The organism is Paenibacillus sp. MAEPY2 (assembly GCF_000499205.1).
In the GTDB taxonomy this organism is placed as follows: Bacteria; Bacillota; Bacilli; order Paenibacillales; family Paenibacillaceae; genus Paenibacillus; species Paenibacillus vandeheii.
In genome coordinates, this window is the sequence record NZ_AWUK01000017.1 from 1 (window position 1) to 115,343 (window position 115,343).

Annotated in this window: 118 protein-coding genes and 1 riboswitch (1 of these 119 running past the window's edge); of the genes, 16 read left to right on the plus strand and 102 right to left on the minus strand. The window is 46.4% G+C overall.

Translation table 11 applies throughout. The features are described from left to right. The first annotated feature begins 200 nt into the window (after nt 1-200). The 3 genes from P364_RS0115070 to P364_RS0115080 all read left to right on the plus strand — a co-directional run bounded on the left by P364_RS0115070 (nt 201) and on the right by P364_RS0115080 (nt 1,315). Complete coding sequence (locus P364_RS0115070) at nt 201-470, plus strand: hypothetical protein (protein WP_024630934.1); 270 nt, start codon at nt 201-203, stop codon at nt 468-470. Between the two features lie 201 nt (nt 471-671). Then, nucleotides 672-908, plus strand: coding sequence for a hypothetical protein (locus P364_RS0115075; protein ID WP_024630935.1), 237 nt, complete (start codon nt 672-674; stop codon nt 906-908). 218 nt (nt 909-1,126) lie between these two features. Beyond that, a complete protein-coding gene (locus P364_RS0115080; protein ID WP_024630936.1) occupies nt 1,127-1,315 on the plus strand; it encodes a hypothetical protein in 189 nt (62 codons plus the stop codon). A gap of 24 nt (nt 1,316-1,339) precedes the next feature. Here P364_RS0115080 and P364_RS0115085 read toward each other — a convergent pair whose 3' ends face one another. The 17 genes from P364_RS0115085 to P364_RS0115165 form a co-directional block, all read right to left on the minus strand. Then, nucleotides 1,340-2,098: a peptidoglycan recognition protein family protein gene (locus P364_RS0115085; protein WP_024630937.1), complete on the minus strand. Its 759-nt coding sequence runs from the start codon at nt 2,096-2,098 to the stop codon at nt 1,340-1,342. Next, a complete protein-coding gene (locus tag P364_RS0115090; protein WP_024630938.1) occupies nt 2,098-2,520 on the minus strand; it encodes a phage holin family protein in 423 nt (140 codons plus the stop codon). Before P364_RS0115090 ends, P364_RS0115085 begins: the two co-directional genes overlap by 1 nt. A 165-nt stretch (nt 2,521-2,685) precedes the next feature. Next, nucleotides 2,686-3,171: a GerW family sporulation protein gene (gene ytfJ, locus P364_RS0115095; RefSeq protein WP_024630939.1), complete on the minus strand. Its 486-nt coding sequence runs from the start codon at nt 3,169-3,171 to the stop codon at nt 2,686-2,688. A gap of 179 nt (nt 3,172-3,350) precedes the next feature. Then, on the minus strand, nt 3,351-4,079 hold the full coding sequence (locus P364_RS0115100; protein ID WP_024630940.1) for a DUF2953 domain-containing protein: 729 nt from the start codon (nt 4,077-4,079) through the stop codon (nt 3,351-3,353). A 187-nt stretch (nt 4,080-4,266) separates the two neighbouring features. Beyond that, nucleotides 4,267-4,929 (minus strand): SMC-Scp complex subunit ScpB, encoded by a 663-nt coding sequence (gene scpB / locus P364_RS0115105; protein WP_024630941.1) that lies wholly within the window; start codon nt 4,927-4,929, stop codon nt 4,267-4,269. After that, nucleotides 4,898-5,698 carry a segregation and condensation protein A gene (locus P364_RS0115110; RefSeq protein WP_024630942.1) on the minus strand — a complete coding sequence of 267 codons (801 nt, stop codon included), beginning with the start codon at nt 5,696-5,698 and terminating at the stop codon, nt 4,898-4,900. The genes scpB and P364_RS0115110 overlap by 32 nt, the downstream gene beginning before the upstream one ends. Before the next feature lie 102 nt (nt 5,699-5,800). After that, nucleotides 5,801-6,268, minus strand: coding sequence for a 6,7-dimethyl-8-ribityllumazine synthase (ribH, locus tag P364_RS0115115; protein WP_024630943.1), 468 nt, complete (start codon nt 6,266-6,268; stop codon nt 5,801-5,803). Nucleotides 6,269-6,358: 90 nt separating this feature from the next. Continuing rightward, nucleotides 6,359-7,597, minus strand: a complete 1,239-nt coding sequence (locus P364_RS0115120; RefSeq protein ID WP_024630944.1) for a bifunctional 3,4-dihydroxy-2-butanone-4-phosphate synthase/GTP cyclohydrolase II — start codon at nt 7,595-7,597, stop codon at nt 6,359-6,361. A gap of 55 nt (nt 7,598-7,652) precedes the next feature. After that, nucleotides 7,653-8,321 (minus strand): riboflavin synthase, encoded by a 669-nt coding sequence (ribE, locus tag P364_RS0115125; protein WP_024630945.1) that lies wholly within the window; start codon nt 8,319-8,321, stop codon nt 7,653-7,655. A 40-nt stretch (nt 8,322-8,361) separates the two neighbouring features. Then, nucleotides 8,362-9,465: a bifunctional diaminohydroxyphosphoribosylaminopyrimidine deaminase/5-amino-6-(5-phosphoribosylamino)uracil reductase RibD gene (ribD, locus tag P364_RS0115130; protein ID WP_024630946.1), complete on the minus strand. Its 1,104-nt coding sequence runs from the start codon at nt 9,463-9,465 to the stop codon at nt 8,362-8,364. Between the two features lie 204 nt (nt 9,466-9,669). Further along, nucleotides 9,670-9,822, minus strand: a complete 153-nt coding sequence (locus P364_RS37580; protein WP_161634261.1) for a hypothetical protein — start codon at nt 9,820-9,822, stop codon at nt 9,670-9,672. Next, a riboswitch (FMN riboswitch) is annotated at nt 9,823-9,986 on the minus strand. Nucleotides 9,987-10,134: 148 nt separating this feature from the next. Further along, nucleotides 10,135-10,566 (minus strand): peptidylprolyl isomerase, encoded by a 432-nt coding sequence (locus P364_RS0115140; protein WP_024630947.1) that lies wholly within the window; start codon nt 10,564-10,566, stop codon nt 10,135-10,137. A gap of 225 nt (nt 10,567-10,791) precedes the next feature. After that, a complete protein-coding gene (gene lysA / locus P364_RS0115145; RefSeq protein ID WP_024630948.1) occupies nt 10,792-12,123 on the minus strand; it encodes a diaminopimelate decarboxylase in 1,332 nt (443 codons plus the stop codon). 104 nt (nt 12,124-12,227) lie between these two features. Further along, nucleotides 12,228-13,835, minus strand: a complete 1,608-nt coding sequence (locus tag P364_RS0115150; RefSeq protein ID WP_442952315.1) for a spore germination protein — start codon at nt 13,833-13,835, stop codon at nt 12,228-12,230. A gap of 86 nt (nt 13,836-13,921) precedes the next feature. Then, the gene (locus P364_RS0115155) at nt 13,922-14,344 is read right to left on the minus strand and encodes a stage V sporulation protein AB (RefSeq protein WP_024630950.1); all 423 of its coding nucleotides are present in this window, start codon (nt 14,342-14,344) and stop codon (nt 13,922-13,924) included. Further along, nucleotides 14,331-14,987 (minus strand): stage V sporulation protein AA, encoded by a 657-nt coding sequence (locus P364_RS0115160; RefSeq protein WP_024630951.1) that lies wholly within the window; start codon nt 14,985-14,987, stop codon nt 14,331-14,333. Before P364_RS0115160 ends, P364_RS0115155 begins: the two co-directional genes overlap by 14 nt. A 553-nt stretch (nt 14,988-15,540) precedes the next feature. Then, entirely contained in the window at nt 15,541-16,452 is a 912-nt protein-coding gene (locus P364_RS0115165) for an AraC family transcriptional regulator (protein ID WP_024630952.1), read from the minus strand. Between the two features lie 108 nt (nt 16,453-16,560). On the opposite strand from P364_RS0115165, the gene P364_RS0115170 reads away from it, so the two are divergent. Beyond that, on the plus strand, nt 16,561-17,499 hold the full coding sequence (locus tag P364_RS0115170) for a DMT family transporter (RefSeq protein ID WP_029881017.1): 939 nt from the start codon (nt 16,561-16,563) through the stop codon (nt 17,497-17,499). Between the two features lie 89 nt (nt 17,500-17,588). On the opposite strand, the gene sigF is transcribed toward P364_RS0115170, so the two are convergent. The 11 genes from sigF to P364_RS0115225 all read right to left on the minus strand — a co-directional run bounded on the left by sigF (nt 17,589) and on the right by P364_RS0115225 (nt 26,288). Next, entirely contained in the window at nt 17,589-18,344 is a 756-nt protein-coding gene (sigF, locus tag P364_RS0115175; RefSeq protein WP_024630954.1) for an RNA polymerase sporulation sigma factor SigF, read from the minus strand. Nucleotides 18,345-18,358: 14 nt separating this feature from the next. Next, a complete protein-coding gene (gene spoIIAB, locus P364_RS0115180; protein ID WP_024630955.1) occupies nt 18,359-18,814 on the minus strand; it encodes an anti-sigma F factor in 456 nt (151 codons plus the stop codon). After that, complete coding sequence (gene spoIIAA / locus P364_RS0115185; protein WP_036663380.1) at nt 18,811-19,164, minus strand: anti-sigma F factor antagonist; 354 nt, start codon at nt 19,162-19,164, stop codon at nt 18,811-18,813. Before spoIIAA ends, spoIIAB begins: the two co-directional genes overlap by 4 nt. 143 nt (nt 19,165-19,307) lie before the next feature. Further along, a complete protein-coding gene (locus tag P364_RS0115190) occupies nt 19,308-20,456 on the minus strand; it encodes a D-alanyl-D-alanine carboxypeptidase family protein (protein ID WP_373456198.1) in 1,149 nt (382 codons plus the stop codon). A 278-nt stretch (nt 20,457-20,734) separates the two neighbouring features. After that, entirely contained in the window at nt 20,735-21,559 is an 825-nt protein-coding gene (locus P364_RS0115195; RefSeq protein ID WP_024630958.1) for a purine-nucleoside phosphorylase, read from the minus strand. A 179-nt stretch (nt 21,560-21,738) separates the two neighbouring features. Continuing rightward, complete coding sequence (locus P364_RS0115200; RefSeq protein WP_024630959.1) at nt 21,739-22,629, minus strand: tyrosine recombinase; 891 nt, start codon at nt 22,627-22,629, stop codon at nt 21,739-21,741. Nucleotides 22,630-22,702: 73 nt separating this feature from the next. Further along, on the minus strand, nt 22,703-22,945 hold the full coding sequence (locus P364_RS0115205; protein WP_024630960.1) for a DUF4227 family protein: 243 nt from the start codon (nt 22,943-22,945) through the stop codon (nt 22,703-22,705). A 156-nt stretch (nt 22,946-23,101) separates the two neighbouring features. Then, entirely contained in the window at nt 23,102-23,569 is a 468-nt protein-coding gene (gene fur, locus P364_RS0115210) for a ferric iron uptake transcriptional regulator (RefSeq protein WP_024630961.1), read from the minus strand. Nucleotides 23,570-23,677: 108 nt separating this feature from the next. Beyond that, nucleotides 23,678-24,307, minus strand: coding sequence for a stage II sporulation protein M (spoIIM, locus tag P364_RS0115215; RefSeq protein WP_024630962.1), 630 nt, complete (start codon nt 24,305-24,307; stop codon nt 23,678-23,680). Nucleotides 24,308-24,492: 185 nt separating this feature from the next. Then, nucleotides 24,493-25,710, minus strand: a complete 1,218-nt coding sequence (locus P364_RS0115220) for an endonuclease Q family protein (RefSeq protein WP_024630963.1) — start codon at nt 25,708-25,710, stop codon at nt 24,493-24,495. A 2-nt stretch (nt 25,711-25,712) separates the two neighbouring features. Then, nucleotides 25,713-26,288 (minus strand): NUDIX domain-containing protein, encoded by a 576-nt coding sequence (locus P364_RS0115225; RefSeq protein ID WP_024630964.1) that lies wholly within the window; start codon nt 26,286-26,288, stop codon nt 25,713-25,715. Nucleotides 26,289-26,409: 121 nt separating this feature from the next. Between P364_RS0115225 and P364_RS37365 the strand changes: the two genes are divergently transcribed. Beyond that, nucleotides 26,410-26,544: a Z-ring formation inhibitor MciZ gene (locus P364_RS37365; protein WP_143805505.1), complete on the plus strand. Its 135-nt coding sequence runs from the start codon at nt 26,410-26,412 to the stop codon at nt 26,542-26,544. Nucleotides 26,545-26,668: 124 nt separating this feature from the next. On the opposite strand, the gene P364_RS0115235 is transcribed toward P364_RS37365, so the two are convergent. Then, complete coding sequence (locus P364_RS0115235) at nt 26,669-27,802, minus strand: tripeptidase T (protein WP_024630965.1); 1,134 nt, start codon at nt 27,800-27,802, stop codon at nt 26,669-26,671. A gap of 83 nt (nt 27,803-27,885) precedes the next feature. Between P364_RS0115235 and prli42 the strand changes: the two genes are divergently transcribed. Further along, a complete protein-coding gene (prli42, locus tag P364_RS37370; protein WP_090810668.1) occupies nt 27,886-27,987 on the plus strand; it encodes a stressosome-associated protein Prli42 in 102 nt (33 codons plus the stop codon). A gap of 27 nt (nt 27,988-28,014) precedes the next feature. Here the strand turns inward: prli42 and lipB are convergent, their stop codons facing one another. The 5 genes from lipB to lpdA form a co-directional block, all read right to left on the minus strand. Next, complete coding sequence (lipB, locus tag P364_RS0115245; protein ID WP_024630966.1) at nt 28,015-28,722, minus strand: lipoyl(octanoyl) transferase LipB; 708 nt, start codon at nt 28,720-28,722, stop codon at nt 28,015-28,017. A 160-nt stretch (nt 28,723-28,882) separates the two neighbouring features. Then, a complete protein-coding gene (locus P364_RS0115250) occupies nt 28,883-30,334 on the minus strand; it encodes a dihydrolipoamide acetyltransferase family protein (protein WP_024630967.1) in 1,452 nt (483 codons plus the stop codon). Nucleotides 30,335-30,382: 48 nt separating this feature from the next. Then, nucleotides 30,383-31,369, minus strand: a complete 987-nt coding sequence (locus tag P364_RS0115255) for an alpha-ketoacid dehydrogenase subunit beta (protein WP_024630968.1) — start codon at nt 31,367-31,369, stop codon at nt 30,383-30,385. A gap of 2 nt (nt 31,370-31,371) precedes the next feature. Then, nucleotides 31,372-32,400 carry a thiamine pyrophosphate-dependent dehydrogenase E1 component subunit alpha gene (locus tag P364_RS0115260; protein WP_024630969.1) on the minus strand — a complete coding sequence of 343 codons (1,029 nt, stop codon included), beginning with the start codon at nt 32,398-32,400 and terminating at the stop codon, nt 31,372-31,374. 139 nt (nt 32,401-32,539) lie between these two features. Then, the gene (gene lpdA, locus P364_RS0115265; RefSeq protein WP_024630970.1) at nt 32,540-33,964 is read right to left on the minus strand and encodes a dihydrolipoyl dehydrogenase; all 1,425 of its coding nucleotides are present in this window, start codon (nt 33,962-33,964) and stop codon (nt 32,540-32,542) included. 234 nt (nt 33,965-34,198) lie between these two features. Between lpdA and P364_RS0115270 the strand changes: the two genes are divergently transcribed. Both P364_RS0115270 and P364_RS0115275 read left to right on the plus strand, forming a co-directional pair. Then, nucleotides 34,199-34,522 (plus strand): DUF2627 domain-containing protein, encoded by a 324-nt coding sequence (locus P364_RS0115270; RefSeq protein ID WP_029881018.1) that lies wholly within the window; start codon nt 34,199-34,201, stop codon nt 34,520-34,522. Between the two features lie 183 nt (nt 34,523-34,705). Then, entirely contained in the window at nt 34,706-35,053 is a 348-nt protein-coding gene (locus tag P364_RS0115275; RefSeq protein WP_024630972.1) for a potassium channel family protein, read from the plus strand. A gap of 8 nt (nt 35,054-35,061) precedes the next feature. On the opposite strand, the gene P364_RS0115280 is transcribed toward P364_RS0115275, so the two are convergent. Further along, nucleotides 35,062-35,274, minus strand: a complete 213-nt coding sequence (locus tag P364_RS0115280) for a hypothetical protein (protein WP_024630973.1) — start codon at nt 35,272-35,274, stop codon at nt 35,062-35,064. A 184-nt stretch (nt 35,275-35,458) separates the two neighbouring features. On the opposite strand from P364_RS0115280, the gene P364_RS0115285 reads away from it, so the two are divergent. After that, entirely contained in the window at nt 35,459-36,052 is a 594-nt protein-coding gene (locus tag P364_RS0115285; RefSeq protein WP_024630974.1) for a thymidine kinase, read from the plus strand. A gap of 222 nt (nt 36,053-36,274) precedes the next feature. On the opposite strand, the gene P364_RS0115290 is transcribed toward P364_RS0115285, so the two are convergent. The 6 genes from P364_RS0115290 to P364_RS0115310 form a co-directional block, all read right to left on the minus strand. Then, nucleotides 36,275-36,751, minus strand: a complete 477-nt coding sequence (locus tag P364_RS0115290; RefSeq protein ID WP_024630975.1) for a hypothetical protein — start codon at nt 36,749-36,751, stop codon at nt 36,275-36,277. Between the two features lie 537 nt (nt 36,752-37,288). Next, nucleotides 37,289-37,933, minus strand: a complete 645-nt coding sequence (locus tag P364_RS0115295; RefSeq protein WP_024630976.1) for a hypothetical protein — start codon at nt 37,931-37,933, stop codon at nt 37,289-37,291. Nucleotides 37,934-38,145: 212 nt separating this feature from the next. Further along, nucleotides 38,146-39,183: an NAD(P)/FAD-dependent oxidoreductase gene (locus tag P364_RS0115300; protein ID WP_024630977.1), complete on the minus strand. Its 1,038-nt coding sequence runs from the start codon at nt 39,181-39,183 to the stop codon at nt 38,146-38,148. 151 nt (nt 39,184-39,334) lie between these two features. Beyond that, nucleotides 39,335-41,155 (minus strand): AraC family transcriptional regulator, encoded by a 1,821-nt coding sequence (locus P364_RS35355; protein WP_236642087.1) that lies wholly within the window; start codon nt 41,153-41,155, stop codon nt 39,335-39,337. A 1-nt stretch (nt 41,156) separates the two neighbouring features. Then, on the minus strand, nt 41,157-41,300 hold the full coding sequence (locus P364_RS38230) for a hypothetical protein (RefSeq protein WP_236642088.1): 144 nt from the start codon (nt 41,298-41,300) through the stop codon (nt 41,157-41,159). 192 nt (nt 41,301-41,492) lie between these two features. Then, nucleotides 41,493-43,301 carry an AraC family transcriptional regulator gene (locus P364_RS0115310; protein ID WP_236642092.1) on the minus strand — a complete coding sequence of 603 codons (1,809 nt, stop codon included), beginning with the start codon at nt 43,299-43,301 and terminating at the stop codon, nt 41,493-41,495. Between the two features lie 348 nt (nt 43,302-43,649). Between P364_RS0115310 and P364_RS0115315 the strand changes: the two genes are divergently transcribed. Then, nucleotides 43,650-44,459: a hypothetical protein gene (locus P364_RS0115315; RefSeq protein ID WP_024630979.1), complete on the plus strand. Its 810-nt coding sequence runs from the start codon at nt 43,650-43,652 to the stop codon at nt 44,457-44,459. A 111-nt stretch (nt 44,460-44,570) separates the two neighbouring features. On the opposite strand, the gene P364_RS0115320 is transcribed toward P364_RS0115315, so the two are convergent. The 27 genes from P364_RS0115320 to spoIIIAA form a co-directional block, all read right to left on the minus strand. Beyond that, nucleotides 44,571-45,401, minus strand: a complete 831-nt coding sequence (locus P364_RS0115320) for a GGDEF domain-containing protein (protein WP_236642089.1) — start codon at nt 45,399-45,401, stop codon at nt 44,571-44,573. Nucleotides 45,402-45,567: 166 nt separating this feature from the next. Further along, on the minus strand, nt 45,568-46,434 hold the full coding sequence (locus tag P364_RS0115325) for an EAL domain-containing protein (protein WP_024630981.1): 867 nt from the start codon (nt 46,432-46,434) through the stop codon (nt 45,568-45,570). 314 nt (nt 46,435-46,748) lie between these two features. Then, entirely contained in the window at nt 46,749-47,564 is an 816-nt protein-coding gene (gene spo0A, locus P364_RS0115330; RefSeq protein WP_024630982.1) for a sporulation transcription factor Spo0A, read from the minus strand. 193 nt (nt 47,565-47,757) lie between these two features. Next, nucleotides 47,758-49,089 carry a SpoIVB peptidase gene (gene spoIVB / locus P364_RS0115335; RefSeq protein WP_024630983.1) on the minus strand — a complete coding sequence of 444 codons (1,332 nt, stop codon included), beginning with the start codon at nt 49,087-49,089 and terminating at the stop codon, nt 47,758-47,760. Nucleotides 49,090-49,209: 120 nt separating this feature from the next. Continuing rightward, entirely contained in the window at nt 49,210-50,928 is a 1,719-nt protein-coding gene (gene recN, locus P364_RS0115340; RefSeq protein ID WP_024630984.1) for a DNA repair protein RecN, read from the minus strand. Between the two features lie 56 nt (nt 50,929-50,984). Next, nucleotides 50,985-51,434 (minus strand): transcriptional regulator AhrC/ArgR, encoded by a 450-nt coding sequence (ahrC, locus tag P364_RS0115345; protein WP_024630985.1) that lies wholly within the window; start codon nt 51,432-51,434, stop codon nt 50,985-50,987. A 123-nt stretch (nt 51,435-51,557) separates the two neighbouring features. Next, nucleotides 51,558-52,046 carry a hypothetical protein gene (locus P364_RS0115350; protein WP_236642090.1) on the minus strand — a complete coding sequence of 163 codons (489 nt, stop codon included), beginning with the start codon at nt 52,044-52,046 and terminating at the stop codon, nt 51,558-51,560. Between the two features lie 81 nt (nt 52,047-52,127). Then, the gene (locus P364_RS0115355; protein WP_024630987.1) at nt 52,128-52,973 is read right to left on the minus strand and encodes a TlyA family RNA methyltransferase; all 846 of its coding nucleotides are present in this window, start codon (nt 52,971-52,973) and stop codon (nt 52,128-52,130) included. A 68-nt stretch (nt 52,974-53,041) separates the two neighbouring features. Then, nucleotides 53,042-54,949, minus strand: coding sequence for a 1-deoxy-D-xylulose-5-phosphate synthase (gene dxs / locus P364_RS0115360; protein ID WP_024630988.1), 1,908 nt, complete (start codon nt 54,947-54,949; stop codon nt 53,042-53,044). Nucleotides 54,950-55,228: 279 nt separating this feature from the next. Beyond that, nucleotides 55,229-56,134 carry a polyprenyl synthetase family protein gene (locus P364_RS0115365; RefSeq protein ID WP_024630989.1) on the minus strand — a complete coding sequence of 302 codons (906 nt, stop codon included), beginning with the start codon at nt 56,132-56,134 and terminating at the stop codon, nt 55,229-55,231. Beyond that, nucleotides 56,127-56,384, minus strand: a complete 258-nt coding sequence (gene xseB / locus P364_RS0115370) for an exodeoxyribonuclease VII small subunit (RefSeq protein WP_024630990.1) — start codon at nt 56,382-56,384, stop codon at nt 56,127-56,129. The genes P364_RS0115365 and xseB overlap by 8 nt, the downstream gene beginning before the upstream one ends. Continuing rightward, nucleotides 56,374-57,738 carry an exodeoxyribonuclease VII large subunit gene (xseA, locus tag P364_RS0115375; RefSeq protein ID WP_024630991.1) on the minus strand — a complete coding sequence of 455 codons (1,365 nt, stop codon included), beginning with the start codon at nt 57,736-57,738 and terminating at the stop codon, nt 56,374-56,376. The genes xseB and xseA overlap by 11 nt, the downstream gene beginning before the upstream one ends. A gap of 9 nt (nt 57,739-57,747) precedes the next feature. Then, entirely contained in the window at nt 57,748-58,605 is an 858-nt protein-coding gene (gene folD / locus P364_RS0115380) for a bifunctional methylenetetrahydrofolate dehydrogenase/methenyltetrahydrofolate cyclohydrolase FolD (RefSeq protein WP_024630992.1), read from the minus strand. Between the two features lie 88 nt (nt 58,606-58,693). Continuing rightward, on the minus strand, nt 58,694-59,146 hold the full coding sequence (gene nusB / locus P364_RS0115385) for a transcription antitermination factor NusB (protein ID WP_024630993.1): 453 nt from the start codon (nt 59,144-59,146) through the stop codon (nt 58,694-58,696). A gap of 195 nt (nt 59,147-59,341) precedes the next feature. Continuing rightward, on the minus strand, nt 59,342-59,575 hold the full coding sequence (locus P364_RS0115390; protein ID WP_024630994.1) for a DUF2273 domain-containing protein: 234 nt from the start codon (nt 59,573-59,575) through the stop codon (nt 59,342-59,344). A 14-nt stretch (nt 59,576-59,589) separates the two neighbouring features. Further along, a complete protein-coding gene (gene amaP, locus P364_RS0115395; RefSeq protein ID WP_024630995.1) occupies nt 59,590-60,129 on the minus strand; it encodes an alkaline shock response membrane anchor protein AmaP in 540 nt (179 codons plus the stop codon). A gap of 147 nt (nt 60,130-60,276) precedes the next feature. Continuing rightward, nucleotides 60,277-60,687 (minus strand): Asp23/Gls24 family envelope stress response protein, encoded by a 411-nt coding sequence (locus tag P364_RS0115400; RefSeq protein ID WP_024630996.1) that lies wholly within the window; start codon nt 60,685-60,687, stop codon nt 60,277-60,279. Nucleotides 60,688-60,913: 226 nt separating this feature from the next. Beyond that, nucleotides 60,914-62,257, minus strand: a complete 1,344-nt coding sequence (gene accC, locus P364_RS0115410; RefSeq protein WP_024630997.1) for an acetyl-CoA carboxylase biotin carboxylase subunit — start codon at nt 62,255-62,257, stop codon at nt 60,914-60,916. A 54-nt stretch (nt 62,258-62,311) separates the two neighbouring features. After that, the gene (accB, locus tag P364_RS0115415) at nt 62,312-62,776 is read right to left on the minus strand and encodes an acetyl-CoA carboxylase biotin carboxyl carrier protein (RefSeq protein WP_024630998.1); all 465 of its coding nucleotides are present in this window, start codon (nt 62,774-62,776) and stop codon (nt 62,312-62,314) included. Between the two features lie 139 nt (nt 62,777-62,915). Next, nucleotides 62,916-63,755: a SpoIIIAH-like family protein gene (locus P364_RS0115420; RefSeq protein WP_024630999.1), complete on the minus strand. Its 840-nt coding sequence runs from the start codon at nt 63,753-63,755 to the stop codon at nt 62,916-62,918. A 66-nt stretch (nt 63,756-63,821) separates the two neighbouring features. Next, nucleotides 63,822-64,460 (minus strand): stage III sporulation protein AG, encoded by a 639-nt coding sequence (gene spoIIIAG / locus P364_RS0115425; RefSeq protein WP_024631000.1) that lies wholly within the window; start codon nt 64,458-64,460, stop codon nt 63,822-63,824. A gap of 15 nt (nt 64,461-64,475) precedes the next feature. After that, nucleotides 64,476-65,357: a stage III sporulation protein AF gene (gene spoIIIAF / locus P364_RS36205; RefSeq protein ID WP_024631001.1), complete on the minus strand. Its 882-nt coding sequence runs from the start codon at nt 65,355-65,357 to the stop codon at nt 64,476-64,478. Nucleotides 65,358-65,388: 31 nt separating this feature from the next. After that, the gene (spoIIIAE, locus tag P364_RS0115435) at nt 65,389-66,579 is read right to left on the minus strand and encodes a stage III sporulation protein AE (RefSeq protein ID WP_024631002.1); all 1,191 of its coding nucleotides are present in this window, start codon (nt 66,577-66,579) and stop codon (nt 65,389-65,391) included. A 21-nt stretch (nt 66,580-66,600) separates the two neighbouring features. Next, nucleotides 66,601-66,990, minus strand: coding sequence for a stage III sporulation protein AD (spoIIIAD, locus tag P364_RS0115440; RefSeq protein WP_017687586.1), 390 nt, complete (start codon nt 66,988-66,990; stop codon nt 66,601-66,603). Nucleotides 66,991-67,022: 32 nt separating this feature from the next. Continuing rightward, nucleotides 67,023-67,226, minus strand: a complete 204-nt coding sequence (gene spoIIIAC / locus P364_RS0115445) for a stage III sporulation protein AC (RefSeq protein ID WP_017687585.1) — start codon at nt 67,224-67,226, stop codon at nt 67,023-67,025. A 29-nt stretch (nt 67,227-67,255) separates the two neighbouring features. Next, the gene (spoIIIAB, locus tag P364_RS0115450; RefSeq protein ID WP_024631003.1) at nt 67,256-67,774 is read right to left on the minus strand and encodes a stage III sporulation protein SpoIIIAB; all 519 of its coding nucleotides are present in this window, start codon (nt 67,772-67,774) and stop codon (nt 67,256-67,258) included. Then, complete coding sequence (gene spoIIIAA / locus P364_RS0115455) at nt 67,767-68,771, minus strand: stage III sporulation protein AA (protein ID WP_024631004.1); 1,005 nt, start codon at nt 68,769-68,771, stop codon at nt 67,767-67,769. The genes spoIIIAB and spoIIIAA overlap by 8 nt, the downstream gene beginning before the upstream one ends. A gap of 275 nt (nt 68,772-69,046) precedes the next feature. Here spoIIIAA and P364_RS0115460 point away from each other — a divergent pair, with 275 nt between their 5' ends. Continuing rightward, a complete protein-coding gene (locus tag P364_RS0115460) occupies nt 69,047-69,796 on the plus strand; it encodes a 2-phosphosulfolactate phosphatase (protein ID WP_024631005.1) in 750 nt (249 codons plus the stop codon). A gap of 79 nt (nt 69,797-69,875) precedes the next feature. On the opposite strand, the gene P364_RS0115465 is transcribed toward P364_RS0115460, so the two are convergent. From P364_RS0115465 to P364_RS0115485, 5 genes are all read right to left on the minus strand, one after another. After that, a complete protein-coding gene (locus P364_RS0115465) occupies nt 69,876-71,129 on the minus strand; it encodes an aspartate kinase (protein ID WP_024631006.1) in 1,254 nt (417 codons plus the stop codon). Between the two features lie 191 nt (nt 71,130-71,320). After that, on the minus strand, nt 71,321-71,878 hold the full coding sequence (gene efp, locus P364_RS0115470) for an elongation factor P (RefSeq protein ID WP_024631007.1): 558 nt from the start codon (nt 71,876-71,878) through the stop codon (nt 71,321-71,323). A 318-nt stretch (nt 71,879-72,196) separates the two neighbouring features. Beyond that, the gene (locus P364_RS0115475) at nt 72,197-73,270 is read right to left on the minus strand and encodes a M24 family metallopeptidase (protein ID WP_024631008.1); all 1,074 of its coding nucleotides are present in this window, start codon (nt 73,268-73,270) and stop codon (nt 72,197-72,199) included. A 38-nt stretch (nt 73,271-73,308) separates the two neighbouring features. Then, nucleotides 73,309-73,752, minus strand: a complete 444-nt coding sequence (aroQ, locus tag P364_RS0115480) for a type II 3-dehydroquinate dehydratase (protein ID WP_024631009.1) — start codon at nt 73,750-73,752, stop codon at nt 73,309-73,311. 77 nt (nt 73,753-73,829) lie between these two features. After that, nucleotides 73,830-74,408 carry a YqhR family membrane protein gene (locus P364_RS0115485; protein WP_024631010.1) on the minus strand — a complete coding sequence of 193 codons (579 nt, stop codon included), beginning with the start codon at nt 74,406-74,408 and terminating at the stop codon, nt 73,830-73,832. A gap of 216 nt (nt 74,409-74,624) precedes the next feature. Between P364_RS0115485 and P364_RS0115490 the strand changes: the two genes are divergently transcribed. Together P364_RS0115490 and P364_RS0115495 are read left to right on the plus strand one after the other, a co-directional pair. Then, nucleotides 74,625-75,617: a DUF1385 domain-containing protein gene (locus P364_RS0115490; protein WP_024631011.1), complete on the plus strand. Its 993-nt coding sequence runs from the start codon at nt 74,625-74,627 to the stop codon at nt 75,615-75,617. A 5-nt stretch (nt 75,618-75,622) separates the two neighbouring features. Then, nucleotides 75,623-75,955, plus strand: coding sequence for a hypothetical protein (locus P364_RS0115495; RefSeq protein WP_024631012.1), 333 nt, complete (start codon nt 75,623-75,625; stop codon nt 75,953-75,955). A gap of 67 nt (nt 75,956-76,022) precedes the next feature. Here the strand turns inward: P364_RS0115495 and P364_RS0115500 are convergent, their stop codons facing one another. The 3 genes from P364_RS0115500 to mntR form a co-directional block, all read right to left on the minus strand. Beyond that, on the minus strand, nt 76,023-77,024 hold the full coding sequence (locus P364_RS0115500) for a patatin-like phospholipase family protein (protein WP_024631013.1): 1,002 nt from the start codon (nt 77,022-77,024) through the stop codon (nt 76,023-76,025). Between the two features lie 84 nt (nt 77,025-77,108). Next, nucleotides 77,109-78,707, minus strand: coding sequence for a family 10 glycosylhydrolase (locus tag P364_RS0115505; RefSeq protein ID WP_024631014.1), 1,599 nt, complete (start codon nt 78,705-78,707; stop codon nt 77,109-77,111). Between the two features lie 209 nt (nt 78,708-78,916). Continuing rightward, on the minus strand, nt 78,917-79,345 hold the full coding sequence (gene mntR, locus P364_RS0115510; protein WP_024631015.1) for a transcriptional regulator MntR: 429 nt from the start codon (nt 79,343-79,345) through the stop codon (nt 78,917-78,919). Between the two features lie 230 nt (nt 79,346-79,575). On the opposite strand from mntR, the gene splB reads away from it, so the two are divergent. Continuing rightward, the gene (splB, locus tag P364_RS0115515) at nt 79,576-80,646 is read left to right on the plus strand and encodes a spore photoproduct lyase (RefSeq protein ID WP_024631016.1); all 1,071 of its coding nucleotides are present in this window, start codon (nt 79,576-79,578) and stop codon (nt 80,644-80,646) included. A gap of 147 nt (nt 80,647-80,793) precedes the next feature. Here splB and P364_RS0115520 read toward each other — a convergent pair whose 3' ends face one another. The 17 genes from P364_RS0115520 to adhE all read right to left on the minus strand — a co-directional run bounded on the left by P364_RS0115520 (nt 80,794) and on the right by adhE (nt 105,499). Beyond that, nucleotides 80,794-81,507, minus strand: a complete 714-nt coding sequence (locus P364_RS0115520; RefSeq protein WP_024631017.1) for a cytochrome c biogenesis CcdA family protein — start codon at nt 81,505-81,507, stop codon at nt 80,794-80,796. Nucleotides 81,508-81,555: 48 nt separating this feature from the next. Further along, the gene (locus P364_RS0115525; RefSeq protein WP_024631018.1) at nt 81,556-82,359 is read right to left on the minus strand and encodes a metal ABC transporter permease; all 804 of its coding nucleotides are present in this window, start codon (nt 82,357-82,359) and stop codon (nt 81,556-81,558) included. Between the two features lie 49 nt (nt 82,360-82,408). Continuing rightward, the gene (locus tag P364_RS0115530; protein ID WP_024631019.1) at nt 82,409-83,167 is read right to left on the minus strand and encodes a metal ABC transporter ATP-binding protein; all 759 of its coding nucleotides are present in this window, start codon (nt 83,165-83,167) and stop codon (nt 82,409-82,411) included. Nucleotides 83,168-83,223: 56 nt separating this feature from the next. Beyond that, nucleotides 83,224-84,216, minus strand: a complete 993-nt coding sequence (locus P364_RS0115535) for a metal ABC transporter solute-binding protein, Zn/Mn family (protein ID WP_024631020.1) — start codon at nt 84,214-84,216, stop codon at nt 83,224-83,226. Nucleotides 84,217-84,529: 313 nt separating this feature from the next. Continuing rightward, nucleotides 84,530-86,581 carry a methionine--tRNA ligase gene (metG, locus tag P364_RS0115545; protein WP_081718003.1) on the minus strand — a complete coding sequence of 684 codons (2,052 nt, stop codon included), beginning with the start codon at nt 86,579-86,581 and terminating at the stop codon, nt 84,530-84,532. A 418-nt stretch (nt 86,582-86,999) separates the two neighbouring features. Further along, nucleotides 87,000-87,251: a membrane protein insertion efficiency factor YidD gene (yidD, locus tag P364_RS0115550; protein ID WP_024631022.1), complete on the minus strand. Its 252-nt coding sequence runs from the start codon at nt 87,249-87,251 to the stop codon at nt 87,000-87,002. A gap of 2 nt (nt 87,252-87,253) precedes the next feature. Beyond that, nucleotides 87,254-87,718 (minus strand): Fur family transcriptional regulator, encoded by a 465-nt coding sequence (locus tag P364_RS0115555; RefSeq protein ID WP_024631023.1) that lies wholly within the window; start codon nt 87,716-87,718, stop codon nt 87,254-87,256. A gap of 375 nt (nt 87,719-88,093) precedes the next feature. Next, nucleotides 88,094-90,349: a stalk domain-containing protein gene (locus P364_RS0115560; protein WP_024631024.1), complete on the minus strand. Its 2,256-nt coding sequence runs from the start codon at nt 90,347-90,349 to the stop codon at nt 88,094-88,096. A gap of 275 nt (nt 90,350-90,624) precedes the next feature. After that, the gene (gene nagZ / locus P364_RS0115565) at nt 90,625-92,286 is read right to left on the minus strand and encodes a beta-N-acetylhexosaminidase (RefSeq protein ID WP_029881020.1); all 1,662 of its coding nucleotides are present in this window, start codon (nt 92,284-92,286) and stop codon (nt 90,625-90,627) included. A 13-nt stretch (nt 92,287-92,299) separates the two neighbouring features. After that, on the minus strand, nt 92,300-93,934 hold the full coding sequence (locus P364_RS0115570; RefSeq protein WP_024631026.1) for a response regulator: 1,635 nt from the start codon (nt 93,932-93,934) through the stop codon (nt 92,300-92,302). After that, nucleotides 93,931-95,772, minus strand: coding sequence for a cache domain-containing sensor histidine kinase (locus tag P364_RS0115575; protein ID WP_024631027.1), 1,842 nt, complete (start codon nt 95,770-95,772; stop codon nt 93,931-93,933). The genes P364_RS0115570 and P364_RS0115575 overlap by 4 nt, the downstream gene beginning before the upstream one ends. A 31-nt stretch (nt 95,773-95,803) precedes the next feature. Continuing rightward, nucleotides 95,804-96,634, minus strand: a complete 831-nt coding sequence (locus P364_RS0115580) for a carbohydrate ABC transporter permease (protein WP_024631028.1) — start codon at nt 96,632-96,634, stop codon at nt 95,804-95,806. Then, a complete protein-coding gene (locus P364_RS0115585) occupies nt 96,634-97,518 on the minus strand; it encodes a carbohydrate ABC transporter permease (protein ID WP_024631029.1) in 885 nt (294 codons plus the stop codon). Before P364_RS0115585 ends, P364_RS0115580 begins: the two co-directional genes overlap by 1 nt. Nucleotides 97,519-97,680: 162 nt before the next feature. Beyond that, nucleotides 97,681-99,045 (minus strand): extracellular solute-binding protein, encoded by a 1,365-nt coding sequence (locus tag P364_RS0115590; RefSeq protein ID WP_024631030.1) that lies wholly within the window; start codon nt 99,043-99,045, stop codon nt 97,681-97,683. 211 nt (nt 99,046-99,256) lie between these two features. Beyond that, nucleotides 99,257-100,009 carry a pyruvate formate-lyase-activating protein gene (pflA, locus tag P364_RS0115595; RefSeq protein WP_024631031.1) on the minus strand — a complete coding sequence of 251 codons (753 nt, stop codon included), beginning with the start codon at nt 100,007-100,009 and terminating at the stop codon, nt 99,257-99,259. 83 nt (nt 100,010-100,092) lie between these two features. Continuing rightward, entirely contained in the window at nt 100,093-102,351 is a 2,259-nt protein-coding gene (gene pflB, locus P364_RS0115600; RefSeq protein ID WP_024631032.1) for a formate C-acetyltransferase, read from the minus strand. Between the two features lie 535 nt (nt 102,352-102,886). Beyond that, entirely contained in the window at nt 102,887-105,499 is a 2,613-nt protein-coding gene (gene adhE / locus P364_RS0115605; protein WP_024631033.1) for a bifunctional acetaldehyde-CoA/alcohol dehydrogenase, read from the minus strand. Nucleotides 105,500-105,927: 428 nt separating this feature from the next. Here adhE and P364_RS0115610 point away from each other — a divergent pair, with 428 nt between their 5' ends. Further along, nucleotides 105,928-106,644, plus strand: coding sequence for a Crp/Fnr family transcriptional regulator (locus tag P364_RS0115610; protein ID WP_024631034.1), 717 nt, complete (start codon nt 105,928-105,930; stop codon nt 106,642-106,644). 81 nt (nt 106,645-106,725) lie between these two features. Here the strand turns inward: P364_RS0115610 and P364_RS0115615 are convergent, their stop codons facing one another. From P364_RS0115615 to P364_RS0115645, 7 genes are all read right to left on the minus strand, one after another. Continuing rightward, a complete protein-coding gene (locus P364_RS0115615) occupies nt 106,726-107,439 on the minus strand; it encodes a hypothetical protein (protein ID WP_024634542.1) in 714 nt (237 codons plus the stop codon). 195 nt (nt 107,440-107,634) lie between these two features. Then, nucleotides 107,635-108,366: a hypothetical protein gene (locus tag P364_RS36210; RefSeq protein WP_024631036.1), complete on the minus strand. Its 732-nt coding sequence runs from the start codon at nt 108,364-108,366 to the stop codon at nt 107,635-107,637. A 168-nt stretch (nt 108,367-108,534) separates the two neighbouring features. Then, nucleotides 108,535-108,831, minus strand: a complete 297-nt coding sequence (locus P364_RS0115625; RefSeq protein WP_148661829.1) for a winged helix-turn-helix transcriptional regulator — start codon at nt 108,829-108,831, stop codon at nt 108,535-108,537. Nucleotides 108,832-109,152: 321 nt separating this feature from the next. Continuing rightward, nucleotides 109,153-109,881 (minus strand): ThuA domain-containing protein, encoded by a 729-nt coding sequence (locus tag P364_RS0115630; RefSeq protein ID WP_024631038.1) that lies wholly within the window; start codon nt 109,879-109,881, stop codon nt 109,153-109,155. A gap of 24 nt (nt 109,882-109,905) precedes the next feature. After that, complete coding sequence (locus P364_RS0115635; protein WP_024631039.1) at nt 109,906-110,874, minus strand: sugar phosphate isomerase/epimerase family protein; 969 nt, start codon at nt 110,872-110,874, stop codon at nt 109,906-109,908. 180 nt (nt 110,875-111,054) lie between these two features. Further along, nucleotides 111,055-112,137, minus strand: a complete 1,083-nt coding sequence (locus P364_RS0115640; RefSeq protein ID WP_024631040.1) for a Gfo/Idh/MocA family protein — start codon at nt 112,135-112,137, stop codon at nt 111,055-111,057. 91 nt (nt 112,138-112,228) lie between these two features. Further along, nucleotides 112,229-113,341 (minus strand): Gfo/Idh/MocA family protein, encoded by a 1,113-nt coding sequence (locus tag P364_RS0115645; protein ID WP_024631041.1) that lies wholly within the window; start codon nt 113,339-113,341, stop codon nt 112,229-112,231. A gap of 188 nt (nt 113,342-113,529) precedes the next feature. On the opposite strand from P364_RS0115645, the gene P364_RS0115650 reads away from it, so the two are divergent. Beyond that, nucleotides 113,530-114,348: an AraC family transcriptional regulator gene (locus tag P364_RS0115650; RefSeq protein ID WP_024631042.1), complete on the plus strand. Its 819-nt coding sequence runs from the start codon at nt 113,530-113,532 to the stop codon at nt 114,346-114,348. 40 nt (nt 114,349-114,388) lie between these two features. Here the strand turns inward: P364_RS0115650 and P364_RS0115655 are convergent, their stop codons facing one another. Both P364_RS0115655 and P364_RS0115660 read right to left on the minus strand, forming a co-directional pair. Next, a complete protein-coding gene (locus tag P364_RS0115655) occupies nt 114,389-114,703 on the minus strand; it encodes a hypothetical protein (protein WP_024631043.1) in 315 nt (104 codons plus the stop codon). An 84-nt stretch (nt 114,704-114,787) separates the two neighbouring features. Further along, on the minus strand, nt 114,788-115,343 hold the 3' portion of the coding sequence (locus P364_RS0115660; protein WP_024631044.1) for a Gfo/Idh/MocA family protein. The gene runs 383 nt beyond the window's last position; only the last 556 of its 939 coding nucleotides appear in the window; its start codon lies off the right edge, out of view; its stop codon occupies nt 114,788-114,790.

A 115,343-nucleotide genomic window follows, 5' to 3' on the forward strand; every position in this document is an offset into this window, starting at 1 on the left:
ATTCGTTTTGCAGGGCTCTCTTCTAGGGTCTTTTTTGTTGTATATAGACAGGATTCATGTGAAATTTCATTGCTGTAGTAGTTATTGATAAATTGAACTAACTGACTTATTATTGTTAAGATAACTCCTAATCTAACCTGGTTTAGACTTGCATAAAAGAGGAGCACTACTTAGACTACTCAATCGTTGGAGGGAATGTAATGGCGTACTCGCAGTCAAAGACCGAAGCAGTGGCAACTCACTTAAGAAATAGATTCATGGAAGGCAATGTAGAGGGGCACGAAATCGTTGTTACTCTGATTAGTATGGTTAAAGCTCAGAAAATTAACATAGACGACGTCGCTCCCATTCTGTTTAATGTTTTTTTTGATAATCCGCAAGGCATTTTATCAGCACTTGAAAAAGCCAGTACATTGGTTGATGATGAGTTAATTGATTCAATCATCAATGAGGTAAACGAGAACGCCTAATCTTACATATTAGGGGAGATTCATTGAAATCCATCTGACCTTTTATTTTGTTTTTTTGTTCTCCCCCTCATTTCAGATTTATTTAGTTTATATTGGCTTGCTTATGTGCTTCGCGTTATTTTCCATCTCACCCTGCTTATTCTAAGAATAGACCTTGGCAGAATGACAGGAGAAAAGGAATTAACGAAGGGAGCAATACGTATGGATCAAGTAAATAAAGCAATTCTATTTTTAGCAGTCATTGAAACCATGCTTGAAGCACTGCACCATATCGAAGTGGACCAGACAGAACTTGTTGATTCGCTAGTTATGCTAGGTTTCGATCCCATTAACATTTTATACGAAACCAATACCATTAGATCCTTCCAGAAAGTGTGCAGAGCCTTTGCAGAACTCGATTTTGCAGATGAAGCGCTTTCCGCTTTTTTACAAGAGTAGCTACACAGTTTTAGTATTTAGAAATGACCGGATATATGTTTTTTTTGGAAAACGAAGCCAAAAAAGTAGAGCCTCAAGTCATTGGACTTGGGGCTCTATTTTTTTCTATTTTACATCAGACGGCTTAACATCCATCCTCTGAACTCGTATAGAACATGTAGGAGACATCACAGATATCTCCTTCTTCAACATGACCTATTTAACGAAAGGATGGTTATATGAACCAAGCAGGTGTAGAACATGTTACAGACCATTTAAATCACTCTGTAATTGGAGTGGTGGATTCAACCTTGTTTCACTCACAATATGAGCATGAACATCCTACCAAAATTGTGATCATACAAAATTATTATTTTTTGAAAGACGCAGCTCATTTTAATGATTGGTTAAATGAACGTTGCGAATAATCCTCTCTTTACCTTATCGTCCCCTCAAGCTTTTTGGCGTCTTCGTTCATCAATCAAAACCTTCAACATGAGCAATTCCCCGTAGGTGAGCTTCTTCTTGCGTACTTTCTCCACCCATGCCCATTCGTCAATGATTTTGTCGTTATAGGCATCTCCTATGTATTTATCAAGTTCATTCCAAGTCCATTGAGCATAATCCAGCACTTTATTCATATCATCATCATCCTCTGTAGCCACTTCTTCCTTAAGTGGACTTAATTTAGAATTGACTGCTTGCTTAAATCTTTCATATTCCTCAGGTTTTTTGATCCAAGGTAATGGACATTCCTTCCACCCAACAACTTCTTTATGTGTAAAGAACACATTGGGAAAGCCACGTTCACTAATCAAATAGACTGCAAGGTCTACAACGTTATTAAATGTATCCTCATGAATACTGCCGTCCTTCTCAATACACATTTCAATTCCCACTGTGCTATTGTTTGGATACGTTCCAAGATGGGATAAAGCTTCCTTTGTATACGTCTCACTCCCGCAATGGTATGCAAGTTCATCATCTGGAAGGCTATTATAGATGGAAATTCGATCTACAGAGTAATGTGCACTTGCATAACGACCTTTCCCAATTTGCTGTGCTAAGCTCGCAAAATATGTACTAATGTTTCTTGCCGATGCTCCTGGAGAAGCCGTATAATGCATAACAATTCCTCGTTTAGCCTTCAGTTTCATTCCCGCTCGACTATATTTATTAACAGGTATGTAGTCCTTGGTAATCGAAAGCATTACATCTTCTCCTTCCCTTCTGATTGATCTTCCTCACCCCGAAGCTTGAAAAGAGCAGAAGTGATAAATTTCGGTACAGGAAGTCCTAATTTTCCCATGTTCTCGAGAATACTTATTCCTTCAGTACCGATGATGAACATCAGCATGGCATCTCTCATAAAGTCGTTGGAATTGCCCGAAACTATATCCAGTTGATGAGCAATAATGACGAATACAAATGTCAGTGACTTGCGAGCAAGTCCCCACCATCCGACCCTACTGGAAAGTTCCTTTTTGTACCAAGCAGATAACACACCTGTCATGTAATCCAACCCCACAAAAATCGTTACTGCAATAAACAGGTGATCCATCCCTCCAACCAAGTACACCATGGCAGACAACAGCCATCCACATAAAACCGTAAAGATCGTATCTCTTTGCAAATCGCCTTCCCCCTTCAATATCTTTTTCATGTTTAGGTTAGGCGGAACAAGGGGATAAGTCTCATGAGATGTTGTTGCCTTTGTTTATTCTCCTCAGCATTCTACTAAGTGAACAGCAAAAATCCCTTTCGCATATGCTCTGCGGAAGGGATTTTCGCTGAATCATTAGCTGAACGTAGAAGGATCAGGTGTGACAGGAATGCCGGACTCTGGAGTTTGTGCTGTATTCCGACTGCGGAACATATCCTGAATTCTATCCATCACATATGGGGTGGAATCGATCAGTTTCTCGAACAGATGAGTTGAATTGTCAAGCGGAACGATGTGAACGCCCTGTTTGCCAACCACCAGGAACGCGATAGGACGAATGGATACGCCGCCCCCGCTTCCGCCTCCAAATGGTGAGGCCACCGAAGCGGAGCTTGCATGTTCAGTCGTACTGCTTCCCCCGCTTCCCCCTTTGCTGCTTCCTTCATTTACATGAAAATCACTGCCACCGGCAGCAAATCCGAATCCCACTTTACTAATTGGCAGGATTACGGTACCGTCAGGTGTTTCAACCGCATCGCCCACGATTGTATTGACATCCACCATGGCCTTGATATTTTCCATTGCGGTTTCCATTAAGCCTTGAATTGGATGATCTGACATTTAAATTCCCTCCAGTTTCAATTTAAGCTAGGTTTGATCTAACCATATCATCCCCAAAGTTGAAGGGACTTATGTAAGCCAGCCATTTAACAAAACCTCTAAACTTGAAACTGCTGACTCGTTAAAATAAAACCCGCCAGTTGGAACAAACTGTGGAAAATATCCGCTAATTCACATACTTATGTGTGCGCTTTGCTGTGTTGTCTCTTGAGCTTTAGCTTGCGTCTGCGCCGCTGCTCTTTTAAAAGTTTTAACCACATACGCCATCCTCCCTCAACCTGGAGCACCCGGGTTAACAACGTAATTCCTGCGATTAGGACTGCTGTAATCCGAATTTTCAGCTTCCAATCCAGCTCGGTTTGGAACTCCATTTCATCTTCCCACACAGGCACAACCTGTAACTTTGGCGTTTGCTCAAAATGGATTTGATAAGAGAGGTATCCAATGATGATGGACTTGATACTCCACACCCAACCTATGAGAACAGCCGTATACGCTGCATCGCCGATGCCAACGCGGGTAGACCAGGACAGATCAGTCATATGTACACGAGAAAGTGTTTGCTTGATCCAGAGCTTCAATGCTTCCGTTGCCCTGAGCATGACTTTTACATCCTTAGCCCACTTTTTGACTTTACGTTTGTTAACACGCTCTTGGCTCTGAGCTTCCCTCGAATGACTCATTCGCTGCTCCGTCTTCACCAGAAAACCTTCCTTCATATTACGAAAGACGATGCTGGGAATTTCATAGTTAATACGCACAATACCATATAGCAGACGAACCGTAATCTTGGCATAATCATCATGATTATGTTTCCTGAATGTAAAATGCACATGAACATACGAGATGAGGACTGCGACAAGAAGCAGTGCGATCAACAAGCCGATTCCTCCAAGCCAAATCCACACAGGCCTTACCTCCAAGCCCTCAATTCTTTTCTCGTCTAGTATGACACTCTATATAGGAAAAAATTCACGTCCGACCTGAAAATTCCATTTAATCTTTGAAACATCACCTTGCAATCCATTCCGATAACACGTCAAAAAAACCGGCACCCCGACAGGGTACCGGTTTTGGATCGATCCAGCTTCAACTTTATGAATCCATAGGATCATCTTCATTAGTTATATCGATTGTATTTGCATCGTCTTCCAGACTCGAATTGTCCAGGTCCAGATCCACATGCTGCACATCCAATTTTTCAAAGAGCAGCTGAGTTTCTTCCTCCAGATTTTCGGAATCTTCAAACAATCCTGGCTCAGGCAGATCTTTGAGCGAAGCCAAACCAAAGTAATCCAGGAAAGACTTGGTAGTGCCGTATAGAATCGGGCGTCCAATCGCTTCAGCTCGTCCCACTTCCTGAATGAGATCCTTGTTCACAAGCGTATGGATGGCGCGTTCGGATTTCACACCACGGATTTCCTCAATCTCTACCCGCGTGATAGGTTGACGATACGCCACAATAGCGAGTGTCTCCAAAGCTGCCTGGGATAAAGAGGTACGTGATGGAGAATAGGCCAATTTCTCAAAATAAGCCGCATGTTCCGGTAACGTACCTAGTTGGACTACCCCTGCAATTTTAAGAATTTGTACACCACGTCCCTGATCGGCAAATTCAGCGATCATTTCCTCTATCGCATCCGACACCAGTTCGGTACGTTGATCCACGATTTCGGCGATTTGTTTGATACTCAGACCTTCTTCTCCGGACAAAAACAGCAGGCCTTCAATAATCGATTTCAATTTCGGAAAATCCATGATTCTTTGTTTCCCCTCTCCACTCCATAACGATATCCTCAAACATCCGCTCCTGATAACAGACAATCTGCTTCATCTTCATCAGCTCCAGCACCGCCAAAAAAGTCACGACAATCTCATGCCGATAAATTTGGTTATCCAGCAGCTTGGAGAATAACAGCCTGCCTCCCGGTCCCATACTTTCCAACGCACCGATGACATCGCGAATGCGATCCTTAACCGAAATCTCATCCCGTTGGATGCGAGTTACGGTTGTACGCTTCTCCGCTTTACGCAGCGCCTTCTGGAAGGCTGCAATCAGATCCGAAGTATGCAAACCCTCGACCGGATTCGATTGTGCTTCTACAGGCATATACGGTCGCAAATCCTCGGGCTCTTTGGAGAAAATAAGGCTGCGTTCCCACTCCCGTTCGTGCAAGTGACGCGCAATTCCCTTGTATTTGCGATATTCAATCAGACGTGCAATCAGTTCTGCACGTGGATCATAATCTTCATCTTCCATATATGCATAATCCTCAAAGTCCTCGATTACCGGTGGTTTGGGCAGTAATAGTTTGCTCTTGATCGACAGAAGAGTCGCCGCCATTACTAGAAATTCACTCGTAATATCCAGCTCCAGCTCCTGCATCGAATGCAGATACGCCATATATTGATCGGTAATATCGCTGATGGGAATATCCTGGATATGAATCTCTGCCTTATCGATCAGATGAAGCAGCAGATCCAAAGGCCCTTCAAAAGTCTCCAGTTTGTATGTAACTACCGTCACTAGACGAATCCTCCCGCCAGAAAAATAAAAACCCCCGCTAAGCCGCCGAATCCGGTCTCCCGTGTTCGTCTGCGCAAAGCAGGGCACTATATTAAATAAGCACTATTTTAGCTGTTTCGTCAAGTTCGCCATTTCAATAGCGGCAGTAGCTGCATCCCAGCCTTTGTTTCCTGCCTTTGTTCCGGCACGCTCGATGGCCTGTTCGATATTCTCCGTCGTAACCAGGCCAAAGATGGTTGGCACGCCTGTTTTCAGGTTAATTGCGGCTACACCCTTAGCCATCTCATTGCACACATAATCATAATGTGTCGTTGAACCGCGGATCACCGTTCCCAACGTAATGACAGCATCGTATTTGCCACTTTCGGCCATTTTTTGTGCAATCAACGGGATTTCGAAGGCACCCGGAACCCAGGCTACATCCACTTCATCATCTTGAACACCGTGACGTTTGAACGCATCCAGCGCTCCGCTAAGCAATTTGCTAGTAATGAACTCGTTAAAACGTCCTACGACTACTCCATATTTTAATCCTTCCGATACCAAATGTCCTTCAAAAAAGTGTGGCATTCAAGTCATCTCCCTAATTATTTTTTATGATGTACACTGCTGATCTTCGGGCAAAATATTTCAACTCTTTTTTACCATCAGAAAAGCTGCTCAGTTTTTTTCTTCATTCTGCTCGATATCGTCGAACTTCAACATATGACCCAGCTTCGCCTGCTTCGTGTGCAAGTAGACCGTATTATCCTCGTTCTCTTCCATCTGAATCGAAACTCGTTCCACCACTTCAAGCCCGTAACCTTCGAGTCCTTTAATTTTGCGTGGATTGTTGGTTAACAACCTAATTTGACGAACGCCAAGATCCTTGAGAATTTGGGCTCCAATGCCATAATCACGAAGATCGGCGGCAAATCCAAGCTTCAGGTTGGCATCCACCGTGTCCAGACCTTCCTCTTGCAGCTTGTAGGCTTTGAGCTTGTTGATCAGTCCAATACCGCGGCCTTCCTGTCTCATATAAAGCAGAACGCCGTTGCCTTCGTCATGAATCTGTTTCAATGCTGCATCGAATTGCGGACCACAGTCGCAGCGATGAGAATGGAACACATCTCCAGTGAGACATTCGGAGTGTACTCGGACCAGAACAGGCTTGGAACCGTCAATTTCGCCTTTAACCAAAGCGATATGCTCTTTGTTGTCCACCGCATTTGTATAAGCAACCGCCTGGAATTCACCGAAGTCCGTTGGCATGCGCACAGCCACTTCGCGTTGAACCAGCTGTTCCTTTTCATTCCGATAACGAATCATGTCCTGAATGCTGATCAACTTCAGATCATGTTTGCGAGCTATCTCCTGCAGATCCGGAAGTCTGGCCATCGTGCCATCTTCCTTGATCACTTCACAGATTACACCTGCCGGATAGGAACCACACATAATGGCGAGATCTACAGCCGCTTCCGTATGTCCGGCGCGCCGCAGTACACCGCCATCTTTGGCGATGAGTGGAAACATGTGGCCCGGCTTGCGGAAATCTCCACTTTTCGCTTCGGGATCAATCAGACCTTTCACGGTAATGGAGCGTTCATGTGCCGAGATGCCGGTTGTGGTGTCTTTATGATCTACAGAGACGGTGAACGCCGTCCCATGAAAATCTGTATTTTGCTGAACCATGGGTTTCAGGTTGAGTTCGTCAGCACGTTGCTGCGTAATGGGAACACACACCAGACCTCTGCCTTCTGTAATCATGAAATTGATCACTTCAGGTGTAGCCTTTTCGGCCAAAGCGATAAAGTCGCCTTCATTCTCCCGATCTTCATCATCCACCACGATGACGGGTTTTCCCCGCATGAGATCGTAGATAGCTTCCTCAATAGAATTCAGAATGGACTGCTCTGACATAGGTCCCCCTCCAGTTTCCATTTCAATATATTTGTATTTGTATTGAACGGATGAATCAAGCAAATCCGTGGTTAGCGAGAAAATCCTCACTGATACTTCGCGGCTTACCTGCACCGTTCTCCTGATGTCCCTTACCATAGTGGAGCAGATGATCCACATATTTACCCAGAATATCACACTCGATATTGATGGTATCGCCTGTCTTTTTGACATTTAATACGGTCTCACCAATCGTATGTGGAATAATGGATACTGTGAATGCAGTCTGTGAAGTTTGCACAACCGTTAAACTGATTCCATCCAGGGTTACAGACCCCTTGGGTATTAAATATTTAAACAACTGCGTATCATCTGGTTTAATCTCGAAAACAATCGCATTCTGGTCACGTGTAATGCTGCCAATGACTCCCGTACCATCGACATGGCCCTGAACGATATGCCCGCCAAAACGACCACCTGAGAGCATCGCTCTCTCCAAATTGACTTTGCTGCCGGATTGCAATTGACTGAGATTGGTGTGTCGATATGTTTCAGGCATCACATCGGCAGTAAAACCACCACCCTCCAGGGTTGTCGCAGTTAAGCATACCCCGTTTACAGCTACGCTATCGCCAATCTTCAAGTCGTTCATGATGGCGGAAGCTCCGATATTCAGGACCATCGCTTCGCCTTTCCGACCAATACGCCGGATCTGACCGACTTCTTCCACCAAACCGGTAAACATGCTGCCGCCTCCTTTATTTATTTCGTTATAACAAGCTCATTTATTCAGGCCAAACCGGAATTCCGCCAATGCTAATATTATCTCCAACTTGCTCAATTTCCAGCTGATGTAATTGAATCGCCTGGCTCATGCGCTCAACTCCCTCGAAGCGGAAACTGCCTGGCGTATCGTATCCTCCGACAATTTTCGGAGCAATGAACATAAGCAGCCGGTCTACCAATCGCGCTTCCAGCATGGCCCCATTCAGTGTGCCCCCGCCTTCAAGCAGAATCGATCCAATCTCACGCTCACCGAGCTTGCTGAGTGCATTTAGTAGATCTACACGTGGTCCAGGACCACAGCGTATAATCTCCACACCGTAGGCTTCCAGCAGCTCAGCGGCTTCAGGACTCGCCTCATCCGTTGTAAGCACCCATGTCGGTACAAGTCCATCCTTGACCATTTTGGAGCCTACAGGCAGACGCAGCTTGGAATCTACTACGATTCGCACCGGGCTGATGCCTTCCACTTGCAATCTTGTCGTGAGCTCCGGATTGTCTGCAATCACGGTTTCTACACCAACCATAATGCCCTGATGTCGATGACGAAGGGCATGCACGATCTCCCGAGCCGACTCGTTGGAGATCCATTTGCTGTCCCCGCTACGAGTTGCAATTTTGCCATCCAGTGTAGAGGCCGTCTTTAAAGTCACAAAGGGGAGACCTGTTGTAATGTATTTAATGAATTTCTCATTCATGCGTCTGCCGCGCTCACGCAGTACACCAACTTCGACTTCAATCCCTTGTTGACGCAGCATGCTGATGCCTCTGCCGGATACTTGCGGATTCGGATCTTCGCAGCATACGACGACACGTTTCACTTTTTCATGAATAAGGCGTTCGCTGCATGGTGGAGTCTTGCCATAATGACTACAAGGTTCGAGTGTAACGTACACTGTACTGCCTTCTGCATCATTGCCCGCCATGTTCAATGCATGAACCTCTGCATGGCCCGTCCCCCGTTTGAGATGACTTCCGAGGCCCACGATACGTCCTTCTTTTACAACGACACAACCTACTACCGGATTGATTCCGGTCTGTCCTTGTGCCCGTTCTGCCATATCCAGTGCCAACGCCATATAAAATTCATCATTAATCATTTCCAAGTCCGTTCACCCCACGGTTAAAATCTCAGTTATAGACCTCCCTTCCAACAGAGAGGCATGTTCCATATCCAATAAAAAATCCCCGTCGAACAAACCGTTCGATGGGGATGATGAGAGACATGTGTCACCAGCAGTAGTATGGATACAGGCCAACAACACTTCGCCCAAAGCTTCATTTCAGGCAAGTGAAAGCAGACACATACCTTAATGAACTTCAATTACAGGTAAAGAGCTTCTATGATGTGGCATATGTATGAAGATTGCCGGAATTAACCGGATTTCTCCCTGCACAGGAAATGAATTCGTCACAAACTGTACAGCATCACTACTGCGGAATGCGGCCCAATAGGACAGCACCCTCTCCTTCTCCCATCCAGACTATACTGTCGGTTCTGGAATTACACCAGATCAGCCATCTGCCATAGGCAGACGGGTCACGGACTTTGCATCAATGCTGGATAGATATCCTCACATACTGCATCACCGCCGGTAGGGAATTACACCCTGCCCTGAAGGATTCGTTGCGTTATTAATTGGATGTTAGCACTTTAACGCCAAAAAATCAATTGTTTTTTGTTCCTTTTTGTCACATACTAACTTTTAATAAGCTTAAGTGTAAATAAAAACCGCTTCGCTAATTGCGAAACGGTTTGTGTACGGTCTTATGGATTAAGCTTCTACAACTTCAACAGTTTCCATTTTGTCGCGACCTTCGAAAGCGTCTACGAACTCCATACCTTTGGTTACTTTACCAAATACAGTATGTTGTCCATCCAAATGTGGTTGCGGTTGGTAGCAGATGTAGAACTGGCTTCCGCCTGTGTTACGGCCTGCATGTGCCATAGCCAATGTTCCGCGCTCATGTTTGTTCGGGTTGATTTCACAGTTGATTGTGTAACCTGGACCGCCGGCACCGCTACCGTTAGGGCATCCGCCTTGAGCTACAAAGCCCGGAATAACACGGTGGAATACAAGACCGTTGTAGAAACCGGAGTTAGCCAGTTTCTCAAAGTTTGCCACTGTGTTTGGAGCTTCTTGATCGAACAGATCGATTACAACTTCTCCGCCGTTTGCCATTTTGATTTTCGCTTGTTTCGCCATATGTAAATGACTCCTTTCGTATTGACCATCGTTAATGGTGCCAGAACGCATGACCCTGGGCCAAGCTTTATAGCACTTTTCTTAGTGTACACCGAAATTCGATTGATCGCAAAATAATCAGCAAGATTTTTTCGAAATCCTGGCTTAAAGACGCAAAAGAAGACAAAAAAGGATTGTCCTTTTTTGTCTTCTTCATATAATAATGCTCCGCTATTTACATTTCAATTAACGGATAACTGGCTGTTTGGCAATGCGCTCAGGTACCAGATCATTCTGAATGATGTCCTGATACGTCTCACGGCGTACGACAACATCCCCTTGACCATCTTTGACAAACACCACTGCCGGACGACGGATCCGGTTATAGTTGCTGGCCATGGAGTAGTTATACGCGCCTGTGCAAGCTACTGCGAGCAAATCTCCGCTTTGCACTTTAGGCAGGTCCAGATCCCAGATCAACATATCGCCGCTCTCACAGCATTTACCTGCAACAGATACGGTCTCCTGGGCAGCTTCATTTGCACGGTTAGCCAATACAGCTTCATATTTGGACTCATACAGTGCTGGACGTGGATTATCGGTCATCCCACCATCCACTGCCACGTATTTACGAACCCCCGGAATATCTTTGCTCGTTCCAACGGTGTAAAGCGTTGTTCCAGCTTCACCCACGATACTGCGGCCTGGTTCAACCCAGATCTCAGGCACAGCATAGCCGATTTGGGCAAAATGATTTTTCACTGCATCCGTGATGGCTCTCACGTACTGTGAAACTTCAAGTGGCGTATCTCCATCGATATAACGGATACCGAAGCCACCGCCCAGGTTAACCACTTTGAAAGCAACGTTAAGGCGCTCATGCACATCTGCTGCAAACTCAGCAACGCGCTGAACAGCCATTTGGAAGCCTTCAACCTCAAAAATTTGAGATCCGATGTGTGAATGCACACCGAGCAATACCAGATTAGACTGCTTGGAAGCCAATTCGATAGCTTCAAATGCCGTTCCGTTTCCGATATCGAATCCAAATTTGGAATCTGTTTGTCCTGTCGAGATATATTCATGCGTATGCGCTTCAACACCAGGCGTCACACGCAGCAAGATGTTCACCTTGCGATTTTTGTCTGCGGCTACAGCTTGCAGCAAGTGCAGTTCATTGAAGTTATCCACAACGAAGCAGCCAATCTCTGCATCAAGCGCCATTTCGATCTCTTCCAGCGTTTTGTTGTTACCGTGGAAGTGAATGCGCTCAGCCGGGAAGCCAGCTTGCAATGCCGTAAACAATTCCCCATCGGATACAACATCCAGGGAAAGTCCTTCTTCCGCAGCAAGAGCACACATAGCCATTACGCAGAATGCTTTACTTGCATAAGCCACCTGGAAGCCCAGGCCAGAAGCTCGGAATGCTTCCATGTACTCTCTGCAGCGCTCGCGAACCAATTGCTCGTCCACAACATACAGGGGAGTTCCAAATTGTTCTTTCAGGTCAGTTGCATCGACTCCGCCAATTTCCAGATGTCCCTGTGCATTTATTTTACTTGTACCATGTAAATACATATTCTGCATTCCTCACTTTTTTATATACTGGAACAGCTGTTATTCCAATGATTTTACACCAGTATATCAAATTAGAAAATGAGAAGAATGGATTTTTCGGCTGATCATTTGTGTTTTTTACTTTTTTCCAGTTTCCCGTCTGGATCATTGTCCATTTTGGTATTGTCACGCGTTTTATTGATTGAAGGACGTTTTTTATTCTCCAACAGCGGTAAACGGAACAAAAAGTTACCCAAAGCCTTTGCATTAAACGGTATGAACGGCCAGAGATACGAAGAGTTGTAAGAGCGATGCAAGGTGAGAGCTACGATTATAAACGTCGTCCCGGCAACGAATCCAGGAACCTTGAACATCGCCACAGCCACCAACAAGAACAACCTGACCAACCGGTTTGCCAAACCAAGCTCATAACTGGGGGTTGCAAACATGCCGATCGCGGCGATAGCCATATACAGTACAACTTCATTCACAAAATAACCCGTTTTCACAGCGATATCCCCGACCAAAATGGCCGCAATCAAACCCATGGCCGAAGCGAGTGGAGTAGGGGTATGTACTGCTGCCATCCGTAATAAATCCACCCCGAATTCAATAAGCAGGAACTGCAAAATTAGCGGCAATTTTGCATTCTCGTGAGGACCGATGAACTCCATTCCTGTTGGTTTGATGGCAGGGTCAATAACCATTAACAACCATAACGGCAGCAGGAAAAGCGAAATCAGAATACCTCCAAATCGTACCCAGCGCAGATAGGTTCCCATAAACGCTGTCTGTCTGTTCTCTTCCGCATGCTCGCATAAGTCAAAAAAAGTCGTCGGCAGAATCATCACACTGGGTGATGTATCTACAAAAATAACAACCCGTCCGTCCATCAGATGGGAAGCCGTCACATCCGGTCGTTCCGAATAGCGAACCAACGGATACGGGTGCCATCCCTTGTTAATAATCGCCTCTTCAAGCTGCTTATCGGCAGCGGGGATGCCGTCGATATTCACACGTTTGATCTTTTCACGAACGGAATCCACTTGAACCTTGTCCACGATATCGTCAATATATACAACACAGACATCCGTTTGAGATCTCCGCCCAACCTGCATAATTTCAAATTTTAATCCAGGGTCCCGTATTCTTCGACGCACTAACGCCACGTTGGTCAGAAGTGTCTCCGTGAACCCGTCTCTTGAACCACGCACCACTCTCTCCAGCGAAGGTTCCTCTGGTGAACGTACCGGATAGCTACGCGTATCCATAATGATGACGGAACGATCCCCTTCAACAAACATGGCACTCATGCCTGTGAGGACCTTGTTGATGACGGCACTCATTTTCTCCACTCGCTCAACTTGAATATGAGGAATGTAACATTCGAAATACGACTTTAACGCATGTCCGGACACTTGCTCCGGTGTAAGATAGGTTAACCTTTTTAATACCTCGAGCAAAATCTCATCTTTCGCAAATCCAGTCAGCAGCAACAATCCAACGCGTTTGCCGCCCAAGACCATTTCCCTCATATTCACATCAAAGGACTCTCCAAGTCCCAACACTTGCTGAAGCGTGTATTTGTTATCACTCATGCGAGGGGAGATATCGTCGTTTTCCTGCCAATATTTCACCGATTCCTCAATACTGTCAGACATTTCATTTTGCTTCTTCTTTTCGTGAGCCTTCTTTTCTTCTTCCTCCTGAATCTCATAATTAGATTTAGGCATCTTCTCTTCGGATGCTACTTCGTTGGAGTCCTGTCCGTCTTTGCCCGATCGTACGTCCATTTCCCATCCTCCTTTGGCCTAACGTTCTAACGCTGGTATACAAAAAAGTCAAACAGGGAGCCTGTCATCTTCCCCAAAATCATGGCAAGCAGCAATCCAAACAAATAAGATTTCATGCCCAGTCGTTTCGCCAGTACAGGAAGTACATTAAGCACTTCCGTGAGTGCCGCAGCAAGCAGACCAATGAACACACCGCAAAATAGTCCGATGATCGGGCTGAGCAGCAGTACGCCATGTACTTTCCAGTGCCAAAAATCCGCAACGGTACCGAGCAGCGAACCTCCGATCAAGGCCCCTTCATACCAATGGGTTTTATCGTAAGTACGCGTAAGCTGCGCCAATCTGGGGATCATATCGAGCACGAGAATCAGCGCAATTACACCACTTCCTACGGCGATTCCCCCCGCAATTCCCAGCACAATGCTGATTGCTCCGTTAAGAACGCTCATCCGCATTCATCTCCCTGCGTTCCTCTTCATGCATACGTTCGGTTTCTTCAATCACTACATACTTGTCTACATTTTGCTGATATAGGAACATTTCTACTTCCAAAGGGGTAGGTTCTTCATTCCACTTTTTCTTGAATAAATGATTGAAGAACACGGCCATACCAAACCCGATCCCGATAGAATACGCCACCTGAAACAGATACGGATGCTCATCCCTGCGGCCTGTAATCATCTCTACAATTCGAATCTGAACTTCCTGCATGTTGACGTCCGCATGAAAATTCATAATAGTCAATGCTGATCCAAAGAAAAGCAGCAGCCACACCAAGATGAACAGAGATTTGGATGGCTTGCCACTTCCCGCAACCACCTCAACAAGCGTATGGCCCGATCCGATTAATTCAACGGTGACATCTGGCAAGACCCGACGGATCTGAGGAATGATCTGCAATATATCAATGAGGATTAGATTGCCGTCCTCCGGTCCGGGGTGTAGCAATTCGAGCTCAAGCAGCCTTCTTTCCTGTTCTTCGGGAGAGGTGAGCAAGTGAGCGACATCTCCAAGCTTGACGCTTCGGCCCCTCTGGATGCGAATACGGCTGCGCAAACGAACATAGACCATTGGAGTGGGTGTCAGTGACATCCGAAACACTCCTTTACTGCGTAATTTAGGTTAGTATTTGAAGAATGTGCAAATTTATTACATTCTGTTGGAAAAAGGTTGTGTGGACCCTGCGGGCGCTTCGGGATGGATCGGCCATCGGTCGCTGTTGCACCAGGTTAGTAGGGGAAATACACGCGGGCACTCCAGCAGCAGACCAACCTTCCGATCGCTGTTGTCTCCAAATTTTCTTGATTTGTTTCTAATAATGTATAAATTTAGAGAAAAAGGCGAGCGCTTCGCTTCTTCAGGTTTATTCTGCCGCTTACGTTGCTAGTGTATTAGAAACCATTTCGGGCTTCGCTCCTTTGTCCGATTCCATCCCTCCGCTGCACGGGTCCCTTTTTTTCCAAAGGTCTGCAATAAATATGCTGGGGAGTGGTAGTAGGAGATTTTATAAGCTGGGAATTAAGGCTATATTTCTTTGTCAGGATCCCTTTTTTCAGATTAAAAAAAGCCGCTAATTAGCGACGTATTGAGAAGAGAAAATCTTATGGATAGACTGGTAATAAACTTGGGGATCGGGCTTTTTTGTTCAATGTCTGATCCCCTCCTTATTTCTCAACTCCAATTCCCTTCTGAACTTTAACGGGGTGATTTGCATACTTTTGCGAAATTGGTTGATAAAATAACTCGTGCTATTAAAACCGACTTCATAAGCAATCTGAGTAATGCTATAATCTGGGATTTGTAACAGCTCCACGCTCTTTCGGATGCGATAATCGATAACATATTGCATGGGTGTCGTCTTCAACATTTGCTTGAAATAACGGCATGTCTCCGAACGGCTTAACTGACCCGCCCTTGCTATATCCTCCAGTTTGATTGAATCGGCAAAGTGCATGTGAATCCATTCGACCATGTCCTTCATTCGCCTGCTTTTGAGGACTTCTGATGGATCATATTCCAGCGCATAGCCACTCGTAATCAGATGTTTCCACATCGTCAAGAGGTGTGAAGCTACATTTATTTCGTACAATGGAGGCTGCTCATCCAGATTCTTTTTAATATCACGGATGGCGTCCAGGATTTGAGATCCCCAAGGTAGTTCCCCTTTGATCAGAAGATAAGGTAAATTCGTGGCTGAGATGTAAGGATGAACATACTGCACATATAACTCAGAAGGGACGACAAAATAGGGAGACAGGTTCAAACAGAGATAAATACAATTATTGTTCTTACGGTTGTCTTCTGCCATATGCATGGAACCACTGTTGATAAACAACCCGTCACCTTGTGACACAACGATCTTTTGATCATTCACATAAAAAAGAGCTTCTCCCTGGACAACCAAGACAAACTGCAATTCATCATGCCAGTGTAAAGGAATATGCCCGTGAACATTGCGTACAATTGTGGTTTTATAACACGCCACAGGCAGTGTAACCGTACGATGCTCCGTCAGCTCCCTCCCGTTTTGATCAATCCTGAATTCTGTCTTAAGCATATTCTCTCATCTCAATATATTTATATTTATCTGTGCAATATTGATATTATTATAGCCTATTTCATCTTAAGATATCACTATTCTTATATTAAGGTGAGGGCACTATCCATGAAAATACCTATTCAAAGATCTAGAAAAACAGGCATCTTCTTCGTTCTTACAGGAGCGATATGCTGGGGCATTGGCGGAACGGTTTCTCAGAAGCTGTTTCAACAATACGGAATCGAAGTCAACTGGTTTGTAACGGTACGACTGCTGATTGCCGGCATACTGCTTCTCGGAGTGCAATCCTTAACACCACGCCGCTGGCAAATTTTTGATATGTGGAAAAGCAGAAAAACAGCCTTGCAGCTAATCATTTTCGGTTTATTCGGGATGCTGGCTGTTCAGTATACGTACATGGCGTCCATTCAACATGGCAACTCCGCAGTAGCTACACTCCTTCAATATCTGTCACCTGTCATGATCATGATTTATATGATCTGGCGAAGACAGGCTGCTCTGACCAGAAAGGATGTTACATCAGCGATTCTGGCACTAAGCGGGTGTTTTCTTCTGCTGACAAATGGTTCTCTCTCCCAATTGTCTGTGGCGTTACCCGCAGTATTGTGGGGACTTTTATCCGGAGTTGCTGCTGCCTTCTATACCCTCTATGCTGTGAAACTGATTGAAAAGTTTGATTCACTGGTTGTGGTAGGCTGGGCAATGATTATCGGAGGGGCTGCACTGAGTCTCATCCACCCACCGTGGAAAATGGACTTTGTCAGCTTGCGTATGGAAACCTACGGATACTTGGCATTTACCATTATTTTTGGAACGATGATTGCATTCTGGTTCTATATCGAAAGTTTAAAAAGCCTGACAGCAAAAGAAACAAGTCTAATGGGAAGCGCTGAACCTCTTGCTGCCGTTGGCACGACAGTGATCTTGTTGAATGAACCTTTTGGTTTATTTCAATGGCTGGGGACCGCATGTATCATTGGATTGATCATACTGTTGCAGTCAAATCGCTCCAAACCCAAACCCATTCAAGTCAACGACAAATAACCTTCTTCGCATATAAATGCGCGATAGAAGGTTGTTAGTTGTCGTATATTGCTGGTTTAACACCAATATTGTTGTCTGCAATCCAAAAATCACTGTGCGATCTGGTCGCGGATGGATTGAAGTATTTTTTTCTCCAGCCGTGACACCTGCACCTGGGATATGCCCAGCCTGCTGGCGACCTCGGACTGGGTCTGATCCCGATAATACCGGAGGTATACAATCAGCCGTTCCCGTTCACTGAGACCGCCAATCGCTTCGTTAAGCGCAAGTTTGTCAAACCACCGTTCCTGAGACTCGTCGGCAATCTGGTCCATGAGTGTAATCGGATCGCCGTCATTCTCAAACACTGTCTCATGAATGGATGTCGGCGGTTTGTTGGCTTCCTGGGCAAATACCACTTCCTCCGGAGTTACCCCCAGTTCTGCAGCTACTTCCTTAATCGTTGGCAGACGATCGAGGTGTTTGGACAGTTCGTCCCTTTTTTTACGGACTTTATTCGCCATTTCCTTGAGTGAACGACTGACCTTGAGTGTACCGTCATCCCGCAGGAAACGCTGAATTTCTCCGATAATCATCGGGACAGCATAGGTGGAAAACTTCACATCATAACTGAGATCGAATTTATCCACCGATTTGAGCAGCCCGATACAACCAATCTGGAACAGATCTTCCGGCTCATATCCCCTGTTCATAAAACGTTGTACGACGGACCAGACGAGTCTGATGTTGCAGTTCACCAGCGTATCCCGCGCGACATGGTCACCCGACTGACTGAGCGCAATCAGCCGTTTGACCTCGGCATCGTCCAAATAGGTCTGTGAAGACTGTTTCACTTCAGCATCCATAAGAACACCAACCCCTAATTATACAATGCTTTCTTGGATTCGATCCTCTTCTTCATCTTGATGGAGGTGCCTCTGCCGGGCTCACTGCTGACTTCGAATTCATCCATGAAGTTTTCCATAATGGTGAAACCCATGCCCGAGCGCTCAAGTTCGGGTTTGGACGTATACAGCGGCTGTTTGGCCAGTTCAAGATCTTCGATGCCTTCACCACGGTCTTCCACAATAATGGTAATCATGTCATCGCGAATCTCGGCTTGAATGGACACGACACCTTCCGGATTGTTATTGTAACCGTGGATGATGCTGTTCGTTACGGCTTCCGAGATGACCGTCTTCAGATCACTGAGCTCGTCCATCGTAGGATCAAGCTGGGAGATGAAGGCAGCAACCGTCACCCGGGCGAACGATTCGTTCTCCGACTTGGCCGCGAATTGCAGATTCATGAAATTTGCCCCCGTTCCTTCATTCATGAGACGACCTCCAGACCTGAGAGAGCAGTTCCCTCATTTTCGTAAATCGGCATAATCTTGAACAATCCCGACATTTCCAGCAAACGATACACTGGCGGATTAACATCACAGACAACCATCTTGCCGCCTTTATTCTTAATGAGCTTGTATCTTCCCAAAATGACACCCAGACCCGAACTGTCCATAAATTGCAGATCTTTCAGGCTGAGTACCAGATGCTCGCATTGTCTGCGCTGAATAGCTTCATCCATCTGCATCCGTACCATGTCAGCTGTATGGTGATCCAGCTCCCCGGATAATCGCACAATCAGAATCCCGCGGTGATGTTCCATTTCCACATGCAAGTTCACGTTTGCTCACTCTCCTCCCTGTCTTGAACAAAGATTTCTACGTTTCCGAAGGCTTTTCCTGCCCCCCGACAAAACTAGAAGAAAACCCCTATTTAACTACAAAATATGTTCAAAGGATGTACGTACCCTGCATCAATCGCCACTTAATCGAACAACTTGGAGGTTGTGCGTTTAAACAGCTTCCACCAGCCAGCCTTGTTCACATCCTGAGGAGCCTGAATGTCGAATTCCTTAATTACCTCGTTGCCCTGGTAGACGACAAGCTTACCTACACTCTGACCTGCTTTAACCGGAGCTTTTAATTCTTTTGCCATCAGCAATTCATGACGAATCTCATCCGATTTCGCACCTTTGCGCATCAGCACACTATAATTTTGCGTTGCATTCAGCGGCAATTCGGACACTTCACCTTTTTCAATTTTCAGGCTGCCCAGCAGGTCCCCTGACTTGTAAAGAGCTTTCATCGTGTATTGCCCAAAAGCATAGTCAAACATCGAGGACACTTCACTGTTCCGTGTTTTCGTATTGGGTTCTCCAAGTACAACCGCGATGGTACGCAGCCCGTCCTTCATCGCGGTAGCCGAAAGACAGAACTTGGCTTCGGATGTATATCCTGTCTTCAATCCGTCCGCACCGGAGTAGAAACGAACTAATTTGTTGGTATTCACCAGCCAAAATGGCTTCTCGCTATCTTTACGAAGGTAGTCCTGGTATGCTCCTGTATATTTCGTGATCCCGGGATGCTTCAGCAGCTCACGACTCATGACCGCAATGTCATGGGCGGAAGAATAATGGTTCTCTACCGGCAAGCCGTTACAGTTGGAAAAATGAGTATCCTTCATGCCGAGCTCCTTCGCGCGCTCATTCATTAGCTGCACAAAGGCTTCCTCGGAGCCGGCAATTTTTTCGGCCATCGCTACAGAGGCATCATTACCGGATGCCATGGCAATGCCTTTTAACATATCATCGACCGTCATCTCTTCTCCAGGCTCCAGAAAAATCTGTGATCCACCCATGGATGCGGCATATTCACTCGTTCTCACTTTATCCGTCATCTTAAGCTTGCCCGAGTCGACCGCTTCAATGGTGAGCAGCATGGTCATAATCTTCGTAATGCTCGCCGGAGGCAGCTGATCATGACTGTTTTTTTCAAAAATAACCGTGCCCGTATCCGCATCCATCAAAATGGCGGAGCGTGCCGACGGGGCCAGATCTGCTCCTCCCGCAGCTTTCGGTTTTTCTTCAGCCAGCGCTGTTGATGCCACCAGGGGCAGCAGAATACAAAGGGTCATGAACGATGCCATTATTCGTTTCTTCACTAGGGTTACCTCCTCAAATGACTTGCTTACTGCATGTTCCATGCATGTACTGCTAATCATTGTCGGCCCGTTTGGACTAAATTATTCCATGTAAAGAATGATTTCCCGAACTTTTTATCTAATCGGTGTGAAACACAAAAAAAGTACCTGCACCCACTTCGTTGATGAGCAGCTTGTTACAGCAAATCAATAAAAAAAGCAATCTGCCCCAATGATTCTCACGAGGGAAGATTGCTTCTCTATATTACAACTTACATTTGTGGAATAACAGCCAGAACAAGGGCCAAGAAAGACTCACGAACACGCTCTGTCGTCTCCATAACCTCATCATGCGATAACGGCTGGTCCAGAATGCCGGCAGCCATGTTGCTGATACAGGAGATACCGAGCACTTCCAGGCCGGCGTGGCGTGCCACGATGACTTCGGAAACCGTCGACATGCCCACAGCATCTGCACCCAGTGTACGCAGCATCACGATCTCAGCTGGTGTCTCATAGTTCGGACCGAGCATCCCTGCATATACACCTTCACGTACATCAAAACCTTGTGAAGCGGCCGTGTCCTTCGCCAGCGCGCGCAAACGGCGGCTATAGGCTTCGGACAGATCCGGGAAGCGCACACCCAAGGCGGAGTCATTCGGTCCGATTAACGGATTCTTGCCTGTGAGATTCAGATGATCCGAGATCAGCATCAGGTCACCAGCTTCATATGAGGTGTTCACACCACCTGCTGCGTTCGTTACGAGCAAGGAAGTCACACCCAGTTCTTTCATAACACGTACCGGGAAAGCTGTCAGTTCCGGACCATATCCTTCGTACATATGGAAACGACCTTTCATCATGACGACCGGACGGCCTTTAATGGTTCCCACCAATAATTCGCCTTCATGTCCCTCGACTGTGGACACTGGAAAATGCGGAATATCCTGATAAGCGATGCTGACGCCATCTTCAATCAGTTCTGCCAAAATGCCAAGTCCTGAACCTAAAATCAAACCGACTTCCGGTTTAATGGAACTTTTGCTTTGAATGTAAGATGCCGCTTCCAAAATCATCTGTTGGTTTAATCCTGTCATAAGATGTTCCCCCTTGAGTTGAAACGTTCCGTCTGTTTCCGCAAATGCATCAATTGAAACATACACACTGAATCGATGCATTTGCTTATGTATAACGGCGTTTACGTGTGTTCAATTTATTTTATCCTAAATCGGTCTATTGTTCCGCTTTTTTTTGCAGATTTATATCCAAGTAGAAACTATTTTGCCCGCGGATGATGAGATTCATAAATCTCTTTCATCGTTTTGCGACCATGATGTCCATACTGCTGCCCAGGCTGCTCCACATGACCAAGCATGTCCTGCACCGCACGTGTATCTGCCCCACTGGCAATCAGATGAGCGGCAAAGGAGTGACGCAGCGTATGTGGCGTAATTTCACCTGAGATTCCCGCATCCACCGCTGCTTTTTTGAGCAGCTTCCAGAAGCCCTGACGGGTTAATCTTCTGCCGGACACGTTGACAAAGAGAGCCTGCTCGTCCGCCTCATTTTTGACTAACAGGTTGCGATACTCATTCACATAAACACTCGCCCACTGTGCTGCGGGCGCACCTATAGGCAAAATTCGTTCTTTGCCGGCACCTCCACAGCGGATAAAGCGCATACCTGGTTGTACATCCCTAACGTCCAGCGCAATCAGTTCGGAGACGCGAATGCCTGTTGCATACAATAGTTCCAGCATGGCCCGGTCACGAACACCCTGCGGTGAACGAGTATCAGGGGATGCGAGCAACAATTCGATCTCTTGGATGGTTAACACCTGTGGTGGTGTCTTGTCTGCTTTTGGAGCCTCCACATCAAACGTGGGGTCCTGTAATATCTCACCACGCCGCATCAAAAAATGAAAATAGGAGCGCAGGGATACGACACTGCGAGCAATAGTAGCATTCGCACGACCTGCCTGTTTCAGCTGACCTATAAACAGGATCACATGCGTCCGGCGTACCTGCTCCGCTTCCCGGATACCGTATTCTTTATCCGCAAATTCGATGAACTTGTCCACGTCCCGAAGATACGATTCCAGCGTGCTGCTCGACATCCCTTTATCCTCTTCCAAGTATAAGGCATAGGCGTGTATCGTCTGCTTCATGCACAACGCTCCTCATCTGACAGGACTGCCACACGGGCAACCTGCTTCCGTATTTGCATCCCTGGCTGTCCAGCTACTCTCCGTACCAATAGAATAAACGGAGACGCTCTGCCATCGTAGGACGTCCTTCCCCGTTACTAGGCCAAACCGTTTCCTGAAATACTTTAACCGCATTTCCTGTTGGCATCTGATATTGGTCCACAGGTGAGATCCAGCCGTTGAACAAATCCAGGACATGATAAAACAGATAAACTAATGCAGCAAAAAATACGATAAATCGAATAAAACGGAGCCCTCTCCGTAGCGATATAATCATGGGTTGTACCCCCTCCTGGTTCGAACTGATTCGTCTAGAATCAGGGTATGTCCGCAAACACAGGAATATGACATTCAGGGTAAACCTCACATCACACGCTGGACCAAAAAAGCTCTCCCGTCAAAACCGCCGGTGAGAGCTTGAAGATATGCTATGTTATTCTTCATCTTTGGGCTTCTGGTCATTTTTAGCTTTGCAACGGTAACAAATCCCATGGAAATCCAGTCGGTGATCTACTACCGAAAAGTTAAATTCCCGCTCCAGTCGCTCTTCAAGCGGTCCAAGCCAGTCTTCACGTATTTCATCCATACTTCCGCATTGAACACAGATTAAGTGATGATGGTGATGCTTGGATGTATCTCCGCGTAGATCATAACGCGCTACACCGTCGCCGAAGTTGATTTTCTCTACAACATGCAGCTCACTCAGCAGTTCGAGGGTACGGTACACGGTTGCCAGACCGATTTCGGGAGCCTTTTCTTTCACGAGCATGAATACGTCTTCTGCGCTCAGATGATCTTCTTCATTCTCAAGAAGTACTCTTACGGTGGCTTCCCGCTGGGGCGTTAATTTATATCCTTGGGACTGTAGTTGCTGCTTAATTTTATCGATCCGTGCTTCCATTTTCTCCCTCCCCCTAGGAAATCACTGCACACTGCAACTTAACCCACTTCTTTCATTATAGGGGGAGTACATAATTAAAGTCAACATTTTACACGTTCACAGCGCAAGCTAAGCAGGTAGTAACATCGGCGTGACCCAACGCATCATCGCAGGTGTGACCCATGTTTCAAATGACGCAACCCCTAACAGCAGCGCTGCCATAACGAGAGTCAACACCATGTAAGAAGCAAAAGGTTTCTGACGGCCTGGCGTCCGCTGCATCAGAACACGGTTCCGAATAATATATAAGGAAAAGGTCATGGCCGACACACTGCAAATCAGCAGTACCGGAATCACAAATAAATTATGAGGTGCAACGGAAACCAGAGCAAACAATAACCCTTTCCAGGAATACTGTCCGACAAGGTAACCCACTGTAAATCCAATAAGCACACCTTTCAGAAAATCCAGAACCAGTATGCCCGGCAGGCCGATGACCGATAAACCCAGAATGAAGATCAGACCTACCCATTTTAGATGAAGCATGGCAATGTCCCAATAGGTCCCGGTTTCAACAACTTGTCCGCTATGCTGTACCGTCATGAAAAAATTGCCCAGATATCCTTCAAGATCCTGGCGTTGTTCAAGGGACAGGGCGTTGACCATCAGGGCGCCAAAAATGACACCCACCAGAAACAAAACAGCCACGAATACATATAACGAGCTTTGGCCTTTGAATGTGAAGTAGGCAGAGCGCATACAGGTGCGAGTCCCCTTTCCGGTTATCATGCTGCAAGGATTTCGAATGTAATCCTCATAGTCATTCTTATGAACCGGAATGCACACGTATGACTCTTGTCCAAGATTCAGCTTCCTTCTTCAAGACCAATGTCGTTTCAACACCCCATTTGCTAAATCACTTTATGAGCCTACTACAAATTTCTCTACTCCGATCTTTCCTTGTTAGACACCTTTCCGTACGTGCCTCCGCCTCCGGATGACAATTCCAGTTGACCATTCCGTGCCGCCACGATAAGGCCTGCGAGAACAGGTCCAACGACCTCTGCAAGTTCAACCTCACTTGTACGATGCAATACGTTCATTTCCGTTCCAAAGCGGTCCAGCAGCTGGCGCAGCTTGGCTTTCCCCAAACCTGGAATGAATTCCAACGGTACCTGATAGTGATAAGCAGGCCGGTTTGCTGGAACATGCGGGCTCTCCCGATCAGCGATGGCCAATATGCGATCAAGTACACCCTGCACTAGCTTCACACTGCCACAGTGTGGACAGCGTTCAGCCGACATCGCTTGCTCATCCATAATGCTTCCACAGGCTGCACAATAGGTACGGTGGTATTTGCCAAGTCTCGGATCCAAGCCATAGTTGGCCATAATACTTCTGCCTTCCTGTCCCTTGAGTGCCATGTTGAATTCTTCAAAGGAAGGCTTTGCGAGCTGCAACTCGTTATACTCTCGTCCAATCTTACCCAGAGAATGAGCATCCGAGTTGGTCAGAAAAGGAACTTGATCCAGCTCCCGAATGTAGCTGGCCATGGATGAATCGGAGCTGAGTCCAAGCTCGACGGCATCGATCAGGCTTGGGTCCAGCACATCAGCCATACGAGGGGCTGTGCTGCCATATATGCCTTTATGCGGGGTAAAAGCATGCGCTGGCACAATAAGCCCACCCCGCGCTTTAATCTCAGCCTGCATCTCAAGCGCAGGTACATACACCCGCTGAGAGCTCAGGTTCACATTTTTCATATAACGTTTCATCCAGTCCGTGAAGGACTTCATCGTTTTCAGATCACGGAAGTAGGCCAGCATATGAAACTCCCGCATCCCCGGTTCACGCAGCTCCAATTCCGTACCCAGCAGGATGGTTGTGTCCTGATAAGCAATGCCCCCTCCCTCAAGTTCGGACATCGTGCCGTTCTCCAGCAGCTGTTCGATGTCCATTTGCACAACCGGAGAGTGGCAATCAATGACACCGAGTAGATGAATTCCTTTGCGATCCGAGGCTTCCCTGGCAATGTTCTCAAATGTCAGATCACGGCTGCCGCTGATTTTGACAGCTTCACCACGTGAGGTTCGGCCAATGTGAATGTGGAGGTCTGCATAACAGGGATCCCAACCCGCAGACGCTGCCCGTTGCTCATTCATCGTTAAAACCGTCCTGTCGTTCTGTAAAGATCCCAGGCATACACAGCCATCATCGTTTTGGCATCACTAATCCGATTCTGATCCATCAACTCGTATGCCTCTTCAATCGTAATCTCGGACACTTCGAGAAATTCATCTTCGTCCAAAGCCATGTCTCCTGCTTCCAGCTCTTCGGCGATGTACAAATGGATGATCTCATCCGCAAATCCGGGTGACGTATAAAATGAACGCAGATGCCGCAGTGATTTAGCTACATAACCAGTCTCTTCACGCAATTCGCGTGCTGCTGCCACTTCAGGTTCTTCTCCCGGGTCCAGCTTGCCTGCCGGAATTTCCACTTCGGTACGTCCCATGGCCTGACGATACTGATCTACCACCAACATGCGATCGCCATTCAGGGCGAGCACTGCGACTGCTCCAGGATGACGGATAATCTCACGGGTAGCGGTTTGGCCGTTGGGCAGCTTCACGGTATCAACCTGTAGCGAAATGACTTTACCCTTGAAAATGGGCTCTGTGGATATCGTCTCTTCATCAAGTTTTGGATTGGCCAGGTGCTTAGGATTGGTTGAGTTCATCTGATTTTCAACTCCACTTCTTCAAATTTTGGTTCTCTTTATACGTATAAACCTCTGTTTTTTGGCATATGGTGAGCTTATAGCCATTTCAAGCCAATATAGCGAATCAGGGGGACAACCAATGAACAGTTATTTAACACCGCAATCCGTACACGTGGTCGGACAAGCCAGACAAGTCCAGCTCATCCTCAAACAATGGGTTCGTGAGTGGGGTCCCGAAGCCAAATTAATCGATATGCTCGCTGGACGCAAATGATTCTGTTCAGGGTCTGTCGTACCCATGAATATAACATGGTTTTGCCAAAAAGTCCGAACTCGGTTTGTACCGGATTCGGACTTTTCGGTTGAAGGACGGGGAGTTTAAGCCCCGTCTTTTTGAATTACTTTTTACTTGTAGCCGTTTCCTGAATAATGGCCACAACCACTTGGGACAGCTTCACAATATCCTCGGCGCGGATGCGTTCTTTCGTCGTATGGATATATTCATAGCCAACAGCCAGGTTGACCGTAGGTATGTTGAACCCATTAAAGATGTTGGCATCACTGCCACCACCGGATGCAAACGTGCTGGTCTCCAGACCCAGGCTTCGAATAGCACGCTGCGCAAGCTGAACAACCTCGTGTTCATCATGGAAGCCAAATGCAGGATACAGGATCTCACTTCGGAATTCAGCGGTTGCACCATATTTGCGGCATGTCGTTTCCAGAGCTTCACGCATCTGAGCTACTTGCAGTTCTACCTTTTCCTGCACAATACTGCGTGCCTCAGCCTCGATCTGTACAAAATCACAGACAACGTTCAGTGCTGAACCGCCCTGGAATTTGCCGATGTTCGCCGTAGTCTCATCATCAATTCGTCCCAGCTTCATCGCCGCAATTGCTTTGGCAGCCACTTGAATGGCACTGATCCCATCTTCCGGATTCACACCCGCATGTGCGGATTTTCCATAGATGTTCATTTGAATTTCCGCTCTGGCTGGAGCAGCCACACAAATTGTACCCACCGCTCCGTTGGAATCCAGGGCATAACCGAACTCGGCTTCAATATCCTTCGGATTCATTGCACGTGCACCAACCAGACCCGATTCTTCACCGACAGTAATTACGAATTGAATTTTCCCGTGAGGGATGTTGTTCTCTTGAATGGCTCGAATCGCTTCAAATAAAGCGGCAATCCCCGCCTTGTCATCTGCACCCAGAATGGTCGTGCCATCACTGCGAATCCAGCCGTCTTCACCCAGCTCAGGTTTAATTCCCTGTCCAGGTGTTACGGTATCCATATGACAGGTGAAAAAGATGGGCGCTACTTCTTCCGCACCCTCGGCTTCCCAGGTAATCACGAGATTACCCGCGCCATGTCCGGTTTTCTCCATCGTGTCGTCCTCATATACGCTGAGGCCAAGCTGAGTAAATTGTTCTTTTAACACTTTTGATATATTCTGTTCATGGGTTGTCTCACTATCAATCTGCACCAGTTCCATAAACTGATCAATAACGCGCTGCTGTTTTATCATAGGACTTTCCTACCTTTCGTCAATACGTTACAATACAATTACTATGGTCTGTTTATTCATTTGTTGAAAGGAGTTCTCTCATCATGCAAAAAAAGAAATGGTTCCGCATCATTATCTATCTCATGCTGCTCGCCATGATTGGGTCCACCCTTTTCATTGCGCTCGAACCTTTATTGTTCGGATAGAAACCTGAAGCCTTTTGACTGTCTGACTTACAGACGGAGAAGGGCTTCTTTTTCTGTAATCCAGGTAATCTCATACGGGAAAATCCGATTGAAGTATGGAACGATATCCTGTGCAACCTGTTCCACAGTGTAGGTTTTGCCTGTAATATCCTCGAGCGAGGTCACACCATACTGCTCAATGCCGCAAGGAATAATTCCCTGGAAACCTGCGTGCTGAATGCCGGAGGTGATATTAAAAGCAAATCCGTGACTCGTCACGAAGCCACGCCGATGTTTACACCGATTGAACTTTACACCGATGGCGGCAATTTTCAGATCTTCGATCCATACACCCGTGTAACCCTCTTTGCGTCCCGCTTCAATACCCTGATCAGCCAGATAATCAATAATCATCTGTTCCAGACAGCGTAAATAGCCATGTAAATCCAAAGCTTCATCCCGTCCAAGAACAAGCAGCGGGTAACCTACCAATTGGCCAGGGCCATGATAAGTAATATCACCGCCGCGGTCAATTTGAAACAAGGAGATGCCTTGCTCCCGCAGTTCATCTTCACTGAGAAGCAGGTGCTCCGGGTGATTCTGTGAACCGATCGTATACGTCGGTGGATGCTGGAGCAACAGCATCTGTTCCGCTCCTTCTCCCTCATCCAGTTGCTGCACAATCGCTTTCTGGCGGTTCCAAGCCTCTTCATAATCAAGCATCGGTATGTATACAACATCCAGCGGCTTGCTCATGATTTCTCCACACCCTTCTGTTTCAATGTTCATTGCCTGATGAGCATTATTGAAGAAAACGGGAAAAGTGCACGGCCTTTGGCACATACACTTTCCCATTATCCATCTATTCAGCGCCGGGCATCATTAGTAACTCATTGAAATGATGCATACGCTCTCCTTAATAAACTTTCGTTTCCATCGTGTATCCTTCAAGGTTCTCTTTTACACGTTGCAGGAAGCGTCCGCTGATGACCCCATCCAAAATACGATGATCCAGGGAAAGACAAAGGTTCGCCATGGAACGGACAGCAATCATGTCATTGATGACCACAGGTTTCTTCACGATGGACTCAAATGTAAGAATCGCTGCCTGCGGGTAGTTAATAATAGGTTGCGACAGAATCGAACCAAATGATCCCGTATTGTTCACCGTGAACGTACCGCCCTGCATATGGTCCAGCTTCAAAGTACCTTCACGTGTTTTACGTGCCAGCTCATCCACTTCCCGGGCTAACCCTGCAATATTGCGCTGATCCGCGTGTTTGATTACAGGTGTCAGTACAGAATCTTCTGTACCGACTGCCATGGACAGGTTGATATCCCGTTTCACAATAATTTTGTCGACAGCCCAAACGGAGTTCATGATTGGATAGTCTTTAATGGCGTTGACGACGCCCTTCATCATGAAGGACAGATACGTCAGGTTAATGCCTTCCTTACGCTTGAACTCATCCTTGAGTTTGTTGCGGAGCATTACCAGATTGGTCACGTCCACTTCAATCATCGTCCATGCGTGCGGAATTTCCGATACACTTTGACGCATATTACGTGCAATAGCATTACGAACGGGGGTAACGTCGATGAAATATTCGGATCTTCCCTGGCCGCCACCCTCGACTTCGATTTGCGGGATTTTCGGACTTTCAGTCAGATGTATGCCGGAATGTCTTACAGGAACGCCTGCATCAGCTGCAGGGATAGACTCCGCATTAGATGGGCCGGTTTCTCCGACGCTCCGGTTCAGGCCGCTGAACGGTGAAGAAGAAGGCGCTCCTGAAGGTGCATGCTGCCCTGAAACAGAAGACTCTGCAGGAACAGCACTTGTGTTACCTCCTTGTGCAACGTAAGCCAGCACATCCTTACGGGTAATCCGACCACCTGCTCCGGAACCCTGAATATTCTGCAAGTTCAAGCCATGTTCGGCTGCGAGTGTCTGCACCGCAGGGGAATACCGGTTACGCATTGGCTGATTGGGATCATGAACTGCCGTACTCACTGCACCTGCCGCAGGTGTGTAACTCGCACGTTGTTGTACATGGCCTTGGGCCTCATTATGTTGCTGCGTGGTTGGTGTTACCTGCTCTGAGGCCTCCTCATCGGTAGCAGCAACCTGCATACGGCAGATCGCTTCTCCAACAGCAATGGTCGTGCCTTCTTCGACCAACAGGTCACCCATAATTCCATCAACGGTTGATGGAATCTCTGCGTTGACTTTATCCGTAATGACTTCACAGATTGGCTCGTATTGTTCAACCCGGTCACCCGGTTTTTTCAACCATTTGGCAATGGTAGCCGAGACCAGCGATTCCGCCAGCTGCGGCATAATGACCTCGATCCATTTCATACTCATTGGTTTTATCACTCCAAACTTTGCTTTTAAACGATCTCACTACACGAATTAATACTCGGCAAGCGTACGCATCGCTTCCTTGGCTTTATCCTTGCTCAGCATATAAAATTTCTCCAATGTTGGGCTAATCGGCATTGCCGGTACATCCGGTCCGCAGAGACGCTGAATCGGCGCATCCAGTTCGAACAGGCATTCTTCACTAATGATAGCTGCCACTTCAGCTCCTACACCACCGGTTTTATTATCTTCGTGCACAATCAACACTTTTCCTGTCAGACGAGCCGATGCAATGATGGCTTCGCGATCAAGCGGCTGTAATGTGCGCAGATCCAGAACGTGAGCAGTAATGCCTTCTTCACGCTCCAGCTCCTCGGCAGCCTGCATGACAAAATGAAGTGGCTGGCTGTAACCGATAACTGTAATATCTGCTCCTTCACGAAGCACGTTGGCTTTACCAATTGGAACGATGTAATCATCCTCAGGCACATCTTCCTTGATCAGCTTGTAGCATTTTTTGTTCTCAAAAAAGAGTACCGGATCCGGGTCGCGAATGGCTGCTTTGAGCAGTCCCTTCGCATCGTATGCCGAGTAAGGAGCTATAATTTTCAGACCCGGTGTGCCAAAGAAGATCGATTCCGGACATTGGGAATGATACAACCCACCGAAAATACCGCCGCCAATCGGCGCACGAATAACGATCGGACAACTCCAGTCATTGTTGGAGCGATAGCGAATTTTGGCCGCTTCACTAATAATCTGATTCGTTGCAGGCAGCATGAAATCCGAATATTGCATTTCGGCAATAGGTTTCATGCCATACATCGCAGCACCAATGGCTACACCTGCAATGGCTGATTCGGACAAAGGTGTGTCCATGACACGCATTTCACCGAACTGATCCTGCAACCCTTTGGTTGTAGTGAACACGCCGCCTTTGACCCCTACATCCTCACCAAGGATAAAGACATTTTCATCCCGCTCCATCTCTTCTTTCATCGCGAGACGGATTGCATCAATATATTCCATAACCGCCATGCTTACCGTCCCCCTTCTTCGCTGTCCGCATATACGTGCGTCAGAGTGTCCTCAGGTTTTGGATATGGCGCGTTGTCTGCATATTCAGTCGCTTCTTTCATTTCCAACGCAAGCTGGGAAGCCAGATCCGCATCCCGGGCTTCGTCCCAGATGCCGCAGTCGATCAGATAGTTCTTCATGCGAAGGACGCCGTCCTTCTTCCAGTTCTCTTCAACCTCTTCCTTCGTCCGGTAAGCCAGATCATTGTCGGAAGTGGAATGCGGAGACAAACGATACATCATCGCTTCAATAAGCGTAGGTCCTTCACCAGCGATTGCGCGGCGGCGAGCTTCTTTAACTGCACCGTATACTTCCAGCGCATCGTTTCCGTCTACACGAAGTCCGGGGAACCCGTAACCAAGTGCACGATCCGATATTTTACCACTAAGCTGCTTGTGGATCGGAACCGAGATGGCATACTGATTGTTCTCACACATAATAATCACGGGAAGTTTATGAACCCCTGCGAAATTGGCACCTTCGTGGAAATCGCCCTGGTTGCTTGACCCTTCGCCAAAAGTTACAAAAGAAACGAATTCTTTCTTCTTCATTTTGGCAGCAAGTGCAAACCCTACAGCGTGCGGAACCTGTGTGGTAACCGGGCTGGAGCCCGTAACAATCCGCAGCTTTTTGTGCCCAAAGTGACCCGGCATTTGCCGTCCGCCACTATTCGGATCTTCCGCCTTTGCAAAAGCAGACAGCATCAGCTCACGTGGCGTCATGCCCACTGCCAGTACAAAGCCATAATCCCGGTAATACGGTAAATAATAATCGTGATCCCGGTCCAGACCGAAGGCAGCGCCTACTTGCGCAGCTTCCTGTCCTACACCGGATACGTGAAAGTTAATTTTGCCGGCCCGTTGCAAGAGCAAGCAACGCTCGTCGAACTTACGTGCGAGCAGCATGTATTTGTACATATCCAATACTTCACCATCGCTAAGTCCCAGCTGTTCATGCCGATGGACCGCGTCTGCAGTACCTTGTGAACTCATATGAGGTACCTCCTTTTAATCAGAGCCTGTGCCCGTCTTACTACCCGATCTTATAACCTGGTACTAAGACTTGGCTTAACCTTATTATAATCCCATTTACCCAAAAAAGGAAAGGACCTTTCTCATAAGCCTGTCCGGCTTACATTCCAATCGCTTTTCCGTCAACTGCCAACATAGCTTCACCCATGATTTCCGATAAAGAAGGGTGAGGATGGATCGTCTGTCCCACTTCCCAAGGTGTGGCATCCAGCATCTGAGCCAGAGAGGCCTCAGCGATCAGTTCCGTCACATGGGTACCGATCATATGTACACCCAATATATCATTCGTCTTGGCATCGGCGATTACCTTCACGAATCCATCCCGGCTTCCATGAACCAAGGATTTTCCAATCGCCTGGAACGGGAACTTGCCTGTTTTGACTTCGTAACCGCGCTCTTTGGCTTCACGCTCCGTGAATCCGATACTCGCTGCTTCCGGACGTGTATAGACACAACGCGGGATTCGATGCGATTCGACGGCATGTACCGTTTCACCCGCCAGATGATTCACAGCCAGAATACCTTCATGACTCGCCGCATGTGCAAGCTGTAATCCGCCGATAACATCGCCGATGGCATAAATATGTCCCTCACCGGTTTGCAAATGGTTGTTCACGGCAATGAAGCCACGTTCAAGCTTGATATCCGTATTTTCGAGTCCGATATTTTCGATATTGGCCTGACGACCAACTGACACCAGCATCTTGTCTGCTCTCAGGGTCTCGTGCTTCTCGTCCCCCAGCTTGACATCAATCTGAATACCGTCTTTCTCCACGCTATATGTCTCCGTCAGGACGCTGGCCCCTGTCAGGAAACGAACACCGCGTTTGCCAAGCAGTCTCTGCATTTCCTTCGCTACATCTTCATCCTCTGCTGGCAATACATGAGCGGCGGCTTCAACAACTGTAACTTCAACCCCAAAATCATTCAGCATGGAGGCCCATTCGAGGCCTATAACACCACCACCTACAATGATCAGAGATGCAGGAAGTTCGTCCATTCGCAGAGCCTCATCACTGCTCATGATGTACCTGCCGTCTGGCTCAAGACCTGGCAGCACCCGCGGGCGAGAGCCGGTTGCAATAATGAGATTGGTTGGCACCACTGTATCCATCTCGCCATCTTCGAACTCGACAGCGACTGCACCGCTCTGAGGAGAGAAAATGGAAGGTCCGATCACGCGCCCATTGGCGTGCACGACCTGAATTTTATTTTTTTTCATTAAATACTGCACACCTTGATGAAGCTGCTCCACAATCGCATCCTTGCGCGCCTGCACTTTTGGAAATACAAGTGTTGCCCCAGCTGTCTCAATACCGTAAGCTTCACTCTCTTGAATCTCCGCATACACTTCCGCACTTCGCAGCAATGCCTTACTCGGAATACAGCCACGATGCAGACAGGTGCCCCCCAGCTTATCCTTCTCGATAATAACGACCTGTTTCCCTAACTGTGCAGCACGGATGGCAGCAACGTACCCTCCGGTTCCTCCTCCAAGAATGGCAACATCACATGTAATTGGCATCTCTTATGTTCTCCTCTATAAATGTAATTTCGATGAATTTGTAAGATGATGATTCGGATGATTCTCTGTTTCATAGACATTTATCTGTATTCCATTGTACTCCCCTTGAGCAGCCAACTCAAAATTTGACTCTGAAACGCATGGACAGCTTCTGGAAACCAAGCTATGATGGAATCAGGTATGACCTGTAAGCGCAACCTTTATTTTACGTCAACTTCAACCAGAAGGAGTTTAATGGTGATGAATACTAGACTTGTCTTTGCACGATTTGTGGCGATTCTTGTTCTGGTCATTCCCGGGTTAATGGCCATGAAGGGATTTCTGATGATGAAAGACGCCCTTTTCCTGTATTATGCCGAGCATGGGAACGAGCAGATCTCCCCAGGTTTTCAATGGCTCTCCTTTGGCGGAGGACTTGTCCTGTTTGCCGCAGGCATGAGCTTTCTGGGAGGCTGGATTCTATTCCGTGACCGCAAGCGTAATTATGTAGGACCCCGTTTTCGGTCCAAAAGCGCACCCGCAGCCGATAAAGCAGACACGCCCGGTACGACTTCCTGAGTCCGGGCTTTTTGTCATTTTTTCTGGCTGCACTTTTCATCATCCGGACCTTATAACTACCTTTATATACCTCGCACGATCAGGTATAATGCTTATTTATTCAAACACATATTTTGCATAAATTCAGAGTTAGTATCTTGAATATGCACAATGCCCACTCTTCCATAGTCAGGATGGATCAACATGGTATCGTTTATCATTACGCTAAAAAGATTGCTCAAAGGCATTTTCCATGCCTTCAAGGACCAGAAGTTCCTGGCTTTGTTTGTATTAACTGCTGCGACACTTCTCTCGGGCACGTTATTTTATACCCGCGTTGAAGGGCTGCACTGGATTGATGCCCTGTATTTCTGTGCAGTAACTCTAACCACGGTGGGACATCCGGATTTTGTACCGTCGACCGGATTCGGCAAGGCATTTACGGTCATCTATATGTTTGCAGGCATCGGCCTCACCTTCGCCATGATTGCCAGAATTACAGCAGGTATTCTATTTCCCCGTAAATTGCAGACAGAAGAGAACCCGGAGTAGTCTCCGGGTTATTCGTATAATGCATCCCGCAGCTTGGTGGACATGCGTGACTCTTTGGAAGAGGACTTCAGAATCGTTCTGCGCAACGTCAGATTACTGGCTTGCAGCCGCTCCGCTTCAGCGAATAAATCTGCAAACAACATCTGCGCAGCTTCGTCAAGGGTCGACTGCCCTTTCAAACGTTCATATCGCTCCTGCAATTCGGATAATGCTTCACTCATCGTTAACACCTCTTTTCAATCGCTCCTGGTTCATCCACTACACTGACGTAACCAACAGCTTAACAATCCATATAGTAACACAAAGCTGCTCAGATTAGTTCTGGCTCTTACTAAAGATTTTGTGGTACTCTGTAATGGTCGCTTTTTTTTGTTGAATCCCGTATGTGAGAGGAGTAGCAGAACTGTGCAAACAGGACGAATTACTGTAATTACAGGACCTATGTTTAGTGAAAAATCCGGTGAACTCATTCGCCGTTGTCAAAAATTAATACAATTTGGCCGTAAAAAGGTCGTTGCCTACAAACCTGCTGAAGATGATCGATTTGCCCAAGACGAGATTGTTAGCCGTATCGGCTATCGTTTGCCTGCCCATTCCATTCCCCGGCAATTGACCCCGGAATCTGTGGAAATGATCCTGACTCAGACCAAAGATGCTGATGTTGTTGCATTTGATGAAGTGCAATTTTTCAGCAGTGCCATCATGGAACTGGTCTCCGAGCTTGCCTACTGTGGCAAACATGTCATCGTGGATGGATTGAATATGGATTACCGTGGCAAGGAATTCGGATATGTTGGCGGTTTACTCGCCATGGCGGATGACATCGAGAAGCTGTCGGCATTCTGTGCCGTATGTGGAAGCCCGGATGCAGCTTTTACCCAGCGTATCGTTAATGGAGAGCCTGTGACGCTTGGCCCGGTTGTCATGATTGGCGATTCAGAGGCTTACGAGCCACGCTGCCGCTGCTGCTTCATCCCTCCTCACAAAGTTGAATGCTGAGCTGATTCAGCTTACAATGATTCGTCTATAGATTCTGATCAGCGGTATCTGCTGCTACAGTTTTCCTTGAAATTTTAAAAAAAGCCCCTTAGGGCTTTTTTTGCTATAGCTCCTATTTTACCAGCATACCCTTAATATACCTCTCCTTATCTAGTTTGTTAATTCTTTCTGTACACAAAAAAGCACCGCCTTGCAGCGATGCTTCCCATCCGTCATCTCCCGCTAGTCCCGGGAAACAAAATATTTGTTGGTCATGTAGTAAGCGTCGCCACGCGACGTTTCTACCATTCCTTTTTTGGCATCCAAAAATACAATTTCTTTGCACTTGGTGCAGTACCATTTGGTGCGCTTATATGGAGATTCCGTAACATATGCCGTGCCACATTTGCAATCAATCTTCATTAATAACTCGGTTGATTTATATGCGCTGGACAAACGTTCCATGTTATCCTGCTGCTGTGTAGGCATAATTGTCTGCTGATAATCCGATAAATGATTCTGAACTTTAAAATCTGCTACCAATCCTGCATTCAATCCAAAAAACTCCTTGCCGATTTCGGTCACGAAGCGCTTCTCATTTCTGTAGCAATCCAGCCACTCAATAATCTGCTTATTTGACAGTGGAACCGTACCCTTGATACCGCTGTTTAAGGTGTAGGTCATGATGTATAAAGTATCGTCTTGTCTACCTGAGTACATTAGAATCCTCCTTCGAATACATTTGCTAATGTACTACAAAAACGCTCATAAATCAAAGCAATGTTATTTCCTGAGCGTATCTCTTCCTTATTAAATGGGTAACATTCCTCGATGTTCCGCCAATGATTTACAAGAACTGCATACACCTGTAACATTTCCCTGGGAAGTCGCATAATGCACGATGGACTTCACTTTTTTATTACAAATGGAACAATGGTACCTCCTTTCCTTTTTGGGAGTATAATCGGATAGTTTTACTACATTTGAGTTTGATTTGAATCTACGCACGAAGTTCAGCCATTTCATCTCTTTCTCTCTCTTCCTTGATTGCCTTCTAAGGGGAGAATTGCTTATGCTTGGGCAATAATTGATCCTACAATGGGTTATGTATACGATTCCAAGTTGCATGTCTATCTCATAAACTATTCGACGTTTTGAGCCTTTTTCCTGTTTTTAATCACTAGGCATATAAAAAAAACCGACAGAACCTGCTCCAGCTTCTTAATCAAGAATAGAGCAGGCGTCATCGGTGGAGCTTTATTTATAAAACGTCCCAAGAACTTCAAGCTCAGGGGAGCGCTCAATTCGAAATGGATAGATATATCCCAGATTCAGCTTGGCAAACTTGCGACTCCACAGGTCAAGACCAGATGTAAATTGGTACGCCTGATAGACAAACTTGGAACAATAATTGCGTTCAATACTATGCAAATTCGTCTGCAGACGATAGTATTTCACCTGTTTGTAATGTTCCTGTACCCACTCCGCAGCCTTTACCCCCGCCTGATTCAATCTGGAGCGAAATACAATAAAACGATCCCCTTCATAAAAGCGGGTAATGTACCAGTCCATCGAATCGGCAAATACAGGCCCGTAAGGGTGAACGTGATACACTTTACCATCGAGCCCAATAATCCCCATATGCCCGGCGTAATAAGTCGATTCCGAACTTGGCGTATACACAATATCCCCCGGCTCCAGCTTCATCTGGCCCAAAGCGGTAATTGGCAAATCCTGATGCAGCCTTCTCGCCGCTGAACGTGTGCGACGTCCTTCCACCAGCAGTCGGTGCATTTTCCCAGCAACAGCGAGATAAATTTCAGACCATTTGATTCTTTTTTTCTCAGGGTCTTTGAACCAACGATGAATCAATGTGGATATACGTTGAAATTCTTTTTTCATATTCTGCACTCCACTCTAATCTGTTTTACATTTTTTGATGTTTTTTTCACTTCTATGGCTCATTATAGACAGTTGATGATGCGTGTTCAATTCCGGTGCCTATTCTATGTTGTGCAATTAGGGGAAGTTCATACCCAAACCGATGCTAAAAAAAGCAGTTCCGGCATTAGCCGGAACTACTTCGTTTGAGTTAAACTTAGTATGAAGAGATTCTATTCTTCCACAACACCAAGCGCTTTATTTTTCTCCTTAAAACGGCTGTTATGGGAAGACACATAAGCAACTTTCTCTGCTTCAGGATCCATATACAGTTTGGCGCTGTTTACCGCGAGTGCTGCATCCGTAAATGTACCAGCAATCAGATACAGTTTACTTCCGTAATCGACAAAGTCTCCTGCGGCGAAGACACCTGGGATATTCGTTTGCAGCTTCTCTGTTGTACTGACATGCCATTCACCAAGATCAAGTCCCCAATCCCGGATCGGACCAAAATCGCTCTTCATGCCATGGTTGACGATAATCGCATCCACATCAAGAATTTCGCTATCACCTGTCTCCACATGGGATATTGTCACCTGTTCGATGCTTTCACCACTTTGACTGTGCAAAGTATCAACGGCATACGGTGTACGAATATCCACTGAGGATTCTCTCATCCTCAGTACATTGCGCTCCAATCCGCCAAAGCGGTCACGACGATGTACAACCGTTACTTGTTCTGCCAGTGCTTCAAGCTCATTCGCCCAATCCACAGCGGAGTCACCTCCACCAGAGATCAGTACACGTTTGCCACGGAAGGGTTCCAGCTCTTGTACCGTATAGTGAAGATTGGTAACCTCATAACGGTCAGCGCCTTCAAGCTCCAGCTTGGCCATTTTATATATACCATACCCGATCGCCAATATGACGGTACGTGTCCAGTGTTGTTCTCCTGTAGCCGATGTCAGCAGAATCGTGCCATCTGGCTGACGCTCAAATCCTTCAATTTGCTGTTCAAACACAATCGTTGGCTCAAATGTTCTCGCCTGTTCTTCCAGCTGTTTTATTAAATTTTCACACAGAATGGGGGTAACTCCGCCAACATCCCAGATCATTTTCTCTGGATAAAAGAGCATGCGACCACCCAATTTATCCCGCGCCTCAATCAATTTGGTCTTCATATCACGCATCCCGCTGTAAAATGCAGAATACATGCCGGCAGGTCCCCCGCCGATAATTGTTACATCATATAATTCCAAATGCTGATCCATTTCGTTACCTCCATCAGTTCGATCCAAAGCGCTCGACTATTTGATATCGATTCTCATTATCACTATTTTTCTAGTCTAATGGGAAACTTATCAAATTACAATGGCTAAAATTCAAACATTTCTTATACAAAACTGCCATCCCGTTGGTCCGCTATTTCACTTTGGGAGCTGCCAGTAAATGTTCGACGACAAAATCGAGCTGTTTGTTGATTGAATATACATCCGAATAATAGAAAAAATCAAAATCAATTTCAATTAAACGACCTTCTTTGACAGCAGGTACACTGCTCCATACCGGGTTATCCGTCAGATTGTCCGCCCCTTCATATACCGAACGAAACACGTAGTCGCCCAAGTATTGGGGAAGAACTTCCATGGATACCGTTGAAGCTGCAGCTTCTGATACTTTATCTATTTTTTGTTGAACCTTTTCGGGTGCTTCCATTTCCAAGTACTCATAAATGGCTTGTGAGCCTCGTCCATATTGCTTGCTTTCTGCAATCGACATGCTTTTGAGACCACCCTCGACAATGGAAACCGTTTTGTCCAATATTCCAGCATCTGCCAGCTTTTGTTTGCTTTCCTCTACTTTGCTGTTGAGATTATTAATTAAAACGTCAGCTTCCTGCTCTTTGCCAAAAATGCTGGCTATACTGTGGAGTCTTTCTTCTGTTGTCATTTTCTCATATGGGACATACACCGTTGGTGCAATATCTTTTAATAACGTGTAAGTCTCTTCTGAAGGAACAATAATCAAATCTGGGTCCAGATCAATGACAGCTTCAGGATTTGGTTCAAACCAGGTGCCCAGTGAATTTACACCTTCAAGCTCATTCTTATATGCAGCTCCGTCGTATACGTCCGATGTAGCAATGGGCTTAATTCCAAGTGCAACGACGTCTCCTTGGAGATAGAGTACAACAACCCGTTTAGGATTTGCCGGAACAACAACATCACCCTTAACCGTGGGAACCGTGCGCGTTCCATTTTCATTATTCGTTTGGCTACCTGATTCTGATGACGAGGATGCCGCTGTGCTGCTGGATGAGTTCGCATTGGTGCCTTCTCCCGTTGTCGGCGTTGTTGCGGAACCTGTTGAACAGGCTGATAAAAGCAATGTGATGCTCAAAAGTGCAACCATAATCATGCTGGAGCTTGTTTTTCTTCTTTTCATTAATGTAGACCCTCCGTCTATATATTGATAATGATTCTCATAATCAATATATCCTCGCATCCATCTCCAGCCAATGGACGATTCGGAGAATTGTAATGGACGATCCTCTGCCAGACTCTGATCTCTTATTTTTCGCTGATAGAGCGTGGGAGAAAGGCCTACATGTTTTTTGAAAATACGGCTGAAATAATACACATCCGCGTATCCCACTTCTGCCGCGATTTCACGTAGGGTTGCATCCGATCGCATAAGCAGATTCCGGGCCTCGGCCAGTCTTGTTTGAATGAGATAATCAATCGGACTGTGTCCTGTCTTTCGTTTAAATTGCATGGATAAATGACGGGAGCTGTAATTGAATTGTTCAGCCAGAAAATCCAAAGTGACCTGTTCCCTATAATGCTGCTGTATGTAGCGGAGTGTTTGCTCAATAGGGTCTGGAAGCACCGTTCTTATCTCCTGCTGTGCCAATTGAAACGATAATTCATGAATAAATTGGTAGAACAAACTTTTCACTTGAAGTAAGTCCAGGCTGTCTGCCTGATCCCAAGCTTTCTCCAGCGCACCAAAATAGCGCATTAAAGTAAGCGGATCACTCGGCGTAAACCCGTATTGCAAAGAAAACGGAGCAACCTGAGGTTGTGGCAACTGCCATGTTTTACGATGACTTGGAAACACAAGGAATGCCCTGTAGAACAGCAAAAAATATTCAAACTTTTCGCTTACCCGAATATCCAGTGATGATCCTTTACCACCATGCAGAATACAGAATCGCTGTGCTTCATGTGCATTTCCATCCAATTTAAGTTGAGCTGCTGTATATAAAGGCGTTTGCCGGAAGCAAATATGACTCCTGTATTTCCCCTGCCTCCATGACGATCCGGCGTATATCCAGAATTTTAACAGCCGCTTGATTCCAGCATTGCATCTGTTCATTTAATTGCATCGATTACTCTCCAATCCCAGTCTCACCCGGAACAAAGACCATGTACAGGCCAACGTTCTGTAAACCATCCTCTAACCAAAGTGTTAGCAGAGGTTCACTATTATGCCTTCATTATAGATGATAATAATTTTCATTATCAACTGGTTTTTAACCAGGATTAGATTTCGCCAAATTACATTCCACTTAGGTCCATTATTTTTTATTCGAAATTTTTGTGAACCAAGCTGCCAATTCCTCGGTCTGATCCAACGTTGCGATCGGGTCAAAGTACCATGAACGATCTGGACTCCATATATACACTCGATCATTCTTGACAGCCTCAAGCGAACTCCACACCGGTTTTGTTTTCAACTCATCCACAGTTAGATTATCTGCTGTCAGAATAATGTAATCCCCAGCAAATTCAGGAATCGCCTCGGAAGACACTTCAACAAGCTGATCCTTCATTAATAGCTCTTTTTTATCTGTTGGAGGATTTAATCCAAGTGCACTGTATACGGCCTGACCTCCCCGACCAAAATTATCACCAAAGGCCAAGGGTCCTTTATCATAAAACTGCATGATCGAAACTTCTGCATCCACATCAATGGCATCATGAACTTGCTTCTTTGCGTCTGCAATACGTGAGTCATAGTTGGCTAACCATGCCTCAGCCTCCTTTTCTTTATTCAGTGCTTTACCAAAATAAGCAATCTCCTCATGGGTATTTTTCAACTCTCCATAAGGAACAACCAGAGTCGGAGCAATTTTGCTAAAAGAATCAAACAAATCCGGATCACCGGTGACAATCAGATCTGGTTGCAGTTCCAACACCTTTTCAAGAGAAATCGTTTCGTATTCCCCAATATTCTCTACGCCCTCAAGTGATTCGATAAAGTAGGGATTCTTCAGGTTCATCTCCGGTGTACCTACTGGCTTGATACCCAAAGCAATCAGGCTGCCCAAATATAAATCAACCACAATTCGTTTGGGTTCAGCCGGGACCGTGATATCTCCCTTGACCGTCGTGATGGTACGAGGCTCGGAAGTGTTCGATTGGCTATCTGCCGTTACTGTGCTGGTGGCACTCGAAGTCCCTTTGCCTCCAGCTGCTTCTCCCCCAGAATTACTAGTTGCGCCTGGCGAGCAGGCACTAAGCAGTAAAGTAAGACTTAATAAAATAGTAAGCAGCATTCCCGTTCTTGTCTGTCTATTCATGTACATTATTCCTCCGTGTTTATATTGATAATGATTATCATCATCGTTATAAACATACCTTCTGGCTCTGCCACTGGAAATGTCATTTCGCGCCAAGGCCGATGTCAGATCAGGCCATTTTAGCGTTCCAGACGTCTTTTCCTTGTATTGAAGGGGAGAAACACCTGTATGTTTTTTGAACATGCGTCCCAAATAATATCCGTCCGGATAACCGATGCCAGCTGCAATCTCATCCAAAGTAGCGTCGGTGTGCAGCAGCATCTCCTTGGCCTTGAACAAGCGAAACTGGGTCAAGTAGTCGATTGGACTATAACCCGTCGCTTGCTTGAACTTGCGAGACAGACTTCTGGAACTGCTGCCGATCTTCTCTGCCAAAACGTGCAGCGTTAGCGGCTCGGCATAGGAGGATTCCACAATTTCAATGACATGGCTGACTTGATTCTTATATGAATAGCGATTCGCAGATTGCGGAATCTGTGCTGATATTTGTTCTACGAAGGGATAGAATAGACTTTTTGCCTGAAAATGATGAATAGGGTTCTTTTGATCCCACAAAATGTGCATCTGTTTCACCTGCTCATAAAGCTCAACTGGTGACTTGGGAGCAAAACCATAAGTTAGCTGAAATGGATTCAGGTGCTCCATCATTTTCCCCAGATCGGTCCTTCCTCCACTTGGCAAGCTTGCTCTGTATATAAGGTAAAACAGGTTCAATCCAGATTGTCCAGCCTCAATATGCAGCATACTTCCCTTTCCACCATGGAGAACATAAAAACGACTCACCTCATGCTTCTGGTCATTCATTGTCACATAGGCCTTCCCCTTGATGGTGAATACAAACGTGCTCGCAGGAAATGTATATGTTAGCTCCTCATAGGGGCTTAACTCCATATAACGTATATCCGCAATATTCACAGCAGCATAGTTCCAGAGTATGTAATAATTATTCCACATTTCACTAACCCAACCCCGTCTAAATAGATTGTGACTAAACTATCCCTCACTCATTGATAACCATTATCAATTATTATCAGTAAGTAAGCAAATCCACAAGTGAAAGTGAATTTATTAGCCTCCGTATATTCATTTGCTTCGTGTAACATCCGATATATGTAAGGAGATCCATGATATAACGAAGAAGGGGAAAAGATCATGAACTCAATTTCACCTGCCGCCAAAAGCAGCGTCACCCCCGGGAGCCAAGTCTCCAGCAGAGATAAGGAAATTCAGGGACTTATGAAACAAAAAATCAGGCTTAATGAAGAACTGCAATCTGTCAAATCCAATGATCAATTGGACTCCAAAATTAAGGCTGAACGAGTTAAATCTATAACGAGTTTCATCCAACAGGTCGATAATCAAATGGCCCAAATCAAAAGCGAGGAGCTTCAAGAAAAAAATAAATTAAAACAGTCTGATCAACCTAAGCAACAACAGCCTCAACCGTCTGAGGTCACCGACGAAAATCACGCTCCGGCAATGGGTCATCTAATCAAAAATAGCCAGACTTATGATCAGTTAGGTAAACTTGTCGGTTTGCGTGATCGCATGCACGGGTCTATTCAAACATTAGAGGGTGAAACCAGATTCGACCGGATCGTTCTCGATAGCGACTCGGGAAATGACATGGGCAAGTCAATGATGTTGGAAAACGCAGAACAAACTGTTTTTCAAATGAAGCGTGAGATGGTCCAAGAGATTGATTCTCAAATTCGCAAGGTTGATGAGTCAATTGGAGAAAAATTAAAAGAAATAAACCAACCGGTACCAACAGAAGTTGCTGATTCGATTCCACCATCTCATGCAAATGAAGTTCAGGAAGTGAATAAAGAAAACAAGGCAGAAAATAAATCGAAGATTTCCAATGGTTCACAGAATGATAACGACCTGGGAAAAATTCAAGAAACGCAATCAAATGCATTCTCTGCCCCTTCCTATGTTTCACTCGACATTCGGGTTTAACCAGTTACATAAAAGGATTGTATTCTCAGTAAAAAACCGTTATTTACAGGCCAATTTCCCCTGATAAATAACGGTTTTTCCACATCCGATGAATCTCTCCCACAATTATCGTTATACAGCTTCCTCATTTCCGCAAATGATGCTGCCATTCACCGATTTACATACTTTTTTAATCCGGGTCGCCTCACTCACAATTTGATCGATATTTTCATACTGTTGTCCACGGTTCGTAACCACAGCGATTGATACCGACACGAGTGGTATAGGTCGATTCAGTCCAGAACGTCCTTCGCCCAAAACATATTGATTATCCAAGTCATCCTGATTGTAGAACATTCGCTTGATCTTCTCAAAACCTGCTATCACCTCTTCACAGACATCCCTAAAGTCATGATGATTTAATATTCCAATAAAATCGTCGCCGCCGATATGGCCCAGAAAAGCTTCTGGAAAAACAAAAAGCTTCCGGAGCAGATTAGCAGTAGCTTGAATAAGCTGATCCCCCATTTTGAACCCATAGCTATCATTGTAGGATTTAAAGTGATCCAAATCTATGTATAGAACACTAAAATAATCAAGCTGGAGTAACTGATCTAATCGTTCATCTATGATTCGGTTACCCGGAAGCCCTGTCAAGGGATTCATGAAAATCGCCATCTCGGCTCGAACATCCGCAACTGCAAGCAGCAAACGTCGGATACTAACCGCTCCATACAAAACGCCTTCAGCCGTTATAAGCACCAGATCGTATAATTCTTCTTCAGATCGATTCATCGCCAGCACGCTGACATCCGTAATCTGTTCAGCGTAATCGACGACCAGTGCCCGAACGTTCATAACCAGTTCCACCGGGCGTCCCATGTACAAATTATAGCCGTATTGTGTCCCAATCTGCTGGAAGAAACGAGCTCGCATCATTAATGAGACGCCCTGTTCTCCCATAATCGCCACACCTTCCAGATTGGGATTGGACTTAAAAAGATTATAGACGATATCACATTTTGTTTCTGGCGCTACTACAGGAATCGTATCGGCTATCTCACCTATTTGCGTAAATATACCATTCGCCTCCTCTATACATAGCTATACCATCTACTTTTTCAAATCTTTAATTACCCTTGGGAAAAGATAAGGGAGACGGCTTTAATACGGTGTCTGGCCTTCCAAGTGCGTAACCCTGACCGTATTCAATACCTTCACGACGCAAAAATTGAATTTCTTCGTAACGCTCGATACCTTCTGCGATGATACTGGTCCCCGAGTCGACTGCAAATTGTTTAAGGATCCTTACAATGTGCTGCTGATCCGGATGTGTGTCCACTCGACTAATCAACGCTCTATCTAATTTAATAAAATCCGGTTTGAGGCTTACAATCGCTTTGAGACTGCTGTAACCAGAACCTGCATCATCAATGGCAATCCGAAAGCCCTGAGATCGATAATTTGAGAGGATCCGTTCGAATTCCACATAATCATGAACGGCCTGTTTTTCGGTTAGCTCGAAGACCACTTGTTCAGGGGATAGACCATAACTGTTCAGCAGACTGATGGTTTCTCCACTGCGGTAGGTTGAATCGGCTAAAACCTGAGGATGTATATTTAAAAAAACGACAGTATTTTCGGGATACCGCTCTGTAGTTAAAGAGGCTCTGAATCTTTCAATCGAAATCTCACGACAGAAACGTTCAAACGCAAAAACCTGATCCGTATGACCAATGAATTGATAAAAAGCTTCTGCATTTGGAAAAAGATTAGATATGGGCGGACGGTTCAATATTTCGTAACCAAGACATCTCCCGTTCTGCAGATTCAAGATTGGCTGAAAATATGTAGTAAGCATTCTATCCCGCATAATTTTTTGCAGTCCGGTGAATTGCCTGTAACTAAGAATAGATTGTTGAAGCGATTTATGTACATATCTCAGAGAATTGTATAGTTCGTTTTTGTATGTATAGAGAAAAGTGGTTCTCTTCATATCATTCATCCTTTATACCTATAATGTGATCTAGTCAGTGGTCACATCGTACCACTTTCTCGCTGAGAAAGCGTTAACTGCAAGTAAAAGTTTGTAAAAAATTTCACCATTCGAAGTACACATTCAGAGAAATTCATACTTATTCGCTTCTGTTTAATAAAGATTGCTCCACTCCTTGAAGGAAAGTACAAAATTGTAGGTGAAAAAAACACCACGCTTCTATCGGCCTTGGAAGACTCAATAAAAATGTGGTGTTCACTTATCCATACAGAAGTTCAATTATTTGTTTCAGATTACCCTTATTCCTGATCCTTTCAGGACACCTTATGCTCAATTCTGAGCTTGTCAGCGACCATCGCGATGAATTCGGAGTTCGTCGGTTTCGACTTGCTGATGTTGATCGTATAGCCAAACAGGTGGCTGATGCTGTCGATGTTGCCACGGGTCCAAGCCACTTCAATGGCATGACGGATCGCACGTTCGACGCGAGACGGCGTTGTTTTGAACTTTTCGGCAATCGCTGGATATAGGGTTTTGGTGATGGCTCCCAAAATTTCGATATTGTTATACACCATGGTGATGGCTTCGCGTAAATACTGATATCCTTTAATATGCGCAGGAACGCCGATTTCATGTATGATGGACGTAATACTTGCATCCAAATTTTTGTGTTTACCCATCGGCACCACGTTGGACTTGTTCATAAACATCGATGAACCGCTACCACCGCCTGTGGAGATCGTGGTTTGTGTGCCAACCAGTTGACGAACACGATTCGCGAGTACTTCCATGTCAAACGGTTTCAGGATGTAATAAGAAGCTCCGAGTTGCACGGCACGCTGCGTGATATTCTCTTGTCCGAAAGCCGTAAGCATAATGACTTTGGGCTGTGGAGACAGATTCAGGTTGCGCAGACGCTCCAACACACCCAGTCCATCCAGGTGAGGCATAATAATATCCAGAATCAGTACATCTGGTACATCGCGTGTTTGCTCCAGCAGCTGCAGCACTTCTTCTCCATTGTAAGCAATCCCAGTCACTTCCATATCTTCCTGTTCGGATATATATTCGGCAAGCAAATTCGTAAATTCACGATTATCATCGGCCAGCAGTACCTCAATTTTTTGCAAAACGGTTATCCTCCTTTAATTTAAACATCGTTTCGTACATTTCCTTACAGGTTAAATTTTCGACACAGGAGAGGAAATTCCTTCTGTCGAATATTATTTTTCTTTATTTTTTTTTCTAGTTGCTATATAATAAATATTTTATTTCATTATCTGATGTTTTATGTTTCCATTCGACAAAAAAACCTTAAGGAGGTTAACCCGCCTTAAGGTTTTTTGCATTATCCTTCTTCATCATGACTCCTGCATCCTGTAACATCCATTCAATGAAACAGCCATAACCTGATTTCGGATCATTGACGAATACATGGGTCACAGCACCAATCAATTTTCCATTTTGAACAATTGGACTGCCACTCATGCCTTGTACAATGCCTCCGGTTTTATCCAACAGCTTCGGATCTGTAATACGAAGCACCAAACCTTTCGTTGCCGGTTCGGATTGGTCGGCAACATGAACAATATCAATCGCGAAACGTTCCACTTGCTGGCCCTCAACGACAGTGAGAATTTCTGCAGGACCTTCCTTTACTTCATGGGAGAAAGCAACGGGAATGCCTTTGGAATACAAACTATGTTCAGGATTACCGGACATTTTACCAAAGATACCAAAAGCCGTATTGCGTTCAATATTGCCCAAAATTTTACTTTCTTTCAGGAAATGAGCACGTTTCTCACCCGGATCACCGGATTCGCTCTTGGAAATCGACGTTACATTGGACTGAACGATCTGACCACTACCGACAACGATGGAGGTTTGAGTGTTCATATCCGTAATGACATGTCCCAGCGCGCCATACACGCCCTGATCCGGAGCATAGAAGGTTAATGTCCCTACACCTGCTGCGGAGTCACGAATGTACAATCCAAGCCTCCAGGCTTTATCTTCAGCATCATAAGCAGGTGTCAAACGCGTTTTAACCGTTTCTTTGCCACGTTTTAATACGACATCAATTCCTTTTTTGTTCTTGCCTGCAAGCTCAACAGCTTCAGCGACACCCGATACACCATCCAGACGCTTACCGTCCATATGGGTAATCAGATCTCCAAGCTTGATGCCTGCTGATTCTCCAGGGGATACACGTTCATCCTGACCAGAACGGACCAGATGGTGCCCTACAACCAGAATCCCTGCAGATTTTACTTTAACGCCAATGGTTTGACCACCGGGCACTACACGCAAATCCGGAATCACGTTTACGTTAACCGTTTTTACCGGAATTTTGCCCCACAACTTTAACGTTAATTTGGCCTGTCCCGTTTGTTGGGGATGAAGATGCAAAGGTTGTTGCTTCGTTACGTGGACCGCAGTTTCCTTTCCATCGAAACCGACGATGTCAGGGCGATCCACAACAGCGCTTGAAGCAGCCGGTACAGCTAGATGAACATCAGCCTGCCTGCCTGCAAATACCTGTACCTCATCAGGTAATGAAGCATAACTTTGCACAGGCTGAATGGCCTGGCTGATCACACATAGAAAGAAGGCAAATAAAAGACCTAGCAATTTCTTCCTGAGGGGGGAATTCAATGGCTGTCACACTCCCTTTGCTTCTTTCGCTTGACGAAAGGTGGTCGCCAATTGCGTACCTATAAGATAACCTCGCCCCCAGGCTTTTATTACTGTCAATCATTACGCCAGTCGCTCGTTTCACCCTTTTTTGGCTTCCGCCAAATTCAACATTTCCTGTGCGTGATGCAGCGTTTTTTCTGTAATTTCCACACCGCCCAGCATACGTGCCAATTCTTTCACTCTGCCTTCGTCTGACAGCGATTCCACTTGTGTCATTGTGCGACCGTCATAGACATGCTTCTCGATGAGATACTGATGATCCGCCATACAAGCCACTTGCGGCAAGTGAGTAATAGAGAAAACTTGGCAAGTGGAGGACAGACGGTATAATTTCTCCGCAATGGATTGTGCTGCTCTTCCACTCACACCCGTATCAACCTCGTCAAAGATCAATACCGGTATCCGATCATGACGTGCGAAGATACTCTTCATCGCCAGCATCATTCGGGACAACTCTCCACCAGAGGCAATCTTGCCGAGCGGACGTAAAGGCTCACCTGGATTCGGAGAAATGAGGAATTCCGCATTATCTGCACCCTGACGCGTTAGACGAATGCGACGCCCATTCCATTCGATCCCTTTTGAATCTTCAAAAGGAGTAATCTGAACTCGTAACGTTGTTCTCTCCATCTGTAAATCCTTAAGCTCACTTTCCACCTGTGCTGCAAGTTCTTCTGCACATTGTTTACGAACACGGCTAAGATCCTCGGCAGACTCCATAACCAATTTGAGCAATTTGTCTCGTTCATTACGCAGCTTCTCCAGACGTTCATCCTTGTTCTCCAGCTGGTCGGTTTCATGGCTAATTTGTTCATAATAATTCAAAATAAGTTCCACACTGTCGCCGTATTTCCGTCTGAGGCCAGAAATCAGATTCAGTCGCTGTTCCACTTCTTCCAATCTACCTGGGTTAAATTCGATCTTCTCGCGATAATCGCGTAACTGAAACGTGGCGTCTTCCAGCTGATAAAATGCTGACTGGAGCTGTTCAACAATAGGCTGCAGCCCCTTGCTGTCATAGCCCGATATATCTTCAATGCGTGACAGAGCGATGCTCACAGCTTCTAACCCACGTTGACCGCTAAGCAGATCATAGGCACCGGCTACACTGTCCATCATTTTCTCACTATGGGATAGTTTGACCCGTTCTTCTCCGAGTAATTCATCCTCACCCTGTGTTAAAGAAGCAGCTGCAATCTCTTCCAGCTGAAAGCGATACATGTCCAGCAATTGATATGCCCGTTGACTGGATTCCTGAAGCGCACGCAGTTCTTTTTCCGCAGTAATAAATTTACTGTAGCGCTCCTGATACTCCGCTTTGACTGGACCTATGATGGCTGCCCCGTATGTATCCAGAAGTCCCAGATGACTCTCTGCACGCAACAAACTTTGGTGCTCATGCTGCCCATGAATATTAATTAATTTCTCTCCGACTTCACGAAGCATCGTCAAATTGACCAGTTGGCCGTTAATACGAGATGTGCTTTTACCTTGCGTGTTCAATTCACGACGGATCACCAGATGCTCCTCCGGCTCACAATGGATACCAAGCTTCTCCAGCGTCTCCCATACGGGATGGCTTGGCTCCATTTCAAACAGAGCCTCCATCTCGGCCTTCTCACATCCATACCGGATCAGATCGGCCGAGCTTCGTCCACCTGCAATTAAACCCAGCGCATCAATAATGATTGATTTACCCGCCCCTGTTTCGCCAGACAAGACATGAAATCCCGGGTGAAAAACAACATCAACCTCTTCCACAACAGCCAGATTACGAATCGATAATGTAACTAACATCTGCAAAAACACCTCCGGATGACTCCTCAGAAATTATGTTTTTGAACCATTATATTCTAGGAAATATAACCCATAATCCGTTCAATAACGGTCACACTGTTACCTTCCGTCCGGCAAATGATGAGTATAGTATCATCTCCACAGATAGTCCCCATCACTTCGGTCCACTCGATATTATCGAGCAAAGCAGCAATGGAGTTCGCTGTGCCAGGCAAACACTTCATCACAACCAGATTGTTTGAATGATCAATGTGTAAGAAGTTATCCACCAGAGCACGTTTCAGCTTCTGAATCGGATTATATCGTTGGTCTGTCGGTAACGAATACTTGTAACGTCCATCATCCATCGGGATCTTGATTAAAAGGAGTTCCTTGATATCCCGGGATACTGTAGCTTGAGTCACTTGAAATCCGGATTTACGCAAAGCTTCAACCAGATCATCCTGGGTTTCTATTTCGTTTTGACTAATAATTTCACGTATCTTAATGTGTCGTTGTCCTTTCATACATGCCTCCAGTTAAAAGTTCAATATATTGCAATAGACGGCAAATTTTAATTTTCCGTATACTTTGCCATGCTGCAATTCGTTATTCGTTATATAAGCAACTTCCAGGTTATATAAATACCCTTAGTCCAGATCATCTCCATCGTATACGTCTTCCTGATAATCCATGAGCCTGATGATCTTAATATCCGATTCCTCCATGTCCACATACAGCAAGCCTTCACAGCCGGGATATAACAACAAATAATACAGGAAACGGTCTCGCAGGGCTGGTCCAGTAAGTTCAAGAGGTTGCCTGCGACGCGACGTCTTTACCAGATATCTTTCCTCATCACGCTCTGCCACATAATCAATGAACAGCCTGCTGTAATAAACGGATTCATTCGCTTCAAAGGCAAGTGGAACCTTCATTTTACCTCCGATGACTTCATATCCTTCCGCTTCAAGTAGATCCAATGCCGGTGAGTCCTGGATTTCTGAATTCAGTTGCATACCCGACAAACTTACCGGAATTGGACGATTAACCCAATTCCGCAAGCCAAAGAACAGCCATAATATCAAGCAGACAGCAAGTACACCAATAACAATTGTGTCATATTGCCCATCCATCATCGCTCACCTCGAAGACATATTCGAGATTCGACAACCGATTTCCTTTTAGAATGTCACCTTTCCAGCGAAAAGAAACCCATCTTATGATGAGTTTCCTGTAAAAGTATGAGCAGCTTCCATTGCAACTTGATCTGCAAGTGCATCAAGTGAAGCCTGAACGTTCTCTTGTTGTGTTGCCTCTGGTTCTTCCAGACGCCAGTGCGCGAGAAATTCGATATTGCCTTCTCCGCCTGTAATCGGCGAGAAAGTTAAACCCTTCAGCTTCAATCCAAGTTCATTGGCGAAACGGAGCATCGTCTGCAAAACATCCTTGTGAACCTTAGAATCACGAACGACGCCAGACTTGCCGACTTTCTCACGGCCTGCTTCAAACTGAGGTTTAATCAACGCTACAATGTCTGCCGGCTGCTTCAGAAGTGCCAGCAACGGGGGCAAAATAATTCTCAGCGAAATAAAGGATACATCGATACTGGAAAAATTCGGTACAGGTCCATTTAAATCTTCCGGAGTCACATAACGGAAATTCGTTCGTTCCATTACAGTAACTCGTTCATCATTACGGAGTGACCAATCCAGCTGGTTATATCCTACATCGATGGCATATACATGAGATGCACCATGTTGTAGAGCACAATCGGTAAATCCACCAGTCGATGAACCGATATCAAGCATCACAAGTCCATTCATATTGAGGTCGAAGTGACGGATCGCTTTTTCAAGCTTTAATCCGCCTCTACCGACATAGGGGTGTACTGAACCCTTTACTTTAAGTTCGGCTTCCCTTGGAATCTTCATGCCCGCTTTTTCAATCCGCTCATTGTTGGCATATACCAGTCCAGCCATGATTGCAGCTTTTGCCTTCTCACGACTTTCGTAATATCCCTGCTCAACCAGCAGAACATCAATTCGTTCTTTCGGGAGTGACATGTCTTTCTCCTATCATGTAGTAATCCTAATTAATCAATCATGTGTTCCAGTTACTCTAATTGCTCCTGTTACGAAGGGAACCGAGTTCTGGACATGCCATATGAAGATTGGGCTGCCATACTGCGCAGCTCGGAGCTCACATTCTCGACCGTGAGTCCCACTTCTGCTCTCTGATCCTCAATGCTGCCATGTTCAATGAATCGATCCGGTATCCCCATCAGTTGCACGTGAACATCATGCAGCCCTTGTTCTGCATAGAATTCCAGAACTGCACTGCCCATACTGCCAGCTTGTGATGCTTCTTCAAGCACAATCAACTTCGTGCCTCGGACTGCCAGATCACGCAGCATCTGCTCATCAAGTGGCTTAAGGAAGCGTGCGTTAATTACACCAACCGTAATACCTTCTCTTTTAACCGTCTCCGCAGCTTCTTCAGCAAGCTGTACCATCGATCCCGATGCGATAATCGCATAACCTTCAGATGGACGAAGCTGTTCCCATGTACCGATTGGAATCGGAATAAGTTCATCGTCAAGAGGTACGCCTACAACATTGTTTCGTGGATAACGATAAGCAATTGGACCTTCATTATATTCAAGCGCCGTCTTCATCATATGACGCAGTTCATTCTCATCCTTCGGCATCATCAGAACGATATTTGGAATATGACGCATAAACGCCACATCGTACACACCCTGATGCGTTTCGCCATCCGGCCCGACAAATCCGGCACGGTCAATAGCGAACATAACATTGGCGTTATGACGACAAATATCATGTACAATCTGATCATATGCACGCTGCATAAACGTCGAATAAACAGCAAATACGGGTTTTAACCCTTCCATAGCCAGTGCAGCACACATGGTTGCCGCATGCTGTTCAGCAATACCCACGTCAATCATGCGATCAGGGAATTCCTTGCTGAAAGGAATAAGTCCCGAACCTGTTGGCATGGCTGGTGTCACCGCTACAATTCGTTTATCCTGCTTGGCAAGATCAATCAACGTTTTACCAAACACTTCAGTATACATTGGTTTGCCTACAGCTTTTAGTACTTGACCTGATTCAATCTTGTACGGAGAAATGCCGTGCCATTTGTGTGAATCGGCCTCAGCTGGCTGATAACCTTTACCTTTGGTGGTAAGTACATGCACCATGACAGGGCCATCCACGTTATCCGCCTGTTTGAACGTTTCAATCAATTTAGGAATGTCGTGTCCATCAATAGGTCCCAAATAGGTGAAGCCCAGCTCTTCGAACAGAACTCCTGGAACCATCATGTATTTCACACTATCTTTAATCCAGCTCGCTGATTTGGCCAAACGATCCCCGATGGCAGGAATTTTTTTGAGCATTCCTTCCACTTCGTCCTTGGCTTTCAAATAATGACGATCCGAACGGATTTTGCTCAAATATTTATGCATAGCCCCAACATTCGGAGCAATGGACATTTCATTATCATTGAGGATGACCATCAGTTTTTTCTGCTCATGACCAATGTGATTGAGAGCTTCAAAAGCCATACCACCTGTAAGCGCTCCATCCCCGATCATCGCAATAACCTGATTGTCTTCACCTTTAAGATCACGGGCAAGCGCCATTCCCATTGCAGCAGACAACGATGTACTGCTGTGGCCGGCTTCCCATACATCATGTTCACTTTCGTTACGTTTAACAAATCCGCACATGCCGTTGTGCTGACGCAGTGTATCAAAGCGATCCATCCGCCCCGTTAGAACCTTGTGCACATAAGCCTGATGCCCTACATCGAAAATCATTTTGTCCACAGGACTGTTATAGCAATAATGCAGGGCTACCGTGAGCTCAACCACTCCTAAGTTTGGTGCAAGATGGCCCCCTGTAACGGACAGCTTCTCAATCAGAAACTGCCGGATCTCTGCCGACAAAAGGACGAGATCATCCTGAGACATCGACTTTAGATCACTGGGTTGTTTAATTTGTGGAAGCAGCACGAGAATCTCCCCGCTTTCCTAGATTGTTTGATTGTTTTGTAAACGATATATACACAGTTTATTAAATCACATTAAAACATTATAACATAAAAGAACAAGAATCATAATTTACGGCACTATACTCCAGATAACGAGCATTTTCGCCAGCAAAGTACGTATGATCTTCCTCCATATGTATTCCCCATTTCATTTGGGACAATCTACTCATGAACCCAGAAAAAGCACATTAAAAGGATTACACTATTCTGAGTGATTTGAAACAGTGATGTTCTCCAGAACCTAATGATCACGACTCATCAGATAATCAGCAATCTCCATCAGTCTGGAAGGGTCAGGTAACTCCGCTCTATCAAGCGCATCTTTTGCAGATTGCGTAAGGGATTTCACCTCATGAAGAGATGCATCCATACCAATAAAATAAGGATATGTAACCTTTTGCTGATTCACATCACTTTGCGTCTTCTTGCCCATTTTCTGCTCGTCACCCGTCAGGTCCAGAATATCATCCTGAATCTGAAAAGCCAGCCCCAGGTCTCTGCCAAACACCCGCAGTGCTTCCAATTGGCCTTCTGTTGCACCACCAATGCGAGCTCCAGCAATGAGGGAAAACACAATTAAATCTCCGGTCTTATGCAGATGAATGTACTGCAGTTGGGCAAGATCAGTCATACCCTGCTCGCCTTCCATATCAGCCACTTGTCCGCCAACCATGCCTCTGGCTCCAGCCAGTTCGGACAATTCCTCCACAATGGACAACAATGCATCTGCTGACACACCGCTGCGACGACCTGCCTGAACGATACTATAAAAAGCATGCGTTAACAGTGCATCACCAGCCAATATAGCTGTCGCTTCACCAAACACTTTGTGATTCGTTAATTTTCCCCTGCGATAGTCGTCATTATCCATTGCAGGGAGGTCATCGTGGATCAACGAATAGGTATGAACCATCTCCACGGCGCAGGCTACCGGCAGTGCAGCTGAACGCTGTGCACCGAAGGCTTCCGCCGCAGCAACGACCAGAAGTGGACGAAGGCGTTTGCCCCCGGCCATAAGTGAATACTGCATCGCGTCAACCAGTGACTGAGGCACATCCCAGTGAACAGGAAGAGTCTGCTTCAACTCTCCCGTCACTTCAGCTGTGACTTCCTCAAGATACATTTCAAACGAAGGACGATTACTCATTGACTTCACCGCTTTCGTCGACGGCAGTGCCGAACGGTTTCTTGCGAAGTTCCCCATCCTCTTCTACGATCATCTCGATCTTACGTTCCACTTGTTCCAGCTTCAAACCGCAAAGTTGTGAGAGCTTCATTCCACGCTGAAACAAATCAATGGCCTGTTCCAGTGGAACATCACCATGCTCTAGCTGACCTACGATGTCTTCCAATGCCGCCATTGCCTCTTCAAAATTCAATTCCGGTTCATTCGCCATGGGTATTGTCGTCCTCCTTCATTCCCCAAACCTGACAGTCCAGCTGCCCGTCTGTTAATTTAATCTTTATCGAATCTCCAGGCTGTACATCCTTCATCGATTTGATCAATCGTTGCTCCTGTTCGTCATATACAAGGCTGTAACCTCGTGACATGACTTTGAGCGGGCTAAGCGCATCCAGATGCCGCACAGATGATTTCCATTGCTGCTGCTTCGCTCTCGTAATAGATCGGATGGCAACCTCCAGCTGACGCCGGGCTGATGCATTCTCGCGTCTTGCTGCATTTACCTGTTCACGAGGATTAAACCGCTGCAATGCCGCACGCAGACGCTCCTGCTTCTCAGCTGTCCATTTCATACGCGTATTTACCGTTCTCAGAAGTCGTTGTTGCAGCATGTCCAGTCGCTCCGTATGCTGCATCAAGGTTCGTCTTGGGTGCACAAGTACAGGTGAACGTTGCAACCTGGCCAGTCGCTCGCGATTATGAACAGCACGCTGCCGTAAGCTGTGCTGCAGCTGACGCTGACGCTGAGCAATCTGATCAAGCAGTTCAGCTCGATTGGGCACTGCCAGTTCGGCAGCAGCCGTAGGCGTTGCTGCACGCAGATCCGCAGCAAAATCGGCAATCGTAAAATCCGTTTCATGCCCGACTGCTGAGATCACTGGAATGGCCGAGCCCACAATCGCTCTTGCCACGATCTCCTCGTTGAAAGCCCACAACTCCTCCAATGATCCACCGCCTCGTCCGACAATCAGCACATCGGCTTCGCCCATTCGGTTCAGGTTGTTGATGGCCTTCACAATGGAAGGAGCCGCGCCTTTACCCTGAACTAGAACAGGATATAGAATCACTTGGGCAGAGGGATATCTGCGTTGTAAGGTAATCATGATATCCCTTACCGCTGCACCTGTAGGAGAAGTGACCACACCAATTGTCTGTGGGAAACGGGGAATCTGCCTTTTCCGTGATGCAGAGAACAGTCCCTCGTCCTCCAGCTTTTTTTTCAGCTGCTCATAGGCCAAATACAGACTTCCGATACCATCCGGTTGCATGTGTGTGGCGTAGAATTGATATTGTCCATCCCGTTCATACACTGAGACATTGCCACGAGCAATAACCCTTGCACCCTCCTTCGGTACAAAGGGCAATCGTTGATTATGGGAAGCAAACATAATGGATTTAATTCGGCTGTCCTTGTCCTTCAATGTGAAATACATATGACCACTGGAGTGATGTGTAAAGTTGGAGATCTCTCCGCGCAGCCATACATCCGACAGTACCTGATCCGATTCCAGCTTCATCCGGATGTATCGGTTCAGGTCTTTAATGGAGTAGATTTTTTGATCTGCCACAGATTCGACCTAGGCCAATCCGTGAGCGCGTTTGGCAGCGATCAGTGTATTTTGCATCAACATAGTAATCGTCATTGGACCTACGCCTCCAGGAACGGGTGTAATTGGACCAGATACCGTCTTCACGCTTTCGAAATCCACATCCCCTGCCAGTTTGCCGTTATCCAAGCGGTTCATCCCAACATCAATTACAACCGCACCTGGTTTAACGAAATCGGCATCCACAAAGTTTGCACGTCCAATGGCAACCACAAGAATATCTGCTTGGCGCGTGATCTCTTTCATGTTCGCTGTGCGGGAATGACACATGGTTACCGTTGCGTTCTCACGTTGAAGTAGCAAGGATACCGGTTTGCCGACAATGTTGCTGCGTCCGATAACTACAGCATGTTTGCCCGACATTTCGAGACCCGTACGCTTGATCAGCTCGATTACGCCCGCAGGGGTACATGGCAACAGGCTATCATCACCAATGACGAGATTACCCACATTAACCGGGTGGAAGCCGTCCACATCTTTGTCCACGGCGATCGCATCGATAACCGCTTTCTCTTGGATATGCTTCGGTAGTGGGAGCTGAACCAAAATGCCATTAATGGATTCCTGCTTGTTCAGCTTGTCCACCAGAGCGAGAAGTTCCTCTTGGGACGTGCTTGCATCCAGACGATGAACTTCGGAATAGAAACCGAGGTCGTGACATGCTTTTTCTTTATTACGCACATATACTTGGGATGCCGGATCTTCCCCGACGAGCACAACAGCCAGACCAGGTACTACTCCCTGTTCGCTAAGCTGTTTTACTTCAGTTGTCATGCTTGCGCGGATTTCTTGGGATACTTCTTTACCGTTAATAATAGATGCTGTCACTGTACTCTCTCTCCCTTATGTGAACATATGATTTAGAATCGGTACTGAAAACCGGTCTTTTTGAAAACAAACTATAGTTAATTGTAACTTAAGACATTTTTGCTTTGATGGTGTCGACTTCCTGAATCATGCGCCCAAGTACACCATTAACGAATTTACCGGATTCATCTGTACCAAAATATTTGGACAATTCAATCGCTTCATTGACGGATACCTTTGCCGGAATATCATCACGGAACACCATTTCATACGTTGAAAGCCGTAAAATCTGGCGATCTACCCGCGACAGACGACTTATCTGCCAGCCTTTCAAATAATCGACGAGTAAGCCGTCAATCGCTTCTTTATTGTTCCATGCGCCCTGTACCATTTCGGTCACGTAGGTACGCATCACATCTGCATCACGAATAACCACTTCGGTTTCATTGTCTTCAGCGGCTTCATTGATCAACATATTCACGGCTTCAGCTGCGCCCACTTCATTCATTTCCATCTGATACAGACTTTGTACTGCAATTTCCCTTGCCAAACGTCTTTTCATTTCCTGCCTCCTGCAGCGCTCCCTCTGGAGCGTCATCATGCTTATTTTAAAATATAAAATCTTTGATGGAATCAGAGATCTTATTATATTGTTATCCCTTTTCACAAAAAAACCTGCAATCGTTTCCTCCAAAAAACGGGCAACCTAAACTACAGCTCTATTTTCGGAAGAAACATATTGCAGGGTTCAGGTGGCTCACTTAAAGGGACGCCAGCGATCGCCGAGCCATTGCCCCCATTCCCTCCAGGGAATGAACGAGCCCAGCTTCGAGTCGCTTCGTCTGCCTAACGTATAACCGATGAACACCAAGAGTGCAAAGAACAACATATCCCAAAAACCGATCCATACATAAAGAAATCCAAAAAAGATGCCGCCGATAATTCCGGTAATTCGGCCCCTGTGACTATCCCAAATCTCTCTCAACAGCATCAGTGAAACTCACCTCATTCCACTCGACTCTTGTAGTTAGGCGACTGGGTAACGTTGGCGATATACACGGTGACAAAAGAAACCGGGATACCCGTAATCTCCTGTACATGATCATGTATTGCCTTCTGCAGATCGGATGTCAGCGTCGGGATTGGCGTCTCGCCATCCACTACCGCGCGAATCATAATCTCCAGTCCGGATTCAACCACACGAATACGAGCTTTGACATCACGCACTCCCCGGAAACGGGAAGTTGCTTTGAGACAGAGATTTTCAATCGTTTCCATCGAAATCTGTACATCACCATACTCGGTACGCTGATCTACAGACGGCAATGAAGCACGATCACGCCGAACCGAGATGTAGAAAAATCGCAAACTCAGGATAAACAAAATCGCCGCTGCAACAACCGCCGCAACAATAACGTTTTGTTCCTGCTGGTAATTCAATTCGTAAGGCAGCACACCACTGATAAGAAGTATGACTGCTGCCGATATTGCTCCAACGCTTATGCTGTATATAAACAACAGAAGCCGATCCAGTATTTTAGCCACGAACTGCACAGCCTCCCTTGCTCACTAACATTGCTTAACCTGCCCATTGGCAAAAAGTGATCCTCAGGTGCAAGCTTTCGCTTTCTATGAAGACCTGTCCAAGACGGGATAACCCCCGACAGTGATGCCGGGGGAATCTGTCTTCTTTTATTTTACGCGCTGACTGTTCAGGTCGATTTCTTCTACTTTCTCGGTGCTCTTGAACTGTACGTCATGAATGTGCACGTTCACTTCATTCACATTCAATCCAGTCATGTTCTCAATGGAGCGCTTCACGTTCTGTTGAATTTCGGTAGCCACCTGTGGCAGACGGTACCCATATTCAATAATAACGGAAACATCCACTGCAGCTTCACGCTGACCTACTTCAACCTTAACGCCTTTGGAAAGGTTTTTGCGACCAAGCAATTCAGCAAATCCACCAGCGAATCCGCCGCTCATGCCTGCAACACCTTTGACTTCAACTGTAGCCAGCCCAGCGATCACTTCAATAACTTCAGGTGCGATCTGGATTTCACCGATATCCGTTCGTTCAAATTCTGTCGGCAGTGTACTCATAACTGTTCAACACACCTTTCGCGAAATAAGTTTGCGGCCATCCGTCAGGGTGATGGTATTCAGGCCAATCTGACCTTCAGAACCCTTCCGGTCCGGCTTTACCGGAACTCCTGCAACCTTCATCCGCTTATTACCTACGGCTTATCCTCTGCAGGAGACATGCGCTCTTATTATTACATACTATATCATTTGGGCTACATTATGACAAACAAGCCCAATATACCTTTTAAATCTCATTTTCCTCAAGAAATTTGATATCAAAGTCACCACGAACGAACGTTGGATGCTCCAGCAATTTCTGATGAAAAGGAATCGTAGTGGAAATGCCTTCAATCGCAAATTCAGCCAATGCACGCTTCATCTTCGCGATGGCCTCTTCCCGATTTGCTCCCCACACGATCAATTTGGCAATCATGGAGTCATAGTAAGGAGAGATGGTGTAGCCCGGATAAGCTGCACTATCTACACGTACACCCGGACCTCCTGGTGCAAGGTAGAAACCAATTTTACCTGGTGAAGGCATAAAGTTACGGTCTGGATCTTCTGCGTTGATACGGCATTCAATGGACCAACCGTTGATCACAACATCTTCCTGACGGAAAGAAAGCGGATTGCCTTCAGCTACCGAGATCATTTCGCGGATCAGATCCACTCCTGTAACCATCTCTGTTACGGGGTGTTCCACCTGAATACGTGTATTCATTTCCATGAAATAGAATTCACCGTTAGGGCTGAGCAAGAACTCAAGCGTACCTGCTCCAGAGTAATCCACGGCAAGTGCTGCCCGGACTGCGGCTTCTCCCATCAATGTACGCACGTCTTCAGAGATAATTGGACAAGGTGCTTCTTCCACCAGCTTTTGACGTCGACGCTGAACGGAACAATCACGCTCGCCCAGATGCACTGCATTTCCATGTTTGTCTGCAATGATCTGAATCTCTACGTGTTTCATGCCTGTCAGGAATTTCTCCAGATAAACTCCGGCATTGCCAAAAGCTTTCTGTGCTTCCTGCTGGGCAGCTGTAATTTGCTTGATCAGCGTTTCCTCATCTTCAGCGATACGAATCCCTTTACCTCCACCACCAGCGGTAGCTTTGATAATGACAGGATATCCAATATCTCTAGCAATCATAATGGCTTCATTCATATTTTCAACCAAACCGTCGGATCCCGGAATTACAGGTACACCTGCATCCTTCATCGTTTGTTTGGCGACAGCCTTATCTCCCATTTTGGTAATAGCTTCCGGAGAAGGGCCGATGAACGTAATATTGCAGGAACCACAGATTTCTGCAAAATCAGCGTTCTCTGCCAGGAATCCGTACCCGGGATGGATCGCATCACATTCCGTCAGTGTAGCTACACTCATCAGGTTTGTGAAGTTTAGATAACTGTCTTTCGAAAGTGTAGGCCCGATACAATACGCTTCATCTGCAAGACGAACATGCAGGGAGTCTTTATCCGCTTCCGAATAGACTGCTACCGTCGAAATGCCGATTTCACGACAGGCACGAATAATACGTACCGCGATTTCACCACGGTTCGCAATCAGTATTTTTTGAAATTTCATTTCGTTTTTGTCCTCCTTCGAAGCTCATGCAGTTGCGTTATGCGGCTATAACCGTTATTCCGGTTTTACCAGGAACAGGGGTTGTCCATACTCAACCAGCTGTCCGTTCTCAACCAGCACTTCAACGATTTCTCCCTTGATGTCAGCATCAAGCTCGTTCATCAGCTTCATCGCCTCAATGATACATACCGTTGTTTTCTCAACAACTTTATCACCAGCGCTTACAAAAGGACCTACTTCCGGCGAGGAAGCTCTGTAAAAAGTACCCACCATCGGTGATACGATTTTATGTAAATGACTTGTAGTATCGACTTGCGGAGCAGCCTCAGCTACCACTGCAGCCGGTTGCACCTGTGGTGCAGCAATCATTTGCGGTTGAATAGCAGCTGCCTGCACATACTCGGTTTTACCCGGTTTGCGAATCGACAACCGTGATCCTTCGTTTTCAATTTCCAACTCTTGAACGGAACTTTCATCTACCAGTTTGATCAGTTCTTTGATCTCACTCAATTTAAACATTTCCATTATTCACTCCTTCGGCATCATGCCAGTCTCACTAGGACGGTCATATGGCTTTATGTATTATATCATAATCGATAAAAATGGAAAGAGCCCGAGATCTGATCCAGCTCTCGGGGCTACTTTTCCATGATTTGGATTACTGTTCTGTCACGTATTGCACGCTGATTTTATTTTGGGATACAGCCAGTTCTTTCATCACCAGATCCACAATGGAAACCGCCTGTTTTACATCCAGTTTGTCACTAAGAACAACAACTTTATACTTGTCTGCATCCTCTTGAACGATGGCATTGGCAAACTGCTGCGACAGTGTTTCTTCAATGCCATTGATTTTGGCTTCTTTTTCTTCAAGCGTACGAAGCTGCTCTGTTGCCTTGGCATTTTCCTCTGGCGTTTTGCTTAGATCGCCCGCAACGGTCATGAGTTCCTCATATTTGCGGTTATTGCTCTCCTCACGCTGCCACTGGTAGTTTTGGAACTGGCTGCTCGCGGACGCCGCCGTATTCTGCTCCTCCATCTCTTTAAGGACGTCCTCATCGGTTTTCGTTGCACTACCGTCTGTTCCGGCATTTGTCTCAGGGGTGGTTGCTGTGCCTTTGTCTGTCCCTTTTTCGCTGCCTTTACCTGCCTCACCTTGTTTCTCTCCCGATTCCGCAGCCGGTGATTTCCCGGTGTCTCCAGCTTCTTTACCGTCTACAACCGCAGGATTATCAACAGATTCAGTTGCAGCTTGGTCTCCTTCAGTCCCTGTAACTTCACCGCCATTGACCACTTCATTCACAACCAAACCTTCTGTCGGATCAAGGATTCCAGCTGTTTCCTTTGTTTCTCCCTGCTTCATCCCATCCACCTGCGTGCTCTCAGCTACAGGCGTATTAACCGGACCGGAATCTTCAGTGAACAGGTAATAGGCGGACAAAATGACCATCAGACTCAGCATGGATACGAGCCATACCGTTTGACGTTTGTTATTCATTAGAACTTCCTCCTCGAATTGGCTTCATTCTTGTGACGATCAAATCTTGTGATACAGGGTCCCGGACTAATCCTGCTTGCGCGGAACAACCGAAATTCGGTAGGCCGCAACATTCAGTCCTTTTTCCACAGCATCTGTAATCAGGTCCTTCACAACCTTGTTCTCTGCACCTCTGGCAACGACAAGCACGCCCCGGATCTGCGGTTTGAGCTTTTTCGTGACAATCGGCGTCTGATCCCCTGATATTTCATACGTAATAATTTCACCATCCCGGGTATACTGCGTCATATGTCGTTTGCCCCCGTTGGCATCCGTTTCTTCGGTGAGCTGCTGCGAATCCTTCACATTACGCTGTACAACAAGCTCCTCAGTAGAATCCACGGTAACCATCACATCAACGGTCCCCACACCTACGATATTTTCCAGCACACCCTTGATCTTGTCCTCGAATGCAATCTCTATCGCCTGAAATGGGTTCTGATCCGTCGGATCCGTCTGTATTGATGCCATGGATGTAGTTGGATCAGGAGGCTCTCGACCGATATTTTCGGAATCAATCTTTTTGACATTGACGAAGGAGTTGAACAACATAATTCCCACTCCGATCAAACCAAGGATAATAAGCCAGCGAAAGGTTTGACTGCGTCGTTGTCCACCTTCTCCGCCACCAAACCAGCTTTCCATCTTTTTGAGCCATTGCCTCATCGGTTACCCTCCTTCTCACAGCGCCGAAGCGCTTTTATTTTCTTTCACCTGTACTTTGTTTGCATCAATATCCCACTTCTCCGTCAATAGCGTAATAATTTGTACTGCACGTTCTGACCGGGAGGCTGTCTGTCCTTGCTGAGGATTTGTCTCTGCGTGTTCACCCGAAACAGGTGTGGAGTCAGCTTCCTGTCCATTTTGCGAATCGCCAGAATTCCCGTTACTTACTCGGCCACTTTCACGATTGCTGCCGCTGTTCACCTCGATCTGTACATCTGGGACCTCAATCTGACCGATCTGGATTGGCTCTTGTACTGGAGTCGATTCAGTGGGTTCAGATTTCAAATCAGAGCCGAGTGACGGTGCTGTACTTGCCGCTGCTTCCTGTTGACCTGTGTTGGAACTACCTTTGCCCGTTGTAGTCTCACCTGCCATCTCCACCAAAACATACTGGATCACGGGAAGTTCCACCGAGGATGCCAAATCTGTCTCCGGTTTGGTTGTATCCATGGCGAGCTTTACCTCGACGGACTGAACTCGCACCCCGGTTGTTTCTTCAATCTGCCCTTTCATTACGTTAGCCAGTTCTTTGGCTGTCCATTGCAGCGACTGCTCCTGTTCATTGGATTGCAGCCGCTTGCCTTGAGCCAAAATCTGTTCAAGTGTTGTACTTCCATCGGACGGCGAATCCATGGCGGTCATCGCTCGCTTAAGCTCACCAACCGGATCACTCTTCAAGAGCTTCGTTATGGGAGATAACAGGGTCAGCAGGATAAGAAGGCTCAGCACAAGCTTGACATAGCGTTCCATGGATCGATTAGGCAGCAGCATATCCACGAAAGTCGCCAGCAGAACGATCATAATCAATTCCCGGAGCCAGCTGCTCAGCCACCCCATCCTTCCAACCCCCTTTCTCTTGAGCAGCCCCTCATCTCATCATGACAGTCAGATTGCCTGCGGTTAGCAGGATCGTAATTGCCAGAAAAAACATCAGTCCAACGGCCGCCAGTGCTGCAAATACATAGATCATACTTTTGCCAATTGCCTGCAGACACCCTACAATCGGCGTATCGCCTAGCGGTTGCATGATCGCGCCAGTGATGTTGTAGATCAGGGCTAGCGTCAAAATTTTAAGCGCGGGAAACGCGCATAAAAACAAGATGATGATGACACCCGTCAATCCGATTGCATTTTTCACCAGCAGTGACGCTGTGATCACCGTATCGGTTGCATCCGCAAACGTTCTGCCGACAATGGGGACAAAGTTGCCTGCGATGTACTTCGCCGCCTTCAGGCTGACACCATCTGCCACGGAGCCTGATGCACCCTGCACCGAAATGACGCCCAGGAACATCGTAAGCAGTATACCGAGCAGAGCCACACTAATGTTTCGTAACAGATCTGCCAGCTGTGTCAGCTTGTACTTGTCGGACAAGGAACTGACGAGATGTAATACTGCCGAGAAGAAGAGCAGCGGGAATACCAGCATGTGAATCAACGTACCAACCAGATGGATCATGAAAATAATGAGCGGATGGGTCACAGAAACGGTAATGACATTTCCCATTGAAGCCAGTAGCGTAAACAGCAGGGGCACCATGGCCATCATAAAGTTGATCATGCTGGCTATAGCATCCTTGGCGTATCCAATGGCTACACTGAAGCTGTTGATGGCGATGATGATAATGACCATGTAACAGATGGAGTAAGCGATTTTGCTAATATTGTTTTTCTCAAAAGCGGTTTGCAACGTCTCCAGAATCATGCTTAGCACACTTAGCATCACAATCGTGACCAGAAGTTTGCCGTTATATAAAATCTCATGCAGCATGAAGGTTCCTATCGCTATAAACACCGACTTCAGGCTGAACCCTTCATTGCCGGGCATTAACATATCCATAAAGGAAGGTGTTTTTCCTTCCGGGAAAAAACCGCCGTATTGCTGCATGAGTTGATCCCAATATTTTTCCACCTGATCCTTAGGAAGCTGGTCAGCCTGCTGCTGCATCCACTCTCCTGAGGGAGAACCAGCGGCAACCTGTCCTATGATCGCAAACAGAAAACACAGCGTCAGCACGAAGGTAAGGCGCCACTGCGGCTTGTAATGCATCATTTTCATATGAAGTCCGCACGCCTCCCTCTACACCGGCATCAGCTTCATGACGGTTTCGATAATAATGCTGATGATCGGTATGGCGAGTACAAGGATCAGCACCTTGCCAGCAAGTTCAATTTTGGAAGCGATGCTCTCCTGGCCCGCATCCCTGACAATCTGTGCCCCGAATTCAGCGATGTACGCTATACCTATAATTTTCAGTACGGTTTTCAGATAAATGCTCTCCATGCCTGAATTCTCGGCAAGCCGTTTCAACACTTCGATTACGGCGCCAATCTTGCCAATCAGCAGCATGAAGATCACAATGCCAGTCGCGGCAGCAATCAGAAAAGCGAACATGGGCTTCTGTTCTTTGATAACTAAAATGAGCACCGTTGCGATGAGCGCCAGACCTACAACTTGGATAATTTCCACAGGTCACCACCATCCCGGCTTCATGACCGTTCTCATTGAAAAAGAAATATCGATTTGATCTCTTGCAGCAGGCTGTCCAGCATACGGACCACCATGAACAATACAACGACAAATCCGATCACGGTCACCCAGTGAGCCATATCTTCCTTTCCCATTTGTTTCAGCACCGTATGAATCATCGCAATGATGATTCCGATGCCCGCAATTTGAAAGATTGCGTTCACTTCTAAATTCATGACCTTGGCACCTCACTATCCCGGCTATTTCAGAAGATCAGAATGACGATTAACGCTCCGACAAGCATCCCGAGACTGCGGCACATTCGTTCATATTTCATTTGATCGGCTTGGGCACGGGATTCCTCATGCATGAGTTGCTGAATGGCTAACGAGATGTGCTTGGTCTGATCCTGACGATCACTGGTGCCAAGGCTGAAGCTCAATTGCAGCATGACCTCCCGCTCGTCTGCCTTCATGGCTGATCTTCCCCACGCCTCTTCTATCCCAGACTGCAGACTCTCAAGAGCAGTGTGACCATGGGGAGGTTCCATCTGCCTGGCTGCGTGGAGGAACAGCGTTCGAACAGGTTCTTTCGTTTGGGCTCCCATTTTCCCCATTGCATCAGGCAACGGGGTCAGCCCGTAGTTAATCTCGGTCATCAGCCGCTGGAGAGCGGCGATTAATTCTCGCAGTTGTCTGGGCCTCAAGGCATACTGCCTTGCCTTGTAGAATCCGGCGAGCGTACTGGCCAGCAGAATGATGACGGCACCGAGCATGTTAAGCAAATGCCTCACCTCCCACTTCTGTCTGCTGGAGGCCACGCATTTTACCATCGGCCAATCGAAAGGTCATGCCCCGGCTCGTCCGCTGCAGCTGTACATAGCGCTGAAACATCTGCTCGACGATCAGGGTTCTCAGCGCAGGTCTGGAAGAAAGCTCGGCCAAGTCACGACCATGTGCAGTAGCAATGACAGATACGCCAGCATGGAGTGCCTCCATCACTGCCTCCGCATCTTCAGGACGGCCTATCTCGTCCACAATCAGGACATCGGGAGACATGGAGCGAAGCATCATCATCATGCCTTCTGCCTTTGGACAACCGTCCATGACATCGGTGCGGGGTCCCACGTCAAATCCCGGTACACCCTTGTAACTACCAGCGATTTCAGATCGCTCATCAACGATGCCAACCTTTAAACGCGGACGTATACCCTGAACTAGCTCATTGACACCCGTAAGTTTGGTTCCACTGCTAATCTGTCTTGCCAAATCCCGCAGTAATGTGGTCTTGCCTTGCTGCGGGGGAGAAAGAATTAAGGTGTGCATGACCTGTCCACTCTTCATGTCCAGCAAATAAGGCAGAATGCGATCAGCGACTCCGTGAATCTCTCGGGCAACCCTGACATTGAATCCATTGATATCGCGCAAGTATTCCACGCGACCGCCACTTAGCACTGTCCGGCCAGCCAGTCCGATTCGATGCCCGCCAGGAATGGTGATGAATCCTTTACGCAGCTCCTCTTCCAATGTATAAAGCGAATGATTGCTGATCAGATCCAGCAGCCTGTGTGTTACCTCTTTTAAGGGAATATAGGCTTCATCAGGCTTCGAAGTCGGACTGCCCTGGGGTGTGAGGAAGTGGTAGGTATCTCCTGCATTGATTTCCAGTGGTCTTCCTTCACGGATACGTACTTCCTCCACTTTATCTAATAAAGCGGGCGGCATTCTTCCCAGAATGGTTCGAATCGGTTCCGGAAAGATATCCTTCCAGTTCACCATCATGAATAGGCCCCTCCAACCTTGATTTCGGTTTTGTAGCGTTCCTGGTGCTTGTTCATATCTCAAGTTTATGTGTGTACATTGATTTTATGACGCTGAAATCTATCATTTTCTTCAAAATAGCGATGAGAGTTAAAAATCATAGATCAGCCTGCTGTTCTAAATCTAGGCACCCGTCTAGATCCAATTGCATATAGTGCTTGCAGACAGGTGATATTCATTCCGGGATAAAAAAGGACAGAACCACCTACCCCAAGTACAGAAAGGAGTTGTGGGGAGTGAGAGTTGATGTGGTAGGCAATGTGAATGAAGTTCGCAGAATGGATATTGCAGGACGATGTGTGGTTGTAATTGATGTGTTGCGAACGACCAGTACGATTGTTACGGCACTGGCATATGATGCGGCGGATGTGATTGCTGTAGAGACGGTTCCTCAAGCGAAACAATTGAACGTGAAGGATGCCATTCGTGGCGGGGAACGTTTTGATAAAAAAATTTCAGGATTCGAGGCAGGCAATTCCCCCTATGAATATATGACGCCGAGTATTGTGGGCAAAACCATTATTCTGACCACTACAGATGGTACACGCGCCCTCATCAAAGCATCCAAAGCCAAACATGTGCTTGCAGGCTCATTTCTCAATGTGAAGGCTGTAGCGGCTGTTCTGTGCGAGCTGCGCAGGGATATCCTATTGTTATGTGCCGGGGATCAGGATGAGTTTGCAATGGAAGATGGCCTGTGTGCAGGCAGCATTATTGAAGAATTGTACCGGCAATCCCCATTTCCCATCATGCTCAACGATCTGGGACTGGTGCTTCATCAGGCTGCAACCCATGCCGAAGTCAAATTGCCCGATCTGGTTCGAGTATCTGCTGGTGGCCGAAGGCTGGAGAGGCTGGGCAGAATGCATGACGTAACGTATTGCACCCAATTGAACTTGCTGGACTGCGTTCCAGAGATGGGTGAAGGGAACCGAATGCAACCCTTCCGAGGAACACGTAAGGAAAGAATGTTTAAATTGTTGTGAACAACCTAAAAAGGTGTACTGCTTCCCGGATGGGAATACACAGTACACCTTTGTTGTATCTTTACAGCTATATCGGTTTTTATCTACGAACTTGCGGTCCGCCAATCACGGCTTGCTCTGCCGTATCCAGATCATACGCTGTGTGTAGGGCCTTAATTACGTCATGAAGCTTCTCTCCGTCAATAACACACGATACCTTGATCTCGGAAGTGCTGACCATCTTGATGCTCACGCCTTCGCCCGAGATGACTTGGAACATCTTCGCAGCAACACCCGGATGGCTAACCATTCCTGCACCAACGATCGAGACCTTAACAAGGTTTTCTTCCGAAGTGACTTCACGGTAAGGCAGGCGGCTGTGAAGAGCCTCAATGACACGCAGTGCGTTCTCACGATCAGACAGTGCAACAGAGAACGAGAAGTCTGCCTTTCCGTCCATCACACCGCTCTGTACGATAATGTCAACGTCCAGCTGTTCAGATGCAAGGGCACCAAATACCTCAGCAAGAACCCCCGGTACGTCTGGTACACCCAGAATACTGATGCGAGCCACGTTTTTGTCATAGGCAATTCCACTAACTACCACGCCTTGTTCCATTGTTGCTTCCTCCTTCACAACCGTTCCTTCATTATGGTTAAAGCTGGATCTTACAATCAAAGGCACACCGGAATGCTTCGCGTATTCCACTGCACGCGGATGCAATACCGCTGCTCCCAGATTGGCCAGTTCCAGCATTTCGTCGTACGATATTTCCTTGAGCTTGCGTGCAACCTTTACAATTCGCGGATCGGTAGAATAGATACCGTCTACATCCGTGTAAATCTCGCAAGCATCCGCCTTGATGGCTGCTGCCAAGGCTACTGCCGTTGTATCAGATCCGCCGCGGCCAAGCGTCGTAATCTCGCCGTCTTCCGTCATTCCCTGGAAGCCTGCAACGATAACGATGTTGCCTTCTGCCAGCGCCTGATTCACCCGTTCCGGATGAATATCGTTAATCCGTGCTTTGCCGTGTACCGGCTCCGTCCGGAAACCCGCTTGCCAGCCTGTAAATGAAATGGCTTTGCGTCCCAGCGCCTGAATTGCCATGGATAACAATGAAATCGAGATCTGTTCTCCCGTAGTCAACAGCATATCCATCTCACGTGCAGGCAGTTCACTGTTCAGCTGTTTCGCCTGATCAATCAGATCATCCGTGGTATCCCCCATGGCCGAAACCACGACTACGCACTGATGTCCTTCATCCGCTTTTTCTACAACACGTCCGGCTACACGCTTCATGCGTTCTGTATCTCCGACCGAGCTGCCCCCAAATTTCATGACGTACAATGACAACGCAAATCCACTCCCTACCTTGTGCAGTATGCATAATTGATGTCCATCGTCATTATTCTCTCCGAAAAATGACTTTAACCCAGTATATTACGAAAGCGTCTGATAGGCTAATCTTTTTTCGAAAAAACCCTTTGCCAGAGAAAAGGCAAAGGGTTGAATTCATGCTTTATTTTGCTTACACCAAGTGAACGTTACGCGCGGGAGGAGTATTTACCTTCACGCGTATCGATCAGCAGAACATCGCCTTCGTTGATGAACAAAGGCACTTGAACATTCAGGCCTGTTTCCACTTTAGCATTTTTGGTAGCGCCTTGTGCAGTGTTGCCTTTTACGCTCGGCTCTGTTTCAATAACTTTCAACTCTACGCTTGTAGGCAAGTCGATACCGAGGATTTCACCTTGGTAGCTAACGATTTTTACGTTCATGTTTTCTTTGAGGAAGTTCAATTCCCACTCCAGTTGGTCGCTTGTCAGTGTGAACTGATCATATGTTTCGTTGTCCATGAACGTGTGCTCTGTACCGCTAGCGTACAGGTAGGATACGCCACGGTTTTCGATGATGGCACGGCCAATGGTTTCACCCGCACGGAATGTTTTCTCAACGGTGTTACCGTTACGCAGGTTTTTCAGTTTGGAACGTACGAAAGCCGCACCTTTACCTGGTTTAACATGTTGGAAATCGAGTACGGTATAGATGTCGTTGTCCACTTGGACAGTCAAGCCTGTTTTAAAATCGTTTACTGAAATCACAAAAAATCCCTCCTGATATGGTTGAAAAGTAGGTGATATGAGACGATGGGTTAATTTATAGGTGGATTCATTCTATACACCTGGTAATCGTGTGCGACGTGACCGTTTCGGGATCGGATCGTTCCTCCGATCGCTGTTGTCTCCTCATTTTCCCGATTAGATTTTGATAAGGTTTAAAATGAGGAGACAAAGGCGAGCGCTTCGCTTCTTCAGAATCGATTCCGCTCCCTTCACTACGCTTACGCTTGTCTGGGTTAGTAGTGAATACCCCAAATACCTATAAATTAAAAATCGTCTTATATCACCAGTGGCTGTAAATTAGCCGATTACGGTGAACTTCTTGTCCGAATTCGTCAAAATGTGAATACCTGTCTCGGTAATCACCACGTCATCCTCAATACGCACGCCGCCAAGACAGTCAATGTAGATACCCGGCTCAACGGTTACGACCATGCCCGGTTTCAATACATCGTCGCTAAGCTTGGACAAGCGGGGAGCCTCATGGACTTCCATACCCAGACCGTGGCCCGTGCTGTGTCCGAATTGCTCTCCATATCCGTGCCCTGCAATAATATCACGTGCCAATGCATCGGCTTCCCGTCCGGTCATACCCGGTTTCAGGTTCGCCAACGTATGTAACTGGGCTTCCAGTACGATATCGTAAATTTTACGCAGTTCAGGTACAGGCGTGCCAGTTGCGATGGTACGTGTCAGATCTGAACAGTATCCATCCAAAAGCGCACCGAAGTCAAATGTAATTAACTCATTTTGTCCGATGACTTTGCCACTTGCTACACCGTGAGGCATAGCAGAACGTTCACCCGATGCAACGATGGTGTCGAACGAAGAGGAAGTTGCTCCATGTTTTCGCATGAAAAACTCCATCTCCAAATCCACTTCACGTTCAGTCATACCCGGATTTGCGAATTGCAAAACGTGACTGAATGTTGCATCTGCCAGATCCGCAGCTCTTTGCATTACAGCGATCTCATCTTCGTCCTTGAACATGCGAAGTTGCTCCACGATACCGGATACAGCTTTCAATTCAATAGACTGAAGCGCTTCAGCATAAGCAGTATGCGTGCCATAGGTGACATGATCCTGCTCAAAGCCAACCTGCTTGATATTCGCCGATGCTAGCAAATCGCGAACGGATTCCAACGGTTTCGGTCCATGTTCCACAACGGTAAATCCTTTGGCTTGTTGCGGTGCCTGTGTCATATAACGGAAGTCGGTAAGCAAATAGGCTTCCTGTTCCGTAATCAGCACATATCCCGCTGAGCCTGTAAATCCCGTCATATAACGACGGTTAATCGGATTTGTAATCAGCATAGCCGTGAGTTCATGTTCATGCATGGCCTCACGTAACTTATTTACTCGTTTGTTTTCCATCGGTACCCTTCTTTCTCTCACATTCCCGGGTCCCCGGCTCAGGTTCGCTTGTCCAGATGACGCACGAGAGCCAGCAGTCCCAGTTCGTAGCTTACTTCGCCAAATCCGGCAATCTGCCCGATTGTTTCTGCAGCAATTACTGAATGATGTCTGAACGATTCGCGTGCATGAATGTTGGATAGATGTACTTCTACTGTAGGAACTTTTACGGCATTGATGGCATCACGCACAGCATAGCTGTAATGGGTCAGCGCTCCGGCATTCAGCATGATTCCGTCTGTATCGCCCATCGCTGCATGAATACGATCAATGATGTCCCCTTCGTGATTGGATTGATAAAAAGTGATGGAGACGCCCAGCTCCTCTGCCTGTCTGCGAATTTTGTCCTCAATATCCTTCAGACTAAGCGTTCCATAGATGCCGGGTTCACGTACGCCGAGCATGTTCAGGTTCGGGCCATTGATTACAACAATCCGTTTCATAGCTACTCCACCCTTTCTGCAAATAACCATCTGCTATTTTAACACAGCCATTGCCGGATTGAGAAGCTTTTTTGCGGCTATGCTCCTGCTTGCTCTGGCTCACGTTTCCGTTCATCCGTGAACTCCATGGCTACGGTGTACCCGATAAACAGTCCCCACAGCAAGAAGAAACAAAATTCTGTAATGATGGAATCCCAGGTTAAGCGGTTTAAGGGCTTTACCATATCCAGTTTTGGACCTACCAGGACAAAGATAATCAGCCACCAAACAATGCCGTAGATCATACCTGGAATCGGGCCTTTGAATTTTTTTAAAGTGAACGTGTAGATCAGAGATGCGATAAGAGAAAAGACAATAAAAAACAGCCAGCCAGTCAAATGTCCTGCTGCAGTATATATAAAATGGTGTTTAAAAAACGGTTCAGCCAAAAATCCTAAGGGCACAATCGTAAAATGAAGCAGATAGGACAGCCAATGCAAACCTCCCCAGATAAAACCTGCGAAAAAACCAAGCTCCACTGCAAAAGGTAACGGCTTGGTAAAATAATGCGCTTGGCCTTGCCGCTGAGTAGGACGCTTGCCCCGGTCCTTTGGCTCTCCTTTGTCAGCACGTTGATTTTCCTTATGTGATGTGCGTTCACCGGTATACTCTGTCATCAATATTCTCCTTCACAATCAGTTTGCAAAACCTGCGGTTAAATCTCCAATTTTGTCCTAACTCTACCGGGTAGTATGTACAAATCAGGACAAAGTTAACAACATCGCCCTTGGATCGACTCGCAAACTAGAAATTGCTCTCAAAATTCGATACAATAGGGATATTAAACTGCCTTCGACCATGAAGGCCTAGAACAGAATAGGAAGGTGAATAATTTGCCTCAACAATCCAAGCCTGTCAGCTACGGGGGGCAAGCTGTCATTGAGGGCGTAATGTTCGGCGGTAAACATGTCAACGTTACAGCTGTGCGAAGAAAAGACGGCGAAATTACGTATCTGGAAGTTCCCAAGCAAGACAAGTCCTGGGTCATGAAATTGCGGCGGATTCCACTACTGCGCGGAATTGTCAGCATTATAGATTCGAGCGTCAAAGGAAGCAAACATCTCAATTATTCTGCTGACGCATATGCTGATGATGAATTGGAACCTGAAGAAAAAGCAAAGCAAAAAGAAAAAGAAGGCTCAGGTTGGAGCCTAAGCATGATTATCGGCGTCACCGCAGTAGCTATCCTTTCGTTTCTCTTTGGTAAAATTGTGCTTACATTGTTGCCGGTTGTAATTGAGAATTTTCTGTTCAAAAATGCATTCGACAATCAGTTTCTGCATAATTTACTGGAAGGCGGAATTAAGCTGATCCTGTTGCTTGCCTATCTGTGGCTGATTTCCCAGACACCGATGATTAAACGTTTGTTCCAATACCACGGTGCAGAACATAAAGTCATTAGTGCTCACGAAGCCGGAGAAGAGCTTACGCCAGAAAATGTGCAAAAGTATAGCCGTCTGCATTATCGTTGCGGAAGCAGTTTTATTATGCTGACTGTCATTATCGGCGTATTTTTGTACTCGCTCTTCACATACGATAATCTCTGGGAACGTATGGGACAGCGGCTGCTGTTGTTACCCGTTGTGCTCGGTATTTCGTTCGAATTGTTGAAATTGACCAACTCGGTTCGTGATATCCCTGTACTGCGTTATCTCGGATACCCGGGACTATGGCTGCAATTGCTGACAACCAAAGAGCCGACCAATGAACAGGTAGAGGTATCCATCGCTTCGTTTAACCGTATGCGTGAACTGGATGCCAAGCTTGCAAACGTATCGGCAACATCGGAAGTTCCTGTTGCAACATTTGATCCTGTGAAAGGGTGAATGATATGAAAAGGCAGGCCATCATTTTTTGGACGCTCATTGCACTCGCTGCTATTGGAATTTTGAATTGGCTGTTGAGTGGAGGTATATCTCGAATTGTGATACCCCTGATCGTATTCGGGGTTGTGTTCCTGCTCTATAAGTATCCGCCCCGGCGTTGGGCAAGCAAAGCATCGTCACCGAAGATTAAACCATCAGCTAAAACCATGGCTAAAGTTAATGCGCAGTCTGGTGCCCGGAAAAGCAGCTCATCTTCCAAAAAACGCAAGGATTATCCTTTCCAGGTTATCCAGGGACAAAAGGGTAAAAGCGATGAGGACGTACCCAAGTATCACTAAAGCACTAATTTCGACTAAACACACAAAAAAAGCAATTCTCCCAACATGCGGAGAATTGCTTTTTCTTTTATACAGGAGTCAGAGGTGGTGTATCCGCTGGTTTCTTTCTTAACTCTCGTCTCTGTTTGTCCAGCTGGTCACCATAGTTCTTGGTGTTCCATCCACTGAAAAATTCAGTTCCGGCGTTAACCCCAGATTGATATAAAGCTGTACTGTCCTGTACAGAAAGGTTAAACTCCGTAGGTTTAATTCCAAGGGTAGGGATTTTCACCGTACGGAATCGATTGATCTGTTCGATATATCGTTCGTCATGAGCAGTAAGCATCGTTTCTACCAAAGCTTGAAGCATACTTAGGGGACCCCTGATTCTAGCTGGCTCTCCTTCGGTTTTACCAACCATTTTAAAACCAACCACAGGAATGATGTCTCCTCCACGTTCTGTACGCTCCCCATCAAACAGCCAGAGCGGAAAATTGCTCAGTAGTGCTCCATCGACGATATAAACAAACTGGTCCGCAAAACGTAAACCCTTAGACAGGATAGGGGATCTGCGAATGGCTACCGGGTCAAAGAAATAGGGGATACTGCAACTCATGCGTACAGCCTTGGCTACCTCCAGTTTCGAAGGATCTATTCCGAATCGTTTAATATCATCCGGCAGCACCAAAATGGTACCATTCGAAATGTCGGATGCAATAATTAATAACTTTCCTGGAGGCAGATCAGCGAACGTCCGAACCCCCTTTTTTTTCAGCATATCCCGAATCCAGCATTCCAGCGCTTCCCCAGAATATAGCCCCTTCTTCAAAAACAGCCTTGCTGCGGGTCCGATCCACCTGGTTTCAAATATGAGAGAACGTCGCAGCAACGAAGCAAACGGCGTATTCTCGATAATGCCTTTCATCTCTTCCGCCGAATAGCCCGCGGCTAGCAAAGCAGCTACGATAGAACCCGATGACGTTCCGGCTACGCGATTGAACTCGACACCATGATCCTCTGCGCCCTTTACGGCGCCGGCAAGTGAAATTCCCTTTACGCCGCCACCTTCAAATACTCCGTTAATCAACACAATAAAACCCCCGTTCTCCAGGCAGTCCACGCTACTACTGCAACTGTATGAGAACAGGGGTTGGTCATATTACGTTAAAATGTTTTACAGTCCATAATAGGCCTTTAATTTGGTGATTAAGCCAAGCGGATTTTTCGTCAGGTACTGTGAGCTGAAGTAAATATCACCTTTCACCGTATCATATTTCTCATTGTATATAAGCTGGTCAATAATTTCCTGTGATGTCTGCCACCCGATTTCCGGTGTGCCCAGCTTATAAGGGGAGTGTCCAATGTACAATTTCACATCAGTATTTGCCACTTCATTGGCCCACCAGTCTACCACCTTGTCATATCGTGCTGCACTGAGTGTCATGCTCCAGTACACTTGGGGTGCAACATAGTCGATCCACTCCTGCTTGATCCATGTCCGTACATCCGCATTCATGCTGTCATAAGCGGTTACTCCGGCTTTTGTATCCGAACCGGTCATATCAACCGATTTGTTACGCCACACACCAAATGGGCTAATGCCATATTGGACGCCAGCTTTTACCTTGTGGATACTCTCTCCAAGTTGCTTGACAAATTGATTGATGTTGTCACGGCGCCACTCTGCACGGTCACTCGTATTCAATGTGTTGTATGCTTTGAAAGCCACATCATCATTAAATGTTACATTGGAAGGATAGAAATAATCATCCAAATGTACGCCATCAACATCGTACTGATTGACTACTTCCATGATGGTATCAATAATATGCTGTCTCGCTTCAGGAATACCCGGGTTAATATACAATTTGCCTGAAGCATTAACCATCCAGTCCGGGTGAAGCTTGGATACATGATTGACTGCGAGCCCGGTTGTACTTGCCGAATTGGTGGCTCGGAAAGGGTTGAACCAGGCATGGAACTCAAGGCCACGTTTGTGAGCTTCCTCAACCATGAATGCAAGTGGATCATAACCGGGGTCTTTCCCCTGTGTTCCTGTCAATACACTATTCCAGGGTACAAGACCTGATGGATAGATCGCATCCCCATTGGCTCGCACCTGAACAAATACGGCGTTGATTCCCATATCCTTCAACGTATCGAGCTGCTGAATGAACTCCAGCTTTTGTTTCTCCACGTTTCCTTTGGCTCCAGATGAAGGCCAGTCTCCGTTTACGGTCGAAATCCATGCTCCCCGCATCTCATCCGTACTTGGCGTAGTCCCCGTTCCACCAGGTTCTGCTGGTGTGACTGGATTAGGGTCAGGAGCATTGCCTGTGGTCAAATCAATGGTCTGTGCAGATTGGTTCCAAGTAACCTGGATTCCAAGGTTCTCACTGACAAATCGAATTGGTACCATAACACGGCCTTGCTTCAATTCTACCGAGGCATCAAGATCAACCACGGCCCCATCCACTGTTGCCTGCTGGCGTCCACTCGTCATCGTAATGACGGAATCGAACTTCTTGATGGTGACTGTGCGCGTAGCCTGTGACCATAGAACAGAAGCACCCAGACCTTCGCTAATGACACGCAGAGGAACCATCGTTACATTTACTTTGGGCAAAATGTAAGGCGATACATCCGATTCCAATCGTTGACCATCCAAATAAATGATAATTTCCTTTTGACTAGCTGCCTGCGCTGTTAGTCCTGCAGTTTGTAAACCCAGAACAAAAATGAGCAGCAGGATCAATCCTTTTCGAAGCTTCATCAGTGCAATCCTCCAAAATAATTATAAATTCGCGGCAAATTCTGCTAGTTTAATAGACGCTCCTAACGATTATTAAGTTGCGAAAAATCGCCAAATTTTGGACGAGAAAAAGCAAAAGGACGCTCCCTACCGTTTTAGCGGCAGGTGCATCCTCTGATTTTTGAATGGATATGCGTTGCAATTTTCCAGGTGAGTCTGGCTTTTAAGGCTTAGGATTCGGTGTTGCTCATGTCTTCCTGAATACTTTTCAGATCACGCAATCGACTCTCATCCTGGCGGAAATATTCTACCAAAGACTCGATGCAGGTAATGGAATCCCAGCTCAGATGGTGCTCAATTCCTTCGACATCCTGATAAATATTTTCCTCCTGAACACCAATGGTCGTTAAAAACTGTTCAAGCAGATGATGGCGCTCCATCAAACGTTTGCCCATCTTTTTGCCTTTTGGCGTAAGCACTAGCCCGCGGTACTTCTCATAGATCAGGTACTCGTCTTTGTCCAGCTTTTGGATCATCTTCGTCACCGATGAAGGATGCACTTCCAAACCTTCAGCTATATCAGACACACGAGCATAGCCCTTTTCATCAATTAATTTGTATATACGCTCCAAATAATCTTCCATACTGGGCGTTGGCATCTGCTTCCCTCTCTTCTCTCTGACCGGCAATATTCTTGCCTGGTCCCTATCTTATAATGATACATGTTATCAATACGCATTGGCAAGTCCTGCACAATTCCTTCACTACTTACTGACCGTAAAGCGCTTTTCAGGCCTCTTTCCGTTACCATAGCGCAAGTATTGGCATGGGTGACTTATCCCCAAACGAGGCAAACTAAGCGAGGTCCCGTATTGAAAGGAGTGATTTCGTGAGTACAAGTGTAGCGCATCCACCCGTTCGCAAAGCAAAAGGCACTAAACCCTTTATTCCCGATTTGGTGTATTTTGAACCTGGTGCGCTGGAATATGAGAAAGGTAAACGGATTATGGAATGGGTCACCTCCAGAGATATTCCTTATCAAATGACGACATCCCATAATCGAATCACCAATCTTCCCGGTGAAACGGAGCAGGAAAAGTACCGGATGGCCAAGCGAACCCTTGTTGTCGGCGTGCGTAAAACACTTAAGTTTGACCAATCGAAGCCCTCAGCCGAATATGCCATTCCCATTTCCACAGGCTGTATGGGTCACTGTCATTATTGTTATCTTCAAACGACACTTGGGGCCAAGCCCTATGTCCGTGTCTATGTAAACACCGAGGAGATCATTCAGGCTGCCAAAGGTTACATTGAGGAACGTGCGCCTGAAATTACCCGTTTCGAAGCAGCTTGTACATCCGATCCCGTAGGACTGGAGCATATTACGGGAAACCTCGGTGACCTGATTCGTTTTATGGCGGAGGAGGAACACGGACGACTTCGCTTTGTGACCAAATATCATCACGTTGAGCCTTTATTAAACATCAAGCATAAAGGACACACTCGTATCCGTTTCAGCGTGAATTCCGATTATGTGATCAAAAATTTTGAGCCAGCCACCTCACGGTTTGAAGAGCGTATTGAAGCCGCAGGCAAAATAGCTCATGCCGGTTATCCGCTCGGATTCATTATTGCCCCAATCATGTGGTATGACGGATGGGAAGAAGGATATTCTGAGCTTTTACAAAAGCTTGCCGATACACTTCCAGAAGAAGCAACCAAGGATCTAACCTTTGAGATGATCCAGCACCGTTTTACCAAAACGGCAAAAGCTACCATTGAGAAGCGATATCCCAAAACCAAGCTCGAGATGGATATCGAAAAGCGAAAAATGAAATGGGGCCGATGGGGACAGTATAAATATGTGTATAAGGATGATCAGCAGGATGCTTTGCGCGAGTTTATTACTGAGCGCATTTTTGAGCATTTCCCACTGGCCAACATTGATTATTTCACCTAAGCGTAGAATTGGCCCTTATATTAAAGAACTTTTGATTAAAAAAGCAGGTTACATGAACCAGAATCATTCTGGTTTTCACGTAGCCTGCTTTGTTCTTATTGGAATAAACCATGAATAAAACAACAACTCGTTGATGGCTATATAAGGTTATATAATCATCCAGTCTGGTGTTATTTGCTGTAACCAGATCGTTATTTTGGTCATCTGATCCGTGAATAACAAAACCCCAAGGAACAACATTAATGCGCCCCCGGCTTTCATCATGATATTGGAATAACGCAAGATCCAGCGGGTAGAACCGATGAAAAAGGCCAGAATGAAGAAAGGTAACGCAAAGCCGGCCGTGTAACCCGTAATTAATGCCAACCAGGTGGTTGGTTCGCTCGCAGCCATCGCGATGATAGCAGTCAAGATCGGTCCAATACAAGGCGACCAGCCTGCCGAGAAACCAATGCCAAAAATAAATGAGCCCAGGTAACCCGCTGGTTTCCATTTCATATCCATCTTACGCTCTTTCATCAGAAACTGAGGTTTGAACAAACCAAGCAAAAATAAACCCATTAACATAATCAAAATCGCGGATAATTGACGAATAAGATCACGGTTATCATTGAAAAATTGACCAAACAATCCGGCTCCCAGCCCCAGCGAATAAAACACAGCCGAGAAGCCCAAAATAAATGCCAGCGTATGAGTCAATGTCTTGAAGCGAACTTCACGCTGATTGCGTTCATCCTTTAATCGTTGTACCGTCATCCCCGTAATGTAAGAAAGATACGAAGGATACAGCGGAAGACAGCAAGGCGAAATAAACGAAGCTAATCCTGCTACAAAAGCCAGCCACACATTAACATCAGGCATGAAGCGGATATCTCCCTTCCCTGGGGGCTCACTTGCTTACGTTCAAAATCAGGCTCGGAACCCTTTTTTTCCAATCATCGTAAGAATCAGCATCATGATAAGCAAAAGTACAATCGTTGCTCCCGGTGCAAGGTTCCAGATCCCGGCCACAACCAGTCCAATAACTACGGCAATTTCGCCAATAACCACAGACAATATGATCGCCGATTTGAAACTTCGTGCCATCAGTAAGCTTACAGCTACCGGAATGGTAAGCAATGCCGATACCAGCAATGCGCCGACGATTTTGATCGCCGTACTAATGACAAGGGCTGTCATTACGGTAATCAGCATATTCAGCAGTTTCACAGGCAACCCGGTAACCGCTGCGGCATCCTCCTCAAAGCTGAGCAGGAAAAACTCCTTATGTAACAACGCTACAACGATGACCACGATCAGCGTAACCACACCCACCAGCTTCAAATCCGTGGAGTCTAGTGTATAAATACTGCCGAAAAGGTAACTCATAACATCTGTATTATATCCTTTGCCCAGCGTAAAGAACAACGAAGCCAGCGCCACTCCACCGGACATGATGATCGCAATCGATAATTCGGCATAACTCTTATACGCCTTACGCAGTTTCTCTATTGCAAATGAGGCGAGCACAGCAAATATCAGCCCCACCGCAATCGGATACACTTCGATCAGAAATCCAAGTGCAACCCCGGCAATCGTTACATGAGACAGAGTATCGCCAATCATGGATAAACGTCGCAGCACCAGAAACAATCCGATCAAGGGTGCTGTGATGCCAATTAGCAATCCCCCCGCCAGCGCCCGCTGAAAAAAATCACTCATTAAAATTTCCAAAACACACACGACTCCTTCGGCCTTGCTCTAATCTGGTTGTGTACTCGCTCTAACGAACCTGGGTGGTGGTATGCTGCAAATTCGTCTCGGCACAGTCTTCCACCTCATGGGAATGACGGACATGGAAATGAATTTTTCCGTTCGTCACTGCCGCTTTGGAACCGAGATAACTTTCCATCCGGTCCATATCATGTGATACCATCAGGAATGTCATCCGGTGGTGTTCATGCATATGGGTAATGAGTTCAAAAAAGCTGGCCTGGGATTCGGCATCAATGCCCACCGTCGGTTCATCCAGAATCAGCAGATCAGGGTGATTAATAAGCGCCCGTGCCAAAAACACACGCTGCTGCTGTCCGCCGGACAGTTGTCCGATTCGTTTGTTCGCCAGATCCTCGATCCGCATCACCTGCAGGGCATCTGTGCACTGCTGCTGACATTTACGGGACATTCGGCGAAACATATTCTTGTTGTTGTACAAGCCGGACATGACTACTTCCCTTACCGTTGCAGGGAACAATGGGTTAAACGCATTTTTTTGCGGAACATAACCAATTCGTTCCCAATCCTTGAAACGGCGGATCGACTGTCCGAACAGCTTGATGTCTCCCTCGGCTGGAGGCAATAGTCCAACTAACATCCGCAGCAATGTCGTTTTGCCCGCCCCGTTTGAACCGATAATCCCGACAAAATCCCTTTCCTGGACCATAAAATCAAGATTTTCGATCACTCGCTGGTCACCGTAAGAAAATGATAGTTTATCGATCTCTATAATTGGATCATGACACAATGGCATGATTTGCTGCATGGCAAAGCCGCCCTTCATTATATATAAGGATTGCAAGTCGAATCCTTCAGTCTATCTTATTTTAATGCGATCAGCAGATTTTGCAAATTTTTCTCCATCAGGGTGAAATAATCATCCCCGTTTGTGACTTGTTCTTTGGTTAAACCTTCTACAGGATTAAGGACCATTGTCTCTACACCCGCTTCATTGGCAAGGGTTTTCGCCAGTTTGTCAGATACCAGCTCTTCGAAGAAAATGTATTTAATCCCTTCATCCTTCACGAGCTTAGCCAACTTCACAATATCTTGACCTGTGGGCTCCGCATCTGGAGAAAGTCCCATAATGGCATGCTGGGCCAACCCATAATCACGTGCTAGGTAACCAAATGCCTGATGCGAAACAACAATTTCCTTGTTGGGAACGTTGGACAATTCGTCTGTAAAGTGCTGATCCAGCGTTTCCAGCTTGCTCCGCAGCTCTTCATAACGTTGTTCATATCCTTCTTTATGGGCAGGGTCTACTTCAACCAGGCTGTTTTTGATATTTTCAGCCATTATCATTGCCGATTTGGGACTTACCCATGTATGGGGGTCCACATGATGGTCTGCAATATCCTCTTCGTTAGCTTCATCAGCATGTTCGTCACTATGTTCATCAACCTGTTCTTCACCATGACCGTGTCCATCATCACCCTCAGCAGTTAATAGAGTAACCCCTTCACTTACTGCAACTGACTTCACCTTGGTATCGCTATTCAGTGACTTCAGGAAGTTGGGGACCCATCCTTCCAGGCCTGCACCATTGTATAGGAATAACTGAGCTTTGGATGTATTCACAATATCTTGGCTCTTCGGCGTCCAATCATGTGGTTCAACACCTGTTGGCAGCAAATTAATGACATTCGCATCGTCTCCGCCAATTGTCGCAGTAAACGCATAGACAGGATAGAAGCTCGTGATCACATTCACTTTACCTTCCACCAGCTTGGCACTCTCCGAATTATTACTCTGACCGCATGCCGACAATATGAGCAAACTAAGAACAAGCAGACCGCTGAGCATCCATTTCATCTGTCCTCTTCTACCTGTTGCTAGAGTCCGGTTTACCTGGTCTAGATTTCTTCCATTATAAAATTTCACTAGTATTCACTCCGCATCTCTTAATCGTAAACATTACTGAAAGAATTATAGGTAACCTGCACGAACTTGTCAAGCCGCTCTGTCCTATTCATTCTTTCCTTGAGCACGGAGTTCATAACAGTATATGCTTGTTTTCTTCGCATCAGATCCAATTTCGTCCAAAATAAAAAGCGACCCGATTTTCATCGAGCCACCTTCTATTACAACTATTATAAATCAAATCCTTGGTTGCAGGGTCAAAACCCTATTTCACTTGTGCACCATTAGGCATATTATCTGGTACCGTTGCCAGTGTAAGCTGGTCTCCGTGGGATGCTGCCAGAATCATGCCCTGGGACAGTTCACCGCGCAATTTCACAGGCTTGAGGTTCGTCACACAGATGACTTTGCGTCCAACCATATCTTCTGGGGAATAAAACTTCGCAATTCCTGATACAACTTGACGTTGCTCATAGCCAAGATCCAGCTGCAGCTTCAGCAATTTATCGGCTTTCTTGACCGGTTCACAGGCAATTACTTGAGCGACACGCAGTTCCACTTTGGCGAAATCATCAATACCGATCTCTTCTTTGCCTTCTGGTGCTGTGACGGGTTGAGCGGCTTCAGAAGCGCCTCCAGCATCTACTTGAGCTGCCTCAGGCTGCACTTCAGCTTTTTTGCCTCCAGTCATCGCTTCAGCAATATAAGCAATCTCCTGTTCAGAGTCCAAACGCGGGAAGATCGGGTCACCCTTCTGCAAAGCGTTGCCAGCCGGAATAACGCCCCATTGCTTCGCTGAATCCCATGCCGTCAGTTCACCTTCCTGAATGCCGAGCTGTTCCCAGATTTTGCGCGGAGCACGTGTCAGGAACGGCTGCAACAGGATGGAAGCAATCCGCAAGCTTTCAATCAGATGCGACATTACCGATGCCAGTTCATTCCGTTTCGCTTCATCACGAGCCAGAGCCCAAGGCTGAGTCTCGTCAATGTATTTGTTGCTGCGGCTCACAAACTGACTGATCGCTGTCAACGCTACGGAAAATTGCAGATTTTCCATGGCCTGCTCCACTTTCTCCACAACAGCAAGACCTGCTTCTTCAAGAGATGAATCAAATTCGGTCACACCGGAAGTAAACTCAGGCGCTCTGCCTTCGAAATATTTGTCCACCATGGCTACCGTACGATTCAACAGGTTTCCAAGGTCATTTGCCAGGTCGGAGTTCACACGCTCTACAAAGCTTTCTGGAGTAAACGTACCATCTGAACCAAATGGAACTTCACGCAGCAGGTAATAACGCAGTGCATCCAAACCATAACGGTCAATCAGGGTTACCGGGTCAACGACATTGCCTTTGGATTTGGACATTTTGCCGTCTTTCATCAACAGCCAGCCGTGGGCAAACACTTTTTTCGGTAAAGGCAGGTCCAGTGCCATCAGCATAATTGGCCAGTAAATCGTATGGAAACGAACAATTTCCTTCCCTACCAGATGCACGTCCGCTGGCCAGAATTTGTTGTACAGCGATTCGTCGGATGATCCATAGCCCAGAGCTGTAATATAGTTGGATAACGCATCAATCCATACGTACACAACGTGTTTCGGATCACCTTTAACTTTGACGCCCCATTCGAAAGTTGTCCGCGATACAGCCAAGTCTTCCAGACCCGGCTTGATGAAGTTGTTAATCATTTCATTTTCACGTGACTCCGGCTGAATAAAACCCGGATTCTCTTCATAATATTTCAGCAAACGATCGGCATACTTGCTCATCCGGAAGAAGTAGGATTCTTCTTTTACCAGCTCCACCGGATGTCCGCTATCCGGACTTTTGGCCGAGATAATCTCGCCCTTGTCATTCTTCTCCACATCAACCAGCTGGGTTTCCGTGTAGTAGGTCTCATCCGGGATACTGTACCAGCCTTCGTACTCACCCTTGTAGATATCCCCTTGTTTCAATAAACGGTCAAAGATATCCTGTACCACTGTTTTGTGGCGTTCTTCCGTAGTCCGAATGAAGTCGTCATTGGAGATGTCCAGCTTGTTCCACAATTCCTTGATACCCACAACGATATCGTCGATAAAGGCTTGTGGCGACTGTCCTTTCTCTTGTGCCTTGCGCTCAATCTTCTGACCATGCTCATCGGTTCCTGTCAGATAGTGAACAGCATAACCGCGCAGACGTTTGTAACGAACCATGGCATCACCCGCCACAGTCGTGTACGCGTGTCCGATATGCAGTTTGTCACTTGGATAATAAATCGGTGTTGTCAGATAAAATGTTTTTTGATCAGCCATAAATGACTTCTCCTCCTTCATATGGTCCTGCATTTTTATTGCTTGCTTTTGCCTAAAAAAGAACACAAAAAACTCCCGTCCCTATATGGGACGAGAGTTGCTCTCACGTGTTACCACCCAAATTCCCCGTGCTTTTCACAAAACACAGGCTCTGCCGGTCCTTCGACCGCCCATTAACGCTGGATCACGCCTCAGCCTTACGACAGCCCGTTCTAAATGATCAACGTCTGCACGCTCGAAAGAGGTTCCTCCGGGACCATATTCCATCCTCCTCCCAGACCGGTTCTCAGCTCATCCGGCTCTCTGCACTGGGGGTGTGTCTGTACTTATCCCTTCACTGGAAATCATTATACCAAAAATATACTGAAATACTGCCTCCTTTGTCAAGTGGACAGCAATTCTTAAATCAACTCAATTCTGCAAAACGACCATTGGCTCGTTAATCGGATACCATCACAGACTTTTCAGCCTTTGGTGGAACCAAATCCACTCCTCCTGGATGAAACGGATGGCATTTCGCAATGCGCTTTGCCGCAAGCAGCGATCCTTTAAACGCACCATGAACTTCAATCGCCTCCATCGCATACGCCGAGCAGGTAGGATAGAAACGACACGTCGGCGGCTTCAATGGAGAGATATAGCTGCGATACACCCGAATGGGAGCCTGAACCAATCTGCGGGATAACTTCATCGTCAGTGCTTCCCGTGAGTGTGCTGATGTCCGGATGACGCTTTGGCTGGCATATGTTCGGCACAGTCCTTACAGTACCCGAAAACTTCAAATTTATGATCGACGACCTGGAATTGCTCAGGCGCATCTGCAAGCTGCATCGGGCAAAAAACGATTGGATATGTCTTTTGGCATTTCAGACAAATCATATGGTGGTGATGATGATCCTCACTGCAATGTGCTCTGAACTTCACCCCATCCTCAAAGATGACCTGCTCCAGTACACCCAATTCCTGCATGACACGCAAATTCCGGTACACCGTATCAAAACTCAGTCCGCTGTAAGTCTTACCCATATATTCATAGACGTCCTTGGGTGTCAAATACCCGGGGGATTCGGCAAATAACCGGGCCAGTGTCTTCCGCTGATCCGTAATGCGGAGCCCCTGCGAGGACATGGTAGTAATAATCTGTTCTGTCGACAGCATGACCTATAGCACCTCCTGTCATACGAGCATTCTGCATAAATCCAAAGAGCGAATTCAATTCAGCAACACCTATATCGAAATGGGTCTATCCGTCTAGGTATTGTACCCGTTAGCGTGTGAAAATCAAATTATGCAAAATGCTGATACTTATGCTTGATTTATATACTACTAATAATGCCTTAAATGAAGTTCATAGTCAACGAACGGACCTGATCCCGCTGATTCTACAGTCACAATGAAAAAGGACCCCATAAACATGGAGTCCTTTCCTGACGGTTCAGATGATTAATCCTTCGGGCGACTTTTGGGGTGACAGGATATATAGCATATAAGCTTTCACTCCAAACCGTCCGTTTCTGGTGACAGGAGAAACAATTATTTCTCTGTCGGAAGCGGTGTGAACAGCAAGTTGACAGGAAGATTGCTTCCTGGTGCTGCGGAGAACAGAATCGTTACACTTTGACCATACGAGCCTGTACGATAGAGTACACTTTGTTCATTCGGAGCGCTTACGGATTTGCCGTTCGAAATCTGTACAACTTCTCCATTAACGAGCGCTACACCCGAGTATTTACCACCACGTGGGTTGAACGAGATTAAAGTGCGAGGAGCAACATTGTTCAGTGTGATTTTGTAGAGAACACCGAAGTTACCCGCGTTAGAAGCATCTGTATACGCCATTGGATCTGTTCCGACCAGATTCGGGTCACTTGCATTGTCGCCGAGCGGCAGACGTGCAGGCTTCGACCCCACTTCTTGGTCGTACGTAATGATACGTGTTGCATTCGGGTATGTTCCCCGGTTATGAACACCATCACGATCCAGAACAGGCAGGGTGGACCATACCGTCATCGGATCTTTATTTTCTTCGATCATGATAATGTTGTAATCCAGCCTGTAGTCGCTGAAAACATCAGAATACAGTGAAATAACTTGCCCTTGCTTCATAGGAAGAACACTCAATTCGGTCAGAATTAGCTTGCTCTCTCCAGGTTGGATGTACACTTTCTTTTGTCCCGTACCGTTCTGTATAGACTGGAACCAGCGATCAATGGACAATTTACCTGCCGCAGTTGCTATTGGTGACGGACCTGCAAAGCCCATGTTTTGCTGCTCTAATGTTGCTGCGTACATATTATTATTCGTAGCAACAACGTACATTTTCACGTTTTTGCCTGTATTGTTCACATGGTGAATCATGAAACGGGTCTGACCGATTGAAGACTCTTTGTACACAATCCCTTCAGAGTTAACGGTTTCCGGGCTGTTACTGCGAATCAGCACACTTTGCTCATCGTAATAAGTGTACGGAACTTTCTCAATGGCAGGAACTTCACTGCCGTTGAAGCTGAACTTATCACCTACCGGCGTGAACAACTGATTAAAGTCAGAGATAGTATACAGTGTTTCATTGGTAATATTGACATTCTTGGTATAGCTGTTACTAGCACCATGTTTGTCCGTAACGGTAATCGTTACCGTCTTTGGTCCCGGAACAAAGAATGCCAAAGCATTGTTTTCCCATTCTGTTTTCACAATGGCATTTTCATCATCGGTGCTTTGATCAATGTACGTGATCTTTTCACCCATTTTGTATTCTTCCTTGTCTGTCATAAACATCGCTACAGGAGGAAGATTGGGTTTCTGAACCTGAATCGTAACAGAGTACGGATCACTCCATTGTCCGCTCGAATCCTGGACAGCATACGTTACCGTATATGTACCTGGTTGATCAAACGAATCCTGACGGCCCGTCCAGCGCTCGTCTATAATGTCCAGTCCCTTGGGAGAGCTGGACTTAGTGTTGTATGTCACCGTGTCTCCTGCAAAAATCTCTTTTGGTACCGTGAAGCTGGCTACCGGTTTGGTACTCAGGTTCAGTACAACAGTCTTCGCAGACTGATTCACTTTATAAGTAATGTTGAGTGCCTGCGTAATCGACGTCAGTGGCACCATGAACGTATTTTTTTGTTGATAGGCAGGGCCCTTCATCGTTCTGGATTCACCGTTTACTGTGTAAATAGTGCTATTCGTTTTGAAGCGAAGCTCATCTTCGCCACTAATAATAATGGTTTCTTTGGTTGTATTGTCATATTTCACATCATATCCAACCCGATCAACCAGTGCGCGGATCGCTACATATGATACACCATTTTTAACAGCCATCGGCTGTCCTGCAAGATATGTTTTGCCGTCTTGCATCATTTTATTGCTATTCATGTAAAGTGTCAGATCTCCGCCTTTACTTCCGGCTACAGATTGACCGCTTGTAGATGGTTGCTCAACCTCAACCGGAGTCGTAGGTACTGTTGTTTCCTCTTCCGAACCCTCTTCATCAGCAGGGTCTGTAACAGGGTCAACCGGAGTAACATCTGTTCCCGTAGTTTCATTGGTCACCGGGTTTGTTCCTTCAACTTCATTGTTATCAGACTGTTTTGAATCTGACCCGGACTTTACATCCGATTCCGCGATGGTTTGTTCTTTCTTCACAACCTCCACGGATTTAACATTGGCTGTATTTGTTGTTGTTGTATCACTTTGATCGGCTGCTAGTACATTCGCTGGAATCGCTGCAAACGCTTGGAATACAGCTAAAGCGGTAAGTACGGATAATTTCTTCTTCAAATTCATTCTTTGTCTTTGGCTCCTTCTGCTCCCATTTTATAAATATCCCCCTCAAAAAGTCATACTATTAGACGCTTGCAGCCGGGAAAAGTTGCTAAAATTAATTGATAAGAATTGTAAACTTTTAATAGAGCGAAAATACTATGAAAATAGTTATCTATTATACTTTTCGATTTGGAGTGAAATCGGTTTTAAAACCTGCCGCAAATTCCAATAAAAAAAACCCCTCCAGGACATGGCTGAAAAAGCACCATGCCAAAGAGAGATGGATATCGAACTTGCTAACGCAAACTGACAGGTAAGCGTCCTGTCGGCTGCAATTCACCTGTTAAGACAAGAGACAATGCGCGAACCACTGCAGGAGTATTCTCGTACGTACATATATAACTTCCCGGCGTCGGAATCTCCAATAGATCATATGGATTACGCAGAGCGACTACAATCAGGGAATACTTCTCACTAAGTTTTTGAACCAAATGATGCTGTCCTTTCGGAAGATGCCCTGCGGAAGTATAAGTACATATGATAATTTGATCATCTTCCGACACATTATTAAGGATCAGGTCCGCTTCATCATAGGTCGGCTGTGTCGTTATTTTATGCTCCCGAACTCCGCCTCTCAGCTGCGATAACGCCACGCCAAGTGAATCTGTATGAGACCAAGGTTCATCCACTTCTGTCCGTTGCACAACTTCAGGCCAGATGACATACACATTTTTTTCAGGGTCTAAAGGAAGTAATCCATCATTATGAACCACAGTAATGCTATTGGAGGCGATCTCATCCAACGTGGATTCGATAGAGGCCAGCGACTTTGGTAATTCATCTTTTTCTATTGTTGAGAAATCGACACCATCTTCATCGGATCGATCAGGTACAGCATCATCCTCTTCCATGGAACCAAACGTATGCTCCCACTGACCACAACGCGCTGTCTTCCATGAAATAATACGTTCCAATGCCTGATTTATGGTTGCTTCTTCAATTCGCCCAGTGCGAACGGCTTCAACAACGGCTTCAACAGCAGAGACTTGATCTTGCAGTGTATGACTGACCAGAATTAGATCAGCACCTGCCTCCACAGCACGAATGGCTGCCTCGGCCACACCATATGGCTTGGATATCGCATGCATTTCCAGACAGTCTGTAATAATAATGCCGTCAAAGCCCATTTCTTCGCGTAACAGACCCGTCAATACTTTACGGGACAATGTGGCCGGAATCGGCTCCGGTTCAATCGCCGGGAAGATGACGTGAGCAGTCATAATGGCATCCACTCCAGCCTCAATCGCCCGACGGAACGGTAGAAGCTCCACCTGATCCAGCCTGTTACGTTCATGAGGTACGGTGACCATACCGAGATGTGAATCCACCGCTGTATCTCCGTGTCCGGGAAAATGTTTCGCTGTCGCAGCAACACCTCGGGACTGATATCCTTTGATAGCTGCTGAGCCATGAGCAGCTACACTCTCCGCATTCTCGCCATAGGATCGCACCCCGATGACCGGGTTCAGAATATTGTTATTCACGTCTAGCACGGGAGCAAGGTTCATATCAATGCCGATGCTTTTCAACTCATGACCTAGAATTTGGGCACATTCGATTGTATACGCCGGATTGCCGGTTGCTCCGAGCGCCATATTTCCCGGCACCTGGGTCACTCCCTCCTTGTCAATCCGGGCCACCATGCCACCCTCTTGATCCACGGAGATCATCAGAGGCAACTCCCCTGCTTCAGCCGCAATTGCTTGCAAGTCGGCAGACAATTGATTTAACTGGTCTACGCTCTCCACATTCCGTCTGAAGTAAATGATGCCTCCAACATGATAATTACGGATCAGTTGATTGATCTGTTCATCCGCATGCTGTCCATGGAACCCACACATAAACATCTGCCCTACCCGCTGTTCCAACGAAAGCTGATCCATTGATTTCATACGCATGCTTCCCTCCCCATTATGAACCTGCTCTTAGGTTTGATCTGAATTCCGAAGGTTTCATGTGAAAATGTTTATGGAACACTTTGGAGAAATATCGCCGCTCCTTGTACCCTGTCGCTTCTCCGATCGCTGTAATACTCCATTCTGTTGTACTTAATAATAAGGCTGCGCTCTCCATCCGCTTATGGGTCATATATTCAACAAAGGTGACCCCCATCTGATTTTTGAACAACTGGCAAAAGTAGCCCGGACTGATTCCCAGCCAATCAGCTACCTCATCAATCCCCAGATCACATTCCAGCCTGGCGTTCATATACTCGCACGCAGACATAATCAGCTCTGACACAGAAGGGCGAGGCGTACTTTTCTTATCATGACAAGCAAAAGCAAGTGCCTCCGCCAGTTCGATTAATTCCTTGATGGAGGTTGCTGAATGCAATGCACTCCAGAAGTGTATTTCGTCTTGTTCAGCCATGACATGTACTTCGCGCAATTCACGAAGCATATGTACAAGCAAAAAACGCAGGCTGTTTTCGGCTACGCCGTCCAGCGCACTCTTATGCTCGCTCATCCGATGTTTGAGCATAACGAGCAGGTCAATCAATCCCTGTTTGTTTCCCTGTCTGATCCAACGGGTGATCAAGTCCAAATCTTCTTTTGTTATCCACAGCGTTGCCCTTCTGGAAGGTTCTTTGGATGACATGATGGAGGGCTCACCAGTCTCTGATTCCAGCACATTGCTGCGCTGATCAGAATCATTCATAATCAGCAATCGCTGACAGTGCCGATATCGCTCAGCCATCTGATCATCCAACCTCACAGGCATAACATCCTGAATGACTCTTGTTTTCATGCCTGAATCTGGCTCAAATGTCGCATCTAATTCCAACAGGACCTGTTGAGCTAATGCAGCTGCCCGAAGTTCCCATTCATCTGACGCCTCCACCAGCATGCACCATTCTCCCTTACGGGCAGAAATCAGCAAAGTTCCTTCACAGATCCCGTCTGTAACCTCTCTAAGTCTGGAACGGATCATTCCATGCCAGCTTTGGTGCCGGGCCCCGGACCATCCGATCGAATGCTTGAAATAACCCGACACATCGATAAGCAGAAGGACATACCGTAACGAAGATGCCTGAGGTTCCGGGGAAGACGGAGGTAAAGAAAATAACGTATCCTCTTCTTTTCGCATCAGGTCAATGATATGTTTGTGTCTTACCCAAACTTCCATCTCCGATTTGCGGTGGCGTTCGGCCTCCATTTCCAACCGTTTCTTCTGGATCTGCCCGGCAAGCTCACGCAGTTTATGTTCCAGATCCAGATAATCAATTGGCTTGCATATGTATTCATGGACATTGTAACGAATGGCCGTACGGGCATACTCGAACTGCTGATATCCTGTCAGCAAAATAATCTCGCAAGTTTCACCTTGTTCCCGCAACATTTGAATCAGCTCCAGACCATCCATGGAGGGCATGCGAATATCACACAACATAATGTCAGGGTGATATTCTGCAACTTTATCCAGCGCTTCCGACCCGCTTCTGGCCATACCCACAATTTCAATGCCCATGTCTTTCCACGGCAAAATAAAACTCAAATTCTCCAAAATCGGCAGCTCATCGTCAACCAGCAACGCGGTTAGATTCATTCATCTTCCCCCTGCTCATATTGTGGAATAATACATTGAATGATGGTGCCATGCCCCGGAGATGAACATATAAACACCCCGTATCCGGCCCCATATTGAATCCGTATCCGATCTGCCACACTTCTTAATCCCAGCCCTCGGCGCTCTGCCATTGAAGATAGGGGCTTCGTTCCCTCTGCCATGATGTATTCAGGCGGGTCATTTGCCATGTATTCGAATCGAGCCAACATTTCCTGGGGAATACCGATCCCATTATCCTCAACTCGCAGCACCAGATTATTTCGTTCCACAAATGCGCTGATCCGAAGTACACCCTGATATTCAATTCCCTCAAACCCATGCTGAATACTATTTTCCACAAGAGGTTGGAGAGTGAGCTTGAGCATGGATGATGTGTACAGATGAGATGGAATGTCGATCTCATACCGGAACAAATCACTGAATCTGTAATGCTGGATCTCAAGATAGCTCTGCAGGTGCCTTAGCTCCTCACTGAGCGAAATTTCCTCCTGATCCTGAATGCTGATTCGCAGCATATTGCCCAGTCTTGTCACCATTTCACTTACTTTACGCCCTTCTCCCCTCATGGCTAGTCCGTTAATGGATTCCAGTGTGTTAAACAGAAAATGAGGTTTGATCTGGGCTTGAAGCACGCGTAGTTCTGCCTTAGCCTTCTGCTGCTGCTCGGCACGCACACGTCGGAACAGGCCTCCGATGCGATCCAGTAATTCATTGAACCCTTGGGCGAGCAGCTGCATCTCGTCAAAGCCACTTCCTTCAACTCGGGCATTAAAGTCCCCGTCATCTACACGTCTCATGAATCGTACGAGAACCGCAATATTACCTGTAATCCGGTTCATGAAGAACACGTTGAAAACCATCGCAGCAAGCAGACACAGCAGAATGATGATAATGGACCAGCCTGCAAACACATTCGTCTCTGCGGATAATGCTTCCCATGAAGTGACACTGACCAGACTCCAGTTATAGTTTTTCAGATGATATTGTGAAATGATGCTTTCACTGCCATCGAACACGGCTCTGGTGCTGCTGAACCCCGGTCCATAAATGCCAGAACGCACACCCAGATTCTCCATCTTCTCGCCGCTGTAGCGTCCGGAAGGATCGTATACGATCAGACCCTCTTCATTGATCAGCAGGAACGAAGTATCCTGTGCAGGATCACTTATTTTTAAATGGCGGAAGATGCGGTCCATCTCCCCTTTTTTAATCTGAACGACCAGAACACCGATATTCTGAAAATAACTGAGCTCCTTGACCAACCGAATCTGAGTAAAGACAGGCTCTACGCCCGTCAGTTCAGGATATTCCAGAGGGGCCAGCCATTTGGGTACGCCGTTGAGTTCCTGGATTTCTTTGAATATTGGATGAACTTTAAATTGTTGAAAAGGAAGTGCTTGAAAGTTTTCCTTCGTGAATATAGAGACAATCTGGTTATCCTGAGACGAACGCGGACGCAAATCATACAAGAAGGCATAACTGATGAACGGGTAGTTGTATAAAAGGGAACGGAAATTACGCTGACTGGCATTCAGCGACAACTGATTACCGGTTCCAAGATCTTGCTTGCTCGGATCTTTGGCGTTCAAAGCCATCTGGAATACCGATGTGGCAATGCCGTTGTCCGTGACATTGTTGATCTGTTGAAAAACATTCTCGATATTATAGCTAATGGCCTGAAGTGCATATTCAGACTGCTGATTGTATTTTTTCTCAATCGTATGTGATGTGACCAAGAACATGCCGATCCCAAGCGTGCACATCGGTACAATGATGAGCAACAGAAATGCCATGGCCAGCTTCATCCGCAAGTTCATTTCCCGTTCTCCCTATATAACGCGTCGTTAATTAGCCTTTTACGCTACCTGCTGTTACACCTTCAATAATTTTTTCCTGCAATATAGCGTAGATCACCACAACCGGTACAACACTGTATACAATGCCTGCTGACATCTGGGCATAATTCATCTGATACTGATCACGAAACTGGACCATGCCGACAGGCAGTGTACGCAGTTTATCGGTGGATAAAAAATAGTTGGCGAGTAAAAATTCGTTCCAGTTGCCGAGGAAATTCACAATAAAGACTGTAACAATGGCTGGAACTGTAAGGGGTATCACTATTCTAGCAAAGATACCCGGAGCCCTCAACCCATCCATAACCGCCGCTTCCTCAATTTCTCCAGGGAGCGACCGCATAAAGGCAGCCAAAATAATAATCGTGAACGGAATTGCATTGGCAACATAAGGAATGATCAGCGCCAAATGAGTATCCAAAATGCCGAGCTTGCGGACAAGTAAGTATATTGGCAGCATGAGCGCATTGTTTGGAATCAGCATGCCCGCCAGAATGAGACTGTAGAAAAACATGCTCCATTTACGGTGTCTCATACGTGTTATAGCAAAAGCAAACATGGCACCAAGCACAATGGTTCCCACTGAGGACAAGACCGAAATGTACATACTGTTCCAGAAATACGTTCCAATCTTGGCATTTACCCAGGCTTCCACGTAGTTATTAAACTCCCAGGTGGAAGGCAGACCAAACGGATTCAGTGCAATCTCGTTGTTATCCTGCTTAAATGAAGAAAAGATTACGAATAAAAAGGGAAACAGAATTGCAAGTAGATACAACATCAACAACACATGAGGTATACTGCCTTTTATGCTCTTTGTCATCAATATTCCACCCTTTCGTTGTGTCTCGCCACCAGCAACTGATATACCGCGGTGAGCACAAGCGTCAGAGCAAAGATCAGAACCGCAATCGTATTGCCATAGCCGTATTTAAAGTTGGTAATCGCATATTTGATCATATACGTAGCAAGCACTTCGGTAGAGCCTGCGGGTCCACCTTTGGTCATAACCAGAACAATGTCAGCTGCCTTCATCGCTCCGGCAATGGATAACATAATGACGACGGAAATGATAGGTCTGATTAGTGGTAATGTAATTTTAAATGCTCTTTGTACAGCTGTGGCACCATCAATGGCTGCCGCTTCATCCAGATCTTTTGGAATAGCCAGAATGGCCGCCAAAACCATGACAATATAGAATCCCGTCCATTGCCAAGCATTGGTTACGAGAATAGATATCATTGCGAACCGGTTATCAGACAGCCAATAGACCGGCGAAATACCTACGGTTCCAAGTAACTGATTCAACAGGCCGATGTTAGGCTCGTAGATGAAGCCCCACAGAATACCGATGACTGCCGTTGACATAATGGACGGCAAAAAGACGGCTGTTTTGTACAAACCTTTCAATTTCTTTACGTTCGCAATGAGCAGGGAAAACAGCACAATGATCGGCACCTGAATCAAAACGGAAAAGGCGATAAAGAAACCGTTATTACGAGTAGAAATCCAAAAACGTTCGTCTGTCAGTGCTTTTGTATAATTGGACAGTCCCACAAAACGCGGCTCTGCGGATACCCCGTTCCAACTGGTCAGACTGTAATAGAGTGAACTGCCGATAGGATACAGGAAAAACATGATAAACAAGATCAGTGCCGGCAACACAAACAACGTATAGATCAACGGGCTGCGGAGTGAAGTATTCATGATCTACCTCCTTCAGTGACTTCAACTTCTTATGCTCATATATAGAGCAGATTCCTCAGCAGTAATTCTTTAGAACGGACCAAGGGTTATACCCCGGCCGTGTTCCAACCGGGGTAAACCAGCATGGTGTTAATAGGTACGCTTCTTTGCTTGAAAGATTGTTTATTCTACGGAAGCATTAGCCTCTTCCTGAACCTTTTGCAATTCTTCAGCCATTTTCTCTGGCGTTGTCTGTCCACCAACCAGCTTCTGAATTTGCAGGTTGCCAATCTCTGTCGTAACATCAGCTTGAACGAGTGCATCAAATGCCGGGAATGAAGTCTGGGAAGCATTCAGAACAGCTACGATTTCTTTCATCAAATCGTCGGTGATGCTGTCTGTCAGCACTTTTTCATCCAGTTTCATCGCCGGTAACACACCGTCTTCTACGAGCCCACGTACTTGCATATCTTCGTTGTAGAAGTTTTTGATAAACGCTTTAACAGCCGCCAGCTTCTGCGGGTCATCCGCAGCCGCTGCGGAGAAACCGTATCCATTATTGACGTCACGCATAAGCGCTGTCTGATCTCCTACACCGTTCTCTACCGGAGGCATATTAAAGAAACCAACTTTGCCAATGAGCGACTCCCCGCTCTGTCCTTCCTTGAATACAGACGATTTCCACGTTCCGTCATACATCAGAATCGCTTCACCGCTCGTAAATTGAGTTGTATATTCAGCATATTCATAGCCAAGCTCGCCTTTTTTGAAGTAACCTTTATCCACCCATTCCTTATGCTTCGCAAATCCAGCTACAACGCCTGGATCAGTCCACTTGGCTTCGCCTGTAGCAAACTTCGCCGTAATATCAGGTCCAGCGTAACGTGACCAAAGATGGTTTGTTAACATGAGTGGAACCCAGCCTGCTTTGGAAGCAGAAGCAAGTGGCACCTTGCCATCAGCCTTGATCTCAGCGAGCATATTATCCAGCTCAGCCATTGTTGAAGGCGCTTTCCAACCTTTTTGCGTAAAATACTCTTTATTGTAGAAGAAGCCTTCACCCGATCCCCCAATAGGCAGTCCGTACACTTTGCCTTCATAGGTGAATGGTTCAAGTGATGAAAATTGGTCTTGAATGCCCAGCTCTTGCAGAATCGGTGTGAGATCCAACAACATGCCTTCCTTGGCATATACTTTGGAGTCCGGACTGCCGAACAATTCGAAGATATCCGGCGGATTGCCCGCTGCCATCTCCCCGCGAAGTTTCTCTTTGCGGTTTACATCGGATTCAACGCCGTCCAGTGTAAAGGTCAGGTTAGGTACTTCGCTCTCCACTTTGGCAACAACGTCCTGCAGAATGGCCAGCCTTTTTTGTTTGTCGGCACCCACCTGAGTGTGACGGAGAAGCATCTCAACCGGTTCCTTGCTTGTCTCTGCAGGCGTATTGCCTGCTCCCTGCTGTGGTTCGCTGCTTGAGCTTGAACATCCCGCCAGCGTCCATGAAGTGATGAGCAATAATGAAAGCAGCAATGTCATTCCTTTTTTCATTCGTATGACCCTCCTCAAGATATTGAGCATTTGGCTTTACACTCTGATTATAAAAAGTTGTAGCTAACATCGTAAGGATGACAATTCATCAATGGAGGGATAAAATCCTTCACTGGACAATTAATCTTGTGTTTACAATTGGTAACAGCACAAAAAAACAGCCCCTGCGAAACCTGTTCGCAAAGACTGCTTGGTTGGGATATAAATGTTGTTACTTATTGGAGCAAGACGCGCCCGCTGTTTCTGTGCGACCTTCCTCAATCAAACGATATGCCCGCTCTACTTCCTCATCACTCGGAGAAGGAACACCATCGAGCGGATAGGCCTTCCCAAGCGCCTGCCATTTGTAAATACCCATCTGATGATAAGGCAGGATTTCGAACTTCTCAACACCATTTAGCGTTCCAATAAACCGCCCCAGATTTAGCAAATCTTCTTCCTCGTTGTGAATCCCCGGCACATACACGTGGCGAATCCACATTTTTCGTCCATTGTCTGATAACCACTGTGCGGTGCGCAATGTTCTCTCGTTGGATTTGCCCGTCAGCTTGATATGCTTCTCATCATTGATGTGCTTCAGATCCAGCAGCACCAAATCCGTGTTATCTAACAAATCATGAATCCGATCCGGTTCATTAAAACCGTTACTGTCCAGCGTAGTGTGCAATCCCCAGCGGCGTTTCGCTTCTTTGAAAACTTCGGCTACAAAATGAGCCTGTAATGTCGGTTCTCCGCCGGATACCGTAAGCCCTCCGCCGGAACTGCGGTAGTAGGAGAGGTACGGTTCAATTTCAGCCAGTACCTCCTCTACGCTCATTTCCCTGCCACCATCCAGTGCCCATGTATCAGGATTATGACAATACTGGCATTTAAGCAGACATCCCTGCATAAAAAGCACGAAGCGGATGCCTGGGCCGTCAACCGTCCCGAAAGTTTCGAGTGAATGAATATGTCCATTAACCATGCTGCCTCTTCCTTTCTGTATCCGCATCCGCTGTGCGTTATTATGGAGATTCTACTGCTTTGAACCGTTGATTTAAGCCCAAATTACATCGAACCGTGGAAGGTCCGGTTAATGACATCAAGTTGTTGCTCACGCGTCAGTTTGATGAAGTTAACGGCGTAACCGGATACCCGTACAGTCAGCTGTGGATAGTTTTCCGGGTGATCCATCGCGTCAATCAACTGCTGACGATCAAATACGTTCACGTTCAGATGGTGTGCCCCTTGACCAAAATAACCGTCCATCATGGCAACCAGATTGGATTTGCGTGTGTCTGACTCTTTTCCGAGTGCTTTAGGCACGATGGAGAATGTGTTAGAAATTCCATCAAGGCTGTGTTCGTACGGCAGTTTGGCTACTGAGCCAAGGGATGCCAATGCACCTTTTTTATCCCGACCATGCATTGGGTTCGCCCCAGGTGCAAACGGTTCGCCTGCTTTACGGCCATCCGGTGTTGTACCTGTTTTCTTGCCGTACACTACGTTCGATGTGATCGTCAGTACCGATTGAGTTGGAATTGCATTACGATATGCTTTGTGTTTGCGAATCATGCCCATGAAGCTTTCCACCAGTTCAACCGCGATGCTGTCAACACTGTCTTCATTGTTACCGTAACAAGGGAATTCGCCTTCAATTTCAAAATCAATTGCGATGCCTTGTTCGTTGCGGATCGGTTTGACTTTAGCATACTTGATTGCACTCAGGGAATCTGCTGCAACCGAGAGACCAGCAATACCACAAGCCATCGTACGAACGATGTCACGATCATGCAGGGCCATTTCGATACGCTCGTAGCTGTATTTGTCATGCATGTAGTGAATGACGTTGAGTGAGTTCATATACAGTTTGGCAAGCCATTCCATCATCGGTTTGAAACGTTTCATCACTTCATTGTAATCCAGAACTTCGCTCGTAATTGCTGGATATTCAGGGCCGACTTGTGCACCCGATTTCTCGTCACGACCGCCGTTGATTGCATACAGCAATGCTTTTGCCAGGTTGGCACGAGCGCCAAAGAACTGCATTTGTTTCCCGATCTTCATCGCAGATACGCAGCAAGCAATACCGTAATCGTCTCCGTAGATTGGACGCATCAGATCATCATTTTCGTACTGGATGGAGCTCGTTTCAATCGATATCTTCGTACAGTATTGTTTGAACGCTTCCGGAAGCTTGATGGACCAGAGTACAGTCAGGTTCGGCTCAGGTGCAGGACCGAGGTTGTTCAGGGTATGCAGGAAACGGAAGCTGTTTTTCGTAACACGGGTTTCTCCATTTACGGACATACCGCCGATGGATTCGGTTACCCATGTTGGGTCTCCACTGAACAATTCGTTATAATCCGGCGTACGCAGGAACTTAACAATCCGCAGTTTCATTACAAAATGGTCCACCAGTTCCTGAGCTTGTTCCTCAGTTAGCAAGCCTTCTTGCAAATCACGTTCGATGTAAATATCAAGGAAGGAAGAAACACGTCCAAGGGACATCGCCGCACCGTTTTGCTCTTTGATCGCAGCCAGGTAACCGAAGTAGAGCCATTGGAACGCTTCTTTTGCGGTTGTAGCTGGCAAGGAAATATCGAAACCGTGCATTTCACCCAGTTGTTTCAATTCCTGCAATGCACGGATCTGTTCAGACAGTTCTTCACGCAGGCGAATGACATCTTCATCAATCACATCGACTTCAAGTGCATTCAGTTCGCCTTTTTTATTCCGAATCAGGAAGTCCACGCCATAGAGAGCTACCCGGCGATAGTCACCGATGATCCGGCCACGGCCGTAAGCATCCGGCAGACCGGTAATAATGCCTGCTTTACGTGCTGCACGCATGTCGGATGTATAAGCATCAAATACGCCTTGGTTATGTGTTTTGCGGATGTTCGTAAATATATCAATGACGCCTTGTGGCATCTCAAAACCATAAGCTTCACAAGCATCAATCATCATGCGAATTCCACCAAATGGCTGAATGGAACGTTTGAATGGAGCATCCGTTTGAACACCAACAATCTGTTCTTTGGATTTATCCAGATAACCGGGTTGGTGAGAAACAATCGTTGCTGGCGTATTTACGTCAACATCGAGTACCCCCCCGTTATCGCGTTCTTTTTTGGTAAGATCGGAAACGATATCCCATAACTCTTTCGTATTTTGGGTTGCACCTGCAAGAAATGCTTCGTCGCCATAGTAGGGTGATAAGTTGCGTGCCAGAAAATCATTCACATCTACGGATTTCGTCCATGTTCCTTTGGTAAAGTTTCTCCAGCCTGTTTGTTGTTTGACATCTTTTTCGATCACCGACATAGTAATCCCTCCACAAATTTGGATTTCCGGACACATGACAGGATGCTTCACTCGTCTCATCTGTGCCCAAAGCCGCGATTAATGTGATAAATTTCACATGTGAGCCGGAACATGTTCTCTCTACTTGGGAACCGGAACCGCGGATGAATGTTTTTCTTACATTTTCAGTATACGTCTTCGCTCTTTCAACATCTGTGATTTATATCACAAAGTTTGTGACCATCCTCACTTCGCCTATGCTGTATCAAGGTGAAGTGAACAATTTACACAGGATCACTGCGTGGCAGAACAACCTTCCAATCGCTGTTATCCCCAGATTTTTTTGATCCCCTTTGAAAAAGGTTAAATCCGGGGATAAAGGCGAACGCTTCGCTTTTTCAGGTTATTTCTCCCCCTACGTTGTCGTGTAAAGTGTTAAATTCAATGGCTACCCCAAGGATTCCGTTTACCTTTTTACAGAAAAGACAGCAATCGGGGCTCCCCATTTCGGGGAACCCTGACTATATCTGCCTAAATCCTGCTGTTGCTTTAATTGTTATTCAAACTTGCCGTAGAATGCGTTGCGGTATACATCTGCCAGTTCAGTTACGAGCGGCATTTTTGGATTGGCTGTTGTACATTGGTCCTCGAATGCGCGGTCTGCCAGATAATCGACATGTGCTTCAAAATCTTTGGCGTCAAATCCGATTTCCTGGAACGATTCTTCAATACCCAATGTTTTGTTCAGTTTGCGAATCGCATTGATGAGACTGGTAACCCCTTCTTCTGTCGTACGTGCAGGCAATCCCAGAATGCGGGCAATCTCGGCATAGCGCTCATCTGCAACAAAGTGCGAATATTTCGGGAACGATGCAAACTTCGTCGGTTTTTTCGCATTGTAGCGAATAACGTGCGGCATCAGGATCGCATTGGTACGTCCATGTGCGGTATGGTACTGACCGCCCCATTTATGTGCCAAGCTGTGGTTGATGCCCAGGAATGCGTTGGCAAAAGCCATACCGGCAATTGTCGAAGCATTATGCATTTTCTCACGAGCCAATTTGTCACCTTGCAGCGCCGATTGCTCGAGATACTGGAATACCAGTTGAATTGCTTTGATTGCGAGACCATCCGTGTAATCATTCGCCATGACGGATACATATGCTTCAATGGCGTGAGTCAATACGTCCATACCTGTATCCGCTACAGCGGTTTTAGGCAGAGAGTATACGAATTCCGGGTCTACGATGGCTACGTCTGGTGTTAACTCGTAGTCTGCCAGCGGATATTTGGTATTCCCTTGGTTTTTGTCTGTGATGACCGCGAACGATGTTACTTCCGAACCTGTGCCCGAAGTTGTCGGGATGGCTACGAATTTCGCTTTTATGCCGAGACGTGGATATTTGTAGATCCGTTTGCGGATATCCATGAATTTTTGTTTCAAGTCGTTGAAGTCTGTGTCCGGATATTCATAGAACAACCACATCGCTTTGGCAGCATCCATCGGTGATCCCCCGCCGAGTGCGATAATGCAGTCTGGCTGGAAGCGGCGCATCATTTCCGTACCGCGGTCTACCGTTGTTGTCGATGGATCGGGTTCTACATCAGAGAACACTTCAATGGCTACTGGCATTTGACGTTGACGCAGATAGTGCTCTACTTTTTCCACATAACCGAGTTTGACCATCATGGCATCCGTAATAATAGCTACGCGTGTGATGTCCGGCATTTTGGCAAGATACTGTGTTGCACCTTTTTCGAAGTAGACTTTGTTCGGCACTTTGAACCACTGCATATTCACGGTACGGCGAGCCACCCTTTTCACGTTGATTAAGTTCACAGCGGTTACGTTGGAAGAAGTCGAGTTACGTCCGTACGATCCGCAGCCCAGTGTCAGTGACGGCATGTTGGTGTTGTAGATGTCACCAATGGCGCCGTGCGTGGATGGTGAATTCACGATAATCCGTCCGGTTTGCAGACGATCTGCGAATTTGCCAATCACTTCTTCGTTCGTCGAATGAATAACCGAGGAGTGACCCATGCCGCCAAAAGCAACCACTTCTGCTGCACGCTCAATCCCTTCGGCTGCCGTTTTCACTTTGTAACAAGCCAGTACCGGGCTTAGTTTTTCAGCCGACAATGGGAATTTCGTGCCTACACCTTCAATCTCGGCTACGAGAATTTTGGTGCCAGCAGGAACCTCGATACCGCACATTTGAGCAATGCTGACTGCAGATTGGCCCACAATCGCCGGATTCACTGCACATTTCTCAGCGTTAATCGCACCTGCAGTCAATTTCGCAGCCTCATCCTTGTTAACAAAGTAACAACCGTTGGCGATCATTTTCTTTTTCACCTGATCAAAGATCGGTTCCTCGATGATGACCGCTTGCTCGGAAGCACAGATCATGCCGTTATCGAACGATTTGGACAAAATCAGATCCGTTACCGCTTGATTGATATCTGCACTTTTTTCAATAAAGCAAGGTACGTTCCCTGGCCCTACGCCCAGTGCCGGTTTACCACAGCTGTATGCTGCCCGTACCATGCCTGATCCGCCTGTTGCCAGAATGAGCGCCACATCATTATGATTCATCAGCGCATTTGTGCGATCCATGGAAGGATCGTCAATCCACTGGATACAATCTGCTGGAGCTCCATGCTTCACTGCAGCATCAAGCAGAATTTTGGCGGCTTCCCGGCTACAGTTCTGTGCAGATGGGTGGAAACCGAAGATGATCGGGTTACGCGTTTTGATGGAAATCAGTGCTTTGAACATCGTAGTGGATGTCGGATTCGTTACCGGGGTAATCCCCATGATGATGCCGACAGGCTCCGCAATTTTCTGGAAGCTTTCGTATTCGTTATCTTCAATAACCCCTACTGTTTTGTCATATTTGATGCTATGATACACATATTCTGTTGCAAATATATTTTTGGTGATTTTATCCTCATACACACCCCGGCCTGTTTCTTCCACGGCCATTTTGGCGAGCATCATATGTTTGTCCAGACCTGCCAGCGCCATTGCTTGCACGATGCGGTCAATCTGTTTCTGATCCATGGACATGAATGCTGCGTGTGCTTTATTCGCTTTGTCAATTAACGTTTGAATATACTGACCTGCTGTCGGTTCTTTTACTGGGGCGACTTCGTTCTTTACAGCCATCTCCCTCATCCTCCTAAAGGTTCATATTGGTTTGTCTCTCTTCTTTACATTCACATCGTATCATGGGTAAAGGGTAAATTATGTGATTTTTTTCACAAAGTATAACAAATTTAATTTAAGTTTTTTAGTGTCTCCCCACCGGCCATTTACACTTCCTATTTAAATTATAGGGCTGTCAGATTCATCCTCCCCTTTAGAAAGTGAATTTAATCACAATGTTTGAAATTTCGCCATTTTTACCCCCTTTCCATGCCCCTCAAACGGCAAGATAAGGTATATACTGAACTTAAAAATTGAACCACCGCAATTTGTACCGTCCTTCCCGGCCGAGATGACCCTGATCAGGACGGCAACGGTTTGCGGCGAACCACGGGGGCCGGACCAAGCTACAGAAGGTCGTCCGATGGACACAAAGGGGAGATAGACTTATGAGAGAACAACTGAGTGTACTGGAAAAACGCGGCAATACCAACTGTTTCTCGGAAGCGAATTTCAACCATCTGCTCGTAACGATGAAGGACAGAACCTATCCGGAAGGAACCCATCTGTATTGGGAAGGAGATGTCTCTGACAAACTTTATTATATGAAACGGGGCCGGGCACAGATTACCAAATCCACGGATGAAGGCAAGGAATTGATTATGTACATGTATCAGTCCGGGGATATGATTGGTCAGGCTGACCCGTTCTTCGGGTCCAAACACAGCTTCTCGGCCGAGGTACTTGAGGATAGTGAGATCGGAGTACTGGAGCACAAAGACCTGGAAATGCTGATCTGCCAACATTGCGACTTCGCCATCGATTTTATGAAATGGATGGGTATCCATCACCGGTTGACCCAGACAAAATTCCGTGATTTGATGTTATATGGCAAACCTGGCGCGCTCTGCTCCACGCTGATTCGGTTATCCAATTCCTATGGTGAGCCTCATGGAGATCATGTCATCATTCATAAAAAAATAACCCACACGGATTTGTCCAATATGATTGGAGCGACCCGTGAAAGTGTCAACCGCATGTTAAGCGATCTGCGTAAAAAAGATGCCATTGAATATGACAACGGTATGATCGTCATCAAGGATCTGCACATGCTGCAGGGCATTTGCCACTGTGAACTGTGTCCTAACGAGATTTGCCGGATCTGATGCTTTCCCGGCCCTTGCCTCCCCTTATATGCAAATGAAAAAAGCCCAATCTTCCTTACAGAAGATGGGCTTTTGTTATGCTTAAGATACAGTAGTCAACTCGAGCTTTACTGCATCACGTGGATTCAACTTCATGTCCAAACCGTTTTCCATCAGTTCCTTGTCATTCACCATGATCATCCAGCGTTGGTTCATCCGGGGAATTACATTTTCAACGGAAACAACAAATTTGTTGTTCTCCGACATTCTTACAATCCCACTGGACTTTAATACATCACGCACCGTACATTCCTGAACATACACCCCGGCATATTGACGATTGAGATTCGGCATAATATTTCCGCCGCTCACCTTGAGCAATGTTGTTTGGTAAGCAACATCGTCTCCCCCATTGTCAGCGGCTTTCACATATATGATCACTTCATCTTTGGCATGAAGCTCCATGTCCCACTTTTCGGGGTCAATATCCTTGCCGTTCAGTTTGACAGCCCAGCTGAGAGAGGAATCCAACGAAACTTCCCCAACGGATTGGATCCGCTTTCCATCTGCCGTAAAATCAACAAGTCCACTGTTCAATAGTGCTTTCTTGAGCGTCAGACCTTCACTAAAATCTCTCTTAATAGACTTCGTTGCGTCAGGCAAAAAAGTACTGCCATCCACTGCCACTGTAATTGTATTCTGTGATTCGGTCTCTTTGACGATAGGCTGTTCGGAAGGCTGTGTCTCGCTACACCCGGCCAATATAACCAGAATAAGCAGACATATACCTATGTAACCGGGGATTCTCTTCTTCATGTAGGTAACACCACCCTGCGTAAAATCATTCACCCTGTTGTCCATAACCTCTATTATGGCACAAAATTCATGCAAAAAAAGTGTCAATGCCGTTACTTTTCCTCGAGTAGCGTCCATAATTGGGTGGTACAACACAAAGAGCCTGCAAGCAGGCTCTCTGGCTCCAATCATCACTACAGTCTATTAGGTACGTTATTACTGGACACAAGCCTGCATATAGGTGCGGCCTCCGTCTCCATCCTTCAGATACGGATTAAGTCCAAAGAACTGTTCCTCCGACACATACACCCCTGTCAACAAACGCCCTTCGAGCAACCCACCGTCCACCTGTACGCAGAATGAAGGTGCATCCACATATTCCTGGTAAAGTGGAATTTGACCAGATGGATGGTGAACCTTGGAGACCTTGCCTTGCTCATGCAGCGGCCGTTCAGAGAAATAGGTAGGTACAATATAACGTGCAATCACATCCAGCTCCTGCACTGTGTAAAAGGTGTCATCACCCAGCCAGGGAGCGAACATGCGAATCTTCTCATATTGTGACCATACAATCGCCTGAATCAGCATCTCCGCTCGAACAAAACGTCCTTCGCCCACCCCCAGATACATACGTTCTTCATGAAAGGTGGCTTCGGCCTGCACCCCGATGGAATCGGGTTGTTTCAGCTCACATCCGATACATTTCCAGCCTCTTGCTGTCTGAATCCATTTTTGCAGTACCGCCGGAGCCGTTCTCTGACCATTGCTATTCGTGGAATGAGTCTTCTCTCCTGCGACATCATCCTTCACCGACGGGGAATATACAGTGCGATTAAATAGCTCCGCAGCTTTTTTGTAGATCAGATGTACCTGAATGGATGCGCTCTCAAGTTCTGCAATATCTTGCTTGCCGTAGCGTACTTCACGGGATAAGCTTTCTTCTCTCATGACAAGTGGCCTCCTCGCTCCGGCCGCCTGCGGCCATTTTATTTTACAATTATACTACAACTCGCGACAACATGTGCAGAACCCTTAAGACAAAAACTCCTGATTTCCACTGGAAATCAAGAGCCTTTATCCCATCAGTTCATTTAGTTTGAGCTAAGGAATCTGTTACTACTCAACCCACTGCTCTGCCCAGTCTTGAATTTGATTCATAACGGGCTGTAGCGCCTTGCCTTTCTCTGTCAGTTCATATTCGATACGAACCGGCGTCTCTGGATAGACATGGCGGATCAGTATGCCTTCGCTCTCCAGATCCTTCATCCGCTCTGACAACATCTTGTCACTCATCGATGGAATCAGGTTGGAGATATCCTTGAATCGCTTCGAACCACTCATCAACGTTTGAATAATCAGACCGTTCCAGCGCTTACCCAGAAAGGAAAACGCTGTCTCAAAGCGCGGACACATCCGCAGATCTTGGCCTTCCACATTAATCACCTCTTTAGAGATCACTCAACTTACGTTTAGTTAGTATATTTCATAATAACATATTTAAGTCTCAAAGAAAACGTCTGCCGCTAAAAAGTTAAAATTTTAGGGGCATAACTCAACTTCGATGATACAACTCAGTATACATCACATGGGACAGAGGAACCATGGGAAAATATCGTCTAACTCCCATGTACCTATCTTACCCAAAAAGAACCCAGCTGCCACAGTCATACTCGACTTGGAGAAGGGTTCTCTGGTATATCGTTTATTTATGCATTCACAAAGCCAATTTGGGGCTTAAACCAGTACGTTTCCAAGCGCTCTTACAGGTTCGCTGAAGCCAAATTCCGGCTTAACGTTGCGCGCAGGATATGCCCACTTCACTCCATTGCTGATTACTTTTAGAATTTCCGGATTGTAGAAGGTCGGGTACGTTTCGTGACCTGGGCGGAAATAAAAGATTTTTCCGGAACCGCGGAGGAACGTACATCCACTCCGGAATACCTCTCCGCCTTGGAAGTTGCTTACAAACACCAGCTCATCCGGCACTGGAATATCGAAGAATTCCCCGTACATTTCTTCTTTTTCCAAAATAATCTTGCTATTGATACCCTCGGCAATCGGGTGGGACGGATTCACACACCAGATAATCTCCTGCTCATTGGCTTCACGCCATTTCAGATCACAACTTGTGCCCATCAGCGCCTTGAATGGCTTGGAGAAGTGACCGGAGTGCAGCACAATCATTCCCATCCCATCCAGGACCCGCTGTGCAACCTTCTGGGTAATCTCATCGCTCACACGATCATGTGCCATATGTCCCCACCATATAAGCACATCTGTAGAATTCAGCACCTCATCACTTAATCCATGCTCAGGCTGATCCAGTGTTGCCGTGCGAATAGCAAAACCTTCGCCTCCCAGTCCGTTTGCCAACGCCATGTGCAAACCTTCTGGATAGACTTCTCTTACTTCATCGTGAATTTTCTCATGGACAAATTCATTCCAAATGGTGACGTTAATCATATTCAATTTCCCCCTAGTGTAACTCTAAACCCACCACATATCTCCCAGCGGTTCTTCAATCAATACTTGTTGGAGATTTTGCACTGCTTTAGAGAATCCTTCTTCTACCGACATCAGACCATCTTCGTGTTCAATACTTACAACATAATCATATCCGACCAGACGCAGAGCACTAATAATATCAGCCCAAGTCTTGTTATCATGACCATAACCGACCGAGCGGAATTGCCAAGCACGATCAAGCATGTTGGTGTAATCCTGCATATCCGTTACACCATATTTGTTTACGTTAATTGGATCAATCGTTGTATCTTTCGCATGGAAGTGATGAATCGCACCTTCACGTCCCAGAATGTGGATCGCTTGTACCGGATCAATCCCTTGCCACCACATGTGGCTTGGGTCCAGGTTCGCGCCAATCACTTCACCTGCTGCTTCACGCAGTCTCAGCAAGGTAGCTGGTGTATGCACCGAGAATCCACCGTGCAGTTCCAGTCCCACTTTTACATTGTGATCCGCAGCGAACTTACCCCACTCTGTCCAGTAAGGGATAACTTTGTTGTCCCATTGCCATTTGAGAACTTCTTGGAAGTCGTTCGGCCATGGTGCAACAGGCCAGTTCGGATATTTGGCATCCTCATGGTCTCCCGGACAACCGGAGAATGTATTTACGACAGGCACTTCCAGCTTCTCAGCCAGTTCTACCGTTTTAACAAAATCATCGTGAAATCCCTTTGCAATATCCTTTTGTGGATGAAGCGGGTTACCGTGACAGCTCAATGCGCTGATGGTCAGACCACGGGATTCTACTGCATTTTTGAAGTTTTTCAATGCTGTCGGGTTGCTCAGAAGCTCATCCGGTTTGCAATGCGCATTTCCTGGATGTCCACCTGTTCCAATTTCTACTGCTTTCAAGCCTTTGGATGCTACATAGTCGAGTGCATCCTCCAATTTACGTCCTCCGAATAATACCAAAAATACGCCGAGTTTCAAGTGCGATTCCTCCCTAGATTAGATATCATATTAATTGCTGGTTTTATGAACTATGAACTGCATAAATATACCGTCCAGATCACATAATTGTATCATTATTGTGGAAAATCAAGAGCTATTCTATCCTGAAATTAAACGTAAGAATACTGGTTATTTCTTTGGAAATGACACCCTGCAGGTTTAGTTGAAATAAACCGCTTTGCCTGTCTGAGCAGACTCGTAGATTGCTTCAAGAATTTGAGTAACCACGATGGCTTGCTCTGGTTTCACAACTGGATCCTTGTCTTCGATAATCGCTTCAAGCCACATTCTCGCTTCACGATCGGCTTCATTTTCTGCACTGCCGGAATAAAAAGCAACTCCACCTGCGTCCAGATCCACCTTGGTTTCATACAGACGACTGCGCTTCTCGCCATTGATCCGCAGACCGTCCTTCATATCCGCGCCACCTTCTGTGCCGCAGAGCAGTGATTTGGCTTCACCGAACTCAGCTACATTCAATGCCCAGCTGGATTCGATAATGATCGTGGCACCATTCTCCATGGTCACAAACCCGAATGCAGAATCTTCCACCTTGAATTGTTCCGGGTCCCACGGTCCAAAAGCATTCGCCGCATTTTCACGCTGACCCAGCTTGTGGAAAGTGGAGCCCATAACACTCTTCGGCTTGTAATTATCCATTAACCAAAGTGTCAAATCCAGTGCATGCGTACCGATATCAATCAACGGTCCGCCACCCTGTTTCTCTTCGTCAAGAAATACACCCCAGGTTGGTACAGCACGGCGGCGAAGTGCAATCGCCTTACCGAAATAGATATCACCCAGCTCGCCTTCTTCGCACATTTGTTTCAGATACTGGCTGTCATTGCGGAAACGGTTCTGATATGCAATGGACAGCTTTTTGCCTGTACGTTGTGCGGCTTCCAGCATAGCCTGCGCTTGTGCAGAAGTCTTCGCCATTGGCTTTTCACACATAACATGTTTGCCTGCCTCAAGAGAAGCGACCGTGATGACGGAATGGGAGTCGTTTGGTGTACACACGTGTACCACATCAATGCTCTCATCCTTCAGCATCTCGTTATAATCGGTGTATACTTTGGCTCCCTCAGCACCGAATTCTGCTGCTGCCTCCTCCGCACGTTCCTTCACAATGTCACAGAAAGCGACCATACGGCCCTGAGATTGTTTGGACAAGCTGGGCATATGTTTACCTTTGGCGATTCCACCACAACCAACGATGGCGATATTAAGTACTTTAGACATGAACAAGTCCTCCATTAGCGGCATATTTTCTAATCCAGTATAGCTGTAATCCAACCTTCAACATATACCGGTGCACCTCATTCGAAATCAATTAGTGTGATTGTACAGCTTCTGACTGATTTTCATCTGTATTGTTTCCCGCTGCTGCTTCATAAGTGCTCTCCAGCTGGATGTGTTTGCCCTCAAGCGAGGAGCGCTGGAACGCATGCATAGCTTCAAGCACATGGTAGGCAAGCTTACCACTGGCCTTGTGTTCGCGTCCGGCTCGAATGGATTCAACCATTTCTGTAACGCCGATCCCGCGCTCGTTCTGTCTGCTTTCAAAAGCAGGCGTCACAGTCTCCCATGTGTCCTGACCGAATCTGCGTAGCTTCACTTCCCCATTAAAAAAGTTGGGGTCCGGTATACTCATAGTGCCTTCAGTACCGTAGATTTCAATTCGCGGCAAATCCGAAGCACCCCGGATATCGAAGCTGGTGATCATTGTTGCAATGGCACCTTCCTCAAAATCAATCGTTCCTGCCAGATGTGTTGGCGTCTGTACCTGAAGAAGTGTACCTTCCTTGGGTCCGGAACCAATAACACGATCTGTGATCTGTACACCCGCTGAGGAACTGATTCTGCGAATCGGCCCAAGGAGAGTAATCAGAGCAGTCAAATAGTAAGGTCCCATATCGAACATGGGCCCGCCACCAGCCACATAAAAGAACTCCGGATTAGGATGCCAAGCTTCTGGCCCTCCACCCATGAAGAATGAAGTTGCTGCAATCGGCTTCCCGATTAGCCCTTCTTCAATGGCCTTGCGGGCAGTCTGAATGCCCGATCCAAGGAACGTATCCGGTGCTGAACCGACATACAAGCCTTTTTCCTCAGCCAGTTCAATTACCTTGCGACCATCCTCTAGAGAGATTGCCAGTGGTTTCTCGGCATACACATGTTTGCCTGCTTCAAGCACAGCCAGATCCGTCATGGCATGACTTCCAGGAACCGTCAGGTTTAGCACAAGCTCAATTTCGTTATCTTGCAGCATCTCATCTACATTGTAAACGTTTGCGATTTTGTATTCATCAGCGCGTTCTTGTGCCCGGTCACGGATCAAATCCGCAACAGCCACCACTTCAATGAGAGGATTATCTTTTAAATTTTCCAGATAAATGGCGCTAATGTTACCGCAACCAATAATGCCTGCTTTCATTTTCTCCACAGTGGTGTTCATCTCCTTATGAGTGGTGAGAACCTGGAATTTGCATATTTGTAATTGAAGGTTTTGCGCTAGATTGTTGCACTTGAATTTAATACTATGGTATTCCGTTTCGGCTTCAATTAAAATGAATAATATGATCGAAACATGAACTATCTGGTCATAATTTTCAAATTGCAAGGAGTATGCCAATGCCGACTGATTATTCCTGCCAGGTTCTTACAGCAGGCTTCTCGTTTCATCGCAAACCTTATATAGGCTTGCACCCTGAGGGAGTAAAGAATTACCTGATGAGGCTCCAGACGGATGGACGCTGCCGAGCCCGTATAGACGGCGTCATGTCGCTTGTTGATGCGGGTGATCTGCTTCTTTATAATCCTGATGAACCGTATGAACTAAGAGTAGACAAAGAGAAAAATCCGATGGGTGAACGACTTGTGGAAAGTGGTGATTACCACATTTTCTTCAATGGGGACTGGGTGGATGAGTGGTGGAAACATCACAAGAGGCCGAACCGGATCAAGGTGCAGCTGACTGAAAGCCTGCTCACCCTGTTTCGCCAGCTCGTACTGGAGCAGCGCCGTATTTCCAATCCTTACCCTGAAATCTCCAGTTATTATATGCGCATTTTATGTCTTGAAGTAGATCGTTTGCTCTCGGAGCATCCGACGAATACCAATACCAACTATGTGGCGTATGAGATTAAAAGTTACATTGAAGAGAACGCTTCTTCTCTATTCAAGCTTGAAGATATTGCTACCCATATTGGAATCAGTGTTTCACGGGGTGTTCATCTTTTCAAAGAAGCGTTTGGTAAAAGCATTATGCAGTATACGCTTGATGTACGGCTGAATATGGCCAGAGAACGGATTATTTTCAGTCCTATGACGCTTGAACATGTAGCCGAATCTTCCGGCTTTAACAATTATACGTATTTCCATCGGGTGTTTCGCTCCCGTTTTGGCATGTCGCCCAAAGAATTCCGAGTCATTCACCGGGAACAGATGTAATCGCTTCACTTCATTAATACGTATTATTCGTAACCGAAACTTATTTGCGCGCGGCAATCGCCTCAGATACAACCATCGCCAAATCTTCGTTGCCAAACATGGACAGTACGCCCAATACGGTATCGTCCGGAATGTCACCGGCTTCCTCCTTGGATACAACCAGCTTCAGCACCTGCTGCAAACGCTCGTTGCTCAGCTGTTCCGGGTAGGCTTGCCGGTACATCTCTTCCGGATCCAGTCCTTGATTGACACACCACTGGGCAAATACCAGAATCATCATTTCCTCTTCCTGTTTATACGTCTCAATTACCGCTTCCTCAATCTGTTTGTTGCGTTCTTTTTCATATTCATCCATGGTGTTATTGTTCCTCCAATATCGTTTAATGAATCATTGGTGCGGAAGTCTACATTCACACTTCCGCACTACCCTGCTTCAAGATCAACCGCGGATCAGCTGTTCAGCCAAGTCATGGCTGTCCATGACGTGACTCGCACTGATTGCACAGTCATCCGGGGTCTCCAGGTTTGCCAAAAATTGATCAATGGCTCCCGTGAAGCCTCTTCGGGTCAAAATACTTTCCCAGCTGCCAAAGGTTTCCTTGCGTTCCTGTGCACCGCGTTCCTCATACTTCGCCATGTCCATGTTGAGCACTTCTACCGAGCGACCCCCGCCGTACAATTCAAGCTTCTCCAAATCAGCTCCAGCTTGCCGTACCATATCAAATCTGCCATAAGCCGTTCTACCCAGCTTGGCTGATCCTGCCGCATGCAGTAATCGGTCCAGTTCATTTTTGCGTATCCACTGATGGAGCAGCTGCACATTGTGATCCGAATACCATAACATCAGGTCAAGGATATGGATCAGATCATCATAAATGGTTTCCGCAGCCGGACGATCCTGAATACCCGTCCGATGCTTCGTGACTGTCAGAGATTCGAAGCCTTGTCCAGCCTGCATCCAATCTTTAGCGTTTTGATACAATGGTGCAAATCTC

Excerpts from the sequence above, each read along its gene's own strand:
- P364_RS0115070 (WP_024630934.1), top strand. The coding sequence starts at position 201 with ATGGCGTACTCGCAGTCAAAGACCGAAGCAGTGGCAACTCACTTAAGA.
- P364_RS0115075 (WP_024630935.1), top strand. The coding sequence starts at position 672 with ATGGATCAAGTAAATAAAGCAATTCTATTTTTAGCAGTCATTGAAACC.
- P364_RS0115080 (WP_024630936.1), top strand. The coding sequence starts at position 1,127 with ATGAACCAAGCAGGTGTAGAACATGTTACAGACCATTTAAATCACTCT.
- P364_RS0115085 (WP_024630937.1), bottom strand. The coding sequence starts at position 2,098 with ATGCTTTCGATTACCAAGGACTACATACCTGTTAATAAATATAGTCGA.
- ytfJ (WP_024630939.1), bottom strand. The coding sequence starts at position 3,171 with ATGTCAGATCATCCAATTCAAGGCTTAATGGAAACCGCAATGGAAAAT.
- scpB (WP_024630941.1), bottom strand. The coding sequence starts at position 4,929 with ATGGATTTTCCGAAATTGAAATCGATTATTGAAGGCCTGCTGTTTTTG.
- ribH (WP_024630943.1), bottom strand. The coding sequence starts at position 6,268 with ATGCCACACTTTTTTGAAGGACATTTGGTATCGGAAGGATTAAAATAT.
- P364_RS0115120 (WP_024630944.1), bottom strand. The coding sequence starts at position 7,597 with ATGTCAGAGCAGTCCATTCTGAATTCTATTGAGGAAGCTATCTACGAT.
- ribE (WP_024630945.1), bottom strand. The coding sequence starts at position 8,321 with ATGTTTACCGGTTTGGTGGAAGAAGTCGGTCAGATCCGGCGTATTGGT.
- P364_RS0115140 (WP_024630947.1), bottom strand. The coding sequence starts at position 10,566 with ATGGCGAAACAAGCGAAAATCAAAATGGCAAACGGCGGAGAAGTTGTA.
- lysA (WP_024630948.1), bottom strand. The coding sequence starts at position 12,123 with ATGTATTTACATGGTACAAGTAAAATAAATGCACAGGGACATCTGGAA.
- P364_RS0115150 (WP_442952315.1), bottom strand. The coding sequence starts at position 13,835 with ATGCCTAAATCTAATTATGAGATTCAGGAGGAAGAAGAAAAGAAGGCT.
- P364_RS0115155 (WP_024630950.1), bottom strand. The coding sequence starts at position 14,344 with ATGAGCGTTCTTAACGGAGCAATCAGCATTGTGCTGGGAATTGCGGGG.
- P364_RS0115160 (WP_024630951.1), bottom strand. The coding sequence starts at position 14,987 with ATGTCACTGACACCCACTCCAATGGTCTATGTTCGTTTGCGCAGCCGT.
- P364_RS0115165 (WP_024630952.1), bottom strand. The coding sequence starts at position 16,452 with ATGCTTAAGACAGAATTCAGGATTGATCAAAACGGGAGGGAGCTGACG.
- P364_RS0115170 (WP_029881017.1), top strand. The coding sequence starts at position 16,561 with ATGAAAATACCTATTCAAAGATCTAGAAAAACAGGCATCTTCTTCGTT.
- sigF (WP_024630954.1), bottom strand. The coding sequence starts at position 18,344 with ATGGATGCTGAAGTGAAACAGTCTTCACAGACCTATTTGGACGATGCC.
- spoIIAB (WP_024630955.1), bottom strand. The coding sequence starts at position 18,814 with ATGAATGAAGGAACGGGGGCAAATTTCATGAATCTGCAATTCGCGGCC.
- P364_RS0115190 (WP_373456198.1), bottom strand. The coding sequence starts at position 20,456 with ATGACCCTTTGTATTCTGCTGCCCCTGGTGGCATCAACAGCGCTGGCT.
- P364_RS0115195 (WP_024630958.1), bottom strand. The coding sequence starts at position 21,559 with ATGACAGGATTAAACCAACAGATGATTTTGGAAGCGGCATCTTACATT.
- P364_RS0115200 (WP_024630959.1), bottom strand. The coding sequence starts at position 22,629 with ATGAAGCAGACGATACACGCCTATGCCTTATACTTGGAAGAGGATAAA.
- P364_RS0115205 (WP_024630960.1), bottom strand. The coding sequence starts at position 22,945 with ATGATTATATCGCTACGGAGAGGGCTCCGTTTTATTCGATTTATCGTA.
- fur (WP_024630961.1), bottom strand. The coding sequence starts at position 23,569 with ATGGAAGCACGGATCGATAAAATTAAGCAGCAACTACAGTCCCAAGGA.
- spoIIM (WP_024630962.1), bottom strand. The coding sequence starts at position 24,307 with ATGCGCTCTGCCTACTTCACATTCAAAGGCCAAAGCTCGTTATATGTA.
- P364_RS0115220 (WP_024630963.1), bottom strand. The coding sequence starts at position 25,710 with ATGAATGAGCAACGGGCAGCGTCTGCGGGTTGGGATCCCTGTTATGCA.
- P364_RS0115225 (WP_024630964.1), bottom strand. The coding sequence starts at position 26,288 with ATGAACTCAACCAATCCTAAGCACCTGGCCAATCCAAAACTTGATGAA.
- P364_RS37365 (WP_143805505.1), top strand. The coding sequence starts at position 26,410 with ATGAACAGTTATTTAACACCGCAATCCGTACACGTGGTCGGACAAGCC.
- P364_RS0115235 (WP_024630965.1), bottom strand. The coding sequence starts at position 27,802 with ATGATAAAACAGCAGCGCGTTATTGATCAGTTTATGGAACTGGTGCAG.
- prli42 (WP_090810668.1), top strand. The coding sequence starts at position 27,886 with ATGCAAAAAAAGAAATGGTTCCGCATCATTATCTATCTCATGCTGCTC.
- lipB (WP_024630966.1), bottom strand. The coding sequence starts at position 28,722 with ATGAGCAAGCCGCTGGATGTTGTATACATACCGATGCTTGATTATGAA.
- P364_RS0115250 (WP_024630967.1), bottom strand. The coding sequence starts at position 30,334 with ATGAGTATGAAATGGATCGAGGTCATTATGCCGCAGCTGGCGGAATCG.
- P364_RS0115255 (WP_024630968.1), bottom strand. The coding sequence starts at position 31,369 with ATGGCGGTTATGGAATATATTGATGCAATCCGTCTCGCGATGAAAGAA.
- P364_RS0115260 (WP_024630969.1), bottom strand. The coding sequence starts at position 32,400 with ATGAGTTCACAAGGTACTGCAGACGCGGTCCATCGGCATGAACAGCTG.
- lpdA (WP_024630970.1), bottom strand. The coding sequence starts at position 33,964 with ATGCCAATTACATGTGATGTTGCCATTCTTGGAGGAGGAACCGGAGGG.
- P364_RS0115270 (WP_029881018.1), top strand. The coding sequence starts at position 34,199 with ATGGTGATGAATACTAGACTTGTCTTTGCACGATTTGTGGCGATTCTT.
- P364_RS0115275 (WP_024630972.1), top strand. The coding sequence starts at position 34,706 with ATGGTATCGTTTATCATTACGCTAAAAAGATTGCTCAAAGGCATTTTC.
- P364_RS0115280 (WP_024630973.1), bottom strand. The coding sequence starts at position 35,274 with ATGAGTGAAGCATTATCCGAATTGCAGGAGCGATATGAACGTTTGAAA.
- P364_RS0115290 (WP_024630975.1), bottom strand. The coding sequence starts at position 36,751 with ATGTACTCAGGTAGACAAGACGATACTTTATACATCATGACCTACACC.
- P364_RS0115295 (WP_024630976.1), bottom strand. The coding sequence starts at position 37,933 with ATGAAAAAAGAATTTCAACGTATATCCACATTGATTCATCGTTGGTTC.
- P364_RS0115300 (WP_024630977.1), bottom strand. The coding sequence starts at position 39,183 with ATGGATCAGCATTTGGAATTATATGATGTAACAATTATCGGCGGGGGA.
- P364_RS38230 (WP_236642088.1), bottom strand. The coding sequence starts at position 41,300 with ATGCAATTAAATGAACAGATGCAATGCTGGAATCAAGCGGCTGTTAAA.
- P364_RS0115310 (WP_236642092.1), bottom strand. The coding sequence starts at position 43,301 with ATGAATGACCAGAAGCATGAGGTGAGTCGTTTTTATGTTCTCCATGGT.
- P364_RS0115315 (WP_024630979.1), top strand. The coding sequence starts at position 43,650 with ATGAACTCAATTTCACCTGCCGCCAAAAGCAGCGTCACCCCCGGGAGC.
- P364_RS0115320 (WP_236642089.1), bottom strand. The coding sequence starts at position 45,401 with ATGGGAGAACAGGGCGTCTCATTAATGATGCGAGCTCGTTTCTTCCAG.
- P364_RS0115325 (WP_024630981.1), bottom strand. The coding sequence starts at position 46,434 with ATGAAGAGAACCACTTTTCTCTATACATACAAAAACGAACTATACAAT.
- recN (WP_024630984.1), bottom strand. The coding sequence starts at position 50,928 with ATGTTAGTTACATTATCGATTCGTAATCTGGCTGTTGTGGAAGAGGTT.
- ahrC (WP_024630985.1), bottom strand. The coding sequence starts at position 51,434 with ATGAAAGGACAACGACACATTAAGATACGTGAAATTATTAGTCAAAAC.
- P364_RS0115350 (WP_236642090.1), bottom strand. The coding sequence starts at position 52,046 with ATGATGGATGGGCAATATGACACAATTGTTATTGGTGTACTTGCTGTC.
- P364_RS0115355 (WP_024630987.1), bottom strand. The coding sequence starts at position 52,973 with ATGTCACTCCCGAAAGAACGAATTGATGTTCTGCTGGTTGAGCAGGGA.
- P364_RS0115365 (WP_024630989.1), bottom strand. The coding sequence starts at position 56,134 with ATGAGTAATCGTCCTTCGTTTGAAATGTATCTTGAGGAAGTCACAGCT.
- xseB (WP_024630990.1), bottom strand. The coding sequence starts at position 56,384 with ATGGCGAATGAACCGGAATTGAATTTTGAAGAGGCAATGGCGGCATTG.
- nusB (WP_024630993.1), bottom strand. The coding sequence starts at position 59,146 with ATGAAAAGACGTTTGGCAAGGGAAATTGCAGTACAAAGTCTGTATCAG.
- P364_RS0115390 (WP_024630994.1), bottom strand. The coding sequence starts at position 59,575 with ATGCTGTTGAGAGAGATTTGGGATAGTCACAGGGGCCGAATTACCGGA.
- P364_RS0115400 (WP_024630996.1), bottom strand. The coding sequence starts at position 60,687 with ATGAGTACACTGCCGACAGAATTTGAACGAACGGATATCGGTGAAATC.
- accC (WP_024630997.1), bottom strand. The coding sequence starts at position 62,257 with ATGAAATTTCAAAAAATACTGATTGCGAACCGTGGTGAAATCGCGGTA.
- accB (WP_024630998.1), bottom strand. The coding sequence starts at position 62,776 with ATGTTTAAATTGAGTGAGATCAAAGAACTGATCAAACTGGTAGATGAA.
- P364_RS0115420 (WP_024630999.1), bottom strand. The coding sequence starts at position 63,755 with ATGAATAACAAACGTCAAACGGTATGGCTCGTATCCATGCTGAGTCTG.
- spoIIIAG (WP_024631000.1), bottom strand. The coding sequence starts at position 64,460 with ATGAGGCAATGGCTCAAAAAGATGGAAAGCTGGTTTGGTGGCGGAGAA.
- spoIIIAF (WP_024631001.1), bottom strand. The coding sequence starts at position 65,357 with ATGGGGTGGCTGAGCAGCTGGCTCCGGGAATTGATTATGATCGTTCTG.
- spoIIIAE (WP_024631002.1), bottom strand. The coding sequence starts at position 66,579 with ATGAAAATGATGCATTACAAGCCGCAGTGGCGCCTTACCTTCGTGCTG.
- spoIIIAC (WP_017687585.1), bottom strand. The coding sequence starts at position 67,226 with ATGAATTTAGAAGTGAACGCAATCTTTCAAATTGCGGGCATCGGAATC.
- spoIIIAA (WP_024631004.1), bottom strand. The coding sequence starts at position 68,771 with ATGATGGTGAACTGGAAGGATATCTTTCCGGAACCGATTCGAACCATT.
- P364_RS0115475 (WP_024631008.1), bottom strand. The coding sequence starts at position 73,270 with ATGGAAAACAAACGAGTAAATAAGTTACGTGAGGCCATGCATGAACAT.
- aroQ (WP_024631009.1), bottom strand. The coding sequence starts at position 73,752 with ATGAAACGGATTGTTGTAATCAATGGCCCGAACCTGAACATGCTCGGC.
- P364_RS0115485 (WP_024631010.1), bottom strand. The coding sequence starts at position 74,408 with ATGACAGAGTATACCGGTGAACGCACATCACATAAGGAAAATCAACGT.
- P364_RS0115495 (WP_024631012.1), top strand. The coding sequence starts at position 75,623 with ATGAAAAGGCAGGCCATCATTTTTTGGACGCTCATTGCACTCGCTGCT.
- P364_RS0115505 (WP_024631014.1), bottom strand. The coding sequence starts at position 78,707 with ATGAAGCTTCGAAAAGGATTGATCCTGCTGCTCATTTTTGTTCTGGGT.
- mntR (WP_024631015.1), bottom strand. The coding sequence starts at position 79,345 with ATGCCAACGCCCAGTATGGAAGATTATTTGGAGCGTATATACAAATTA.
- P364_RS0115520 (WP_024631017.1), bottom strand. The coding sequence starts at position 81,507 with ATGCCTGATGTTAATGTGTGGCTGGCTTTTGTAGCAGGATTAGCTTCG.
- P364_RS0115530 (WP_024631019.1), bottom strand. The coding sequence starts at position 83,167 with ATGCAGCAAATCATGCCATTGTGTCATGATCCAATTATAGAGATCGAT.
- P364_RS0115535 (WP_024631020.1), bottom strand. The coding sequence starts at position 84,216 with ATGAAATGGATGCTCAGCGGTCTGCTTGTTCTTAGTTTGCTCATATTG.
- metG (WP_081718003.1), bottom strand. The coding sequence starts at position 86,581 with ATGAAGGAGGAGAAGTCATTTATGGCTGATCAAAAAACATTTTATCTG.
- yidD (WP_024631022.1), bottom strand. The coding sequence starts at position 87,251 with ATGAAGTTATCCCGCAGATTGGTTCAGGCTCCCATTCGGGTGTATCGC.
- P364_RS0115555 (WP_024631023.1), bottom strand. The coding sequence starts at position 87,718 with ATGCTGTCGACAGAACAGATTATTACTACCATGTCCTCGCAGGGGCTC.
- P364_RS0115560 (WP_024631024.1), bottom strand. The coding sequence starts at position 90,349 with ATGAATTTGAAGAAGAAATTATCCGTACTTACCGCTTTAGCTGTATTC.
- nagZ (WP_029881020.1), bottom strand. The coding sequence starts at position 92,286 with ATGCGTATGAAATCAATGGATCAGCTTTCGTTGGAACAGCGGGTAGGG.
- P364_RS0115570 (WP_024631026.1), bottom strand. The coding sequence starts at position 93,934 with ATGAATCTAACCGCGTTGCTGGTTGACGATGAGCTGCCGATTTTGGAG.
- P364_RS0115575 (WP_024631027.1), bottom strand. The coding sequence starts at position 95,772 with ATGAACTTGCGGATGAAGCTGGCCATGGCATTTCTGTTGCTCATCATT.
- P364_RS0115580 (WP_024631028.1), bottom strand. The coding sequence starts at position 96,634 with ATGACAAAGAGCATAAAAGGCAGTATACCTCATGTGTTGTTGATGTTG.
- P364_RS0115585 (WP_024631029.1), bottom strand. The coding sequence starts at position 97,518 with ATGAATACTTCACTCCGCAGCCCGTTGATCTATACGTTGTTTGTGTTG.
- P364_RS0115590 (WP_024631030.1), bottom strand. The coding sequence starts at position 99,045 with ATGAAAAAAGGAATGACATTGCTGCTTTCATTATTGCTCATCACTTCA.
- pflA (WP_024631031.1), bottom strand. The coding sequence starts at position 100,009 with ATGGTTAATGGACATATTCATTCACTCGAAACTTTCGGGACGGTTGAC.
- pflB (WP_024631032.1), bottom strand. The coding sequence starts at position 102,351 with ATGTCGGTGATCGAAAAAGATGTCAAACAACAAACAGGCTGGAGAAAC.
- adhE (WP_024631033.1), bottom strand. The coding sequence starts at position 105,499 with ATGGCTGTAAAGAACGAAGTCGCCCCAGTAAAAGAACCGACAGCAGGT.
- P364_RS0115610 (WP_024631034.1), top strand. The coding sequence starts at position 105,928 with ATGAGAGAACAACTGAGTGTACTGGAAAAACGCGGCAATACCAACTGT.
- P364_RS0115615 (WP_024634542.1), bottom strand. The coding sequence starts at position 107,439 with ATGAAGAAGAGAATCCCCGGTTACATAGGTATATGTCTGCTTATTCTG.
- P364_RS36210 (WP_024631036.1), bottom strand. The coding sequence starts at position 108,366 with ATGAGAGAAGAAAGCTTATCCCGTGAAGTACGCTACGGCAAGCAAGAT.
- P364_RS0115625 (WP_148661829.1), bottom strand. The coding sequence starts at position 108,831 with ATGTGTCCGCGCTTTGAGACAGCGTTTTCCTTTCTGGGTAAGCGCTGG.
- P364_RS0115630 (WP_024631038.1), bottom strand. The coding sequence starts at position 109,881 with ATGATTAACGTCACCATTTGGAATGAATTTGTCCATGAGAAAATTCAC.
- P364_RS0115640 (WP_024631040.1), bottom strand. The coding sequence starts at position 112,137 with ATGTCTAAAGTACTTAATATCGCCATCGTTGGTTGTGGTGGAATCGCC.
- P364_RS0115650 (WP_024631042.1), top strand. The coding sequence starts at position 113,530 with ATGCCGACTGATTATTCCTGCCAGGTTCTTACAGCAGGCTTCTCGTTT.
- P364_RS0115655 (WP_024631043.1), bottom strand. The coding sequence starts at position 114,703 with ATGGATGAATATGAAAAAGAACGCAACAAACAGATTGAGGAAGCGGTA.